Genomic DNA, 114900 nt, shown 5'->3' with positions numbered 1-114900 from the left:
CACGGAAAGTGGCGGGCTTTCGGGCTATGACGCGGGGAAGAAGGTCAAGGGCCGCAAGCGCCATATTGTGACGGATACCTGCGGCTTCCTGATCTTTCTCCTCGTTCATGCCGCCGACATCCAGGACCGTGATGGGGCTGTTGATGTCCTGGCAGCGATACGCAGGCGCTTTCCCTGGCTGCGCCACATCTTCGCTGATGGCGGCTATGCTGGCGACAAATTGCGATCCGCGCTCGCCTCCATGGGAAAATGGACCCTTGAAATCATCAGGCGGTCCGATACGGCGAAGGGCTTTCAGATCCTGCCGCGCCGCTGGGTGGTTGAACGGACATTCGCATGGCTGGGACGGTGCAGGCGGCTCGCCAAAGACTGGGAACAATCCATTGCTTCCTCAACCGCATGGACATTGATCGCCTCGATCCGAATGCTCACACGACGGACAGCAAGGCATTGTCACGGTTGAAGAACTTTCGGATCGGGCTCTCAAAGAAAATTGTTCAGCTACAAAACAAGCTCTCCAAACTCGACACTTTACTCGTCGGGAGCGTAAATGAGCGCGAGGTCCATCCTGTCGCGCTGAAGTCCGTTGAGGGATCGGATCTCGTTGGTGGCTACTCTGCATAATGGAGTAGAAAAGTCCGCTGGAATTATGAAGCGTGTTTTACGGACGAATAAACTTTGAGGATCTCAACCTTCCCCTTGTCATTACTGACGAGGGGCTTTTTGGAACCTCATCCTATCTCCGCCCGTTTCGGCATCGTCTTCTTTTTTCTGAGATATTGATTAGCAAGAATCGTATCGCGATTTTTAACAGCGAGCGATTTTCCGATGAACCAGATGGCTTATTAGGCGAAAAATTTGTCCCTGACGAATCAATAGATGATAGAATAAAGCATTATCATCTGAGATTTTTGGATTTTTCGTCTATAATAATAAATAAAGATGCAGAAACTTTTTCTTGCCACTCGTCCTCCGTCGTTTATGCTCCGTTTTTTTTAAAGCATGATCCAGACGGGGTCTCTATCGACTGGGATTATCAGCGTCTGTTAAAAGATACCGATGCAGGCATTGCATGGGATGTCGTACTTACCCAGATCCAGGGTATTATGCCCTATGGTCATCGCACGGTCATTGAGGGTGTCGTTCGCACGACCGCAGGCGCGATCCTTACGGCGTCGAAGAATGGCATAAAAACAGAACTTCCCTTACCTGTTCATTTCTCGCCCCCGTTCGATCAAATTGATAGCACCGGTATTGAACGTCATTTTACAGACGCCCTTGAAGCCCTGTTAGACGCTCGTCCCCTGGAAAATCGCCGAACGGCAGTGGAATTAAGTGGCGGGATGGATTCCGCGCTTAGTGCGATGGTTGCAAAAAACCTTCTTGGCCATGGCCTGCTGAGCATTACGGCCCAATTCAACGGTGCGATGGGAGTCGCGCAGCAAGAAAGATGCGCCACCCTGATTCAGGCAGGTGGCTTCGACAATCTCAGCCTTCCGGCAGTACGGCTTGCTCCCTTCGGAGAGACCAGTCTTCGTCGGGTCCGCTATGGCGTAATGCCCGAAGATGAAAGTTATCCGGAGATTTTTGAAGAAAGCCTCTCTGTTGCGAAAGCCGTTGGTGTGGACACCCTTATTTCAGGATTGGGCGGAGATGAGCTATATGTAATATACGAAGATGAAGGTGGAAACGGTTCCGGAAAAAAGAATTCGGACTGTCCATTCCTTACTGAAACTGGCCTGCATTATGCACGCGATATCCATATTTCCTATCCCACAGGATGGCTTGCGGAAAGTTGCTGGTACTCCTCCGCCAGCAGATCCCAGCGCTTGCTGCGTCATGGCATCTGGCCTGTATATCCATACCAAAACCTGAAGCTTGCTCAATTCATATCCAGACTGCCTTATCAATATCGGCGTGACCGGAATATTTTACGAAAATCCATTTCCATGCTCCTCAAAAATGATATGTATGAAAAAAGTTATATAAAAGAGACTTTTGATCCAGTCGCGATGCGTGGGATCAGAGAAAATAAGTTCTATCTGATGGATCTTGTCGAAAGATCGCGGATAGCCAATCATCCATACATAAACAAGGATAATATTATTTCTGCAGTACAGCAGGATTTCGAGGAAATGGACAGGGATACGTACAACTACCTCTTCCAAACTCTCAAGGTATTATGTTTCTTTCAATAATAGAAATTACTTCAATACAAAACTTATTTTCCATTTTGCGTCTATCCGGCAGAGGTGAGGGACGTAGCGATCGACATGGCCTGAGACGATGTGGGGCAAGCTATTGATATCCGCCTCCGAAAGCGATTGCAGGCCCGAAGGCCGGGTACCCGATGCGTCTGGCTTGCTCGCGCTCTTTGATTTGCCTTAAGCGGGCGATGGATGAACAATGCCGATCGAAGGACCACCTTTTATGGTCCAGCAATCGGAGCTTCCGTATGAATTTCAGACCTGCCATCGCCACTCTTCTGCTGGCGGGCACGGCCCTGCTGTCGGGTCCGGCCTTTGGCGAATCGCCGTTCGATTTCGCCCATGCGCCCGGCCAGTTGCCCAAGATCGTGGTACCCAGCGCGTACCGGATCGACCTCGTCACCGACATGAAGCGCCTGACCCTGCGCGGTCATGAAAGCATCGATGTCGACGCGTCCGCCCCCACGGACAGCATCACGCTGAACCAGGCCGGCCTGACGCTGACATCGGCCACCCTCGACGGTGTCGCGGCCAAAATCACCCAGGACGACAAGGCGCAGACGGCCACCCTGACCCTGAAGCGGCCGCTGGCTGTCGGCCACCATACGCTGGCCATCACGTATCACGGCCCCATCCCGGCCACCCCGAACGGGATCTATTACGACGATTACCGCGCCCCCGACGGCAAGCAGCAGCGCATGCTGGTCACGCAGTTCGAGGTCGCGGATGCCCGGCGCATGTTCCCGGGCTGGGACGAGCCGTCCTTCAAGGCGACGTTCCAGTTGACGGCGACGCTGCCGAAAGCGTCGGTGGCGATCAGCAACATGCCCATCGTCTCCACCTCGCCGGCCGGGGGGCAGTCCAAGCGGGTCGTGTTCGGCACCACGCCGCGCATGTCCACCTATCTGCTGGCGCTGGTGGCCGGCGACGTGTCCGCCGTCAGCGGCAAGGGCGGCGACACCCCGATCAACGTCTACGCCCCCACCGGCGAGCAGCAGAACGGCAGCTACGCCCTGACCGCCGCGTCGCAGATCCTGCCCTATTACAACGAGTATTTCGGCGTGGCCTATCCGCTGCCGAAGATGGACCTGATCGCCATTCCCGGAAATTACGAGGCCGGGGCGATGGAAAACTGGGGTGCCATCACCTTCATCGACGACGACCTGCTGTTCGATCCCAAGACCAGTGCGCCGACCACGCAGGAAATCGTCTATATCGTCGTGGCGCATGAAATGGCGCACCAATGGTCCGGCGACCTGGTGACCATGGGATGGTGGGACAATATCTGGCTGAACGAGGGCTTCGCCACCTGGATGGAGGCCAAGGCCACCGACCATTTCAACCCGACCTGGCAGATGTGGCCGCGCCAGCATACCGACCGTGAACAGGCGATGGCGCAGGACGCCCATCCGACGACCCACCCGGTCCAGCAGGTGATCCATGACGTCAGCGAGGCCAATACCGCCTTCGACCGGATCAGCTACCAGAAGGGCGAGCAGGTCATCCGCATGATCGAGGACTGGCTGGGTCCCGATACCTTCCGCGACGGCATGCGCACCTACATGAAGACCCATGCCTACGGCAACACCACCAGCGCCGACCTGTGGGCCGCGCTGGCGCAGACCTCGCACCAGGACGTGGCCACCGTCGCACGCAGCTTCACCGAACAGCCGGGCATTCCGCTGGTCACGGTCGCGCGGCGCTGCGAGGCCGGCAAGACGACCCTGAGCCTGACCGAAGGCCGCTTCGCCATCAGCGACCCGCATCCGCTGCCCGCGCGCTGGAACATCCCCGTCACGGTGGGGGGCCCCGGCATCGCCGCCCAGCGCACGATCCTGACGCCGGACCATGCGGCGACGCTGACCTTCGACGGGTGCGACGCGGCGCTGAAGGCCAATCTGGGCGAGAACGGATATTACCGTACCCAGTATGACACGGCGTCCCTGGCGGCCCTGAAGACGGCATTCGCCAAGCTGGGCGCGGCCGACCGGGCCAACCTGCTGGGCGACCAGTTCGCGCTGTTCCAGGCCGGGCTGGCGCCGCTTTCGGCGTGGCTGGACCTGGTGGCCGCCCTGCCGGCGACGCACGAGGACAACATCGCCGTCTGGTCGGACACGATCGCGCACCTGAAGGAACTGGACGCCATGGAACGCGGCAGCCCGTCGCGCCCGGCCTTCCGCGCCTTCGCCCGCGCCCTGCTGGGCCCGCAGCTGGCGCGCCTGGGCTGGACGCCGCGTCCGGGTGAATCCTTCCTGGATTCGCTGCTGCGCCCCAGCGTGATCGCCACCCTGGGCCAGTTCGACGACGCCGCCGTGGTCGCCGAAGCGCAGTCCCGCTTCGCGGCCTACCGCAAGGACCCGGCCTCGCTGCCGCCCAGCCTGGTGGCGCCCGTCACCTGGATTGTCGGCCGCCATGCCGATGCCGCGACCTACGCCACCCTGGCGCAGATGCTGCGCGCGGCGGGCAACACCGAGGACAAGCTGCGCTATTTCGATGCGCTGGCCGCATCCAGCGACCCCGCGCTGATCCGCCAGACGGTGCAGATCGCCTATAGCGGCGTGATCCCGAACGGGCGCGTGGCGCGCGCGCTGGCCGTGATCGCGGCGCGCGGCGACGATCCGGACCTGGTCTTCAAGCTGGTGCAGGCGCCGGAGACCCAGAAGCAGATCCGCTCGCACCTCGCACCCTGGTCGCAGTCGGCCCTGCTGCCGGCCATCGCCGGGCATTCGGTCAATCCGGCAATCGCCAAGGCGCTGATGGCCGATCCGTCGGTCACGGAGTCGACCGGTGCCACGATCGAAGCGAAGAAGGCCGTGGACCTGATCGCGGCCAACGCGGACATCGCGGGCCGGGCCCAGGCGGCCCTGACGCCATGGCTGGCCGCGCTGTCGCACTGACGGCACTGCCCCGGGACAGTCCCTCGGGACCGTCCCGGGTCACTCGGCGGCGCTTCGCACGGCGGGCGCCGCCATATTCGACAGCACCAGCGCCGAGGCCGGATTCATGCTGTCGATCATGCTGGTGGGGATCAGGATCGTCGCCCCGCGTTCCTTGGTCGTCTCGTAGATGATGTTCATGGCGCGCAGTTGCAGGGCGGCGGGGTGGCCGGCATAGGCCTCGGCCGCATCCACGAACCGGCCCGCCACCTCGGCCTCGGCCGATCCCAGGATGATCCGCGCCTGCTTTTCGCGCTCGGCCTGGGCCTGGCGCGACATCGCGTCCTGCAGGGCGACGGGAATGGCGACGTCGCGGATTTCGACCGACATCACGTCGATGCCCCAGGCGGCGGTCTTGGTGCCGATTTCCGCGCGCAACTGTTCGTTGGACGTCCGGCGGTCGGACAGCAGCGCCGCCAGCATGGACGCGCCGATCATCTCGCGCAGCGAGGTCTGGGCGATCCGGTCGATGGCCTCGCGGTAGTTTGTAATCCGCAGGGCCGCGGCCTCGGCATCGCGGACATGCCAGAAGATCACGGCATCGACATTCACCGGCACCGTGTCGCGGGTCAGCGCCTGTTCGGCGTTGAAGCCGGTGGTCTGGATGCGCTCGTCGATGATCGCGACGATCCGGTCGATGACCGGGACGATCATGAACAGGCCGGGTCCGCGCACGCCCTGCAGTCGCCCCATCCGCAGCACCACGAATTTTTCCCAGACATTGGCCATCCGCAGCGACAGGAACACCAGCACCGACAGGGCCAGGAACGGCAGGGCGACTGCCGGGTTGAACATCCCTTCGGCGCTCCACAGGCCGCCGAACAGCAGCCCGGCCAGAAGCAGCGCCGCCGACAGGACAAGGGTAATGGCATTCATGATACGCCCCCTCGGGCAGACCGGATCGTCACGTTGGCACGCGGGGGGGCCGGGTTCAAGGACGGCCGGGCGGAGACAGGATTTGACTTGTGCCCGCGCCGACCCGCATCATGCATATGGAAACATGGCCCACCCGCCCCGGCGCGTGGGCTCTTTCGCGTTTCCGCCTGGACACCCAAGACCCGGGCCCATGACCCGGACGCAACGATAAGGTCCCACCTTCCATGATCCCCGCCCTGATGCCCACTTACAACCGTGCCGACCTCGCTTTCGAGCGGGGCGAAGGCTGCTGGCTGTACGCGGCGGACGGGCGACGATTCCTGGATCTGGGGGCGGGGATCGCGACCTCGTCCCTCGGGCACAACAACCCGCACCTGGTGTCGGCCATTGCCGAACAGGCGGCGCGGGTGATGCATGTGTCGAATCTGTACCGCGTTCCGCAGGCCGAGCGGCTGGCCGAGCGGCTGGTCGCCGCCAGCTTCGCCGACAGCGTGTTCTTCTGCAATTCGGGCGCCGAGGCGAACGAAGGCATGGTCAAGATGATCCGCCGCGCCCAGGCGCATGGCGGCCATCCCGAGCGCAACCGCATCATCTGCTTCGACGGCGCGTTCCACGGCCGGACGCTGGCCATGCTGGCCGCCACCGGCAACCCGAAATACCTGGACGGGTTCGGCCCGGAGGTCGCGGGATTCGATCATGTGCCGATGAACAACATGAACGCCGTGCGCGCCGCCATCACGGCGGAAACCGCCGGCATCATGATCGAGCCGGTGCAGGGCGAAAGCGGCATCAACGTCGCCGATCCGCGCTTCCTGCAGGAACTGCGCGCGGCGTGCGACGAATTCGGCCTGTATCTGGGCATGGACGAGGTCCAGTGCGGCATGGGCCGGACCGGGCGGCTGTTCGCCCATGAATGGTCGGGGGTGACGCCCGACGTGCTGTCCACCGCCAAGGGCATCGCCGGCGGCTTCCCGATGGGCGCCATCCTGGCGACCGAGGCCGTGGCCCGCCACCTGACGCCCGGGTCGCACGGGACCACGTTCGGCGGCAACCCGCTGGCCTGCGCGGCCGCGAACGTGGTGCTGGACGTGCTGCTGGCCCCCGGCTTCCTGGACCAGGTGCAGGCGCGCGGCGCGCAACTGGCCCGCGCGCTGGACGAACTGGTGGCCGAATTCCCGGACCTGTTCGACGGGCGACGCGGCATCGGCCTGATGCTGGGCCTGCGCTGCACGGTTCCGGTCGCGCTGGTGCAGGATGCGGCGATGCATGAGGGCGTGCTGAGCGTCACCGCCGGGGACAACGTGCTGCGCCTGGTGCCCCCCCTGGTGATCACCGAGGCCGATTGTGCCGAGGCCGGCCGGCGGCTGCGCCACGCGGCGCTGCGGGTGCGGGCGCACCTGGCGGCGACGGCCCGGGAGAGTGTGGCATGAACGCGCTGCCCACCACCACCCGGAACGCCGCCCCGCCCCGGCACTTCCTGGACCTGCGCGATTTCGACGGCGCGACGCTGCGCGCCATCCTGGACCTGGGCAGCCGCATCAAGCGGATGCAGCACGGGCGAACCCGCCCGCTGCACCCCCGCCAGCCGCTGCTGGGCCGCGCGCTGGGGCTGATGCTGTCCAAGCCCTCGACCCGCACCCGCGTGTCGTTCGAGGTCGGAATGCGCCAGTTGGGCGGCGACGTCATCCTGCTGTCGCCCAACGACATGCAACTGGGACGGGGCGAGAGCGTGGCCGACACCGCGCGCGTGCTGTCGCGCTTCGTCGATGCCATCGTGCTGCGCACCGGCAATACCGCAGCCCTGCACGATCTGGCGCGCTGGGCCAGCGTGCCGGTCATCAACGGGCTGACGCCGGACTCCCACCCGGTGCAGATCCTGGCCGACATCATGACGTTCGAGGAACATCGCGGCCCGATCGCCGGCCGCACGGTGGCGTGGGTGGGGGACGGCAACAATGTCGCGACCTCGTTCATCGAGGCGGCGTGCCTGTTCGGCTTCCGCCTGCGCCTGGCCACCCCGCCCGGGCACACGCCTTCGGTCCAGGCCCTGGCCTGGGCACGGCAGAGGGGCGCCGACATCGTCGTGACGACCGACCCGCGCGCCGCCGTCGCCGGGGCGGACTGCGTCGTCACCGACACCTGGGTCAGCATGTCGGACACCGACGCGGCGCAGCGCCTGATCGCCTTCGACCCGTACCGGGTCGATGCCGCGCTGATGGCGCTGGCGGCACCCGACGCCCTGTTCATGCACTGCCTGCCCGCCCATATCGGTGACGAAGTGACCGAGGACGTGTTCGAAGGCCCCCATTCGGTGGTGTTCGACGAGGCCGAGAACCGGTTGCACGCGCAGAAGGGGCTGCTGGTGTGGGCAATGGGCGGCGAGCACTGGCAGGATTACGGACAGGAGGAACCGACCCGATGACAGGACCGGCCGAAACCCCCGCCCATCCCACCACCACCGAGGACGTTCCCGCCGCCCCCGGCTGGGTCGAAGGGGTCGTCGAGGCCGCGTTCGCCACCCTGTCCTGCTCCGGCCCCGGTGTGACGATCCTGCGCAACGCCTATCTGGACTGCCTGGCCGGCGCCACGCGGACCGAGGACCTGGACGCGGCGCACGATCGCTGCCGCCAGGCGCTGCTGAAGGCACTGGCGAGCAAGGAAAAGGTGCGCCCGGACCTGCTGCGCGCCTTCGAGACGCGGCTGGAGGCCCTGGAGGCCGAAATCACCGCCCGCATCTGATGCAGGAGACCCCGGCATGATCGACACCCCCGCCTTCCTCGACACCCACCGGCCCGACGTGCCCGACCTGGTCGTCCCCCAGGGGGTGACGCCGTTCTACCTGGCCGGGCGGCCGGTACGCGGGCGGCTGGTGCGGGTGGGGGCGCTGACCGACGCCCTGCTGGTCCGGCACGACCATCCCGACATCGTGCTGCGCCTGGCGGGCGAGGCGCTGGCGCTGGTCGCCGGGCTGGCCTCGGCCCTGAAATTCCAGGGATCGTTCTCGCTGCAGGCCAGGGGCGACGGTCCGGTTTCCTCCCTGGTGGCGGACTGCACCCATGCCGGCGCGCTGCGGTTCCATGCGCGGTCGGACGCGGAGCAGGTCGCGGCGCTGGCGGCGTCCGAGCCCGATGCGGACGCGGCCCGGCTGCTGGGCGCGGGCTATCTGGCGTTCACCGTGGACCAGGGACCGGATACCGACCTCCATCAGGGCATCGTCGAAATCCGCGGCCCGTCGCTGTCGGACATGGCCGGCCATTATTTCGAGACCAGCGAGCAGCATGCCTGCTGGATTCGCTTGGCCTGCGTGCACACCGATGCGGGCTGGCGAGCCAGCGCGCTGATCCTGGAGCGCATCGCGACCGAGGGCGGGATCGCGGCGGAAACGGCGCCTGAAGGCGACGCGGACGAAAACTGGGCTACCGCCGTCACCCTGGCCGAGACGGTGACCGAGGCCGAACTGACCGACGACGCTCTGGCGCCCGAAACGCTGCTGTACCGCCTGTTCCATTCCGAGGATGTCTGCGCCGACCGTCCCCGGGCGCTGGCCTTCGGCTGCCGGTGCAGCCGGGCCCGGCTGTCCGGAATCCTGGAGACGTTTTCGGGCGACGACCTGGACCACATGGCCGAGGACGGGACGATCAGCATGAGCTGCGAGTTCTGCAATATCAGCTTCCGCTTTCCCCGGACCGAGATCGGCGGGGCGACGGCTGCGGATTGACCGGCGCAACGCGGGGCGGCACTTTTCCCGTTCCAATTGTTGGAGATACCGTCCATGCGTTCGTCTCGCCGGGCCGTCCGGTTGCCCCTGCTGCTGCTGCTCGCCTGCCCGCTTCTGCCGCTCGCGGCATGCGACGACACGCCGCCGCAGACCGCCTTCGCGCCGATGCATTACGACTACCTGCCGGTGCTGCACCTGAATGTCGGGACGATCACCACCGTCGATAACGGGCAGCCGGGATCGGTGCCGGGCGATATTTCCGGCCGCGCGCCGACGCCGCCCGACCAGGCGCTGCTGCGCATGGCGGCCGACCGGCTGATGGCGGCGGGCAGCGCCGGCAGCGCGGTCTTCACGATCGACAGGGCTTCCATCCTGCACATGCCCGGCGGCACGCTGGAAGGACAGATGGACGTGCATCTGGATGTCACCGCCGCCAACGGCCAGCGTTCGGCTTACGCCGAGGCGCATGTCCATCGCAGCTTCAGCCCGGGCGCGTCCGACGATGACGGCAATGCGGACAGCCCGGCCCATCTGTACACGCTGACGTCGCAGATGATGAAGGACATGAATATCGAGCTGGAATTCCAGATCCGGCATCATCTGGCGGACTGGCTGGTCGATACCGCCGGCACCAGCGCGGCCGGCGCGATCCAGCAGCAGACGCTGGGCCTGCCCGGAACGACGCCGGACATGACCGCCACCCCGGCGGCGGCCACCGTCCCGGCCGGTCCGGCCCCGGATTCGACGGCCCCCGCGGTAGCGCCCGCACCGGCCCCGGCACCCGCCGCCGCTCCTGCCGCCTCGCCCGACGCAACCCCGGCCGCGCCGGCCCCCGCTCCCGCTGTGTCCGCCCCCCCGGCAACGCCGCCGGCCAGCAGCGGGCCCGATGCGATCTTCCCCACCGGGGCCCCCGGCGGCGATGCCGCCAGCCCTGACCCGGCGGCGCCGCGCACCCTGTCGCCGCAGCCCGGCTACCTGACCCTGCCGCCGGGCACGGCCACCGCCGCACCCGCGACCACACCCGCGACCGGCACCCCCGCCAGTCCGGCCGACAACAGCAACGGCTACTGATCGCCTGAAGGGGAACGGACGCGCTATCCTTTCAGCGCGTCCAGCACCAGTCCGGTCGTCAGGATCTGCGGCAGGGCCCGGCCATCGCCGCTGCCCGGCGGGTAATAGAGGTAGAACGGCACCCCCGCCCGCCCATGGGCGTCCAGGAAGGCGCTGATCGCCGCGTTCCGGTTGGTCCAGTCGCCCTTCATGTAGACCACGTGCCGGTCATGGAACGCCGTCTGTACCGGGGCCGAGGACAGGGCCACCCGTTCGTTCACCAGGCAGGAAATGCACCACGCCGCCGTCATGTCCACGAACACCGGGCGGTCCTGCGCCCGCAACGTGGCCAGCCGGGCTGGCCGAAAACGGTCCGACCCGTCGGCGGCAGACACCCCCGCGCCCCCGGATACGGTGCCGCCCAGCCCGGGCAGCAGCGCCATGGCCAGCGCCAGCGCGGCCAGCGCCACCGCCCGGCACAGGCGAATGCGCCGCGCCGGGCCGTCGCGCATGGCCATGCCCTGCGCCAGGCCGGTCAGCCACGCCGCCAGCCCGATCAGCACCAGCCCGATGCCCAGCACTGCGATCGCGCCGGCCCCGTCCTGCAACGCCAGCACCCACATCAGCCATACGCAGGTGCCCAGCACCGGAAAGGCCAGGCCCTGGCGCAGGATATCCATCCACGCGCCGGGGCGCGGCAGGTGGCGCGCCAGCCCCGGCACGCCGGCCAGCAGCAGGTAGGGCGCAGCCAGCCCCGCCCCCATCGCGACGAACACCGCCATCGCCACGACCGGCGAGGCCGCCAGCGCGCCCGCGATCGCCGCCCCCATGAACGGCGCGGTGCAGGGGGTGGCCACCAGCACCGCCAGCACCCCGGTCATCGCATCGCCCAGATAGCCGGTGCGCGACACGCCCACGCCGCCCAGCGCCGCGATGCCGTTGCCCATGCCGAACACGCCCAGCAGGTTCAGCGCCACCGCGAACAGCAGCCAGCACATGGCGGCGACAAAGGCCGCCGACTGGAACTGGAAGCCCCAGCCCGCGACGGCCCCGGCCGCGCGCAGCGCCAGGATCACGCCGCCCAGCATCACAAACGCGCCGATCACGCCGCCCGCATAGGCCCCGGCGCCGGCCAGCCGCGCCGACGCGCCCCCGCCGGCCAGGCGGGTCAGGGCCATCGCCTTCATCACCAGCACCGGAAACACGCACGGCATCAAATTCAGGATCAGCCCGCCGGCGAAAGCCAGCAGCAGCATGCGCGCCGCGCCGCTATGGGCCGGCCCGGGGACCGCCCCAGGGGTCACGGTCGGCACCGCACCGGGACGGGCCGAAACCGACAGGCCGCGTTCCTGCCCCGCCGCATCCTTCAGCACCAGCACGCCGTCCAGCGTGGGGGCGGCGTGGAAGGCGTCGCCGGGCTTCAGCGCCAGGGTCAGCCCGCCGTCATGGACCGACAGGGCCTGCGCCGCATCCTGGTCGATGGCGCCGGAGATCGTGGGCATGAACCAGGCATCACGCACCGTATCGGACGACAGCCCCGCGCCCGTGATCGCCAACACGCCATCGGACGCGATCATCGCGGCGAAGGGCGAGGCAACCGGCCGCGCGGCGGCGGCGCGCGCGAACAGCGGCGCCTGGTCCGAGGGCGCGGGGTCGCCCGGCGGCAGCGTCAGGGTGAACCGCCCCTGTTCGGGCACGCAGACGGCGGCGCAGACCAGCCATTCGGCCGTGGCCTGCAACACCATCGGCCCGTCCCCCGGTCCGGTCGGGCGCAGTTCGGCCGGCAGCAGCACCTCGCCGGTATAGCCGTAGGACATCAGCGGCCCGTCGGGCAGGCGCCGGGGCACCGGCCAGGCAATGGTGCCGGATGCGCCGGCGGCCCCGCCACCGGCCTGCACCGCCAGGGTCGGGGCCTCGCCCGCGTCGCCGGGATTGATCCAGTAGGTATGCCACCCCGGCTGCAGCCGCAGGCGCAGCCCGACATGCAGCGGCATGCCGGGCCGGTACCGGTCGGTGTCCGTCACCAGCGTCGCGCTGTCGCGCGTGGTGGTCAGCGCCGCACTCTCAGCCGCCCCCGCGCGGCCGGACGGCAGCGCCAGGAGGAAGACAAGCGGCGCCAGAAACAGCAATGACAGACGCAGGAACGGGGGCAGGCGCCAGGATAGGACCACGAAGGGGGCTCCGGAACGAGGGGGCGGAAGAATGGGCGTGCGACGGCCGGCGATTGCCGGTTCCAGGTCGCGGACGCATAAAGCAGGATATGGAATCCGACCACGCCCTGCAAAGCCCCCTTCCGGCGCTCGCCCTTCCGGCCGACCTGCCGGTGGCGGCCATCCTGCCGGCCCTGCGCGCCAGCCTGGCGGAGCATCCCTCCGCCGTGCTGGTGGCGCCCCCGGGCGCGGGCAAGACCACGACGGTGCCGCTGGCGCTGCTGGACGCGCCCTGGCGGGGGGACGGGCGCATCGTCATGCTGGAACCGCGCCGGCTGGCCGCCCGCGCGGCGGCGCAGCGCATGGCGGCGCTGCTGGGCGAGGACGCCGGCGGCCTGGTCGGCTACCGCACCCGGCTGGACTCCGCCATATCGGAGCGCACGCGCATCGAGGTGGTGACCGAAGGGCTGATGGTGCGGCGCCTGCTGGCCGACCCGACGCTGGAGGGCGTGGCCTGCGTCATCCTGGACGAGATCCACGAGCGCTCGCTGGACGCCGACGCGGCGCTGGCCTTCTGCCTGGACGTGCAGCGCAGCCTGCGGCCGGACCTGCGTCTGGTGGCGATGTCGGCCACCATGGACGGCGCGGCGCTGTCGGCGCTGATGGAGGCGCGGCTGATCGAAAGCGCCGGCCGGATGTTCCCCGTCGCGATCCATCACGCCCCGCGCGACATCCCGCATGTGCGCGACCTGCCCGAGGCGATGGCCCGCGCGATCCGCGCCGCCCTGGCCGAGCATGAGGGCGATATCCTGGCCTTCCTGCCCGGGGTGGGGGAAATCCGCCGCACGCAGGCGGCACTGGCCGGCGCGCCCGCCGCGATCCTGCCGCTGTATGGCGACATGCCGCCCGCCGAGCAGGACCGCGTGCTGCGCCCCGGCCCCAGCGACGGACAAAAGGGGAATGGCCGGCGGGTGATCCTGGCGACCTCGAGTCGCCGAGGACATGCTGACCGTGCCCGCGGGTCCGGGTGGTGGTGGATGGCGGCTATCGCGCGCAGCCCGCGCCTGGACCCCGGGGCCGGGCTGTCTCGCGGGTGGACACGGTGCGGATTTCCCGCGCCGCCCGCGCCCAGCGCGCCGGCCGCGCCGGACGCGAGGGTCCCGGCGCCGCCCTGCGCCTGTGGACGCGAGGCGACGCAACGCGGCATGGCCCCGCACGACCGCCCGGAAATCCTGGATGCCGAACTGACCGGCCTGCGGCTGGACACCGCCGCGTGGCAGGCGGCGATGGGCACCGCCCCGGACGAACTGCCCCTGCCCGACGCCCCGCCCAACGGCGCGTTCGAGGCCGCGCGCGCCCTGCTGCTGGCGCTGGGGGTGGACGACGACGCGCGCATCACCGCCGAGGGCGAGCGCATGGCGGCGCTGGGCGCGCATCCGCGCCTGGCGGCGATGATGCTGGCCGCCCGCGATGCCGGCGAGGCCGCGCTGGCCGCCGACATCGCCGCCCTGCTGGAGGAACGCGACCCGCTGCGGCCCCGCCCGGCGGGCGGCCGGGGCGCGCCCGCCGTGCCCCCCGCCGACATCGCGCTGCGGCTGGACCTGATCGCGGGCGGCGACCATGCCGACGCCGATCGCGGCGCACTGGCGCGCATCCGGCAGGCGGCGGGCCAGTATCGCCGCCGGCTGGGCCTGCGGGCCGGCACGGCGGGCCAGGGCCATGCCGCGTCGCTGCTGGCCGCCGCCTTCCCCGACCGCATCGCACAGCGCCGGGGGGAGCCGGGCAGCTTCCGCCTGTCCGGCGGGGGCGGCGCGCGGCTGGGCAAGACCGACCGGCTGGCCGATGCCGGCCTGCTGGCGGTGGCGACGCTGCATGTCCGCACCGCCGCCGACATCCGCATTGCGGCGGCGCTGGACCCGGATTCACTGCCCGAGACGGTGCGCCGCCGCGCCACCGAGCAGGTGGAGACCACCCTGGACCCGGTGACCGGATCGGTGATGGCCCGGCGCCGGCTGAGGCTGGGGGCGCTGGTACTGCGGGACCGCACGGTCGCGGCCGCGCCCGGCGACGTGGCGGACCTGTTGCTGCGCCAGGTGGCGGACCGGCTGGACACCACCCTGGGCTGGACCCCGGCATCCCGCCAGTTCCAGGCCCGCGTGGCCCTGGCGCGCGGCCTGCCGGGGCGCGACGCGCTGCCGGATCTGTCGGACGCCGCACTGGCCGCCGACGCCGCCGAATGGCTGGCCCCCTGGCTGACGGGCCTGAGCCGCCTGTCCGAGGTCGCGGCGCTGGACGTGCTGGCAATGCTGCGCGGGCGGCTGGACCATGCCACGCTGGCGTGGCTGGACCGGGCGCTGCCCACGCACCTGGACCTGCCGGGCGGGCGGGTCCCGGTGGATTATACCCAGCCGGTTCCCACGGCCTCGGCCCGCGCCCAGACCTTCTACGGCGTGCGCGAGACGCCGCGCCTGGCCGACGGGCAGGTCGGGCTGCAGGTCGCGCTGCTGTCACCCGCCGGGCGGCCGCAGGCCATCACCGCCGACCTGGCCGGATTCTGGGCCGGAAGCTGGGCGGACATGCGCCGCGACATGCGCGGGCGCTACCCCCGCCACGACTGGCCGGAAAACCCGGCGACCGCCGCGCCCCCCGCGCGTCATGCCGGCCGCCGGCCGTGACCGCCGCCGCCATGACGGCGGCGCGAACATGCGCTATCGTCGCGATATCCGTAACGCGCCGACCCATGCGCCATGAACAGGATGTCATACCCATGCGGATGGTAAGCCGGCCGAAGCGTTGCGCGGCGGCCGTGGCCGGCCTGGCCCTGGGTTTCACCTGCGCCACCGCGCGGGCCGACGCCCCCCTGTTCGCGCCGCCCGCGCCGCCGCTGGTCACCTCCGGGCCGCTGACCTTCGCGCCGCTGGTGCGTCAGGTGGTGCCGGCCGTGGTCAATATCGCCGTGACGCAGGATGCCGACGACCCGCAGAAGCGCGTGCCGGTTCCCCCGGGCGTCAAGGGCACGCCCTTCGAGAAGCGGTTCCGCGAGCGCATGCGCTCGCGCGGCGAGGAGATGCTGGGCGCCGGATCGGGCTTCATCATCGACCCCAGCGGCGTGATCGTGACCAACAACCATGTGGTGGGCGAGGCCGACCACATCACGGTCTCGCTGTCCGACGGAACCGAATATCCCGCCCGTCTGGTGGGCAGCGACGACCTGACCGACATCGCGGTCATCAGCATCCAGGCCCCGCATCCGCTGCCGTTCGTGACCTGGGGCGACAGCCGGCAGATCAATGTCGGCGACTGGATCATGGCGGCGGGCAACCCGTTCGGCCTGGGCTCGTCCGTCACCGCCGGGATCGTGTCCGCGCGCGGGCGCGATATCGGCGCCAGCCCGTTCGACGATTTCCTGCAACTGGACGCGCCGATCAATCCCGGCAATTCGGGGGGGCCGTCGTTCAACCTCAGCGGCCAGGTGGTGGCGCTGAACACCGCCATCGTGTCGCCCACCGGCGGGTCGGTGGGAATCGGCTTCGGCATTCCGTCGGAAATCGTGGCCCCCATCGTGGCCGAACTGCGCCGCAGCGGGCACATCGCGCGCGGCTGGCTGGGCGTGACCCTGGCGGATGGCGACACCCATGACGGGGTGCGCATCACCGACATCGACCATGACGGCCCCGCCCAGCGGGCCAGGCTGCGCACCGGCGACATCGTGCTGAGCGTGGGGGACGAACCGATGGATACCTCCCGCACCCTGATCCGCACCATCGCGGCGGAACATCCCGGTTCGACCGTGCAGGTCCGCATCCGCCGCCACGGCGCCGTGCTGACGGTGCCGGTCGCGGTGGGAAGCCGGCCGGCGGATATGGACGACTAGGTACCTCCCGCTCTGGCCAGTGCGGCCGCATGCAGCGTAAGATGATCGGCCAAGGTTGAAACGGGAGCCGGACCGACATGCATATCCTGGTCGTCGAGGATGATCCGACCGTCCGCAATTTCGTCGCCAAGGGCCTGCGCGAGGCCGGGCACCTGGTCGAGCCGGTGGACAACGGCAAGGACGGGCTGTTCCTGGCGGTCAGCGAGAATTTCGACCTGATCATCCTGGACCGCATGCTACCGGGCGGGATCGACGGGCTGCGGCTGCTGGAAACCATCCGCGCGCAGAACAACAGCACGCCGGTCCTGCTGCTGTCGGCGCTGGCGGACGTGGATGACCGCGTGCAGGGCCTGAAGGCCGGCGGCGACGATTACGTCACCAAGCCCTTCGCCTTCAGCGAATTGCTGGCCCGGGTCGAGGCCCTGTCGCGCCGGGGGCGCAGCGACAACGCGCCGCTGACGCGCCTGAACGTGGCGGACCTGGAAATCGACCTGCTGTCGCGGTCGTCCGCCGCGGCGGGCAGCCGCATCGACCTGCAGCCCCGCGAATTCCGGCTGCTGGAATACCTGATGCGCAATGCCGGCCAGGTCGTGACGCGCACCATGCTGCTGGAAGGCGTGTGGGACTATCATTTCGACCCGCAGACCAACGTCATCGACGTCCATGTGTCCCGCCTGCGCCAGAAGGTGGACAAGCCGTTCGATACCCCCCTGATCCATACCATCCGCAACGCCGGCTACATGCTGCGGGCGGAATAGGAACGCGGGACCGCGCATCATGCAATCCGGGCAGCAGACCGCCTCGGGCACGGGCCGGCGCCGGTTCAGGCTGCCCCGTTCGGCCAGCCTGCGCTTTTCGCTGGGCTATGGCGTGCTGTTCGCCCTGTCCTCGATCCTGTTCATGTCCTTCATCTGGTGGGGGACGATCGGCTTCCTGGAACGGCAGGTGGAAACCGCGATCAATGCCGACGCCCGGGCGCTGAGCCAGCGCTGGGCCGAGGGCGGGCTGCCGACCCTGGCGCTGACGATCGACGACCGGCTGGAACAGAACCTGGATGACGACGCGATCTACCTGATGGTCGACCCGACCGGCCACCGGCTGGCGGGCAACCTGTCGGAATGGCCGGCCATGATCACCAGCACCGACCGGTGGTACGCGCTGGAGGTCACACGGGCGGGCATGCGCGACATGGCGCAGGTCCATGCCTTCGCCCTGCCGGGCGGCTTCCGGCTGCTGGTCGGGCGGGATGTCCGGTCGCGCGCCGTGCTGCGCCGCCTGCTGACCGATTCCCTGCTTTGGGCGTGGATGATGGTGACGCTGCTGGCGATCAGCGGCGCGGTGCTGGTGCACGGCATGTTCCGCCGCATGATCAAGTCGATCGCCCAGACCACGTCGGCGATCGCGCATGGCGACCTGTCGCGCCGGATGCCGCTGGTCGGCAATGGCGACGAGCTGGACCAGGTGGCCGAGGCGATCAACGAGATGCTGGACCGCATCGTGCGGCTGATGGACGGCGTGCGCCAGGTGTCCAATTCCATCGCCCACGACCTGCGCACGCCCATCACCCGCGCCCGCACCCAGTTGGAGGACGCGGCCGAGCATGCAAGCGGCGAGGGCGAACTGCGCGCGGCCATCGACCGTGCCGTGGGTCACCTGGACAATGTGACGGCGGTGTTCGAGGCCCTGCTGCGGATCGCGCAGATCGAGGCCGGGTCCCGCCGATCGGCCTTCGCCCCGTTCGACCTGGTGCCGCTGCTGGCCGATATCGGCGACCTGTACGAGGCCGTGGCCGAGGAACGGCAGATCCGGCTGGTGCTGCGCCTGCCGCCCACCCTGCCCTTCTACGGCGACCAGGCGATGATGCAGCAGGCGGTGGCCAACCTGCTGGACAACGCCATCAAGTTTTCACCCGCCGGGGGAACGGTCACGCTGGCCGTCGCCCTGGGACCGGCCCTGCTGCCGGGGCTGAGCGGGTCCGCCCCGGGGCGCAATGCCGTATCCATCGCCGTCACCGACGAGGGGATCGGCATGAACGAGGCCGACATGGCGCGTGCGTCGGAACGCTTCTTCCGTGCCGAGACGGCCCGCAACACCCCCGGCGCGGGCCTGGGCCTGTCGCTGGTGCAGGCGATCGTGCAACTGCATGGCGGCGTGCTGCGGCTGCGCAGCAATGCGCCGGGGCTGTCGGTCCGCATGGTGCTGCCCGTGGCGCGCGAGGCCGCCCGCCCCCGCTTCGCCTCGCGCGCGCCCGTTCCGCTCCCGCCCGCGCCGCCGCCGGACGGCGTGACGGAGACTTCACATTCACCCCATGGGGGCGACACGTGACACGCCCTAGGCTTCGAATCATGAGCATGCAGCCTCCTCCGGTTCCAGTCCTGCTGGCCATGGGCTTCTGCCTGTGCGGTTTCGCGCCGGCACCGGACGAGGGCACGCCGCTGCCGCGCAGCCACGCGGTTTCCGACAGCGGACATCCGGTCGTCATCACCAGCGACAGCCGCGCCTTCTGCGAACGGCTGGTCACCGTCATCGACGCCTATGGCCCCCCGCTGACGCGCGAGGTCCATGACCTGCGCATCCAGGGCGCGCATCTTTGCCGCGAGGGCAGGGTCCGTTCGGGCATCGTCCAGTTGCGCCGCGCCCTGATGGTGCTGAAGGAAGACAATCATTCATGACCCGTCGTCTCGTTCTCCCCCTCGCCGCGTCCGCCCTGCTTGCCATCGCCGCCCTGCCCGGTCCCGCCGCCGCCCAGGACATGCCCGCCCCGGATGCACGCGCGCCGGATACACGCCTGGCGGCCACCGAACTGACCCTGTCCGGGACGGGCACGGTCCATGCCGCGCCCGACCGGCTGACCGCGACGCTGTTCGCCGAGAGCGCGGCCGCGACGGCGGCTGCGGCGCAGGGGCGGGTCAACGCGCTGGTCCGCCAGGCCATGGACGCCGCCCATGCGGCCGGCGGCGTCACCACCGTGACCGAGGGCTATTCCGTCCAGCATGACGACAGCGCCAAGCCGCCCCAATGGGTGGCGCGCCAGACCATCCGCCTGGCCGGGGCCGACGGCACGGCGCTGCTGGACCTGGTGGGCAGGCTGCAGGCGCGCGGGCTGGGCCTGTCGGGACTGGACTGGTCCCTGTCGCCCGACCGGCGGCAGGATTTGACCCGCCAGGCCGAGTCCGAGGCGCTGAAGGATGTCCGCCGCCGGGCGGACTCCGCCGCGGCGACGCTGGGCCTGAAAATCGGGACCCTTCGCAGGGTCGCACTGGGCGACCGGACCATGCCGCGCCCCATGCCGATGATGATGATGGCCGCCCGCGCCGCCGTCGCGCCCTCCGCCCCCGCCGAGGAACAGGACGTCACCGCCTCGGCCACCGCGACGTTCCTGCTGCATCCGTAGAATCCGGGAAGAGTAGCTGACAGGGCGAATGCCGGAGCCTATATTACGTTTTGTAAGATAGGGGGCGAACATGGAAACGGTCGTGCTGCGCAAGCAGGGCAATTCGGTCGGCGTGACGCTGCCGGCGGAAACGCGCATCCGGCTGGGGCTGGAAGTCGGGCAGGAACTGACGCTGGTCGAGATGGCGGACGGAGTGAAGCTGGTCAAACGCAACCTGAAGCTGGAACGCCAGATGCAACTGGCGCGCGAGGTGCTGCGCGAACAGGCTGACGCGCTTCAGGAACTGGCCAAACGGTGAACGCCCCGGAATTTCTGGAACCTGATGCCGTCCTGTTCCTGCATGACCATGCCTTGCGCGAATATGGCGGCGCGCACGGGCTGAAGAACGAGGATCTGCTGCATAGTGCCCTCGGGCGGCCTCTGAACCGCTATCATTATGCCGATCCGGGCACTGTCGATCTCTTCGATCTCGCCGCCGCCTACGCGTTCGGCATCGCCGGCAACCATCCGTTCAACGACGCGAACAAGCGCACCGCGTGGGGCTGCTGCGTGCTGTTCCTCAAGGTGAATGATGCCGACGTCATGGCGGAGGCACCCGAAATCGTCGAGCAGATGGTGGCACTCGTCGAAAGTCGGATCGAGGAGGCGGGATTCGCGCGCTGGTTGCGGGAGCATCGACGTGACTGACTTCAACATCCGGCAGGAGGTTCTGGACCGTCCGGTCTGGAATGCGCTTTCAGGACGTCAGGGGGCGCTGGCCATCGGGGATGACGAGGTGCGTCGCTTCGATCCGGCCATCGGGCCGTTCGGCGCCGCGCGCACGAACACGGCACGGCATCTGGACCTGCTGGCGGATCTGTCCGGGAGCGGGGAATTCTGGACCGTCGAAAAGGAAGCGGTTCCTCCGCCTTCCGGCGCCGTCATCATCCGCAGCGCGGAATGCCTGCAAATGGTCGCATCCCGTGTGACGGAGGATAGCCGTCGCTTTTCGTTCTCCGAGCTCGGAGAGTCCGATGCCGCCGAGATGCTGGCACTTGCGACCCTCACCGCTCCGGGTCCCTTTCTCGCCGGCACGTGGCGCCTGGGCGGCTTCGTGGGCATTCGGGACCGGGGCCGCCTGGTCGCCATGGCCGGCGAGCGCCTGAAGCCGGGGCGTTTTACCGAGGTGAGCGGGGTCTGCACCCACCCGGACCATCGCGGGCGCGGCTATGCGGCCTTCCTGATGCGAACCGTCGCCACGCGCATTCTCGACCGGGGCGAAAGGCCCTTCCTGCATTCCTATGCCGACAATACCGGCGCGATCGCGCTTTACGAGGCCCTTGGGTTCAGGCCCCACCAGCGCGTGACGGCGACCGTGATGCGGGCGCGTAAATAAAAAAAAGCCCGGACCAGGGTCCGGGCTTTTTTCGTTCCAGGCCCTGCCGGGGTCAACGGGGCGACAGGACCATGATCATCTGGCGGTTTTCGAGCTTGGGCATCTGCTCGACCTTCGCCTGTTCGTCCATCTCGGTGCGGATGCGTTCCAGGACCTTGATGCCCAGGTCCTGGTGCGCCATTTCGCGGCCACGGAAGCGCAGCGTCACCTTGACCTTGTCGCCCTCGCCGATGAACGACTTCATGGCGCGCATCTTCACCTGATAGTCGTTCTCATCGATATTCGGCCGGACCTTGACCTCCTTGATCTCGATGACCTTCTGCTTCTTGCGGGCCTCGTTGCGCTTTTTCTGCTGTTCGTACTTGAACTTGCCGTAATCCAGGATCTTGGCGACCGGGGGTTCGGCGTTCGGACTGATTTCCAGCAGGTCGAGACCGACCGCATAAGCGCGCATCAGCGCGTCGCGTGTGGGCATGACGCCCAGCATCTCGCCGTCCGCGTCGATCAGACGCACCTGCGGGACACGAATTTCCTCGTTGACGCGTGGGCCCTCGCGGTTAGGCGGAGTGGGCATCGGAGGTCTGGCTATGGTCGGCTCCTGTCTTCGTTTTCGCCCCGGAGAGCGCACCACCCCCGCCACTGCCCGCGGGCAATGGGGTCGAGACAGCGCAAATGGCCTCCGAGTTTGCCGTTATTGGCGCAAACCGCCCCCCGAGATCAAGCTCTGTCGGTGCATGAACGGCGAAGCCAGCCATGCACCGGCAGCACAATGTCATCCCGGGCGGGACCTGACCGCCTAACGGGGTCCGACCGGAATCGTTGCCCGGCCCCGTCGAAATAAGGCGTGCGCCTTACCGGCGCAGGTCGGGCGGCAGGGCCTCGGCCGCCAGCGCGGTCGCGGCATCGGCCAGGCTCATGACCTCCTGCGCCGCGCCGCCCAGGCGGCGGATCGCGACGGTGCCGTCCTCGGCCTCCTTGCGGCCGACGACCAGGATCACCGGCACGCGGGCCAGGCTGTGCTCGCGCACCTTGGCGTTGATCTTCTCGTTCCGGATGTCGGTCTCGACCACCAGGCCCGCCTGCGTCAGCGTCTCGGCCACCTGTTCGGCATAGGGCGCGGCGTCGGTGACGATCGAGGCCACCACCACCTGCACCGGCGCCAGCCACAGCGGGAACCGGCCCGCATGCTGCTCGATCAGGATACCCAGGAAGCGCTCGAACGAGCCCAGGATCGCGCGATGCAGCATCACCGGGCGGTGGCGGGCGCTGTCCTCGCCGACGAAGGACGCGTCCAGCCGCTCGGGCAGCACGTAATCGACCTGCAGGGTGCCGCACTGCCAGTCGCGGCCGATGGCGTCGCGCAGCACGAATTCCAGTTTCGGCCCGTAGAACGCGCCCTCGCCGGGGTTGTACTCGTATTCGACGCCGGCCAGGCGGCAGGCCTCGATCAGCGCGCCCTCGGCCCGGTCCCAGGTCTCGTCGCTGCCGGCGCGCTGTTCCGGCCGGTCGGCGAATTTCACCCGGAAGCTTTCGAAGCCCAGGTCGGCATAGACTTCGGCCAGCATGCGCACGAAGCGCGCCGTCTCGGCCGCGATCTGCGACTCGGTGCAGAAGATGTGGGCGTCATCCTGGGTGAACGAACGCACGCGCATGATGCCGTGCAGCGCGCCCGAGGGCTCGTAGCGATGGCAGGCGCCGAATTCCGCCATGCGCAGCGGCAGTTCGCGATAGGACCGCAGGCCGTGGCGGAAGATCTGGACATGGCACGGGCAGTTCATCGGCTTCAGCGCGAGGGTCTTGTCCTCGTCCTCGACCGTCGCGATGAACATGTGCTCGCGATATTTGTCCCAGTGGCCCGAGGCCTCCCACAGCGCGCGGTCGACCAGTTGCGGGGTGCGGACTTCCTGGTAGCCGCCCCGGGTCTGGGCGCGGCGCATGTAATCCTGCAACGCGGTATAGAGGCGCCAGCCCTTGGGGTGCCAGAAGATCGAACCGACGGCCTCTTCCTGGATATGGAACAGGTCCATCTCGCGCCCGATGCGGCGATGGTCGCGGCGTTCCGCTTCCTCCAGCCGGTGCAGGTGGGCGTCCAGTTCCTTCTGGTCGCGCCACGCGGTGCCGTAGATGCGCGTCAGCATCGGGTTGCGGTGGTCGCCGCGCCAGTAGGCGCCGGCCACCTTCATCAGCTTGAAGGCGCTGCCCACGTCCGCCGTGCCGCGCAGATGCGGGCCACGGCACAGGTCCAGCCATTCGCCCTGGCGGTAGATCGAGATCGGCTCGCTTTCCGGCAGGTCGCGGATCAGTTCGGCCTTGAAGCGCTCGCCCCGGTTCTCGAAGAAGCGGATCGCCTCGTCGCGCGGCCAGACCTCACGCTCGAAGCGGGCGTTGGCGGCCACGATCTCGCGCATGCGGGCCTCGATCGCGGGGAAGTCCTCGGGCGTGAAGGGCTCGTTGCGATAGAAATCGTAATAGAAGCCGTTCTCGATCGACGGGCCGATGGTGACCTGGGTGCCGGGCCACAGGGACTGCACGGCCTCGGCCAGGACATGGGCGGTGTCGTGGCGGATCATCTCCAGCGCCGCGTCGTCCTTGCGGGTGATGAAGCGGACCGACGCGTCGTCGGCGATTTCGCGCGACAGGTCGACCAGCGCGCCGTCCACCTCCATCGCCAGCGCGGCGCGGGCCAGGCCCGGGCCGATGGACTCCGCCACCATAGTGCCCGTCACCGGACCGTCAAAGCGGCGAACGGATCCGTCAGGCAGGGTGATGGCAGGCATGATGTCGATGCTCCAGACAAAGGGAAGTCGCTGTAATGGCGTCAGCCGAGGCAGGCCGCAACCCTATCCACGCTCAGAGTGGCCAGATCGTCAACGCGCAGGACCCGCACCTGCCCCGGCGCGCGGCCCAGCGGCGCGGTCAGGGACGGGTCGCTGTCGCGCGAAAACAGCACCGTCGCGGGGCAGCCCATGGCGGCGGCCAGGTGCATCGGCCCGGTATCGTTGCCCACCGCCAGCGCCGCGCGCGCCGCCAGCCCGGCCAGGTCGGGCAGGCCGGTCCGGCCCGTCAGGTCGCGCGCGGCCGGGCAGGCGGCGCGAATGATGGCGGCCAGGCCGGATTCGGCCTGCGTGCCCACGATCACCGGCGTCAGGCCGCGCTGGTGCAGGCGGCAGGCCAGGGCCCCGAACCGTTCGGCCGGCCAGCGCTTGGCCGGCCGGTGCGGGGCAGCGCCCGGCACCAGCAGCGCATAGGGCGCGGGCAGGACCGGCCCGCCCCCCGCCAGCCAGGACAGGTCGGGGTCGGGCACCTGGGCGATGCCGGCACGGCGCAACTGGTCGCGCTGGCGGGCACGGGTATGCATGACATCGCGGTGGGGATTGTCGTGCGGCCAGCCCGCGCCCGCCGCGATCCCCGACCAGGCGGGACGGCCCGCCAGGCGAAAATAGCGCGACGACCGGCCGGATGTCTGCAGGTCGTAGACCATGTCGTACCCGACCAGCGTGCGGCGCAGCGCCGCCAGCCCGCGCAGGTTTCGCCAGGACGGGCGCGAATCCACCTCCACCCGGTCGAACCAGGGGGATGCGCGCATCAGGGCCGCGAACGGGGCGGTCGTCAGCAGGGTGACGGAGGCAGAACGATGATGGGCGCGGATGGCGGCGAAGGGGGCGAAGGCCTGGACCAGATCGCCCAGCGCACCCAGCTTGATCACGAGAATGCGCGTCATGCGTTCTCGTTAGGCCAGAATGTCCCGCGTGAAAAGAAGGCCGCCCCAACCATGAACCGGCGGGACGAACCGGCGTCGCCCCGAGGGGCCGGATTCTGGTTTGGCAGAATCAGGAGCGACGCCGGAAAAAGGGACAGCGGCAGCGCTACCCTTCTTCATGGAGGTTTCCGTCTCTTCTTGTTTCTTCTTGTTCTTCTATCTTCTTGGAGGTGGCACGCACCTCATGCCCTATCCGTAGCACAGTCTGGGGCGGAGTCGATGTTACACGATCACATATGACGCGAACGTGACAGTGCCACCCCTGCGTGCCTGTCCGAGCGGGATCAGGGGGCGTCCGGGTCGGCTTCCAGCACCGCCAGGTCCTGGCGGGCGAGGTCGGCCTGGCGGGAGTCCGGGGCGACCTCCATCACCTGTTCCCAATCCGCGCGGGCGCCGGGCATGTCGCCCAGCCGCTGCCGGACGATGCCGCGTTCCAGCAGGGCGGCGGCATCCTGCGGCGTGCGGCGCAGCGCCTGGTCGATATCGGCGCGGGCCAGGTCGATCCGCCCCAGCCGGCGATAGGCCGATGCCCGCACGACCAGGGCCTCGGCCTGCGCCGCCGGATCGGACGGCAGCGGCGTCAGGTCGGCGACCGCCTGGGCGGCGCGGTCACCGGCCACCGCCGCGCGTGCGTGCAGGATCAGCAGTCCCGCGTCCCTCGGGGCGAGGATCAGCCCGTATCCGGCGCTGTCGAGGACCCGGGGCGGGTCGCCATCCACCGCCCAGGCGCCCGCGGCGTCCCGCGCGATGGCGGCCCGGGTGGCGGGGTCGCCGGGGGCATGGGCCAGCCCGTCCAGCGCGACGGCCGCGCCGTGCGCGTCGCCCAGCGCCAGTTGCGCCAGCGCCCCCCAGCGCCCGGCGGCGATGCACGCCGCCGCCCCGCGCCGCCCAGGCGGCGGCATAATCCCGCGCACCGTCGGGGTCGTCGGGCAGATGCGACAGGCAGGTTGCCAGCGAGGGGCCGGACACCGCTTCCGGAAGGGGAACGGGCCGGGCCTGATCATGTCGCGGAGGCACGGCCCGCGCCTGCCCGCCGGCCGGGGCGGCCATCACCAGCCACGCCGGCAGCAGCCCCGCCCCCACCATGCGCAGGGCCGGCACCGCCCCCGGCAAGGCCGCGTGCGGTCGCCGGCGCACGTTTCGGCGCGCGTTTCCGGGCAGACACTGAAGCACCGAGACCGTCATGGGGTGATTTGGCGCAGGCCGGGAGGCGGCGGTCAAGCCCGCCCCCTTCGCGCAACGCGGGCGGAACGATGCACTGGCCGCCGGTTCATGCTAAGCGGGCGCATGGAGTCGCTTGCGCATCGCCCCGTCATTCTTCAGGTGCTGCCCGCCTTGGACGCGGGGGGGATCGAGCAGGGCACCATCGAAATGGCCGACGCCATCACCCGCGCCGGGGGCGTGGCGCTGGTGGCGTGCGCCGGCGGCCGGCTGCTGGCCCGCCTGCGCCATGCCGGCGGCGTGCATATGCCGATCGACCTGCGCACGAAGAACCCGCTGCGAATCCTGCTCAATGCACGGCGGCTGGCACGGCTGATCCGCGCGCAGGGGGTGCATCTGGTCCATGCGCGGTCGCGCGCCCCCGGCTGGTCGGCGGCGCTGGCCTGCCGGCGCACCGGGGTGCCGCTGGTGACGACATGGCACGGCGTGTACCGCGAGAGCGTTCCGGGCAAGCGGCGGTACAATGCCGTCATGGCATCGGGGCGGCGGGTCATCGCCATCAGCGCCTTCATCGCGCAGCGCCTGGCCCGCGATTACGGGGTGGGACCGGACCGGCTGCGGCTGATCCCGCGCGGGGTGGATACCGCGCGTTTCGACCCCGACATCGTGCGCGGCCCCCGCATCCAGGCCCTGGCCGAGCAATGGGGCCTGCCCGAGGACGCGGCGATCATCATGCTGCCCGGCCGGATCACCCCCTGGAAGGGCCAGGCCCTGCTGCTGGAGGCGCTGGCGCGGATGGAGGCCCAGGAGCAGGCCAGGGGCGGCAGCGGGCGCGACTGGGCCTGCGTCTTCGTCGGGCCGGCGCGGCGCCGCGACCGGTTCGCGCGCAGCCTGACGCAGATGGCGGAAACCCAGCCCGCCCTGCGCGGGCGGGTCTATTTCGCCGGCCTGTGCGCGGACATGCCCGCCGCCCTGGCGCTGGCGGACGTCGTGGTCATGCCGTCGCTGCGGCCCGAGCCCTTCGGCCGCGTGGTGATCGAGGCCCAGGCCATGGCCCGGCCGGTGATCGTGGCCGCCCACGGCGCGGCGATGGAAACCGTCGCGCACGGGCAGACCGGCCTGCTGGTGCCCCCCGGCGATGCCTCCGCCCTGGCCGGGGCGATCCGCGCGGTGCTGGACATGGCGCCCGAAGACGCCGCCGCCCTGGGCGCCGCCGCCCGGGCAAGCGTGCAGGCAAGCTACACCACGGCCGCGATGCAGCAGGCCACCCTGGCGGTGTATGATGAAATCCTGGGCTCCAGCCTGGCCGGATGGTTCGCCTGGCAGGCCGCCCAAGGCGATGCCACACCCGATGCCACGCCCGGGGATACGCCCCCCGACAGAACCGACCTCACAGGAACCGCCCATGTCCAGTAACCCGTCGCGGCGCGGCACGCGCGCCGCCCCGCGCCCCCCGGCCCGGCTGTCCACGTCCCTGGTGTCCTGGGCGCAGAGCCTGGCGGTGTTCTGCTTCGGCACCAGCATCCTGCTGGAAATCGGCCAGTCCCAGTGGCACTGGCCGCTGCTGTGGCACGGATGGCCCAGCCTGGTCCTGGACTGCACCGGCGCGCTGCTGATGGCGGGGTCGCTGGTGCTGCTGTGGGCGGCCCGGCGGCGATGACCGAAAAGAGCAAGGCCGAGAAGGCCGAGGCCGCCCGGCAGGAGCGCCTGGCGCGCGAGGCCGCCGCCCTGCGCGAGAACCTGCGCCGGCGCAAGCAGCAGTCGCGCGCCCGCGCCGACGCGCCCGCCGCGCCGCCCGTCCCGGACGCGGCGGCCGAGGACGGCGCAAAGAGCTGATTGCGGTCGGGCGCGGCCTTCGCTAGTGGTCGGGGCTGGCAGGGAGGAGGATGGTCACCCTCCACGCGACGGAAGGATCTTTGATGCCGATTATGCCCGATAGCTGGATCAGACAGCAGGCCCGCGAGGCCGGGATGATCGAACCGTTCGTCGAGCAGCAGACGCGCGAGGGCGTGATTTCCTACGGCCTGTCCTCGTACGGGTACGACGCGCGGGTGGCATCGGAATTCAAGATCTTCACCGACGTCGACAACGCCATCGTCGACCCCAAGAACTTCGCGTCCAACAGCTTCGTCACGCGTGAGGGGCCGGTCTGCATCATTCCACCCAACAGCTTCGCGCTGGCGCACACGGTGGAATATTTCCGCATCCCGCGCGACACGCTGGTCGTCTGCCTGGGCAAGTCCACCTATGCCCGCTGCGGCATCATCGTGAACGTCACCCCGCTGGAGCCCGAATGGGAAGGCCAGGTGACGATCGAGATCAGCAACACCACCCCCCTGCCGGCGCGCATCTACGCCAACGAGGGGATCTGCCAGTTCCTGTTCTTCCAGGGCGCGTCGCCGTGCGAGGTCAGCTATGCCGACCGGGCGGGCAAATATATGGGACAGCGCGGCGTCGCGACCCCACGGATGTAGGAGCCCGGCCATGGACCGTTTCATCATTCACGGCGGCCACCGGCTGCGCGGCGACATCGTCATCGGCGGCGCCAAGAACGCGGCGCTGAAGCTGCTGGTCGCGGGGCTGCTGACCTCCGAACGGCTGGTGCTGCGCAACGTGCCGCGCATCGCGGACATCACGACCATGCGCCGGCTGCTGGAACAGCACGGGGTCACGGTCGAGGACCTGGAGGGCGACGGCGGCACCCTGGCCGTCGGCGGCACCATCACGAACACCGAGGCCCCATACGACATCGTGTCGCAGATGCGCGCCTCGATCCTGGTGCTGGGCCCGCTGCTGGCGCGCTGCGGCGAGGCCCGGGTGTCCCTGCCCGGCGGCTGCGCCATCGGCACCCGCCCGGTGGACATGCACCTGAAGGGGCTGGAGGCGCTGGGCGCCGAGATCTCGCTGGAAAACGGGTATATCAACGCCCGCGCGCCGCGCGGGCTGGTGGGCGAACGCATCATCCTGCCGTTCGCCTCGGTCGGCGCCACGGAAAACCTGCTGATGGCGTCCTGCCTGGCACGCGGGCGGACCGAGATCATCAATGCGGCGCGCGAGCCGGAGATCGCGGACCTGGTCGCCTGCCTGAACGGCATGGGCGCGCGCATCACCGGCACGGGTACCGGCTCGCTGGCCATCGAAGGGGTCGAGGCGCTGCACGGCACGACCCACCGCGTGATGCCCGACCGGATCGAATGCGGCACCTATGCCTGCGCCGCCGGGATCACGGGCGGCGAGCTGCGGCTGATCGGCGGCCGGGCCGACCATCTGGGCGCGGTGGTCCGCGCGCTGGAGGAAGCCGGGGTCGAGGTGTTCCAGGAGGACGACGCCCTGCGCGTGCGCCGCACCGGGGCGCTGCGCGGCGTGGACATCATGACCGAGCCCTATCCCGGCTTTCCCACCGACATGCAGGCGCAGTTCATGGCCCTGCTGTCGGTCGCCGAGGGCGCGTCGATGGTCACCGAGACCATCTTCGAAAACCGGTTCATGCACGTGCCGGAACTGAACCGCATGGGCGCGCGCATCAACGTCCATGGTTCGTCCGCGATCATTCGCGGCGTGCATTCGCTGTCGGGCGCGCCGGTGATGGCGACCGACCTGCGGGCCTCGTTCTCGCTGATCCTGGCGGGGCTGGCAGCGCATGGCGAGACGATCCTGAGCCGCGTCTATCACTTGGACCGGGGCTACGAGGCCGTGGAACAGAAGCTGGCGCGCTGCGGCGCGCAGATCGAGCGCGTTCGGGAATGATGCGGCGCGCGCCCTTCCTGCGGCGGGGCGGAATGTGATAAGGCGCAGCCCACATGGCGCCTGGCCGGTATCGCATGGGGCGCGCGTTTTGTAGCTGGAGACCGCATGACCGCCCTAACCCGGGAGACAACCCAGGACACGAAGCTGATCCTCGCCCTGCCCAAGGGACGCATCCTGAAGGCCGCCGCCCCGCTGCTGGCCGGGGCCGGCCTGACGCCCGCCGCCGACTGCCTGGACGAGGGCAGCCGCCGCCTGCGCTTTCCCACCGACGATGCGATGCTGGACGTGGTGCGCGTGCGCTCGTTCGACGTCGCGACCTTCGTGGCCTTCGGCGGCGCGCAACTGGGCATCTGCGGCGCCGACGTGCTGATGGAATTCGACTATCCCGAGATCTACGCCCCGCTGGACCTGCGGATCGGCGCCTGCCGCGTGTCGGTCGCCCGGCCCAGGGGGCAGGAAGGAACCGACAATCCCGCGCGCTGGTCGCGGGTGCGGGTGGCCACCAAATATCCGGCCATCACCCGCCGCCATTTCGCCGCGCGCGGCATCAATGCCGACATCGTGCACCTGCACGGCGCGATGGAGCTGGCCCCGGTGCTGGACCTGTCGCACCTGATCGTGGACCTGGTCGATACCGGGTCCACCCTGCGCGCCAACGGGCTGGAGGAGACCGAGACGATCGCGACCGTCACCAGCCGGCTGATCGTCAACCGCACGGCGCTGAAGACCCAGCCGGAGCGGATCGGCGCGCTGATCGCGCGCTTCCGCCACGCCCTGGCCGCGTCCACGGTGGCGGAGACCGTCAGCGCATGAAACGGCTGGATACCGCGCAACCCGATTTCCGTGCCGCCTTCGCCCGCCTGCTGGACGACCGCGAGGGCGACACCGCCCGCGTCGATGCCCCGGTCGCCGAGATCCTGGCCGCCGTGCGTGCGCGGGGCGACGAGGCGCTGTGCGCCTATACCGCCCGGTTCGACCGCATGCCGGTCACGCCGGACCGCCTGCGCATCACCGAGGCCGAGATCGAGGCCGCCTGCGCCCGGGTCCCGCCCGACCTGCTGGCGGCCCTGGATGTCGCGGCCACCCGGATCGAGGCCTTCCACCGCGCCCAGATGCCGGCCGACCTGCGCTATACCGACGCGGACGGGGTGGATCTGGGCATGCGCTGGACGGCGCTGGACGCGGTCGGGCTGTACGTGCCCGGCGGCACGGCGGCCTATCCGTCCTCGGTCCTGATGAACGCCATGCCCGCGCGGGTGGCGGGGGCGGCGCGGCTGGCGATGTGCGTGCCGACCCCGGACGGCGTGCTGAATCCGCTGGTGCTGGCCGCCGCCCGACGCGCCGGCGTGACCGAGATCTATCGCGTCGGCGGGGCGCAGGCCGTGGCGGCCATGGCCTACGGCACCGCGACCATCCGCCCGGTGGACCGCGTGGTCGGACCCGGCAACGCCTATGTGGCCGAGGCCAAGCGTCAGGTGTTCGGCCGGGTGGGCATCGACAGCATCGCCGGCCCGTCCGAGGTCGTGGTGGTGGCCGACAGCGGCACCGATCCGCGCATCGTCGCGCTGGACCTGCTGGCGCAGGCCGAGCATGACGCCCTGGCGCAGTCGATCCTGATCACCCAGGACGCCACCCTGGCCGACCGGGTGGCGGAGGCGGTCGAGGCCGAACTGCGCACCCTGCCCCGCGCCGCCATCGCGGGGGCGAGCTGGGGCGCCCACGGCGCCATCATCACCGTGCGCGACCTGGACGAGGCCGCGTCGCTGATCGACGCGATCGCGCCCGAACATCTGGAACTGCTGCTGGCCGATCCGGAACCGCTGTTCGCCCGGGTCCGCCATGCCGGGGCGATCTTCCTGGGCCGGCAATGCGCCGAGGCGATCGGCGATTATGTCGGCGGTCCGAACCATGTCCTGCCCACCAGCCGGACCGCGCGCTTCGCCTCGGGCCTGTCGGTGTTCGACTTCCTGAAGCGCACGACCTTCATCGGCGCGGGGCCGGACGCGCTGCGCCGGATCGGGCCGGCGGCGGTGGCCCTGGCGCGGGCCGAGGGGCTGGACGCACACGCGCTGAGCGTGTCGGCGCGGCTGGACGCCGTGGCGCGCGAGTCCGACAAAGCTTGACCGCAGTGCCTACAATCCGCACATATCCGCCTGCATTCCACTTCATGGGCCGCTGGATCGCGCCACCTGGCCGATCCAGCGGTTCCGCCTGCACCGTTCTGCCGGCCCGGCGCCGGTCAACAAGATGATCGAAGGACACGATGTCTAAAGAAGACATGATCGAATTCAGCGGCACGGTGACCGAGCTGCTGCCCAACGCCATGTTCCGCGTGAAACTGGACAACGAGCACATGATTCTGGCCCACACCAGCGGCAAGATGCGCAAGAACCGCATCCGCGTCCTGGCCGGCGACCGGGTGAATGTCGAAATGACCCCGTACGATCTCAGCAAGGGTCGCATCACCTTCCGCTTCAAGTAAGGCGGACCGCTCCATGTCCGACAGCGCCCCGCCCCAGGTGGGGGATCCGGGGGTGGGGGAGCCCCGGCTCGTCCTGGCCTCCGCCTCGCCCCGCCGGCGCGACCTGCTGGCGCAGATCGGACTGGTACCAGGGCGAATCATCGCCGCCGATCTCGACGAACGGCCGCACGCCGGCGAACTGCCCCGCCCCTATGCCCAGCGCCTGGCGCGGGAAAAGGCCGCCCATGTCGCGGCCACGCTGGACGAACCCGCCCTGGTGCTGGGCGCGGACACGGTGGTGGCACTGGGCCGGCGCATCCTGCCCAAGGCCGAGGATCGCGCAACCGCGCAGCAGTGCCTGTCCCTGCTGTCCGGCCGGCGCCACACGGTGCTGACCGCCGTGGCCCTGCGCCCGACGGCATCGTGGACCGCGGGGCGCCCGGCCGAGCGCGTGGTCTTCAGCACCGTCGCCTTCTCCCGCCTGACCGACCGGCAGATCGACGCCCTGCTGGATGCGGGCGACTGGGACGGCAAGGCCGGGGGCTATGCCGTCCAGGGCCATGCCGCCGCCTTCATCCGCTTCCTGTCCGGCAGCCCCTCCGCCGTGATCGGCCTGCCGCTGTTCGAGGTCGCGCAGATGCTGCGCGGCCAGAAAGGGGACTGGATCCGGTGACGACGCGGATCCTGGCCGCCAGCGCGCCGGGCGAGATCCGCATCGCCGTCACCGACGACACCGGATTGCGCGACTACGCCCTGTGGCGCCCGGGCCGCCCCGACGGCGTGGGCGACCTGCATCGCGGCCGCACCGGCGCGCGCATGCCCGCCCTGGGCGGCACCTTCATCGACCTGGCCGACGGCACCGCCGGCTTCCTGCCGGACTCGGCCGGCACGGCCCCGACCGAAGGCGATGCCGTGCTGGTCCGCGTGGTCCGTGCCCCGCAGGGTGGCAAGGGCGCGCGCCTGAAGGCCGAAGGCGGGAGCGACGCGGCCGGGCCGCCCGCGCTGCTGGCGCGTGGCCCCACCCCGCTGGACGCGCTGGCCCAGGCATGGCCGGATGCGCCGATCGTGATCGACGACGCCGCCATCGCCGCACGCCTCCCGCCCGGCCTGCGGCCCCGGATGCAACGTGTCCCCCGCGCCTTCGACGAGGAAACCGAGGCCGCGTGCGCGGCACTGGCCGACCCGGTGGTGGCGCTGCCGGGCGGCATGCGCGCCAGCATCACCCCCACCCCGGCGCTGGTCGCGATCGACATGGACGGCGGAGGCGCCAGCACCGACCGGCGCGCCAAGCAGACGGCGCAATTCGCCGCCAACCGCGACGCGCTGCCGGCGTTGCTGCACCAGATCCGCCTGCGCAACCTGTCCGGCGCCATCGTGCTGGACGTGGCGGGACTGGCGATCCGCAAGCGCCAGGCCCTGCGCGAGACGATCGAGGCCGCCTTGGCCCAAGACCCGCTGCGGCCGCGCTTCCTGGGCTTCACCGCCCTGGGGCTGGCCGAAATCCTGCGGACCCGCATCCGCCCGCCGCTGCACGAGATGCTGTCCGGCGCGCCGGGCCGGGCGCTGCAGATGCTGGATGACTGGGTCCGCCGGTCGGCGGGCCAGCCCGGACGGCCGCCGGGCCTGCGCGTGGGCACCGACCTGGCCCGCGCCCTGGCCGAGGATCCGGACGCGATCGCCGACGCCCTGCGCCTGTCGGGCCACCAGCCGGCCTGGCGGCTGGACCCCGCCCTGGCGCCCCAGGGCTGGACATACGACCGGGACACACGACCATGACCGACCCCACCCCGACGAATACCGACCTTGCCCCCCTGCCCCCTTGCCCGATCTGCGGCCGGCCCGGGGCAGACGGCCTTCCGTCCCTTCTGCTCGAAGCGCTGCGGGGACATCGATTTGGGCCGCTGGTTCTCGGAAACCTATCGCGTGCCCGACCCGGACCAGGGATGGGACCACGGCGAGGACGGACAAATCTTCGACGAAAACGACCCGAGACGGGTTGATCCCGGCGATGAGGTGGGATAGATCACACCCCCACGGCGGCACGGTCCAACCGCACCGCCCGCGCCGGATGACGGCCCGGTGCCCAAGTAGCTCAGTTGGTAGAGCATGCGACTGAAAATCGCAGTGTCGGTGGTTCGATTCCGCCCTTGGGCACCATTCAAGCGACAAATCACAATAAATCGCCAGATATTCCCCGCGCTCAGGCACCGGTAGGCTGACGTTCGCCGATCTCCGGCTCCCTGGCGATCCCGGCGGCGCTGATCCGTCATTCGCCCGCTTGCGGACGTCGTCCGCCTGCGACCGCGCGGTCGGTCGAGGCTGCCCCATGATTGTTTTTCCTTGCCGGTACGCTTCTTGCGACTCTTACGACAGGTCTCGCGACGGGAAGACTGGAACAGATGGCATGACGATGCCGCGGACAGGCATCCTGTCGGCAGCATGGAAGATGCCGCACAGTAATGTTACGGTCCAAAGCTTTTGCCGCCTTCACATCACCACGCAAACCGTCAATGAATGTAAATTCGTGACACGTTACATTGATTGATCGACTCCACTTTACCATTCGGTAAAGACAGGGAGGGAGCACAGAATGCAACCGTGTGAGCAAAATGGCGTCCGGCGGACCGCCACACGCCGCAGCTTCAGGGTGGGCCTGCAAAGAATCGCGGCGGCAGGGGCTTTCGCCGCCGTATCCTTATCCTGTGCCCACGCAGCCGACCTTCCCGGACCCGCTGGCAATCCGGCACACGAGACCATTGTCGTTAACGGCATGTCCCGGGACGAGGTCCGGCAGGAAGTCGATAAAATGGTCTATGCGCCGTGGTATCGGCAGGTCGTGCGATGGGACAGTTCATTCTGCCCACTGGTCTCGGGTCTTCCCGAGCGCTTTCGCAGCTTCGTCGTCGATCGTCTGAACAAAGCCGCCGAATCGGTTATCCCAGGCATCTCGAAACATTGCGACACCGCGAACGTCATTGTCCTGTTTGCAGACAACGGGACGGACGCATTCAATGCGATTATCGCGCGCGCCCCGATGCTCGGCAGCGAACAACCTCCCAGGGGCATCGGGAGACATATTTCGATCCCACCCGAGATCGCGGCCGCGGACCTTCGGAAAAATCTCCCCGTGCGCTGGTATCGAAGCAATCTCAGGGTCCCGGCACCTGGTGCAATGGACGCATTCGTCCCCGGTATTGGCGAGCATAACGAACAAGGAGTTCCTGAATTCGAATCCTATTCGGGAGGGGACTGGATAAAAAAGACAACCCAATCCGAAACAGGTTCAACGATCGTTATCGTGGATTTACCACTTGCTTCGGGATCGACCTGGGGACAACTGGCAGATTATATCTCTTTCGTCGTTCTTTCCGGACCGAGACTCGGAGAGAGTTTCAACCAGAACTCCATCATGAGCCTGTTCAACGACAGCCATTTCCAGAAGACGGCGCCCTCCCGCCTCACGTCGTTCGACAGGGCGTTGCTTCACGCCCTCTATGCCGCCGATCCGGCCCAGGGCGCCAACGCCGAACAGGGCGAAATCGCCTATATGGTCGTGGACGACCTGTCCCTCCATCGTCCGACCGTGCGATAGCCGACAGGGGACCGGCGACGATCCTTATCGTGGATATCTTCTGAATCGCCGCTGCCGGGCAACGGCGGCCAGTCGGCGCATCCCGCCACGCACCGCGTCATTACTGCTATGGAACATAGGGGCCGGTCCCACGCATGGCCAGGTCATGGCCGCGGGGCGAAGCAGTATTTCCCACGTGTGCTCATCGCAGCAACAGCCTGATGATTCTTTTTTCCTTGAGGTGCCTGCGGGCCATCCATAAGTTTCGAAAATGAACTGATTTTCGGCGCATGGGGCCAATTTCGTTACGAAAGACGGGTGTCAGGCACGCCCGTCTTGGAGTATTGCGAGCCACGATTTCCGCACGACCTGACACGTGCGGAACAGGACGAACTGAGAAGGATCGAGGAATGACGCATCACCCCCGGAAGCCCGGACTGCGAAGCCGGCTTCTGGCCATGTCCTGTCTGGCCGGCGTCGTCTGCAGCGTTGCCCTGTCGGGTGCCGAAACCCGCGCCGCGACGACCACGACGACGCCGCCCAAGCGTCATGCCACGTCCAGCACCGCCGCCACGTCCGCGGCCCATGCCCCCGCCGCCCCGGCGGCCCATGCCGCGACCGCAGCCCACCCCGTGACCCCGCGCGCCGCCGCGCCGCGCACCACGGTGGCGCGGGCTGCCTCGCCCGAGGACATCTCGGTCGTCTCGTCACGCCAGGCGCTGAACGGCGGCGGCGGCATGATGCGGCTGGAAACGGCGCCGCATACCGTCCAGACCGTGGCCAAGGAATATATCGACATGCGCGCGCCAACCAGCACGGCGCTCGACCTGATCAAGAACCTGCCGAGCCTGAGCGTGTCCACGCCCGATACCGGCGGCATGCAGGGCGGCATGATCGAGGTGCGCGGCCTGACCGACCTGGACATGGGCCTGATGGTGGACGGCGCCCCCGCGGCGGCGGCCAAATACATGGCCGAGGACATCGATTCCGAGAACCTGGAAGAGGTCAACGTCACCCCCGGCAGCTCGGGCATCGACCTGCCGGTCATGTCGGCCGCCGGCGGCGTGATGAACGAGCAGTCGCACATCGCATCGCACAAGGCCGGCGGGCTGATGGATTTCTCGTACGGGACCAACAACCTGTCGCGCGAGTTCCTGCGTCTGGAATCGGGCGATATCGGCAACAGCGGCGTGCGCGCCTATGTCTCGTTTTCCAACACGCATGACAGGGCCTGGATGGGCGCGGGCATCAACGAACGCCACCACCTGGATTTCGGCGTGCAGAAGGACTGGGCCAACGGCTCGACCGCCAAGGTCTTCGTGTCGTGGAACAACGAAAACTTCACCATCGACAATTACCCGACCGCGCAGGAATTCTACACCTTCAAGCACACCGGGCAGGGCTGGGGCCGTTCGGCCAATCCTTCGGACGACAATTACTGGAAGAACAACAAGGATCACTGGAACCAGGTCTTCCTGACCGCGCCGCTGCATATCGTTCTGCCGGCACGCTTCAGCTTCGACCTGCAGCCCTATTTCAGCTTCGGGCAGGGCTGGGACGCGTCTCCGGGCGGCGTCGTCGACGGTGTCAACCAGACGAGCTTCTTCCTGCAGAACGCCACCCGCCAGGTGGGCGCGGTGACGAAGCTGGGCTACCAGATCGACCCGCATAACGCGTTCTCGCTGGGTTACTGGTACGAAAACAACTACACCGACCAGTCCTATCCCAGCGGGGCGACGAATGCCGACGGCACCCCGCCGAGCCCGTGGTACCTGTACAAGACCACCTCGCCCTACGGCCAGAACGCCGGATACGAGCTGCACTCGCTGTTCCTGCAGGACACCGCGAAATACCTGCACGACAAGCTGGTCATCCATGCCGGATTCAAGTTCGTGATGGCCAATACCTGGACCGCGGACCCGTACAACCGGTACAGCACCAACACGACCGAGCCGCTGCCGCAACTGTCCATCGGCTATACGTTCAACGAGCATCACCAGATCTACGTCAACGCGGAAGGCGACTATCGCCAGCCCAGCGCCGTCGACATGGGCTGGCTGCCCACCGCCCCCAACGCTTTCCCGAAAAACCAGTATTCCATCAAGGAAGAGCTGGGATACCGCTATCACGACAAATACGTCATCGTTGACCTGGCGCTGTTCAACTACAACGTCACCAACCGTATCGTGAACCAGTATATCGGCTATAACAGCTTCAAGCCGATTTCGATCGGCAACCAGACCATGCGCGGCTTCGACCTGATGGTATCCGGCCGCTCCATCCACGGCTTCAGCCCCTATGCGTCGATCGAATACCTCAACGCCCGGCAGGACAGCAATGTCATGGACCTCAACGAGGCCGTGCCGACATTGATCCATTCGAAGGGCACGCAGGCGGTCATGGCGCCGCACGTCATGGCCAATTTCGGATTGACCTATACCTACAAGGGATTCTTCGCCAACGGCAGCGTGCATTATACCGGCGCGCAGTCGGTCAGCGTCGCCGGGGACCAGCGCATGCCGGGCTACGTCACCAACACGCTGTCGCTCGGCTATCACTTCAAGCCGTTCATGTTCGCCAAGTCTCCGACATTCCGTCTGAACTTCACGAACCTGACCGGCTCCATCGTCCGCACCGGCCCGATGGGCGTGGTCTATCGCGCCACGGATCAGAACGCCAACACGACCGGCACTGGAAATTCCTTCATGGTCGAACCGCGTTTCACGATGACAGGCACCGTCTCGACCGCTTTCTGACGGCCAGCCGGGGGCGGCGATGCCGCCCCCTTCATGCTCCGGCGGGCGCCATGCGGCGCCCGCTTTTTTTTGCCCGCGACCCGTCGCGATATTGAACCCCGCCGCCCTGCCGCCAATCTCTGGCAGACCGCCATCAGAGAGGGAGGCAGGCCATGCAGAACCATCGCAAACTGGTCCCGGCCGAGGCGGTCGAACTCGTCGCGCGCCACGGACCCGACGCCGTGCTGATCGCCCGGATGTACCTGGTCCAGGCCCGGGAAGCCAATGACGAGCTCCGGACCATCCATTGGCAGACCCTTGTCGAAGCCGCCGAGGCCCTGCTGGCCGAGCGCAACAGCGACCCGGGCCGCCGGTCCCTGGCCGGATGAGGGAACGGAAGGGAAGGCGACTTCGGAAATCAATTGTTTATCCGTCAGGAGATTTCAGGAATACCTCTTGATATCGACCCCTGTCGTCCCAGCTTCCAGGGGCCGGGTCGCAGCCACGGTCAGCGTGGCGTCCCCGGCCATGCCAGAGCAGATCGTGATGAGGTAAGATCACCTGATCACGTGAAGATGCTCTGAAAACAAAAGCCTGGAATGCGTGATCGGGTTTACCCGATCACGCATTCCAGAGGGGAACGAACCAATGGCTATGCGCTCTCTGATGCCCTGGGGACGGGATGACAGTCGGCCACCCATGCCGGCGCAGGACCGGCAAGGCGGTCCGTTCATGAGTCTCCAGCGGGAAATAGACCGGCTGTTCGACGATTTCATGCAGGCATGGGATCCGCGCAGCCCCACCGGCAGCACCTGGCCCAGTGTCGAGGTCGCCGATACCGATACCGCGATGACCGTCACCGCCGAACTGCCGGGCCTGACCGAAAAGGATGTCACGCTCAGCGTCGATAACGGGGTGCTGTGCATCTGCGGCGAACGCCGCCAGGAAAGCACGGATGCGTCCAGCGGGTACAGCGAGCGACGCTATGGCCGCTTCGAACGCCGCTTCTCCCTGCCGCACGGCGTCAAGGAGGACGAAGCCACCGCCCGGTTCCAGAACGGCGTGCTGACCGTCACCATGCCGAAGGGGGCGGAAGCCCCGCAGGGGCGGCGCATCCCGATCAACACCGAAACCCAGCATTGACGACCTAACCGCCCGCCGCGATGCGCCCCCGCCCGGGGGCGTGTCGCTTCGGGGGGCGCATCGCATGCGGACAAACTCTTACGGGATGGCGTAATCCGGGCTACATTTCCGCCATGACCGAATCCCAGGCCCTGCACCGATCCATCCTGACGGTCGATACGCATATCGACATTCCCTGGCCCGACCGGGGCGACATCGCGCAGGAGACATCCTACCGCCATGTCGACCTGCCGAAGCTGCGGCGGGGCGGCATCGCCGCCGCCTGCCTGGTCGCCTATGTCGGGCAGGGCCCGACCGATGCGGACACCCATGCCGCCATCGGGCAGCAGGCGCTGGACATGCTGGATGCGATCGGCCGCAGTGGCGCGACCGGCGAGGCGCGGATCTGCCCCCTGGCGGACGAGATCGAGGCCGCCTTCCGCGACGGCGTCACCGCGATCGTCCCGGCGGTGGAAAACGGCTACGCGATGGGCGAGGACCTGTCGCTTCTGGCCCGGTTCCGCGCGAAGGGCGCGCGCTACATGACCCTGACCCATAACGGGCATAACGCACTGGCCGATTCCGCCCGTCCCTCGGCCGCGCTGGGCGACGTCGAGAGCCGCCATGGCGGGTTGTCCGGCCTGGGGCGCGAGGCGATCGCGGAGATGAACCGGCTGGGCCTGATGGTCGATATCTCGCACACCGCGCGCAGCACCATGATGCAGGCCGTGCGCCTGTCGCGCAGCCCGGTCCTGGCCACCCATTCCTGCGTCCGCGCGCTGTGCGACCATCCGCGCAACCTGGACGACGAACAGCTCGACGCATTGCGCGACTGCGGCGGCGTGGTCCATATCACGGCGGTCGATGCCTTCCTGCGCCCGCGCGAGGCCCGGCGGAAGCGGCCGGTGAACGTGGCGGACTATGTCGATCACATCGACTATGTCGTGGACCGGATCGGGGTCGGGCATGTCGGCATTTCGTCGGATTTCGACGGCGGCGGCACCATCGAGGGCTGGCGCAACGCGGCGCAGTCCCCCGCCCTGACGGCGGAACTGCTGCGCCGGGGCTACGACGCGGCCCAGATCGCCGCGATCTGGGGCGGCAATTTCCTGCGCGTGCTGCGGGCGGCCGAGGACGTCGCCGCATCCTGACGGGACGCCGGCTCTAGCCCCGGGGAACGTGACCGCCTATACCTGCCGGGATTTTTCTCTACGGACAGGACGGAACATGACCGCCAGCACGGATTACAAGGTACGGGACATCTCGCTCGCCGAATGGGGCCGCAAGGAGATTTCGATCGCCGAGGGTGAAATGCCCGGCCTGATGGCACTGCGCGAGGAATTCGGTGCCAGCCAGCCGCTGAAGGGCGCGCGCATCGCCGGCTGCCTGCACATGACGATCCAGACCGCCGTGCTGATCGAGACCCTGACCGCGCTGGGCGCCACCGTGCGCTGGTCGTCGTGCAACATCTTTTCGACCCAGGACCACGCCGCCGCCGCCATCGCCGCGACGGGCGTGCCGGTCTTCGCCTGGAAGGGCCTGTCCGAGGACGAATTCTGGTGGTGCATCGAGGCGACGGTGAAGGGTCCGGACGGCTGGACGCCGAACATGATCCTGGACGATGGCGGCGACCTGACCGTGCTGATGCACGACAAGTACCCCGACATGCTGAAGGACGTGCGCGGCCTGTCCGAGGAGACGACCACCGGCGTGCATCGCCTGTGGGAAATGGCGAAGAAGGGCACGCTGGCCGTGCCCGCGATCAACGTCAACGACAGCGTCACCAAGTCGAAATTCGACAATCTGTACGGCTGCCGCGAGAGCCTGGTGGACGCGATCCGTCGCGGCACCGACGTGATGATGGCCGGCAAGATCGCCGTCGTCGCCGGCTATGGCGACGTGGGCAAGGGATCGGCCGCGTCGCTGCGCAATGCCGGCTGCCGCGTTCTGGTAACCGAGGCCGACCCGATCTGCGCCCTGCAGGCGGCGATGGAAGGCTACGAGGTCGTGACGATGGAAGGCGCCGCCCCGCGCGGTGACATCTTCGTCACCTGCACCGGCAATGTCGACATCATCACCATCGACCATATGCGCGAGATGAAGCACCGCGCCATCGTCTGCAATATCGGGCATTTCGATTCCGAGATCCAGATCGACGCGCTGCGCAACTTCCCCTGGGACAACATCAAGCCGCAGGTGGACGAGGTCGTCTTCCCCGACGGCAAGCGCCTGATCGTCCTGTCCGAGGGCCGTCTGGTCAATCTGGGCAACGCGACGGGTCACCCGTCCTTCGTGATGTCGGCGTCCTTCACCAACCAGACGCTGGCGCAGATCGAACTGTGGACCGCGCCGGCCGGCAAGTACGAGCGCAAGGTCTACACCCTGCCCAAGCACCTGGACGAAAAGGTCGCGGCCCTGCACCTGGCGAAGGTCGGCGCCGAATTGACGCGGATGACGGCGAAACAGGCCGACTATATCGGCGTTCCGGTCAACGGGCCGTTCAAGAACGACCTGTACCGGTACTGACGGTCCGGCGCACCGGATGCGCCGCATTGCATGCGGTCGCATCCGGTCCCCGGGACCAACGACCAGGGGAGTTTCAGACCATGAGCATCTTCGGAACCATTCTTTCCACGATCTTCGGCCATGCCGGCGTCACGCCCGCGGGCGCGTCCACGGCCAATCCGCAGGTCACGCTGACGCCGTCGGGCACGGCCGCCCCCCAGGCCACGCCGCCGGGCGCATCCCCGACCACGGCCCCAGCCCCAGCTCCGGCTGCAGCCACCGCTCCGGCGCAGCCGGTCGACGTCGCCGCCATCCTGTCCGCCCTGGCAGCCAAGGCGCCGCAACCGCTGAACTGGCGGCAGTCGATCGTCGACCTGATGAAGCTGCTGGGCCTGGACAGTTCGCTGGCCGCGCGCAAGCAACTGGCGGAGGAACTGCATTATACCGGCGACATGAACGATTCCGCCGGAATGAATACCTGGCTGCACAGGCAGGTCATGCAGAAGCTGGCGGACAATGGCGGCAAGGTTCCCGACGACCTGAAATGACCCGCTGAATGAACCATGTCGCGAACCGGCCCGACCCTGTCGAGGCGCGCCTGCCGCCCTGGCAGCTTCTGGTCTGCGGTTTGCAGCATGTGCTGGTGATCTATGCCGGGATCGTCGCGGTGCCGCTGATCATCGGCAGCACGCTGGGGCTGGACGGCGCACAGCAGGCGATGCTGGTCAATGCCAGCATCCTGACATCCGGCATCGCCACGCTGGTCCAGACCCTGGGGCTGGGCCCGTTCGGCGCACGCCTGCCGCTGATCCAGGCATCGTCCTTCATCGCCCTGCCGCCCATGGTCATGATCGCGCGGGAATACGACCTGCCGACCGCCTATGGCGCGGTCATCGGCGGCGGGCTGGCCACCTGCCTGCTGGCGCCCCTGGCCAGCCGGCTGACGCGCTTCTTCCCGCCCGTGGTGATCGGCAGCGTGATCACCGTCGTCGGGCTGTCGCTGATGCCGGCGGCGGCGAACTGGCTGGGCGGGGGGCGGCCGGGGGACCCCGGCTTCGGCGCGCCCGCGCACCTGCTGCTGGGTTTCGCGACCCTGGCCCTGACCCTGCTGATCACCGCGCGGGCCGGCGGCATGGGGCGGACGCTGGCCATCCTGCTGGGCATGGCGGCCGGCTGCGTGCTGGGCATCCTGACCGGGCAGGCCGATTTCACCCCCATGCGCCAGGTGGCGTGGATGGCGCCGCCGCCGGTGCTGCCATTTGGCGCACCGGCCTTCCACACCGTGCCGATCCTGGTCATGACCATGGCGATGATGGTCATCCTGGTGGAGACCACCGGCAACTGCCTGGCCGTCTCGCGCCTGGCGGGGCGGACGGCATCGCGCGCGGTGCTGGCGCGCACCTATGCCGCCGATGGATTGTCCACCCTGCTGGGCGGATTCCTGGGCGGCACGCCCTATAACGCCTTCGCCCAGAATACCGGGCTGATCGCCCTGACCGGCGTGCGCAGCCGCTTCGTCGTCGCGGCGGCGGGCGCCCTGATGGTCGCAATGGGCCTGTTTCCCCGCCTGGGCGCCGCCGTCGCCTGCATGCCCCGGCCGGTCCTGGGCGGTTCGGCGATCCTGATGTTCGGCATGACCGCGATGGCCGGCATCCAGGACCTGGCGCGCATCCGCCCCTCCGGCACGGCGCACGCGCTGGTCGCCGCCGTGGCGATCGGGGCGGGCGTGCTGCCGATGGCCTGCCCGACCCTGTTCGCCCACCTGCCCGGTCCGCTGCGCATCCTGACCGCCAGCGGCGTGTTCATGGCGGCGTTCTGCGCGGTGACGCTGAACCTGCTGCTGTCCCCGGACCAGATATCCCGGACCGGACCCTGCGAGGACGCAACCGATGCATGAAGCCCCCACACCGACCGACCTGGACCTGCTGCGGCGGGCCATCGCGCTGTCGGCGGACGCTCGCGCGCAGGGGCGGCATCCGTTCGCGGCGCTGGTCGCCGATGCGCAGGGGCGGGTGGTCAGCACCGCCATCAACAATTCCATGCCGCCCGAAGGCGATCCGACGCAGCATGCCGAACTGCGCGCCGTGGCCGGCGCCGCGCGCATCCTGCCGCCCGACGCGATGGCGGACTGCACGCTTTATACCAGCGCCGAGCCCTGCTGCATGTGTGCCGGCGCGGTCTACTGGACCAATATCCGCCGCGTGGTCTACGCGCTGTCGGAGCACCGGCTGCTGGCCCTGACCGGCGCGCACCCGGAAAACCCGACCTTCGCCCTGCCCTGCCGCGAGGTATTCGCCCGTGGGCAGCACCCCGTCGCGGTGCTGGGCCCGATGCTGGAGGACGAAGCCGCCGGCCCGCATGCGGGCTTCTGGTGCGACGGCCCGCCGGCAGGCTGATCCCCCCGCCCCCCCGGCCGGTCCCCGGGCGCGGCGCGGGATTGCAACCGGAAGACGGGCATGCCAAGTGTGCCCTTGCGTCCCGAGCGGTCCCGGATGTCCCCCATGCCCGATACGATTGCCCAGACCGAGATCTCCCTTGTCGACACGCCCGTGACCGATGCCGCCGACGGCCTGGTCTGGGCGGTGTCGTGCGTGCCCGGACATCGGCCGGTGCAATTGTCGGCGCACGAAGCAACATTGCACCTGAACGACCATCCGCCGGCCCGCCTGGACGGCGAGGACGCCGCGCCCGGCGCCGCGGCCGATCGGGGCTGGGTGTGGCTTCATTACGACGTCGTCCATACCGCCAGCCGCGCCCGGGTCGAGGCGATCGGCTGCCTGCCCGAGGAAGCCCGCGCCACCCTGGGCGGTACCGACCGGGGCACCCGGCTGGAAGCGGATGGCGAGCTGGTGTACGGCGCCCTTCCCGGCTTCGACGACAGCATGAGCGACGACGACACCAACGTGTCGGCCTGGCGCTTCGCCGTGCTGCCGGACCTGCTGATCACCACGCGGCGGCATCCGGTTCCGGCCCTGGGCGCCGCCTATCGGTGGTTGCAGCGCGGCGACACGCCGCGCACGCCGGCCGAGATCGTGGACCGTACGCTGCTGGAATTCGCCGACACGGTGCGGCGCAATATCGCCATGCTGGACGATCAGCTTGACCGGGCCGAGGATCTTCTGCTGACTCTGGACCAGCATACCGATTTCGGCCGCATCAGCGGCCTGATCGGCAAGGTGCGGCGCCGGTCGACCGAACTGCGCCGCGTCATTTCGCCCGTCGACCGGATTTTCCACAGCGAGGACCTCGAATTGCCGGAATGGGCCGAGGACGACATCCGCGACCGCTCGCAGCGGCAGATCCACGCGGCGCTGGATGATCTTCTGGCGCTTCAGGACCGCGCCCGCTCGCTGCAGGACGAACTGGCATCGGGCCAGGCCGAGGAGACCAACCGGCGCCTGTATACCGTGTCGGTGGTCACCACGCTGATGCTGCCCGCCACTTTTGTGACCGGATTCTTCGGCATGAATACCGGCGGGATGTTCCTGGCCACCGGCGCCATGGGCACTGTCGAGGCCGGCGGCGTCTGCTTCCTCTTCATGGTCATCACCTGGCTGCTGCTGAAATTCGCCAAACTGCTCTGACCCCATCCGGTCGGGTCGGCCCCCATCAGTCCGGACCCCGGAACAGACGATCCGGCAACCGCGAAGGACATACCGTCATGGACACTCAATCCGAGACCCATCCGCCGCCGCCGCCCGCCGCCGACCTGGACGGCTTTCCGGTCGCCGCGAAGTCGCTGCTGTCGGAACGGCGGCTGCACACCCTCAAGCAGGGGGACATGTTCGGCGTCTTCGACCAGACGGGCGACATCCTGTTCGGCGACGGCATCGCGGACGGGCTGTATTTCCATGACACGCGCTACCTATCCGGCCTGTCCATGACCCTGCAGGGCGTGCGGCCGATCCTGCTGTCCTCGACGGTGCGCGAGAACAACGTGCTGCTGTCGGTCGACCTGACGAACACGGACATCGACGGGCCGGACGGCCGGAAGATGAATCACGACCTGCTGCATGTCCGCCGGTCGCGCTTCCTGTGGAACCGCGTGTGCTACGAACGGGTCGAAATCCGCAATTTCGACGTGGAACCCCGCACCGCGCTGCTGGACATCCGCTTCCTGGCCGATTTCGCGGACCTGTTCGAGGCCCGCGGTTCCACCCGCGCCCGTCGCGGCACGCAGCGCGAACCCGTGGTCACCGACAGCGAGGTAACGCTGGCCTATGACGGGCTGGACGGGCGGCGGCGGACCACCCTGCTGCGCTTCTGGCCGCCGCCGGCATCGCTGGACGCACGCCATGCCGCCTTCCGCTTCGACCTGCCGCCGGGGCAGCGGGTGCTGATCCATTACGAGGTCGAGTGCGACCCCGACGGCGTCCACGACGCCCAGCCGAACCGCCGCTTCCTGACCGGCGCGGTCGAGGCCCGGCGGGCGCTACGCCTGTCCTCGTCCCGGGCGGCGGCGATCGCCACGTCCAACGAGATCTTCAACGAGGCCATCCGCCGCTGCATCTGCGACATCTACATGCTGCTGACGGACAAGAAGACCGGTCCGTACCCCTATGCCGGCGTGCCGTGGTTCAGCACCGCCTTCGGCCGCGACGCGCTGATCACCGCCATGCTGACGCTGTGGCTGGACCCGGAGATCGCGCGGGGGGTCCTGAACTACCTGGCCCGGCACCAGGCCCGGGTCGAGGACCCCGTCGCCGACGCCGAGCCGGGCAAGATTCTGCACGAGGTCCGGCACGGCGAGATGGCGGAACTGGGCGAGGTACCGTTCCGGCATTATTACGGATCGATCGATTCCACGCCGCTGTTCGTCATGCTGGCGGGCCAGTATCTGGAGCGGACGGGCGACGTCGCGCTGATGACCATGATCTGGCCGAACATCGAACGCGCGATCGACTGGATCGACCGCTACGGCGACCGCGACGGCGACGGGTTCGTCGAATATGGCCGCCGCAACAAGGACGGGCTGATCAATCAGGGCTGGAAGGACAGCTACGACAGCATCTTCCACGCCGACGGCACGCTGGCCGAAGGCCCGATCGCGCTGTGCGAGGTCCAGGCCTATGTCTACGCCGCGCGGCGCGCCGCCGCGACCATCGGGCGCCGGCTGGGCAAGACGGCCTATGCCGAGCGGCAGGACCACCTGGCCGAGGCGCTGCGCGTGGCCTTCAACGCGCGCTTCTGGATCGAGGAACTGGGCACCTTCGCTCTGGCGCTGGACGGCCACAAGAAACAGTGCCGCGTCCGGTCGTCGAATGCCGGGCATGTCCTGCTGACCGACATCACGACCCCGGACCGGGTGCCGTCCCTGGTCCAGGGGCTGATGCACCGGTCGTCCTTCACCGGCTGGGGCATCCGCACGATCCCCGAGGGCGAGGCGCGCTACAACCCGATGGCCTATCACAACGGATCGGTCTGGCCGCACGACAACGCGCTGATCGGGCTGGGGCTGGCCCGCCACGGCTATCGCGACGAGGCCGCGCGCCTGTTCCGCGGCATGTTCGAGGCCGCGTTCTATACCGACCTGCGGCGCCTGCCGGAACTGTTCTGCGGCTTCACCCGCAACCGGGCGGAGGGGCCGGTGCGCTACCCGGTGGCCTGTTCGCCACAGGGCTGGGCGGCGGCGACGCTGCCGGCGCTGATCCAGTCTACCCTCGGCCTGAGCTTCGACCCCGCGACGGTGGCGGTGCATTTCGAGCGGCCGCGCCTGCCGGAATTCCTGGACGAGATGACGCTGTACAACCTGGAAATCGGCGGCGACCGGGTGACGGTACGCCTGGTCCGCGTCGGCAACGAGGTCGCGATCAACGTGGTCGAGCGCACGGAATCGATCCGGGTGCAGATCGCAAGCTGAGGAGACAGGCGGCGCACGCGATTCTGTTGCGCCAAAGATCGGGTTTCTGTAAAGCCTTAGAGGACATTCCTTTCCATCGACCTGAAGTGGTCCAGAATTTCGCCACAATCGGTCCCGAACGTCTGTCCTCTTCACGGCGTGGCCCGTCCGGGCCCGGCGCCTGTTCCGGATGAGTCCCTGATGACCCGACGCCCGCACGGTTCCGCCCCCCGTCCATTCCGGCACAAACAGGACGACCGGGGGGCCGGGGCCACCGTTGCGCCCAGGGTCGCGGGCGCCGTGGCGGCCCGCGTCGCAGGGGTGGCCGGGCTGGCGGGGCTGCTGGCGGCCTGTGCCGGCACGTCGGGCCCGCAGATCCCCGTGACGCAGGAAGCCGCGAATTACCGCGCGCATGCCAAATCCTACTACGCCCCGCCGGGACCGCCCGAGGACCCGTGGGGCCCGTATATCGAGGAAGCGTCCAAGCGTTTCGACGTGCCGGATACATGGATTCGCTCCGTCATGCAGCGGGAATCCGGCGGCCAGTTGTTCCGCAACGGCCAGTTCGTGACCTCGGCCCCCGGGGCGATGGGCCTGATGCAGTTGATGCCCCCCACCTATGACGAGCTGAAGGGTGAGTACGGGCTGGGCGACGACCCGTTCAACCCGCATGACAACATCCTGGCCGGCACCGCCTATATCCGGCAGATGTACGACATCTACGGCTCTCCCGGCTTCCTGGCCGCGTACAATACCGGACCGGGGCGCCTGGACGATTTCCTGGTCCATAACCGGACCCTGCCGCGCGAAACCCGCAACTATGTCGCCGCGATCGGCCCGCAGATCGCCGGCATCACGCCCAATGTCCGCTCGCAGGCCGACCTGATGGTCGAAGCCCACGACGTGGCGCGCGGCCATGTCTACGCGGCCGCGCAGACCAGCGCGGAAACCCGCTCGGTCCGCATGGCCTGGGCCCGGCGCGCCGACCATGGCGGCACCGACGATACCCAGCCCGTCCAGGTCGCCGAGGCCCCGCCCGAGACCGACCGCGCGCCCGCCCCCGCCTATACGGCCTGGAAGAGCGTGGCCCCCGCCGGCGGCGGAACACCGGCCGACGCGGTCCGCGCCGCCTGGGCCGCCCGTGCGCGGCCCGAGGACGAAAGCCCCGCCACGCCCCCGGCCCTGGCCGCGGCGGCCCCGCCGCTCGCGCCGCTGCCCGCCGCCCCGCCGGCGGCAGGCCCCGCCAGCGGGCACGGCTTCCACCTGGTCAACCCGGCGATGGCCGAGCCCGCGCCCCTGCTGCGCCGGTCCAGCCTGGCGCCGGCCCCCCGCGACTGGGCCATTCAGGTCGGGGCGTTCGGTTCGTCCGCGCTGGCGTCACAGGCGGCGGGCCATGCCCGCCAGCGCGCCGCCACCGTGCTGGGCGCCGCCCGGCCGCAGGTGGCCAGCGTGCATATCGCCAGCGGGCACCTGTATCGCGCGCGACTGACCGGCCTGTCACACGATGCGGCGATCGAGGCCTGCCGCCGCCTGTCGGGCGGTGCGGATAATTGTGTTGTCATTTCCCCCGATTCGCGGTCCTGATGGCAACGTACCTGAGCGTATAGGGCCCATCATGCTCCGCACTCTTCTTCTGCGCCGCTGCGTCAGGTTGGGCATGGCGCTGCCCCTGGCGATCGCGCTGTCCTTCATGGCCGTCACCTCGCTGTCGCCCGCGCGGGCCGCGCTGCCGCCCGGCAGCATGGCCCCGCTGTTCGATGCGCCGGCCAGCCTGGGCGGCAAGCAATTCCATTTTGCCCTGGCCGACGCCCTGCGCCACGGGCCGGTGGTGCTGTATTTCTACCCCGCCGCCTTCACCCGCGGCTGCACCATCGAAGCGCATGATTTTGCCGACGCGATGGATCAGTTCAAGGCGCTGGGGGCCACGGTCATCGGGATTTCGATGGACAAGATCGAGACACTGGACCGGTTTTCGGTCAGCGAATGCCGCAGCCGCTTTCCCGTCGCGTCCGATCCGGCGGGACGGATCGCCAGTTCCTACGATTCCAAGATGCCGCTGCTGCATTATGCCAGCCGCACGTCCTATGTCATCGCGCCGGACGGGCACATCCTGTCCGCCTACAGCGCCATGGCCCCGGCGGGCCACATCACGGGCAGCCTGGCCGCGCTGCGGGCCTGGAAGGCGCATGGCGCGTAAACGGCCACGCGTAGAATCGTCCTACCGCTTCACCCCGCCCAGGACCGCCAGGCACTGGTCCCGCACCGCGCGCAGCGCCCCGTCCCGCACATGGCGTAGCGCGGCGCGGGTGCGGCGGACATAGCCTTTCATGTCCGGCACCTCGTCATGCATGAAGGGCCGGGCACAGACGCGTTGCGGGTCCAGCGCCGGATAGCGCGCATCCATCGCCTGCAGCACCAGCGGCGCGTTCTGCGGCAGCGCCAGGGCCAGCGCCGCCGTCACGGCCGGCCCGCTATCGGAATCCAGCCCCGGGGCCATGGCCGGCACCAGCGCGACCCACGCCGGATCGGCCCCGGCAATTCCGTCCGTCACCGTATCGAACCCGTCGGAATCGGTCAGGCCGCCCAGCGCCTGCGCCGCGCCGTCCCTCTGGATGGCGGCCGCGACACTGGCCGGGGTGGGCGTGTCCGGAGCGGCAGGGGCCGCATGGCCCGGCACGGCCGCCAGCAGGAACAGGCACAGGGTCGGTCCGATCTTTTTCATCACATTATCATGAGCGAACCGGGGAAGGTTGGGAAGCGATGGTCCCTGTTCTTTTTTTGAAAAAAAGAACCAAAAAACTTTTGATCCGTTCAGGGATTTTTTGCTGGGACACACGAGTCCCCTTAACGAATCAAAGTCTTTTTGCTTCTTTTTCTTCAGAAAAAGAAGAATCCACCACCACCAACGCATCCCCCGCAATCGGCGAAGGCACACGATCACGCGGCAACAGCGCACGGAACCGCCCGTCATAGCTGGCCGCCTGTTCGTACAGCACATCCAGCAGGCCGTGACGGTCCATGAAGACGTTCAACGCCGAGGGAATACGCACGCAGCCTTCGGATGCCGGATGGCCCAGGCGGGATTCCAGAAAATCCGGGTCGGTGGCATGGATTTCCAGCCGGATCTGTCCCTTCTCGCGGCTGGGCAGCCAGCCTTTTTCCGCCCATTGCCAGCCCATGTCCCACACCCGCATGCCCCGCACGCCGATGCCGCGAATACCGTTTTCGTTGCGCGTGCCCTGGGCACGATAGCCCAGCCGATCGGGCGAATTGATGAAGACCCCCGTAGGGGTCACGTAATTGAACTTCCGCCCGGTGCGCCCGGTGGAGACACGTGTGCCGCCCAGCACCTGCCATGGCGCAGTCCCCGGCAGGGCCAGGACGAAACAGACACGCTGCACGCGGGGACTGCGATCGACCACCATCAGCAACTGCGCGCGATCGACCACGACGTCCGACTGCGCCATCTGCGCGCGGGCCAGCCCGATCCAACGCGCCTCGTCGGCCGGCGACAGCGGCTGGAAATGGGGAATGTCGCGCCGCATCAGCGTGGCCAGGCGCGCGGCCTCGGCCCGGGCGGCATCATCGTCCAGGGCAGGCAGCGGGGGAATGTCGATGGCCGGATTGTCTTCGGCAGGGGCGACGATCGTCGCCGGGGCGGCGGCCGGGGGCGCGGGGACAGGCGAGGCAGCACAGGCCGAAAGCGCGGCGGCCAGGATGACACCGCCCGCGATGGTCGTCCCGACCATCGAATAGACTGCCCGCATGCGCCCCCCTTCAGAAGCTGTTTCAAAAGCCCCGCTGCTGGCGATCCGACGCGCGTTTCCTGCGCTCCGCTGCTCACGGCCCACAAGGCCGCTCCGCTTCGGTGCTCTGAAACACACGCCGGGCGCGGCCCTTCGGGCCGCTCTCGCTCAGCATCAGAACTTCTGAAACAGCCTCTCAGCCCCGCCACCGGCCCGGCAGCGTCATAACAACCCTGTGTCATGACGCCCGGCACGGCTTCGCGTTCCCGGACGGGACGTGATGCACGGATGGGCGGGCCCAGGGGCCGCCCATCCGTGCGGCCGGTCGGTCAGATGTGGATGGCGCGCTTCTCGACGTCCAGCGCGGCCTCCTTCAACGCCTCGCTGAGGGTCGGATGCGCGTGGCAGGTGCGGGCGATGTCTTCCGAGGAAGCCCCGAATTCCATCGCCAGCGTGGCCTCGGCGATCATTTCGCCGGCGCCGGGGCCGATGATATGCACGCCCAGCACGCGGTCCGTGGTCGCTTCGGCCAGCACCTTCACGAAGCCGTCCGTCATGCCGATGGCACGCGCGCGGCCGTTGGCGGTGAAGGGGAACTTGCCGACCTTGTAGGTCACGCCGGACGATTTCAGGTCCTCTTCGGTCCGCCCCACGGTCGCGACCTCGGGCCACGTATAGACCACGCCCGGGATCGCGTCGTAATTCACATGGCCCGCCTGGCCGGCCAGGATTTCCGCGATCGCGACGCCTTCCTCCTCGGCCTTGTGCGCCAGCATCGGGCCGGCGATCACGTCGCCGATCGCATAGACGCCCGGCACGCTGGTCGCGAAATGACCGTCGGTGATGATCCGGCCGCGCTTGTCCAGTGCGACGCCGGCCTCTTCCACACCCAGGCCCTTGCTGTAGGCGTTGCGGCCGATCGCCAGCAGGACGATGTCCGCCTCCAGCGTCTCGGCCGTGCCGCCCGCCGCCGGCTCAACCGTCAGGGTCACGCCCTTGCCGGTCTTGTCCGCCTTGGTGACCTTGTGGCCCAGCTTGAACTGCAGGCCCTGCTTGGTCAGGATGCGCTGGAACTGCTTGGCGATTTCGCCATCGGTCCCCGGTACCAGGCGGTCGAGGAATTCGACCACCGTCACCTCGGCGCCCAGGCGGTGCCACACGCTGCCCAGCTCCAGGCCGATGACGCCGCCGCCGATCACCACCATCTTCTTCGGCACGGCGGACAGTTCCAGCGCGCCGGTCGAGGTCACGATGACCTTCTCGTCCACTTCGACGCCCGGCAGGCCGGCACTGTCGCTGCCGCTGGCGATCACGATGTGCTTCGCCGTCACCGGCTTGCCGTCCACCGTGATGCGGCCGGTGCCTTCCAGCTTCCCGGTGCCCTTCAGCCAGGTGACCTTGTTCTTCTTGAACAGGAATTCGACGCCCTTGACGTTGGCCTCGACCACCTCGCCCTTGCGGGCCATCATGCGGGCCAGGTCCAGCTTCACGCTGTCGAGCACGATGCCGTGCCCGGCATAGTCATGCGCCGCGGCATGATAGTTCTCGGACGATTGCAGCAGTGCCTTCGAGGGAATGCAGCCGACATTCAGGCAGGTTCCGCCCAGGGTCGCGCGCTTCTCGACGCAGGCGACCTTGAAACCAAGCTGCGCCGCGCGAATGGCGCAGACATACCCGCCCGGGCCGGCCCCGATGACGATGACGTCGTAATCGGTTTCCGCCGGCGGGGCGGCGGCAGGGGTCGCGGCCGGGGCCGGAGCGGCGGCCGGCTTGGCCTCCGCCTTCGGCGCGGGCTTGGCGGCGGCTGGGGCAGCCGCCTTGGGGGCGGCACCGGCGGCGCCTTCCTCGACACTGGTCAGCAGGGCGCCGACCGCGACCTCCTCGCCCTCGGCGACGGCATGCGCGCCCAGGCGGCCGGCGGCGGGGGCCGCGACCTCGACGCTGACCTTGTCGGTTTCCAGTTCCACCACCGGTTCGTCGGCAGCAACGCTGTCGCCCGGCTGCTTCAGCCATTTTCCGATCGTGGCGGTCGTGACGCTCTCACCGAGAGTCGGCACCTTGATTTCAATGGTCATGTTTCTGTCCTGCGTTCGATGGGTCGGATGGATCGGCGGGCCGGGCTGGGATTAGGAACCCGACCCGGCCCGGCGCATCAGACCTCGAGCAGCAGACGACGCGGGTCTTCCACGTTCTGCTTGACGCGCACCAGGAAGCTGACAGCCTCCTTGCCGTCGACGATGCGGTGATCGTAGGTCAGGGCGATGTACATCATCGGCCGGATCACGACCTGGCCGTTCACGGCGACCGGACGGTCCTGGATGGCATGCATGCCCAGGATGCCCGACTGCGGGGCATTGACGATCGGCGTGGACATCAGCGAACCGTAGATGCCACCGTTGGTGATCGAGAACGTGCCGCCCGACAGTTCGTCCAGTTTCAGCGACCCGTCACGCGCACGCTTGCCGAAGCCCGCGATCGCGCTTTCGATCCCCGCGAAGTTCAGCTTGTCCGCGTCGCGGATGACCGGCACGACCAGCCCGTTCGGGCCGCCGACCGCGATGCCGAGATTGATGAATTCGCGATAGATCACGTCGTCGCCGTCGATTTCCGCGTTGATCGCCGGGAATTCCTTCAGCGCCGCGATGGCCGCCTTGGCGAAGATCGACATGAAGCCCAGCTTCACGCCGCCGTTCTTCTTCTCGAACAGATCGCGATATTCGGCGCGCATCGCCTTGGCCGCCGACATGTCCACCTCGTTGAAGGTGGTCAGCAGGGCGGCGGTGTTCTGCGCGTCCTTCAGGCGGCGGGCGATGGTCCGGCGCAGGCGGGTCATCTTCACCCGTTCCTCGCGCGGGTCGTCGGTGCGCGGGGCGGCCGGGGCCGCGGCGGCCTTGGCCACCGGCGGCTGCGACAGGAAGGCCAGGACATCACCCTTGGTCACGCGTCCGTCCTTGCCGGTGCCGATTCCGATTTCGGCGGTCGTCACGCCCTTTTCGGTCATCATCTTCTGGGCCGACGGCATCGGCGCATGGGCCGCCCCCTGGGCCGCGACGTCGGACGGCGGCGTCGCGGGACGGGCGACGGGGCCGCTGGTGGTCGGCTGGGCCTGCACGCCGGCCGGGGCCTTCGGGGCCTCGGCGGCCTTCTTCGGCGCCGGGGCAGCGGCCGCGGGCTTGGCGGCGGCGCCGCTGCCGGCCTCGACCGAGGCCAGGACGGTGCCGACCTCGACCTCGTCACCCTCGGCCACCAGTTGCGGGCCCATCACGCCGGCTTCGGGCGCCGCGACCTCGACGCTGACCTTGTCGGTCTCCAGTTCCACCACCGGTTCGTCGGCCGTCACCGCTTCACCGGGCTTCTTCAGCCATTTCGCAATCGTGGCGGTCGTCACGCTCTCGCCCAGAGTCGGGACCTTGATCTCGGCAGACATCGTTTCTTTCCATTCCCCCTGCCGGACAGATCCGCGCGCGCTGGACCGGGACCGCATGCCCCCGACCAGGACATGGCTCGCATGCCCCTCGCCCGTCGTCTGCCGGCTTGTGCACCTTTCAACATAACCGGACTGAAGCCGGAACGACACCGCCATTCCGGCCAGTTTTCAATGCCCCGGCCCCGCGGCCGGGGCGTTCCGTCAAGCCGACGCCCAGCGCCTGGGCGACCCGGGCCGCCTGCTCGCTGGCATGGACGCGGGCCAGGCCGGGTGCCCGGGCTGGCCGCCGCGACACGGCCGACATAGGTCGGACGGCCGCCCTTGCGACCCGCCTTGGGCATCACGCCTTCGATCAGGGGAACGACGAAGGTCTGACCCCCCCATTTTCTCGGGCTCTTCCTGGCACCAGATGACTTTCGCCTTCGGATACAGGGCCAGTTGCTCGGCCAGCAGCTTTTCCGGGAACGGGTAGAACTGTTCCAGCCGCAGGATCGCGACCTTGTCCAGCGCACGCTCGGGCCGTTCGGCCAGCAGGTCGTAAATAGCCTTGCCCGGAGCAGTCACGAACCGTTCGATCGCGTCGCCCTTTGGCGATCGGATCGATTCCGCCATCAACGGGACGAACGTCGTGGCCCGAGGCGACTCCCAAGGTTCGGAGACCGCCAGCTTGGCCCGCAGCAGCGATTTCGGCGTCATGATGACCAGCGGCTTGCGATAGTCCAGCTTGAGCTGGCGGCGCAGGGCGTGGAAATAGTTCGCCGGCGTGGTCAGGTTGCAGACCCGCATGTTGTTTTCGGCGCAGAGCTGCAGGTACCGTTCCAGGCGGGCCGAGGAATGTTCCGGACCCTGGCCCTCGTACCCGTGCGGCAGCAGCAGCACCAGGCCCGACATGCGCAGCCACTTGGTCTCGCCCGAGGCGATGAACTGGTCGATGATGACCTGCGCGCCGTTGGCGAAGTCGCCGAACTGGCCTTCCCACAGCACCAGCGCGTTCGGATCGGCCAGCGAATAGCCATATTCGAAGCCCAGCACGCCGAATTCCGAAAGCAGCGAGTTATAGACCTCGAACACGCCCTGGCCGGCGTCGATGTTGTTCAGCGGCACATAGGTGTTCTGGTTGACCTGGTCCGTCAGCACGGCGTGGCGCTGGCTGAACGTGCCGCGCTGGCAGTCCTCGCCCGACAGGCGGACGCGATGCTTTTCCAACACCAGGGAGCCGAAGCCCAGCGCCTCGCCGGTCGCCCAGTCGATGCCTTCGCCCGACTGGAACATCGCGGCCTTGGCCTTGAGCTGGCGGGCGATCTTAGGATTGATGTTGAAATCGGACGGCGCGGTGCTGAGCGCCTCGCCGATCTTGCGCAGCGCCTCGACCGCGACGCCGGTCGCAGGTTCGGCATCCACCGCGCCCACCGGCGGGGGCTTCAGCCCGGTCCAGGCACCTTCCAGCCAGTCGGCCTTGTTGGGCTTGTAGGTCTGCGCCGCCTGATAGGATTCCTCCAGCCGGTCCTGGAACGCATCCCACTGCGCGGTGGCCTCGGCCTCGGTCACCACGCTTTCGCGCACCAGGCGGTCGGCATACAGCGTGCGCACCGTCGGGCGGGCGGCGATGGCCTTGTACATCGTCGGCTGGGTGAAGGACGGCTCGTCCGACTCGTTATGGCCGTGACGGCGGTAGCCCACGATGTCCAACACGATGTCGGTCGCGAATTTCTGGCGGAAATCGGCGGCCAGGCGGGCGCAATACACCACGGCTTCGGGCTCGTCGCCGTTGACGTGCAGGATCGGCGCCTGCACCGCCTTGGCGATGTCCGTGCAGTAGAGGCCGGAATAGGCATGGGCCGACACGGTGGTGAAGCCGATCTGGTTGTTCACCACGACATGGATGGTGCCGCCGGTGCGATAGCCGATCAGCTGCGACATCGCCATGGTCTCGTACACCAGGCCCTGGCCGGCGAAGGCGGCGTCACCATGCAGCAGCAGCGCCATGTGGCGGCTGCGGGCATGCGGGTCGTCATCGTCCTGCGTCGCGCGCACCTTGCCGATCACCACCGGATCGACCGCTTCCAGGTGCGACGGGTTGGGCTGCAGCGAGATATGGACCGGGTTGCCGTCGATATCCACGTCGGTCGAGGTGCCGAGATGGTATTTCACGTCGCCCGAGCCCTGCACGTCGTCAGGCTTGAAGGACGCGCCGGCGAATTCGCTGAAGATGGCGGTATAGGGCTTGCGCACCACGTTCACCAGCGTGTTCAGGCGGCCGCGATGCGGCATGCCGATCGCAACGGTGCGCACGCCGTCCTTGGCCACCTGGTCGATCATCGCATGCAGCGCGGGAATGGTGACGTCCTCGCCCTCCAGCCCGAAGCGCTTCGTGCCGACATAGCGCTTCTGGCAGAAGGCCTCGAACCCCTCGGCCTCGGTCAGGTGGTGCAGGATGACCTTCTTCTCGTCCGCCGACACGCCGGCGCGCCAGTTGTCGCCCTCCAGCCGCTTCTGCAGCCAGTTGCGATGTTCGGGGTCCTGGACATGCATGAATTCGGCGCCGATCGGCCCGCAATAGACGGCGCGCAGCGCGTCCAGCACCTGGTTGATCGTCGCGGTCTGCGTGCCGATCAGGTTGGCCACGATATGGCCCAGATAGATCGGGCGATCGAGATCCTGCAGCCCGAACCCGTACGTCGCGGGGTCCAGGTCGGCATGGGGTTTGGGGATCTGCAGGCCCAACGGGTCCAGCCGGGCTTCGAGATGGCCGCGCACGCGATAGGCGCGGATCAGTTGCGTGGCGCGCAGGCTGTCGTCCGCCGCCGCATGCAGGCTCGCCACCGAAACGGGGGCGCCCTTGGATGCCGCCGGCGGGGCCTCGCCGCCATCGATCATCGACTCGCGCGGGGACCACGAGGCCCCTTCCGCGTCATGCAGGATCGCCGCCCCTTCCTCGTCCATCGCCGAGAACAGGGATGCGAAGGATGGATCGACGCTGCCGGGGTCCGAAGCCCAGCGGGCGTACAGTTCGGCCAGATAGGCCGTGTTTGCTCCGCTGAACGCGGTCGACAGGATATCTACGCCCGCCATCTTGAAGACATCTCCTCACTGGCGGCCTTCTTGGCCGCGTCATTGTCCGGTTTCGCGCCCTGGCCGCCGATCATGACGCCCTTCCCGGCCCGCACCGCTTGTCGTCCCAACCCTAGCGTCACCCCGGGCCATCCGCCGCCATCATTCGCCACGGGCTGGATTGCTCTGCACGCATACTCACCTTTCCGTTTCCGCCGAACGGAACAGGCGCCCTACCCAAGCAAAGCGCGAACCACTTGCCTACCGCCCCGCCAGTCACACCCTCGCCATAACCGTCACGATGCCGTGACCGTAAGGAACATGCGCAGGAATGGCGAAACGGCGCCCCCGGGCGGTCGGGCGGCCGGCGCCCCGGTCAGGACAGGTGCGGCAGGTCCAGGTAGGCAGCGCTCTGCATTTCTTCCAGGCGCGATGCGGTACGTTCGAAAGCCTGCGCGCCGTCACCCTTCTGGTAGATGGCGTCCGGCTGGTCCTCGGCCGAGGCGAACAGCTTGACCTTCTGTTCGTAGAGCGTATCGATCAGCACGATGAAACGGCGGGCGACATCGAAATTGTCGGGGCCCAGGCGCGGCACGTCGTCCAGGACCAGCGCCGCGAAGCGGTTGGCCAGGGCCAGATAGTCGCCCGCGCCCAGCGGCCGGCCGCACAGATCGGGAAAGGTGAAGCGCGCGACCGGACCGGCCGCCACCGGCACCGCGAACGTCCGGCCCATCACCTCCAGCTTCACCGGGCGCACCGGGGCGCCGTCGGCCAGGCGCATGAACAGCGAATCCAACTCCAGCTCCGCGTCGGGACCGGGGGGGACGATCCAGGTCGCCATGCCGCGCATGCCGCCCCTGCGGTAATCGCGCGGGGAATCCAGTTCCACCGTGTCGACCTCGCGCTGGATGATGGCGATGAAGGGGCGGAAGGCGTCCGCGCCCGGCCGGTTCTGGAACAGATCCTTGGGCTCGGTGTTCGAGGTCGCGACCACGACCACGCCCTCGGCGAACAGATATTCGAACAGGCGGCCCAGGACCATCGCGTCGGCGATGTCGTTCACCTGGAATTCGTCGAAGCACAGCAGCCAGGCCTCGTCCGCGATGGCGTGGGCCAGCGGCGGGATCGGATCGGTCAGGTCCGGATGGGCGATCTTCATGGCGTGCAGGCGCTGGTGGACGTCCTGCATGAAACGATGGAAATGCACCCGTTTCTTGTGTTCCACCGGGGCCAGCTCGAAGAACAGGTCCATCAGCATGGTCTTGCCGCGCCCGACCTGCCCCACCAGGTACACGCCGCGCGGGCGCGGCGGTTGGGCGGCACCGCCGGCCAGGCCGAGGCGGGATTTCAGGCTGCCCAGCCCCTTGCCCAGCAGCCCGTGGCTGAAAATCCCCTGCGGCGGCGGCCGGCGCACCACGGGGTGATAGCCGGGCAGTTCCCGCCACAGCCGGTCCAGACGCGCCGCGGCCTTGGCCTGTTCGGGATCGGCGGAGAGCAGGCCCGCATTCACCCGGGCCTGGTACGCGGCCAGGGGTCCCGTTCCGGGGGGAAGATGCAGGTCCGAGGCGAAGAGCGAAAGGGCGGCTTCCATAACAACGCCGATAGCGCCAGCAACCATTCTCAGCAAGAGCGTGCGGTCGCCAAACCGTGTCGTGACAGGCCTGCTCTCTATCTGGTGAACTTGAAACCGTATTCACGACCACGAAACAAGGATGTTGCGCGATGATCGACTGGTCCGCCTATCGCCGCTATCTCGGCCAGACCATGCCCAAGCTGGCTGCCCTGACACCCGGTACGGTCGAGGGCCTGACCACGCTGGAAGAGGCCGCCGTCACCACCGGCCGGCTGGACGCCAAGACGCGCGAACTGATCGCGCTGGCGGTGGCGGTCACGACCCGCTGCGACGGATGCATCGCGGTCCATTCCAGGGCGGCGGTGGACGCCGGCGCCACGAAGGAGGAAATCGCCGAGGCGCTGGGTGTCGCCGTCGCGCTGAATGCCGGGGCGGCGGCGGTCTATTCCACCCGGGTGATCGACGCGGTGCAGAAGGCCGCCGAGGCGGGCTGAGACGGGGCGGGGCGGGTGCGCGCCAATGCCTTGATTCCGGGGCACCTCCGGGCCTAGGAATTGGAATCTGGTCTCCATCAGCCCTTCGCAGGTACCATGACCATTACCGCGCCGATCCGTCCCGATTATGCCGCGCTGGAAGCCGCCCCGGTTTCCGACGATCCCTTCCCCCATGCGGTCGTCCCCCACTTCATCCGGCCGGATGACCTGCAAGCCCTGGTGGCGTCGCTGCCGGAGCTGGCCTCCGGCGGGTCGTTCCCCCCTTCCGCCCTGGCCGTGTCCCCGCTGGTGCGCGGCGTGATGGAGGAAATGGAGGGGCCGGTCCTGCGCGGGATCATCGCCCGCAAGTTCGGCCTGGACCTGCACGATGCGCCGACCATGCTGACCCTGCGGGGCCGCACCCGCGAGAAGGACGGGCGCATCCATTGCGATTCGGTGGCCAAGCGCGTGACGGTGCTGCTGTACCTGAACCCGGCCAGCGCGTCCTGGGCCCGGCAGGAAGGCTGCGTGCGCCTACTGCGCGGCCCGGACGATATCGAGGATTTCGCCGCCGAGGTCCCGCCCGTGGACGGCACGCTGCTGATCTTCCCCAACGGGCCGACCACGTGGCACGGCCACCGGCAATATGTCGGCCGGCGCTACACGATCCAGCTCAACTACATGGAAACCGGCGCCAAGGCCCGCAGCGAACTGCGCCGCCACCGCCTCTCTGCCCTGGCCAAGCGCCTGTCGCGCGCCGCCTGACCATCGCCTGCGGAAAGGGAAGCCGCGATTCCGCCAAGATTGATGCCGATAGTACGCTCCGAGGACGTTACTGATCGATAAAGGAGCCCCATCATGCGGGTTCAAACCTTGCCCCTGCTTCTGGCCGGCATCTGCCTGACCGGGACCATCGCCACCACCCTGCCGCAGGCCGCGCTGGCCCAGCGCGGTCATGGCGGCCCCGGCTGGCACGGCGGCGGCCGTCATATCGAGCATCGCGACTGGGGCCGGGGCCGCCCCGGCTGGCGCGGTGGCGGCGGCTATCATCGCGGCCCGGGAGTCGGGGCCGTCGTCGGTGCCGGCATTGCGGGCCTGGCCGTCGGCGCGCTGGTCGGCGGGGCGCTGTCGTCGCAGGCGGCGCCGCCGCCCGCCGCCTATTCCCCGCAGGCGGAACCTCCGCCCCCGCCGCCGGCTTATTACCCCCAGACGTCGTACGGACCGTCGCCCTATTGATGCGGCCGGCCCCCTTCCGTCCACCCGCCTTTACCGGAGTCATCCGTTCATGACCGTTCGCCGGTTCACGCTCCTCGCCGCCCTCACCCTGCTCCCGGCCCCGGCCCTCGCGGCCGCCGACGCGCCTCCGCCCGCCGCACCGGGCGCCGCGCCGGCCGGCCAGACGGCGGCCAGCCCCGGCACGGCAGGTCCGGGCACCGCCAGCCCCAGCACCCCTGCTTCCAGTGCTCCCGCTTCCGGCACCCCCGGCCCGTCCAGCCAGGCCCCTTCCAGCCAGGGCTCGGCCGTTCCGGTCCATACCCCCCATGACTCGGCGCCCGACCTGCTGGCGGCGCACATCGCCACCCTACACCAGCAACTGGGCATCACATCCGCGCAGGAAACCGCCTGGGGCGCGTTCGTCCAGGTGATGCGCGACAACGCCACCCGCTTCCACGACGCCATCCTGCAGCGCCGCGAGAAGCTGGCGGGCATGAGCGCGCCCGACAACATGCAGTCCTATGCCGACCTGATAACGCAGCGCGCGCAGAACCTGCAGGCGCTGAACATGGCGTTCCGCACACTGTATAACGGCCTGAGCGACGCACAGAAGAAAGAGGCCGATACCCTGTTCCGTCATTCGGACGGACGGGACCAGCATTGACCTGAAGGCCAGGGCGCTGCCCTGGACCCGCCAAAGGGCTTGGCCCTTTGGAAACCCAGTCATCCGGGGTGCAGGGCATCATGCCCTGCCGGGTCCGGGCTGAGTATCCGTCTTGATCAAGCTATTTTTGGTGCCCATGAGCGATCCTGTCGCAGGAGTGCGTTTGCGAGGACGATGAGCTTCCTCATGACGGCGGTGATGGCGAGCATGGCCGGTTTTCCGCGTGCGACGAGAGCGTCATATTGGCGCTTGAGATCGGGATTATGCCGGATGGCGACCAGTGCCGGCATGTAGAGGGCCCGGCGCAGCTGAGCGCGGCCGCCCCGGATGACGCTCTTTCCCTGCCAGGTTCCCGACTGGCGCGTAATGGGCGCGAGGCCGGCCAGCGCGCCGGCCTGCCCCTCCTCCATGCTGCCGAGTTCGGGCATGTTGGCCAGCAGGGCATGGGCTGTGGTGGCGCCCACGCCGGGAATGCTGAGCAGGATATCGCGCCGGTGCGCCATTACGGGTTCGGCGTCGATCAGGGCCGCGACCGCCTTGTCGATGGCCGCGATCTGCGCTTCGATCTGACGCAGGCGATGGCGGGTCTGACGCAGGAGCAGGCCGTTCTCCGTGGCGGCCTTGCGGTTCAGGGTTCTCGTCCGGTCACGCGAAAGCCCCTCGCGGGCGGCGACGAGTTCGGCCAGTTCCGCCTGCTTTTCACTGGGGGCCTGGCGTATCGCGGGCTCCAGCGCCACGCCGAAACGGGCCAGCATGAGCGCATCCACACGATCGGTCTTGGCCAGCGTGCCAGTCGCCTCGGCAAAGCGCCGGGCCTGGCGCGGGTTGACCTTGCAGACGGGCAGGCCCGCCTGGGTCAGGCGGCGCTCAAGGGCACGGTGATAGATCCCCGTTGCTTCGAACACGATACGGGCCACCGCCCGTTTGCCGATCCAGCGGCGCAGGGCCGTATGACCGGCGGCGTCATTATCGAACCGCCGCGTCGCGGAGCCCGGATGAAGCGCGGCATCAAGGTGATCTTTCGAGACGTCGATCCCGATCGTGATCGGGGTATCGCGCATTTCAGGCTTGGCACGGGAGGCGATCGCGATCATCTTTTCCATGTCCTATGCTTGTCATCCGGGGCTCAAGCCCCCCGGTATCCGTTCAGGGCACAAGGAAAAGAAGGGGCGGTCATACTCCGCCACGACCCGCTATGGTCCAGCCCAGGCGACCCGTCCCCTTCCCGTTCAGCCGGGGTGGCCACCCCGGCTGAACGGCCCTTTATCGCTCACCGCGACAAAAAAGTCATAAGACAAGCCCGGTTCTTAAACGCCGTCCAGCGGGTACCAGCTTCGGCCGTCGCGGGCCAGCAGGGCGTCCGCCCCGGCCGGGCCGGTGGCGCCGGCATCGTAGAATTCCAGGCTATCGGACGATTTGGCCCAGGCTTGCAGGACCGGGTCCACTGCCGCCCAGGCGGCGTCGATATTGTCCGCGCGCTGGAACAGCGTCGCATCGCCGCTGAGGCAGTCATACAGCAGCGTTTCGTAGCCGACATTGGGCTGCAGGTCGAACGCGTCCTCGTACCGGAAGCGGACCTGCACCTCGGCCAGGTCCATTGCCGGGCCCGGATGCTTGGCCGCCATCCCGATGGTCAGGCCCTGCGAGGGCTGGATGTTCAGGATCATGCGGTTGGGCGGCAGCGCGTCGGTCGCGGTGCCGCGGAAGATGGCGACCGGCGGCTTCTTGAACTGCACCACGACCTCGGTCCGGCGGCCGCCCAGCGACTTGCCGGTGCGCAGATAGAACGGCACGCCCGACCAGCGCCAGTTATCCACATGCAGCTTCAGCGCGACATAGGTTTCCGTCACGCTGTCGGGGGCGACGCCCGGGCTGTCGCGATAGGCGGCCACGGGCTTTCCGTCGACGGTCCCGGCCCGGTACTGGCCGCGCACCGCGTCCTCCGGCGCCACCGGGCGGACGGATTCGAACAGCTGCTCCTTCGCCGTGCGCACCGTGTCGGCCGAGAACGAGGCCGGCGGTTCCATCGCCACCATGGCGAAGAGCTGGAACAGGTGGTTCGGCACCATGTCGCGCAGCGCGCCCGTCGGTTCGTAGAACGCACCCCGCTGCTCGACCCCGATGGTCTCGGCGGCGGTGATTTCGACATGGTCGATATACTCGTTCCGCCACAGCGGCTCGAAGATCAGGTTGCCGAAGCGCATGGCCAGGATGTTCTGGACCGTTTCCTTGCCCAGGAAATGGTCGATCCGATAGATCTGGCGTTCGTCCAGCACCGACAGGATCTGCGCGTTCAGCGCCCGCGCGGTCGCGAGGTCCGAGCCGAACGGCTTTTCGATCACCACGCGGCGGAACCTGCCGTCCTGTTCCGCCAGCAGCCCGGCCTGGCCCAGCGTGGCCACCAGCGACCCGAAGAAACGCGATGGCACCGCCAGGTAGAACACGGCGCTGCCCGGTAGTTTCTCGCCCAGGGCCCGCACCTGCGCCAGGTCCGAGAAATCGGTCTGGACGTATTCCAGCCTGTCCGCGACCCAGCCCCAGGCTTTGGCGTCGATGCTGGGGGTGTAGAATTCGGCATCGCGGTCGCGGGTGAATTCCTGCATCGTCGCGGCCAGCCCGTCGCGCCATTCCGCCGTGCTGCCCGGCACGCGGTCGATGCCGATAATGCGGAAATCCGGGTCCAGCAATCCGCTGCCCGCCAGGTTGTACAGGGCCGGCATCAACAGCCGCTTCGTCAGGTCGCCATGGGCGCCGAACACCACCAGCGTGGAGGCCGGGGCCGGCTTGCTGCCCGAGGGGGGGATGGCATGCCGGGCGCGCGCCGGCGACGATATGTCGCGAGAGAAGGACATGACGGATAGTTCTCCTGAACAGCCAGCAGCCCGAGCATAGACGCCGGCGCGGGGGAAGACCTTGCGCCAGATCACGAACGGCTGTCATGTCCGGCCATCAGACACCCGGCGGGGCGGAGCGGCAACGCACCGTGCCAACACAAGGATGCGAGACCGCAACCCGCGAGGCCCCGCTTGTCCTGCTTGCATAGCACCCGGGACGGCACTACCTGTCAGCGTCTCCAATCAGGAGAAAACACGCAGCCCCCGGGCAGGCCGGGCGCGCAGATCAGGGAATGGATCGATGGGATACCGCGTTGCGGTCGTCGGCGCCACGGGCGCCGTCGGGCGGGAAATGCTCAAGACGCTGGCCGAACGCGCGTTTCCGATAGACGAGATCGTCGCCCTGGCCTCGGCCCGATCGGCGGGGCAGGAGGTCTCGTTCGGCGACAAGACGGTGCTGAAGGTGCAGAACCTGGAGCATTTCGACTTCACCGGCTGGGACATCGCCCTGTTCTCGCCCGGGGCGTCGGTTTCGGCGGTGCATGCGCCGCGCGCGGCCAAGGCCGGATGCATCGTCATCGACAACACGTCGCATTTCCGCATGGAACACGACGTGCCGCTGGTGGTGCCCGAGGTCAACCCGAACGCGCTAAAGCGGGCGCGGCGCGGCATCATCGCCAACCCGAACTGCTCGACCATCCAGATGGTGGTGGCGCTGAAGCCGCTGCACGACCTGTTCACCATCCGCCGCGTCGTGGTGGCCACGTACCAGGCGGTGGCCGGCGCGGGCAAGGAAGGCATGGACGAACTGTTCGCCCAGTCGCGCGCCAGCTTCGTGGGCGACCCGCTGAAGGCCGAACAGTTCACCAAGCAGATCGCCTTCAACTGCATTCCCCATATCGACCGTTTCATGGATGACGGCGCGACCAAGGAGGAATGGAAGATGACGGTCGAGACCCGCAAAATCCTTGACCCTGACATCTCGGTTTTCGCTACCTGCGTGCGCGTGCCGGTCTTCATCGGCCATTCCGAGGCCATCACGGTCGAGTTCGAGGAACCCGTGGACCTGGAGCGCGCGCGGGAGGCCCTGCGCGAGGCGCCGGGCGTCATCCTGCACGACCAGCGCGAGGATGGCGGCTACGTCACGCCGACAGAATGTGTTGGTGAGGACGCAACTTACGTGTCGCGCCTGCGGATCGACCCGACCGTACCCAACGGCCTGGCCTTCTGGTGCGTGGCGGACAATCTGCGCAAAGGGGCCGCGCTGAATGCAGTACAGATCGCGGAAACCATGATCGCGCTGGACCTGATTCACCACAAGGCCACCTGATCGACACCACGAAAAACCGGAACGGTACGAAATCGTTCCGGTTGCGTGCCACGGCACTGCAATCACGCGTCTCGCGACCTCGTGTTCCCCCCTGCGTTGACCGCGCCCCCTCCCCGGCGTAGGACCGATACAGACACAAGGCGACGGAACAAACCGGAGCCATAATCAGGGAAATCGACGAGACGACCATGCAGGATGTCCGTGATGCGCTCTATATAGGGCACCGAAGCGACGGAACACTGACCCGGCGACCCATGTCCCCGCATCTCCAGGTCTATCGCTTCCGACTTTCAATGTTCCTTTCAATCGCGAACCGGGCAGCCGGCGTCGCGGCGGCCGCCGGTTCGGTACTCGGCGTGTGCTGGCTGAATGCAGCCGCGAAAGGCCCTGAATCCTTCAAGAAGGTTCAGAAGGTTACCCGCAATCCCCTGGGCAAGCTGGCCCTTGTGGGCTGGACGCTGTCGCTGGTCTATCATTTCGTCGCGGGCCTGCGCCATCTCTCGTGGGATGCCGGCTACCGCTTCGAGAAGAAAGAGATCAACGAGGACGGGCCCATCGCGGTGGGCGTGACGGTGGGGACGACGCTGGCGCTCGTCGCCACCATCTTCGGCCTTGCGGCCTGCCGTTCCAGAAAGAAGAAGGCATCCTGACATGAACGCGTCCCATACGCCGCGCATGGATGTCATGCGCTCGCAATTGTCCCGGGCACGGGGACTGGGCTCGGCCAAGACCGGGGTGGACCATTGGTGGATGGAGCGGATGTCCGCCGTCGCCCTGGTGCCGCTGTCGGGCTGGTTCGTGCTGCAGGTCCTGCGCCTGGCGGGCTCCAGCCAGGAAGATGTCGTGGAATGGGGCGGCAAGCCCGTCAATTCCTCGATGCTGCTGGCCCTGATGGTCCTGACCTTCTACCACATGCAGCTGGGCCTGCAGGTCATCATCGATGACTATGTGCATGGCAAGGCGCATCTGCCGGTCAGCCTGCTGATGAAGGGCGCCGCCTTCCTGATCGGGCTGTTCGCCGTGATCGCCGTCCTGAAGCTGGCACTGGCCCCGTCGCGCAAGGCAATCGCCTGACATGGCGGATCGGGCCCGCGCGGTCCGTGAGTACAGAGACAGCGATACAGAGACAGTTCCGGCCCGGCGGCGACACAAGCCGTCCCGCGGGCCGGACGAGCATCGGGACACGTCCAAGAAATGAACGCGATCACTCTCCCTTCATCAAATGCCTATCGGATCGTCGATCACGCCTATGACGTGGTCGTCGTCGGCGCCGGCGGATCGGGTCTGCGCGCCACGCTGGGCATGGGCGCCGCCGGCCTGAAGACCGCCTGCGTCACCAAGGTCTTCCCCACCCGCAGCCATACCGTCGCCGCCCAGGGCGGCATCGGCGCGTCCCTGGGCAACATGGCCGAGGACAACTGGCGCTGGCACATGTACGACACCGTCAAGGGGTCGGACTGGCTGGGCGACCAGGACGCCATCGAATACATGTGCCGCGAGGCGGTTCCCGCCGTGCAGGAACTGGAACATCTGGGTGTTCCGTTCTCGCGCACCGAGGAAGGCAAGATCTACCAGCGCCCCTTCGGCGGCCACATGCGCAATTACGGCGAGGCCCCGGTGCCCCGCGCCTGCGCCGCCGCCGACCGCACCGGCCATGCCATCCTGCACACGCTGTACCAGCAGTGCCTGAAGCATAACGTCGAATTCTTCGTCGAATATTTTGCCCTGGACCTGATCATGGACGACCAGGGCGCCTGCCGCGGCGTGATCGCGTGGTGCCTGGAAGACGGTTCGATCCACCGCTTCCGCGCCCAGACGGTGGTGCTGGCGACCGGCGGCTACGGCCGTGCCTACCAGTCCTGCACGTCGGCCCACACCTGCACGGGTGACGGCGGCGGCATGGCGATGCGCGCGGGCGTGCCGACCCAGGACATGGAATTCGTCCAGTTCCACCCGACCGGCATCTATCCGGCCGGCTGCCTGCTGACCGAAGGCTGCCGTGGCGAGGGCGGATACCTGACCAATTCCGAGGGCGAGCGCTTCATGGAGCGCTACGCGCCGACCGCCAAGGACCTGGCGTCGCGCGACGTGGTGTCGCGCTCGATGACCATCGAGATCAACGAGGGTCGCGGCTGCGGCCCGAAAAAGGACTACATGCTGCTGCACCTGGAGCATCTGGGTGCGGACCTGCTGCATGAGCGCCTGCCGGGCATTTCCGAGACCGCGCGCATCTTCGCCGGCATCGACGTGACCAAGGAGCCGGTGCCCGTCCTGCCGACCGTGCATTACAACATGGGCGGCATTCCCACGAACTATCATGGCGAGGTCATCCGCCCGACGGCCGACAATGTGGACGCTGTCGTGCCCGGCCTGATGGCGGTGGGCGAGGCCGCGTGCGTGTCGGTGCATGGCGCCAACCGCCTGGGCACCAATTCGCTGCTGGACCTGGTGGTGTTCGGCCGCGCGGCCGCCAAGCGCGCCGCCGAGCTGATCAAGCCCATGGAGACCATCGCCCCGCTGCCCCCCAAGGCGGGCGAGGCCGCGCTGGACCGCCTGGACCGTCTGCGTTCGGCCAAGGGCGGCACCCACGTGTCGGTCATGCGCGACACGCTGCAGCGCACGATGCAGAAGCATGCCGCCGTCTTCCGCAACACCAAGAGCCTGGCGGAAGGCGTCGAGAAGATAAAGGACATATGGACGGGCGTGCCCGACCTGTCGATTTCCGATCGCTCGCTGATCTGGAACACCGACCTGATGGAAGCGCTGGAATTCGAGAACCTGCTGGCCAACGCCACCGTTACCATGGCGGGCGCCGAGGCCCGGCACGAAAGCCGCGGCGCGCAGGCGCACGACGACTACCCCGAGCGTGACGACAAGAACTGGATGAAGCACACCGTCGCCCATCTGGACGACAAGGGTGGCGTGGAACTGTCCTACCGCCCGGTGCACATGAAGACGCTGACCGACGAGGTCCAGGTCTTCCCCCCCAAAAAGCGCGTCTACTAAGCGAAGCGGCGGAAAAGGGACGAGACGATGGTCGAATTCAGCCTGCCAAAGAACAGCCAGATCGGGAAAGGCCGTATTTTCACGGCCGCACCCGGCGCCAAGAACGTCAAGCCGTTCCGGGTCTATCGCTGGAACCCGGACGACGGTGCCAACCCCGTCGTCGACACCTACGAGATCGATCTGGATACGATCGGCCCGATGGTGCTGGACGCGCTGATCCACATCAAGAACAACGTCGATCCGACGCTGACCTTCCGCCGGTCCTGCCGCGAGGGGATCTGCGGGTCGTGCGCCATGAACATCGACGGCGAAAACACGCTTGCGTGCCTGAAGCCGATCAAGGACGTGCATGACGCGGTGTCGATCTATCCGCTGCCGCACATGCCGGTCGTCAAGGACCTGGTGCCCGACCTGAACGGCGCCTATGCCCAGCTTCGCTCGATCGAGCCCTGGCTGAAATCCGATACGGCGCCCCCGCCGGATTCGGAGCGCCGCCAGAGCATCGAGGAACGTGCGGAACTGGACGGGATGTGGGAATGCATCCTGTGCTTCTGCTGCACCACGTCCTGCCCGTCCTACTGGTGGAACGGCGACCGGTACCTGGGCCCGGCCACCCTGCTGGCGGCCTATCGCTGGATCGCCGACAGCCGTGACGAACATGCGGGCGAGCGGCTGGATGCGCTGGAAGATCCGCTGAAGCTGTATGCCTGCCGCACGATCATGAACTGCACCCAGACCTGCCCCAAGGGCCTGAACCCGGCGAAGGCCATCGCCCGGATCAAGGAACTGCAGCTGGAACGCAAGATCTGATCCCGCGCCGCCGGGCAAGCCGGCGGATGCGACCGACTGAAATGATTGACGGACAGGGCGCCGGATGGGACACATCCGACGCCCTTTCTTTTTGCCCCCTTGCGCCAGGAAGCAGCCAGCCTTGTTCGACGGAACCCTAGCCGCGCCGGGCAGCCGACGCCGGGCCTGGATCGACAGCCTGTTCGTCGATCACGCGGTCTTTCGCCTGCCCTGGACCAATTTCGCCGCCGTGATCCCGGGCAAGGTCTATCGCTGCAACCACCCCACGCCCCGCCGCCTGGCGGCCGCCACGCGTCGCTACGGCCTGCGCACGCTGGTCAACCTGCGTGGCCATCGCCGATGCGGGTCGGACGCCCTGTCGCGCGAGGCCGCGTCGCGCATCGGCCTGACCCACCTGGACATGGCGTTCGAAAGCCGGGGCGCGCCCCATCGCGACCGCATCCTGCGCTTCGCGGCGATGTACGCCACGCTGGACTTCCCCATGCTGATGCACTGCAAATCCGGCGCCGACCGCGCGGGACTGGCATCGGGCCTGGTGATCCTGTTCGAAGGAGGCACCGCCGAGCAGGCGCTGCGCCAACTTTCCTGGCGGTTCGGTCATTTCAACCGATCGCGCACCGGTATCCTGGATGCGTTCTTCCTGCGCTACCGGCACGAAGCCGAGGGCCGCCTGCCGTTCCTGGACTGGGTGCGCGATGAATATGACGAGGCCCGCCTGCGCCGGGACTTCGTGGCCGGACGGCTGGCCTCATTCATCAACGACCAGGTGCTGCGGCGCGAGTAACCGGCGCCGGACGCCTGCGCTGCTTCTGTCCTCAGAAACGGAAGACGGTCATTCCGGCGGCGCCATCATGCGGATCAGGTCCAGCACCCGGCGCCGCATGGCGGGATCTTCGATCCGGTAATAGATACGGACAAGCTCGATCATCTCGCGCCGGGAAAACAGCGCGATCTCGCTCGCCGGGGCCGCGCCCTCGGGCGCGCCGCCGAAGGCTTCCTGGGCCTGGGCGAAGCCCGGAATCGCGTTCGTCGCCTTCGACCCGGCCTGGCCGCTGTCCAGCCCGTCGAAGAAGAAGCTGACCGGCACGTCCAGCACTTCCGACAGTTCGTACAGCCGAGACGCGCTGACGCGATTGGTGCCGCGTTCATATTTCTGGACCTGCTGGAAGGTCAGCCCCAGGGCGTCACCCAGACGCTCCTGGGACAGACCCATCAGGGTCCGGCGCAGCCGGATACGGCCACCGACATGGACGTCCACGGGGCTGGGACCCGAAACTGGCTTGTCAGTCAAACCGTCTTTCCGCCCCTTGAAATCACGATTATCCGAAGAATGCTGCATTAATGAATAGTTTACCATTATACGGGTGGCCTGCTAACTGGGAATTTGGGAATTAAATTCCGGTAATGCAATCAGGAATGCGATGCGGTCGCATTTTCCCTGTGATCGGCACGGACAACATGGCCAGCGCGGCGGAAAAGACCGCCGAGGGCCACAAACAGACAAATCGGACAAGACGAAAACCGACCGTGGCATCAAGCCCGGCGAAATATCCGCACGGATATGTGAAGCCACAAAGTGGGCATGATTAAGGCCAGCGCCAACACAATGGGTATCCAGCGGCCGAAACGGCCGAAGGGCGTCATGGGCAGAGACCCCGTCACGGGAACGACCAGCACCCCCTGGCGGTTCCATCCCAGCCGCCCCAGTTCGCTCCCGTGGGCGTCGAACACGGCGGATATTCCGGTGTTCGCGGCCCGGGCCACCGGCAGCCCTTCCTCGACCGCGCGCATGCGCACGGCGGCCAGGTGCTGGCGCGGGCCGGCGGTGTCGCCGTACCAGCCATCGTTGGTGACGTTGACCAGCCAGTCCGGCCGGTCCGTTTCCTGGGCAACCTGGCCCGCGAAGATGACCTCGTAACAAATCAGGGGACCGGCCGCCGGCATGCCGGGCACGTGCCAGGTCCGCACGCCCGGCCCCGCCGCCATCCCGTCGCCCGGCACCACGTGGAACGGCAGGAACCGGGGCTGGTATTCGCCGAACGGCACCAGATGCGCCTTGTCATAGAGTGCGGCCACCCGTCCGTCCGGCTCGGCCACCGCCATCACGCTGTTGCGCCAATGGCCGTCTTCATCCCTGCGGATGCTGCCGATCACGCCCGCAGCCGCCCCGGCGCCGGCCCGGGCGATCATCTGCCGCGCCAGGTCGTCTTCCTGCAACAGTCCGGGAAACGCCGTTTCGGGCCAGACGAACACGGCCGGATGGTCGGCCGACCAGGCCGGATTCGCCATCGCCTGGGCCACGCCGGACCGGGTCAGCGCCAGGTAGCGGCGAAAGATCGCCGCGTCGTCCTGGGCGGCGATCTTCTGCGTCTCGGGCACGTTGCCCTGCACCAGCACGACGACCGGATTATGCCCGGCCGGAACGGGACGGGCGGCCAGCCGCGCCCAGCCTGCCGCGCCCCAGACCGCCAGCCCGGCCAGCGCCATCACGATGCCCCGCCGCCCCGCCAGCGGCAGCAGCGCCAGCAGCACCGTACACAGGGTCAGCCCGTCCACCCCGATCCAGGATGCGGGCTGGATCATCGCGTCACCCACCCGGCCATCCAGTTCCCACGTGCTGCCCAGGGGATTCCACGGAAAGCCGCTGAAGATGAAGACCCGCGCCATGTCGAACAGGGTCCACAACCCGGCGAACGCCAGCCAGCGCGGCCAGCCCGCCCGCGCCAGGCGGCACAGCGCGGCGGGCGCCGCCGCCATCGGGGCCAGGATCAGCGCGCAGCCGGGGGCGGCCAGCGGCACCAGCCACCAGAACGTGTCGGCACGGACCAGGATCGCATCGGTCAGCCAGTACAGCCCCGCCGTGTGCAGACCCAGCCCGAACATGAAGCCCCGGCGCCCCGCGCCCCGCCATGACGCGGCGCGGTCGATCGCCCGCATCAGCAGGCCGAAACATACCACCAGGATCGGGAACAGATCGACGGGCGGGAAGGCCAGCGCGCCCAGCGCACCGACCAGCAGCATCAGCAGGTCCGCCCGCCAGCCGTGGGCGCCGGACACGCGGTCCGCCGTCGCGCGCCAGGACCAGGCCGGACTTGCCGGCCCGGCAGCCATGGCCCTAGTCGAGAGCGTCACGCAGCCGTCGTTCGTAATGACGGTAATATTTGTCGGCCAGCAGCTCGCTCTTGACGATGATCGCGACGTCGGTCGTGTTGAACTGGTCGTCCACCACCGCGCCGTCGCCGACATAACCGCCCAGCCGCAGGTACCCCTTGATCAGGGGGGGCAGGCGGGCGAGGCACCGCCGGTGGTCCAGCGCGTGCGGGTCGGCACGCAGCATCTCGACCCGGCGATGCGGCAGGGCGCGCAGCCGCAGCGCCGGCGGCGCCAGATGGTTGTGATAGAGGTAGGTCAGCTCGTCGCTCAGCGGCAGGGGGTCGACACCCGGCAGGCTGGCGCAGCCGAACAACACGTCGATCCGGTGCAGGAAGATATAGGACGCGATGCCCCGCCACAGCAGCTGCATCGCGGCCCGGCCGCGATAGCGCGGATCGACGCAGGATCGCCCGACCTCCAGCAGCCGTCCGGGAAAGTCGGTCAGCGGCGACAGGTCGTACTCGCCCGAACTGTAGAACCGCCCCAGCTTCCGCGCGTTATCCCCCTGCATCAGCCGATAGGTCCCGACCACGCCCTTGGCGCCCGAGGAAATCGCGTGATCGATCACCAGCAGATGGTCCGCGACCTCGTCGAATTCATCGACATCACGACGGGTGCGCAGGGTGCGCTCGTCCGGCCTGGCCCCCATTTCCTCGTAGAAGACGCGATAGCGCAGGGCCTGGGCGGCATCACGCTCGGCGTCGTTGGCCGCGATGCGCACCCCCAGGTTGCCCCCCCGCAATTCGGGAAAGCCGTCACGGTCGAGTTCCAGGGTCGACAGGGATTGAGTCGGTTTCTCGATGCTCACCGCCGTGATTCATCCTTGCTTGCCGCGGCGCGCTGCGCGGCCGCCCCATCTGACGCGACCGGCGTCGCCGGCTTCCTGCGCGCGAACAGTTCCATGCGATGGGATACGAGCTCGAATCCCAGCCGGTCGGCTATCCGCCGCATCAGGGCAGTGTGTTCGGCGTCCTCGAATTCGACGACCTTGCCGGTGTCGACATCGATCAGGTGATAATGGTCGCCGTCCTCGGTCGCCTCGTAGCGCGCGCGGCCGCCACCGAAATCACGCCGCTCGAGAATGCCCTTCTCTTCCAGCAGGCGCACGGTGCGGTACACGGTCGCGACCGAAATCCGCGAATCCAGGGCGGCGGCGCGGCGGTAGAGTTCCTCCACGTCGGGATGGTCCTCGGCCTCGGACAGGACGCGCGCGATCACCCGCCGCTGGCCCGTCATCTTCAGGCCGCGCTCGATACACATGCGCCCGATGCGCGATTCCATAGCCTCGCCTGCCGCTACCATGTCGACGGCCCAACCCGAACATCAGACGTGTGGTCCAACGAAGCGTCGCCTCCCCTTGATCGGGCCGTGCCGCCGCGCGGCACGCCACATTCATTCCTCGCGCTTCGTTCCGAGGCCGATTTTCCGCGCGAGGGACGACCGATGGCTGGCATAATTCGGCGCCACCATCGGGTAGTCGTGCGGCAGGCCCCAGCGCTCCCGATATTCATCCGGGGTCAGGTTATAGGCCGTTTTCAGATGGCGCTTCAACATTTTCAGCTTCTTGCCGTCTTCCAGGCAGACAATATAATCCGGGAAGATCGATTTCTTGGGCGATACCGCGGGGACCGGACGCTCCGGTTCGGCCACGACGCGGCCCAGCCCGTCCAGCGTGACATAGATCTTCTGGATCAGCTCCGGCAGTGCCGCCGTCTCCACGCTGTTGCCGGAGACATAGGCCGCCGTGATCTGCGCCGTCAGATCCCTCAGATCACCCTTACCCGTTTCGTTGGCCATACCTAAATCCCGCCAGTCAAATAAACCGGGTCTCTATATAGTTGAACGAGACAGAGCCGCAACCACGTCCCGATGGAAGAAAACGTCCAATGATCGATACCGAAACCGCCCGGCTCGACATCACCGGCGAGACCTGTCCCATGACGTTCGTCCGCACGCGCCTTGCTCTTGACCGGCTGCCGGGGGGCGGACAATTACGGGTAAGGCTGCGCGGCACGGTGCCGCTGGACAATGTCAGCCGCAGCGTGCGCCAGTTGGGCCATGCCATCACCGAGCAGACGGATGAAGGCGACGGGGTCCACGAAATCCTGATCGTCAAGGCACCGGCCTGACGTCACGAAGCCGTGGGCATCGCATCGTCCAGCGCGCGCGCCAGCACGAAGGCGTCCGCCCCGTCGGCATAATAGGCCCGGCGGCGGCCGATCTCGGCGAACCCCGCCGCCCCGTACAGGGCCCGGGCCGCCTGGTTGCGGTCGGATACTTCCAGCACCAGGCGCCGCGCGCCCCGGGTCACGGCCTGCGCGCCCAGCCAGTCCAGCAGCGCCCGGCCCAGCCCCTGGCGCCGCGCCGCGCCCGATACCGCCAGGGTCAGGATCTCGGCCTCGTCCGCCGCCACACGCCCCATGACGAACCCCTGCGGCACGGAGGCACAGTCCGTCCGGCCCAGCCCGACGATGACGCCCGGCAGGCCCAGCAGCGTGTCCATCGCCGGCCGGTCCCAGCGGTCCCCGGGCGGAAAGGCATCGTGATGCAGCGCGGCCAGCAGGCCCCCCACATACGGCCCCGCCGCGTGGATCACCGGCCCGGATGACGGATTCGAGGGTGAAGGATTCAAGATGGGGCCGGCCGCAGGCCGGCGGCCGGCAGCTTCGCCTCCGGCGGATCGACATAGAGCGGCAGGACATCGCGCGCCGGCCGGCCGGCGGCACGGCGCGCCAGCGCGGCCCCGGCGATCATCACCCCGTCCGGCGCCGTCCAGCGCGACAGGGCGATATCCGTCCGCGCGCCGCCCAGGGCCGCCCGGGTTTCCGCCGCGGCATTGCCCGCCAGCAGCAGCGGCCCCGGCGGCAGGACAAACCCGTCCAGGGCCTGAGCCCGCACCGTCCCGTCCCCGTTGCCACCGGGCTGTTCGACGAAGATGCGCCCGCGCCGCGCGACCGACAGGCACAGCACGGTGGCCCCCGCCCCGGCCTCATCCTGCAGCGCGGAGGCGAGGGCCTCGCCCGCGGTCACCCCCAGCAGGTCGCAGCCCGCGCCCAGCGCCAGCCCCTGCGCCAGGGCCAGCGACGCCCGCAGGCCGGTGAACGATCCGGGTCCGACGACCGCCGCGATCAGGTCCAGGTTCCGGGGCCGCCAGCCGCATTCCGCCAGCAGGGCGGCACAGCGCGCCGGCATTGCCTCCGCCCCGCCCCGCGCGGGCAGGTCAAGCATCCGCACCGGGCGCAGCACGCCGTCCACGCGCTCCACGCAGCCCAGCAGGGCGGCGGCGTCCGCCCCCGCCGGGGCGCCGTTCAGGACCAGGATCCGCATCGCGTCCGCCGTGGGGTCAGAGCAGCAGGCAGGCATCGTCGAAGGACAGGCGCGGCGCGCGCGGCTGCTCCGGCTGTCCGTCGGCATAGCCCAGGCTGACCAGGAAATTGGCGCGCCAGCCCTGTCCGGCCAGGAACGAATCCTCGACCGCGTAGGCGTCGAAGCCCGAGATCGGCAGCACGTCCAGCCCCAGCGCCCGCGCCGCCAGGATCAGGTAGCCGCCCTGCAGCGTGCCGTTGCGCAAGGCGGTCTCGTCCGCCAGGCCGACATCGGCGGCGAACCAGGCCCGCAGCCCGGGTTCGGGATTGAGAGTCCCGAACCGGTCAAAGAACAGCGGATCATGCGCGACGATCACCGTCACCGGCGCGGACAGCACCTTGTCCACATTGCCTTCGGACAGGGCGGCACGCAGCCGTTCGCGATTGTCCGCCGTGCGCAGGAAAACGAAGCGCGCGGGCGAGCAGTTGCCCGAGGTCGGGCCCAGCCGCACAAGGTCGTACAGGCGATGCAGCAGTTCGTCCGGCACCGGCTCGTCGCGCCAGCGCCCGGGCGTGCGTGCCGTACGGAACAGCAGGTCCAGCCCGGCCTCGTCAAGAACCATGTCGTTTTCCTGTTATGCGTCCACCTGCTCGACCGAAACCACTTCCGGCACGTAATGCCGCAGCATGTTCTCGACACCATGCTTCAGCGTCGCGCGCGAGGACGGACAGCCCGAGCACGCGCCCTGCATCGTCAACCGCACGACCCCGTCGCGATAGCCGCGAAACACGATATCCCCCCCGTCGCCGGCCACGGCCGGCCGCACCCGCGTGTCCAGCAATTCCTTGATCTGGCGGACGATCTCCTCGTCCTCCGGGGCGATCAGTTCTTCCTCGACCGCCGCGTCGTCCTCGATCGCCGGCATGCCGGAGACGAAGAAATCGACCAGCACGGACAGAAGCTGCGGCTTCAGCACCGACCAGTCGGTGGCCTCGTCCTTGGTCACCGCCACGAAATCACCACCCAGGAAGACGCGCGCGACGCCCGGTTGGCCGAACAGGGCGTCGGCCAGCTTCGACCGGCCCGCCACCGCATCGGGGCTGACGAAATCCGCCGTGGCGCGACCGGGCACGATGGTACGGCCCGGAAGGAACTTCAGGGTCGCGGGATTAGGGGTATCTTCGGTTTCGATGAACATCGGGGGGCCTTTGTTCCAGGGGAGCAGCAGAAAGCGGACTCGACCAGTCCGATTACAATCCAGATGAGCCAGGATGGCCGCCGAAACAAGCCCCCGGATGGTCGGGCATGGGACATGGATGACGGAAACGCAATGCGTCCTTGCGCAAGGTCATGGCGAAAGGCGGCCGGAGCGTGTGAAATGGATTGACACGTCATGGGTGCTCTGGCCTTGCATGGGCGCAGGCCCGCCCAGAGGATGCGATCCGTGACGGGCGCTCCATCTTCGATTCCGAGGCACCGACCCAAGATGTTTTTCGTCCCGTTCCGCCACACGCCCCGCATGTCCCGCCGCGCCGGCTGGCTGGCGGCGGCCTGTGCGTCGATGATCGTCTTCTCCGCCGGGGCTGCCCGGGCCGAACGGCTGGCCTTCGTGCTGAATTCCGCCGACGCCACGATCAGCGAATTCGACATCGACACCCATCAGGAAGTGCGCCGGGTCCCGGTCCTGCGCGAACCGCACCACACGGCGCCCACGCCGGACGGCAAATACCTGCTGGTGGGCGATACCTCGGGCAACATGCTGTTCTTCCTGGACGCTGTGACGGGCGCGCGGGTGAAGGAGATCACGCTCTCCGACCCCTACCAGATGCAGTTCAGCCCGGACGGAAAATTCTTCACCATCGCCGGCCTGGCCCGCAACCAGATCGATATCTACGATGCGTCGGATTTCCACCTGCTGCATCGCCTGCATGCCGATGCGATGCCCAGCCACATGAATTACGCGCCCGATTCGTCGGTCGTCTATGTCAGCCTGCAGGACACCGGCAAGCTGATGGCGATCGAGACCGCGACGGGCAACGTGCTGTGGACCACCGATGTCGGGTCCACGCCGGCGGGCGTGCTGTGGCACAACGGCAAGATCCTGGTCGGGGTCATGGGCACCGACTATGTCGCGGTGGTGAACCCGGCCGACGGTCATATCGACCGCAGGATCGAGATGGCGCCCGGGCCGCATAACCTGTTCATCTCGCCCGATCACAAGAACCTGTATGTGACCTGCCGTGCATCGGGGATCATCGAACGGCTGGACTGGGACACGATGAACGTGGTGCAGTCCTATCACGTGGCCGGCGGGCCGGACGACATTGTCTTCGCCCCGGACGGCAAGATGTGGGCCACGCTGCGCTGGCGCCAGCATGTCGCGATCATCGACCCCAACAGCGGCGAGATCGTGGACACCATCCGCACCGGCCGCTCGCCGCACGGGATCTGGCTGAACACCAACGAACCCGCACTTCACCTGTCGATGGCCGACCTGCCGGCGCCGCCCACGCCGTGACCGGTGCGGGGCAACAGGATTTCCGCCCGCAATCCTCCGCCGGTCCGGTTGGACAGCACGAACTGCCCGCCTTCGCGCGCCACCTCGCGGTTGACGATGGCCAGCCCCAGCCCCAGCCCGCCGGTGGCGCGCGAGCGTGAGCCCTCGACCCGGTAGAACGGGGTCAGCACCCGCGTCAGTTCGGCCTCGGGCAGGCCCGGCCCGTCATCGTCGATGCGGATCCGCAACTGCCTGGGTTCCACCGACAGCCTGATCCGCGCCCGGCGGCCGTAATTGACGGCATTGTCGATCAGGTTGCCGAAGACCCGCTTCATCGCCAGCGGCCGCACCCGGGCCTGCCATTGCGGCGGCCCATCATAGCTGACGTCCCGCCCCTGGTCGGCGGCGTCGTCGGCCAGCGTCATCAGGATCGAGGCCAGGTCGACCGGACGGGCGGATTCGGGATCGTTCTCGCCGGACAGATAGGCCAGGACCCCGCCGACCATCGCCTCCATCTCGGCCACGTCGCTCTCGATCGCGCCCTGCACCTCCGGGTCGTCCAGAAAGCCGGCCCGCAGGCGCAGGCGCGCCAGCGGCGTGCGCAGGTCGTGCGACACGGCGGCCAGGGCCTCGGTCCGGTCCGCGATCAACCGCCGGATGCGGTCCTGCATGGCGTTGATCGCCCGCGCCAGGTAGCGCACTTCCCGGGGGCCCTTTTCCTCGACCGGAATCCATTGGCCCGATCCCACGCCGTCCGCCACATCCGCCAGCGCCCGCAGCGGCATGCTGAGCGTATGGACCAGCATCGCCGCCGCCATCAGCACCGCCCCGGCCAGCACCGCGGCCGAGGCGACGCCCCGGGTCGTGTGGTGCGGCTGCAGGATATCGGGGGCGACGAAGCCGATCCGGCTGCCGTCGGGCAGGCGCAGGATGCCGCGAATATCGGCCGTCCCGATCTTGGTCGGCGCCAGGTTCAGCGCCGGGCCGCGCAGAAAATCATGGTTCGCCGCCAGCCGGCCGTGCAGGTCGCGCAGGGCCGGCGGTTCCGCACGCGGCGGCGCGACGGGTTCCGGCGCACTCCAGTCCAGCGTCAGGTCGCCGGTCGACAGCATGGTGGCCAGGATGGGCCGCTGCGACACAGGCGTGGCCAGCAGCACCCGCGCGTCGATCGTCAGCCGTTCGCCGATCTGGTCCAGTTGGGCGTCGTCGACGGTATAGGTCTCGGCTTCCTCGTAGAAGACGGAACTGCCGATGAACACCAGGGCGACGGCGGCCAGCAGCACGACCGTGACCCGCCCCACCAGCCCGCGCGGCCAGAGCGTGATCCGCCGGACACCGGGCGGCGCGTTCTGGGAAGCAGGGCCCGCCATGGGTTCAGGTTCGGTCCACCGGCGCGGTGAAGATGTAACCCAGGCCCCGCACGGTGCGGATCAGGGTTTCCGATTCATTGCCCAGCTTGCGGCGCAGGCGGCTGACCAGCACGTCGACGCTGCGGTCCGACACGTCGCCCAGGCGCGTGCGCGACAGTTCCAGCAGCCGGTCGCGGCCGATCACCCGCTGCGGATTGTCCAGGAAGCTGGCCAGCAGGTCGTGCTCCGCCCCGGAAATCTCGACGATGGTGCCGGACGGATCGGTCAGTTCCCGCCGGCGCAGGTCCAGCGTCCAGCCCGCGAATTTCAGGGTTTCCCGCCGGGGCGCCCCCGCAAGCCCATTGGGCGCGCCGCCCGTCCCGCGCCGCAGCACGGCACGGACCCGGGCCAGCAGTTCCTTCTGGCCGAAGGGTTTGGCGACGTAATCGTCGGCGCCCAGTTCCAGGCCGACGACCCGGTCCAGTTCCTCACCCCGGGCCGATACCATGATGACGGGAATCTGGGGGTCGGGTACGACACCGTCGACCGGCACCCCACCCCGCCGCAGCGACCGGCACAGATCCAGCCCGTTGGTGCCGGGCAGCATCACGTCCAGCACGATCAGATCGGCCGGCGAGGTCGCCAGCGCCGACCACATTTCACGCCCATCCTGCACGCCGCGCACGCGGTAGCCATCGCCCTGCAGCACCCTGACCAGCAGGGTGCGCATGCCGGGATCATCTTCCACAACGAGGATACGGGCAGGCAGGTCGCCGTCGGAAGCGGTCTGGGACATCGTCACGGTTGTATTCATCATCCTGAAGAGAATGGGACAGGAAGAATATCATAACAACAGCAGGGCCGGGCGGAGTATTCCGCCCGGCCCTGCCGATCCGCGTCGTGGGTCTGCCGTCCGGAGCCCTGACGGCGCCCTGTCAGTGATGAGCCGCCGCAGCGGGGGTCAGTTTCAGGATCCACAATTGCGCGATGTCGCGCGCGCCATTGTCGCCGTCCACGGTCTTCAACGTCGCGATCCCGTCGGCGGTACGGCCGGCCGCCACCTGGGCCAGGCCCAGATGCAGCTTGCCGATGTTCGGTCCAGCGGGCCCTTCGCCAGCCCCTGGCGCATCACCGCCAGTCCCTTGTCCACCTGGCCGAAGGTCACATAGTTGTAGCCTGCGGTCAGCAGGGCGTTCCCGGTCGGGGCGTTGACGGCGGCGGCTTCGTCCGCCGCGATCGTAGCCTTCTTGTCCGCAACCGCCTTCACGACCATGGCCTTCAGCCGGGCTTCGCGCGCGGCGCCCGCGTCCTTGCCCAGGGCGCCGCTGGCATAGCCGGCATTCATCAGGTCCAGCGCCAGTTGCGGCAACCCGGCCTGCATGGCCAGTTCGGTCATGTCCATGTAGTCGGCCGGCGCGGTCAGCACGCCCGCCGCCTGACGGATGCGATAGATGTCGAGTTGCAGCCCCGGCGGAACCTTGGGGTTGACCATCAGCCCATGCAGGATCAGCGCCCAGTATTCCGGCTTGGGATAATAGGACGCCAGCGTGACATAAGTGCGGTTCAGGCCCGACAGGTCCTTGAGCTGCGTCTGACAGGCCGCCAGAAGCTGAAGCTGGGATTCGGTCGGGACCTTGCCGCCCTTCACTTCCGCGTCGATCTGCGCCTGCTGCACCCGGGCGGCGTTCGCATAGTCCCGCTGCAGGTAGTAGGACTGGATCAGCAGCGTTTCCATCGCCGGATTGCTGCCCGCCGCGTGCAGGTACCGCTCGATCCCTGTCACCGCGCGCGGATAGTCCTTGGCGGTGTAGGCCATCGTGGCCTCGGCCATCATCATCTGCAGCTTGGCATCCTTGGGGGTGCGGCTGGAGGCGATCAGCTTGTCATAGGCGGCGGTGGCGGCCGCCACGTCACCCGACTGCGCCGCGACGGCGGCGCGCATCTGCGCGATGGTGTATTCTTCGTAGTCGGTCTTGCCCGGCACCGCCTCGGCGGTGTCGACGGCGCTCATCGCCGCGGCATATTTGTGCGCGGCCAGGGCGGTCTGCGCCTGCTGCAGCGGCTTGCCGACCTTCATGCTCAATGTATCCGCGGCCTGGGCAGACCCGGCGACGGACATCGAAAAGGGAAGTGCAACGATCGCACCGGCGAGAAGGCCGGCGCGGAACAGACTCGATGACATCAGCTCACTGTCCTTCCATGAACTGATCCTGACCTACGATACCCAGCTTGGTCATGCCAAGCCTCTGGGCATCCGCGAGGACATGCGCCACCGTCTTGTAATCGGCCAGGCGATTCGGGTGGATGTGCATTTCCGGCTGGTCGGGCTGCGCCGCCGCCGCGACGAAATGCGCCTGCAACGAGCCCTCGTCGGTGATCGGCTCGCCATTCCACGAAATGCTGTTATCGAAATCGATGGCAACGGTCACGACCTTCGGCACCTCGGTCGAGGGCGGCGGATTGCCCTGCGGCAGGTCCAGCGCGACCGAATGGGTCTGCAGCGGAATGGTGATGATCAGCATGATCAGCAGCACCAGCATGACGTCGATCAGCGGCGTCGTGTTGATATCGACGATGCCTTCGTCTTCGGTGGTGCTTTCAGCGCCGACATTCATGCCCATGGCGGTGTACTCTCTAAATACGCGGGCCAGTGCCCGGATGTGAATCCCCCGGTGTCCCCGGTTCCGGCAGGCCGGAACCGGGTCACGCCGTCCGTCAGTCCGAGTGCGGCTGCTCGGTAATGAAATCCACGTGGTAGATCCCGGCCTCCTGGCAGGTCGCGATCGCCCGTCCCACGGATTCGTACCGCGCCTTGGCGTCGCCGCGGATCTGGATCTGCGGCTGCGGCTTGATGACGGCCACCTTTTCCAGCCTGTCCAGAAGGTCGGCGCGGCTTTTGACCGCGACTTCGTTCCAGTAGATCTGGCCGTTTTCCGTCACCGCCAGGACCACGTTTCCGGGCCTGGTCTGGGTGGGCTGGTTGGCGTCCTTGGGCAGGGTCACCTTGATGGTATGCGTTGCGACCGGGATGGTGATCAGGAAGATGATCAGCAGCACCAGCATGACGTCGACAAGCGGAGTGGTGTTGATGGCGGACACCACCTCGTCTTCATCGCCGCCGCCTCCGACTTGCATCGCCATGTTCAGGCAACCCGGTTGGAGGTCGTCGTGGTGGTCGGCGAGTCATCGGGGCGCACCACGATGTCCGGCGTCACGCCGTGACGGAAGCCACCCAGCAGGATCGACTGCAGGTCGGCGGCGAAGTTGCGGACCTTGTCCATCGCGCCCTTGTTGCGGCGAACCAGCAGGTTGTAGCCCAGCACGGCCGGAACGGCGGTGCCCAGACCGATGGCGGTCATGATCAGCGATTCACCGACCGGGCCGGCAACCTTGTCGATCGACGCCTGGCCGGCGATGCCGATGGCGGTCAGGGCGTGATAGATACCCCAGACGGTGCCGAACAGACCGACGAACGGCGAGGTGGAACCGACGGTGCCCAGGAAGGCCAGGCCGCCCTGCAGGCGCGACTGGATGGTATCGACCGCGCGCTGGATGGACATGGACGTCCAGCTATGCAGGTCGATCGATTCCTGCATCGTGCCCTCATGATGCTCGGCCGCGACGATGCCGGTATCGGCGATGTAGCGGAACGGCGAGGTCGGCTTCAGCGCCGCGGCGCCTTCCTGGATCGAGGACTTCGTCCAGAACACGCTCGAAGCCTCCTTGGCGGCCGAGAACATGCGGGCCTGTTCGAAGAACTTCGTGACCATGATGTACCACGTGCCCAGCGACATGGCGACCATGATCAGCAGAACGCCGCGCGCGATGATGTCGCCGTTCCGCCACAGGGCATCGAGGCCGTACGGGTTGCCGGCGGGCTTGGCCGCGGCGGCGTCTTCGGCCGGCGGGGTCACCGCGGGCGCGGCCGGCGCGGACGCGTCCGGAGCGGGGGTCGCGGCCGGAGCCGAGGCATCCGGGGCGGGAGCGCCGGCGGCCGGGGCAGCCGGAGCCGAAGCGTCGGGCGCGGCCGGAGCGGCGGCAGCCGGCGCACCCGGAGCGGGGGCGGCGGGAGCGGACGCGTCAGGAGCAGGAGCGGCGGCCGGAGCGGCGGACTGTGCATCCTGCGCGACCGCAATGACGGGCGACGAGACGCTCAGAACGGCCGCCAGGGCCGACGCGGCAACGACAGGAACACGGTGCAGTCTGGTCATGTACTCCAAATCCTTTGTGGTAGATGGCCCGTTTTCCGGAACCCCGGAGCCGTCGGGTTCACCCGGCCGGCTCCGGCAACTTCGGTAACCTTCAGTCGTTGCTGAGCCTGAAGGTAATCGTATACGGATGGTGGAATTCCTTGATGGGAACACCATTCTTGACCGCAGGCTGATACCTGGCGCGGCGGACGTAATCCAGCGCGGCCTGGGCGAATTCCTGCCCGCCCTGCACGCTGGTGACGGCACAGTTGGTCGTCTCGCCGGTCGCTTCCACGTCGCACAGCACGGTCACGCGTCCCTCGCGATTTTCCTCGAGCGCCTCCTCGGGATATTCGAGCTTGACGTTGTTCACCGGGCGCGCGCCCGCCAGATGATCCGGAACCGGCGGACCGACCGGCGCGTTTGGCGCGGGCGGCGCCACGCTGGCCGCGGGCGGCATCGGCTTGGGCGGCGGCGTGTGCGTCACCTGGCGGATCACCTGCTGCGGCGGCGGCTGGATCTGGATCTTCGGCGGCGGAATGTACGGCGGCGGCGGCTGCGTCATCACCGGCGGCGGCGGCGGCGGCGGGGGCGGCGGCGGCGGCTTGGGCTCGGTGATAATCTTGGTCTGGATGGGCGGGTGCAACTCCTGGACGATCTTCGCCCCGAGGCCGTTCATCAACGCCCAGATCAGAACCACGTGCAGGAGAACAACGACAGTAATCCCGACGATATGCTTCATCGGACTGCGTTGTTGTTCCGCGTAGTTCATGTCGAAACCTCCTTAACCTCTCGTCCGCGCCGGTTTCGGCACTCAAACCCACGACAAATCAGCACCACTGAGGCAGCTTCGGCTCCCGTCCCGGAAGACCGGGACCATGCATCGCGGCGCGGACCGCTGAGGCATTCAGGACACACGAAAACAGCATCGGAGACCCAACGATCCCCTGCGTTCCGACCTGGCCGGACAGCCATCGAAATGCCGCCAAGCCATTGAATTGGGCTATTGCCCCCCCCTCATGTCAAGCAAGATATTTACTCAATCCGAAACGAGCATTTTGTCATCACTGGCCTAAAAATTGGCCATATTAACCGCCTGTCATAAATGGCCAAAAACCGGCGATTTTTAAGCACGGGCCATCAATTCTGCCATTTTTCGCGCCGTGCCGCCTGTCTGTGCAGGGGCGATACGAAAACGGTGCCGGCCCGACCCACGGGCACCGGGAGCGCAATCTCGTGTAACGTGCGCGGCACCGTCCGGTTCGAATCCGCCCGGGATGCGCGTGCGGACGTGCCATAAAAAAGGCGGGGATGGCTCCGCCATCCCCGCCCCGATCCGGCGCGACCTCGCGGCATTGCTGCGGCACCGTTACTGGGCGGAAGCGCTCGCCTCCGACCGGGTGGCGCCCACCCGGGCGGCCAGGGCCGCGGCCATGAAGTCGTCCAGGTCGCCGTCCAGCACGGCGTCGGGATTGCCGCGCTCGACACTCGTACGCAGGTCCTTGACCAGCTGATAGGGCGCCAGGACGTAGGAACGGATCTGGTGTCCCCAGCCGATATCGGTCTTCGCCGCCTCGGTCTGCGCCGCCGCGGCCTCGCGCCGCTGCAGTTCCTGCTCGTACATCCGCGCCTTCAGCATCGTCATCGCCGTGGCGCGGTTGCGATGCTGCGAACGGTCGGTCTGGCAGGCGACGATGATCCCGGTGGGGATATGAGTGATGCGGATGGCCGATTCCGTCTTGTTGACGTGCTGGCCGCCGGCACCCGAGGCACGGAACGTATCGACCTTCAGGTCGGCTTCGTTGATCTCGATCTCGATCGAATCATCCACCACCGGATAGACCCAGACCGAGGCGAACGAGGTCTGTCGCCGCGCCGCCGCGTCGAAGGGCGAAATGCGCACCAGGCGATGCACTCCGGCCTCGGTCTTCAGCCAGCCATAGGCGTTGGGGCCGGTGACCTGGATCGTCGCCGATTTCAGCCCCGCCTGCTCGCCTTCCGAACTTTCCATCAGCGCGACCTTGTAACCGTGCTGCTCGGCCCAGCGGGTGTACATGCGCAGCAGCATTTCGGCCCAGTCCTGGGCTTCGGTCCCGCCGGCGCCGGCATTGACTTCCAGATAGCAGTCGTTGCTGTCGGCCTCGCCGGACAGCAGGCTTTCGGTCTCGCGGCGCTTGGCCTCCTCGGCCAGGGCGCGCAGCATCTGCACCGCGTCCTTCAGGACAGCGTCATCGCCCTCCATTTCGGCCAGTTCGACCAGGTCCAGCGTGTCGCGGACGTCGGCTTCCAGGCGCTGCACGCCCTCGACCTGCCCGGCCAGCAGGGTGCGCTCGCGCATCAGTTTCTGGGCGGTGTCGGGATCGTTCCACAGATCCGGATCCTCCGCCCGGTTGTTCAGTTCCGCGAGACGGCCAAGTGCGACATCCCAGTCAAAGATGCCTCCTCAGCAGCGCCACCGACTGCTTGATCTGTTCGTTGAGGGAATCGGTCTCGGCAGACATGAAACAGGTCTCCGTCAGGAAAAGGGGGCCCGCCGCAGCGGGCGCACGGCGTCAATACAGGCCGCCCATGCCGATGTCACCCCCGCCGGCAGGCGCCGCGGGGGGTCCGGACGGCCCCGCCTGCGGCGCGGGACCGGTGCCGGAACCCACGCCGGGCGCGCCGCCTTCGGGCGTGCCGACCGAGGGAGAGGCCGCCATGTCGCTTTCGGAGTCGGGCATGGTCTCGGCCCCGGTATCGGCGGCGGTCAGCGCGCCCGTCGCATTGGCGAACAGGTCGGAACTGATACCCGGCACCTGGTCCGGCTTGAACGCGTCCACCGCCATGCCCATGCCGGTGTCGTAGCGTGCCAGCGTGATCCCCTCGGGCACCGGGAAATCCAGCTTCGGCCGGTCGGCCAGCACCGCCTTCATCACCCGGTTCCATATCGGTCCGGCGATGGCGGCACCCGTTTCGGCCTTGCCCAGGGTCGCCGGCGTATCGAAGCCGACCCACACGACCGTCACGATTTCAGGCGAGAAGCCCGCGAACCAGGCATCGTTGAAGTTCTGGCTGGTGCCGGTCTTGCCCACGATGGGACGGTCGATGCCCGCCCCCGCCTGCACGCCGGTGCCGCGCAGGATCACATCGCGCATCATCGTGGTGATCTGGAACGCGCTGGCGGGCGAGACGACCTGCGGCCGGGTATCGATGATCGCGGGCCCGTCGGCCGGCACGGTGGGAAGCGCCGGAAGGGAGGCGGAAGCGGTGGGCGCCTGGGCAGGCGGGGCGGCGGGCGCGGCCTGCAGATCCATGCCCGTGGGCCGCCACAGCACGTGGCCGTCGCGATCCTGCACGTCGTCGATCAGGCTGGGCGTGACCAGACGGCCGCCGGAGGCTATGGTGGCATAGGCCCCGGCCTCGCGCAGCACGGTGGTTTCCACCGCGCCCAGGGCGGCGGGCAGGACATGCGGCATGGCATCGACCAGATGCAGGTTGGCGGCCATGGCCGCCACCGACTTCATGCCGATATGGGCCGCCAGGCGGATCGTCACCAGGTTGCGCGATTCCCGCAGCGCGTCATGCAGCGTGGTGGGGCCCCAGAAATCCTTTTCGTAATTGTTCGGGTGCCAGGTTCCGTAGGACACCGGCGAATCGTCGAATTTCTGCGACGGCGAAATCCCCTGTTCCATCGCCGTCAGGTAGACGAACGGCTTGAAGGACGATCCGGGCTGGCGGAACGCCTGGGTCGCGCGGTTGAACTGCGACTGGGCGAACGACCAGCCGCCGACCATGGCCAGCACGCGGCCGGTGCGCACGTCCATCGTGACCAGCGCACCTTCGACGCGGGGGATCTGCCGCAGCGCGGCGCCGCCGCCCGTGGCCTGGGGTTCGATCATGACCAGGTCGCCCGCGCGCGGCAGGCGCCAGCGCCGCATCCACGCCATGTCACGCGCCAGCAGCCGTCCGGTGTGCGGCACGCCGTGCGAGGCCGGCCCTTCCAGCCATCCGACCTCGCCCGTCGTGGGGGACAGGACCACGCCCAGGCGCCAGGATTCCAGCATGCCGGCGGGCTTCGCCACCGCCGCCAGCGCGGGCTGCCATGCGTCGGGCACGCTCGCGGCGGCCGTAACGCCGTCCAGATGGCCGACCGGCCCGCGCCAGCCGCCATGGTCGTGGTCATAGGCCATCAGCCCGTCACGCACCGCGCCGGTCGCGATCTGCTGCAGATGGGGGTCGAGGCTGGTATGGACCAGCAGGCCGCCCTGCATGGTGGTGTCCAGCCCGTAGCGTTCGATCAGCGCGCGCCGCACGTCCTCGGCGAACCATTCGGACCCGGGGACCGGGCCGGGGCGGACGAAGGCCTGCGGCACCAGCGGCTCGGCCTGCGCCATGCGGGCCTCGTCCTCGGTGATGGCGCCCAGTTCGGCCATGCGCTGCAGCACCCAGTCGCGCCGCCCGCGCGCCGCCTCGGGAAAGCGATAGGGGTTGTAGTTGGTCGGCGATTTGGGCAGCGCGCCGAGGAACGCGGCCTCGGCATTGTCCAGCTGGTCCAGCGGCTTGTTGAAATAGGTCTGCGCGGCGGCGGCGACGCCATAGGCACCCGCGCCCAGATAGATCTCGTTCAGGTAGATTTCGAGGATCCTGTCCTTCGGCAGGGTCTGCTCGATCCGGATTGCCAGCAGGGCCTCCTTGGCCTTGCGTTGCAGCGACACGGCGTTGGTGCCCAGCAGCATGATGCGCGCCACCTGCTGGGTGATCGTCGAGGCGCCCAGCGGCCGATGGCCCTTCTGCATGGTCAGGTCGGTCAGGCCCGCGCGGATGATCGCGAACGGATCGACGCCGCCATGGGTATAGAATTTCTGGTCCTCGGCCGCGATGATGGCGTTCTTCACCCGGTCGGGAATGGCGCTGTAGGGCACGAAGACGCGCCGTTCCGCCGCCAGTTCGGCCATCACGCGGTCGTCGCCGGAATAAAGCCGGCTCATGACCGGGGGCTGGTAGGTCCGCAGGCCGTCCACCGTCGGCAGGTCGGACACCAGTTGTTCGTATTTCGTCCATGCGACCAGGCCGCCGGCGGCCGTCGCCAGTATCAGCAGCGCCATCCCGCCCCCGGCGATGCGACGCACCAGGCGAAAGCGCGGCCGGCGCGGGCCGCCCCCCGGACCGGTCAGGCCGAAGCCGCCGGTACGGCCCGGGGGCGCCCCGCCGTCCGACGGGCCGTTCCCGCCCACGCGCGAGGTGACGAGCATCCGGCCGTCGCGGTCCGATCCGTTAGGAAAAATCATCCGGGGTCCAACAGGCGAGGTCCAAGGGAGCAATGTCCAGCACAAGAGGGTCCATCACGATAGGCGGTGTCCTAGCATTGTCGCGCGCCCGCGTCTCGTCCCGCGCTCAGGAACCCGACAGCCGGTGCCATTCCTCGCGCCCTTCCCTGTCCAGTTGCGCGAACGTGGCGTCGTCCAGCACCAGCCCGGCGGCGGCGGTGTTTTCATCCACATGGTCGGGGCTGCCGGTGCCGGGGATCGGCAGCATGACCGGAGCGCGGCGCAGCAGCCAGGCCAGCGCCACCTGCCCCGGCGTGGCTTGCAGGTCGGCCGCCGTCCGGGCCAGCGCGGTATGGCCCTGCGTCAGCCCGCCCGCCGCCAGCGGCGCCCAGGGAATGAAGCCGATCCCGTGCGCGATGCAGTATTCCAGCACGTCCTCGGACGCGCGGTTCACCAGGTTGTAGCGGTTCTGCACCGTGGCGACCGGGAAGAAGCGCGCCGCGCGTTCGATCATGTCCACCGAGACCTCGGACAGGCCGACATGGCGGATCAGCCCTTCCTGGCGCATCGCGGCGATCACCTCGAACTGCGCCTCGGGCGGGCAGTCGGGCCCCACGCGATGCAACTGCCACAGGTCGATCCGCGCCACGCCCAGGCGGCGCATGCTCATCAGCACACACTGGCGCAGGTAATTGGGGTTGCCGACCGGGCGCCAGATATCGGGACCATGCCGCGTGTGGCCGCCCTTGGTCGCGATCGTCAGCCCATCATAGGGATGCAGCGCGGCGCGGATCAGGTCCTCGCTGACACAAGAGCCGTAGCTGTCGGCGGTGTCGATCAGCGTGACGCCGCACGCCGCCGCGCGCCGCAGGGTGGCCAGGGAACGATCGCGGTCCGGCGGGTCGCCCCAGATGCCGCGCCCGGTGATGCGCATGGCGCCGAAACCCATCCGGGCGACCGGGATGTCACCGCCGATGGAGAAGAGTCCCGCCTGGCGGGCGTCTGGGTGGGACATTCGGGCCTCCTGCATGAAGAAGATTTCTTCTTTCTTCAAAAAAGAACGAAACAATATGGCACTGGCGAGGCAGTCACCCCAGCATCCGGCCGATAACCCGCGCGGTGTAATCCACCACCGGGATAATGCGGCCATAATTGATGCGCGTCGGCCCGATCACGCCGATCGCACCCACGATGCGGTTGCTGTCGGTCCGCGCCGGGGCCACCACCGCCGACATGCCCGACAGGCCGAACACGCCGCTTTCGGCCCCGATGAAGATCCGCACCCCCTCGGATTCCTGCGCCAGGTCCAGCAGGCGCAGCATCGTTTCCTGCGTTTCTAGCCGTTCGAACAGCATCTGGATGGTGGACAGGCGCTCGATCTCCGTCACGTCGGCCAGCAGCCGCGCCTGGCCGCGCACGAACAGCGTGCCGCCGCGATCCAGCTCGCTCCACGTCGCCAGGCCGCTGGCCACCACTTCGGCCGTCAGATGATGCAGTTCATTGCGATTGGCGGCCATGTTGGCGCTGACATGCTCGCGCAGGCCCTCCAGCGTGCGACCGGTCAGGTGGGCATTCAGGTAGTTCCCCGCCTCGACCAGAGCCGAGGGCGGCAGGCCGATCGGGGTTTCGATCACCCGGTTTTCCACCTGCCCGTCCGCCCCCACCAGGATGACCAGCGCGCGGCGCGGCCCTAGGGCCACGAATTCGATATGCTTCACCGCACCGTCGCTCTTGGGCGCCAGGACCAGACCCGCCGCCGAGGACAGGCCCGAGAGCATAGACGAGGCCTCGGACAGCATGTCCTGCAGCGACCGGCCGCGCATTTCCAGCGAGCGGGTGATCGTCTCGCGCTCGTCCTCGGTCAGGCTGCCGAACTGCAGCAGGCCGTCGACGAACAGCCGCACGCCCTTTTCGGTGGGCAGGCGGCCGGCCGAGGCGTGGGGCGAAAACAGCAGTCCGGCCTCGGTCAGGTCCGCCATGACGTTGCGGATCGTGGCCGGGGACAGCGACAGCGGCAGGCGGCGCGAGAGCGTGCGCGAGCCGACCGGTTCGCCGGTTTCCACGTACTGTTCGACGATTTCACGCAGGATCGCCGCGGATCTTGCGTCCAGCCCGGGCGGCAGGGCAGGACGGGGGGACAGCGTGGCGGGGTCCATCGGCCTTGGTTCCTCCCTGTTCGACCGGCCAGGAAACGCCAGCCCGAAAAAACGACCAGCCTAAATCTGGAACCGGAAGCGGGCCATGACAAGCACGGGACTGGAAATCCGTTCCCCGCTCGGGCTATGCCCGGCCCCTCGGCCTGCCGATCGGAGTACCGCCTTCATGACCACCCGCCCCTCGGGCCGCGCACCTGATGCGCTGCGCGCCATTTCCATCGAACCGGGCTTCGCCCACCATGCCGAGGGTTCGGCCCTGATCCGCATGGGCGGGACCGAGGTGCTGTGCGCCGCCACCGTCGAAAGCCGGGTGCCGCCGTTCCTGCGCGGCCAGGGCAAGGGCTGGGTGACGGCCGAATACGGCATGCTGCCCCGCGCCACCCATACCCGTGGCGGCCGCGAGGCCGCGAAGGGCAAGCAGTCGGGCCGCACCCAGGAAATCCAGCGCCTGATCGGCCGCTCGCTGCGTGCCGTCGTCGATCTGGAGGCGCTGGGCGAGATGTCGATCACCGTCGATTGCGACGTGCTGAACGCCGATGGCGGTACCCGCTGCGCGTCGATCACCGGCGCCTGGGTCGCATTGCGCCTGGCGCTGGAAACCCTGGTGCGCAACCGCGTGCTGGCCCGCCTGCCGCTGACGGCGCAGGTCGCCGCCGTATCCTGCGGCCTGACCGGGGCCGGCGCGGTGCTGGACCTGGATTATGACGAGGACAGCGCCGCCGCCGCCGACGCCAACTTCGTGCTGACCGAAACCGGCGGCATCGTCGAAATCCAGGCGACCGCCGAACACGCCCCGTTCGCGCAGGACCAGTTCGACACGCTGCTGCGTCTGGCGCGAACCGGCACCGCGCAGCTTTTCATCGCCCAGCGCCAGGCCGTGGACGCCGCCCTGACCGCGCGGACCGCACCGTGAGCGGGCAGGCGACACGCCGCCTGGCGCGCGGCGACCGGCTGGTCCTGGCCAGCCACAATGCGGGAAAGCTGGTGGAATTTTCCGCCCTGCTGGACGGATACGGCATCACCGTCCTCTCGGCCGGCCAGCTCGGCCTGCCCGAACCCGAGGAAACCGCCGAGACCTTCGTCGGCAATGCGGCCCTGAAGGCCCATGCCGCGGCGCAGGCCAGCGGCCTGCCGGCGCTGGCGGATGATTCCGGCCTGTGCGTCGCGGCCCTGGGCGGCGCGCCCGGGATCTATTCCGCCCGCTGGGCCGGACCGGAGAAGGATTTTCCGGGCGCCATGGCCCGTATCCACGAGGGCATCGGCGACGATCCCGACCGGTCGGCCTGGTTCGTCTCGGTGCTGTGCCTGGCCTGGCCCGACGGCACGATCCGCAGCTTCGAGGGCCGGATCGACGGCCGGATCACCTGGCCGCCGCGGGGCACCCACGGCCACGGCTACGACCCGGTCTTCACCCCCGAGGGCCGCGACCGGACCTTCGCCGAAATGCCCGAGGCCGAGAAAAACACCATCAGCCACCGCGCCCGGGCCTTCGCCCTGTTCCGTGACGCCTGCCTGCCCGGGGACTGAATACGCATCCACCGTACCCCCGGCGGGATCGTCCCGCCGGCACGCGCGACCGCACCCGGTTCGATACGGCACGCCGAGCCTCATTGAAGGACATCCGATGGGCAGCACATCACGCGGTGCAGGCAACCTGCACGACGCACGACGCCGGCAGGTGGTCCTGTCGGATTTCGTCGTCTCAGACAGTCTTTATGCCCCCTCGCTGCGGATCGCCCGGCACGATCACGAACTGGCCAGCCTGTGTCTTGTCCTGAGTGGCGGCTATCAGGAAGTTTTCGGGCAGCGCGCCCGCACGGCGACCCCCGGCATGCTGATCGTTCACCCGCCGGGCGAGCATCACGCCGACCGGCACGCACCATCTCCCACACGGATCCTGACTATCGAAATCGCCGCACACGCGCTCGATCATTACCGGCAGGGAACAGGATTGTTCAGCGACGCCATGGATCGCCATGATCCGGGCATTGTCGGACTGGGCATGCGGCTTGCCCGTGCCATCCGCGACAAGTCCACAAAGGACGCATGCGAAACGGAAAGCATCGTATCCGACATACTGGATCACGCCTGTCTATCGGTTCAGGCCGACGCGCGCGGCGCGAAATGGCTTCTGGCCGTCAGGGATTATCTTCACGCCCATCCGGGCCGCCAGACCTCGATGCGGGAACTCGCCGCCCTGGCGAACGTGCATCCCATTCATCTGGCGCGCGCCTTTCGCACCATATTCGGCTGTAGCATCGGCCGCTACATGCGCCGGCTGCGCGTCGGAGTGGCCTTGTCCCTTCTGCACGACGGCGAGTCCGGCCTGGCGGATGTCGCCGACCTGGCCGGTTTCAGTGACCAGAGCCATATGACCCGTCTGGTCAAGGCGTCGACGGGACAATCGCCCGGTAGATTGCGCGGGGACCGAATGTTCTGACCGTCGCGCACGCGGGCCGGTGGAATGTTTGTCCTGTTCAAGACGCCTGCCCGCGGATCGCGTTATCTGCGCCCCATGATCCGATATTCCCTTCCTGCCGCCATCCTGCTGTCCGTCGCGTTTTCAACGCCGATCGCGATCGCGTCGGACCCGTTGGACACCAGCGACCCCGCCATCGGCATCCTGCGGCAGATGAAGGCCGCGTCGGGCGGCGATCGCTGGGACGGCGTCAGGACACTCGCTTACCGCACGACGACCCGTTCGGGCGGCATGGACGTGCCGGGCAGCCGCGAGGATGATGTCATGACGGGGCGCACCGTGACATTGACATCGGCCTTTCCCACGCCGCGTGGGCTGGGATTCGACGGCGTCACGCCCTGGATCATGCCCCGCAGCGGGATCGCGTACACGCTGGGGGACACAGACGCCATCCTGGATGCCGAAAGCGAGGCCTTCCGCGTCGCACAGGCATGGTGGTACCCTGATCGCCACCCCGCGACGATCGCCCGCACCGGCACCCGATCCGAGAACGGGCATGCATATGACGTCATAACCGCCACGCCCGAGGGTGGGCGGACATTCGATGCCTGGATAGACGGGACGACCCACCTGCTGTACCGCATCGACGAACAGCAGGCCGAGGACCGAGTGGTCACGACCTATGGCGACTATCGCCGCGTATCGGGCCTGACGATTCCATTTTCCATCCGGGTCGGCGACGGGTCCGATCCGACATTCGACAGCGTGACGACAATCGATCGGGTGGACATCAATCCGTCCGTTCCGGACGACTGTTATTCCATACCCCGACGCCCCCGATCGGACATCGCGATGCCGGAAGGCATGGACAGGATCGACGTTCCGTTCCGCCTGACCGCGGACAACCGGATCATCGTACCAGTGACCCTGAACGGGACGCTGAACGCGGAAGCCGAGTTCGACAGCGGAGGAAGCCTGCTTCTGCAGCCTTCCATTGTTGCGGCACTGCATGCCGACACGACAGGACATTTGAAAATGTCAGGTGGCGGAGAAGGATTTTCGACGACGAGCCTGGGCAGGCTCGCAACACTGTCGATCGGGGGTGCCGTCATGAACCGCCCCGGCTTTCATACATATGCGTTCGAAAGGAATCACCCGGACCGCATGCTCATCGGGCTGGAGACATTGCAGAGGTTCGTTGTCCATTTCGACTTCGACCGACAGGTCATGACACTTACGAAACCTGATCGTTTTGTCCATCGTGGCGGCGGGATGATCGTGCCCTTTCATTTTCAGGATAATCAACCGGAAATTTTCGGATCCATAGACGGTATAGCCGGGCGATTCGCGGTCGATACGGGTGATAACGGATCGCTGCTGCTGATCGCTCCCTTCGCCCGACGCTATCATCTTGCAGAACGCTACCAGGCGAACCTTCCCTATTCGGGATCGGCCGTCAGCACGACGCACGGGGTCTGGGCCCGCAGGCGCGTCCACACCGTGGCCTTCGACGGACCGGACGGACGCCCCGTCGCGGACGTCCACGACCCAGTCACACGAATTTCCCTTCAGCATTCAGGGTTTGATGCCAACCGCGACGTATCGGGCAATATCGGCCTGGGTATTCTCAGACAGTTCAACCTGACATTCGACTATGCACGTCAGCGCATCATCCTGGAACCCAACCATCTTTACGGCAAAAAGGATGTTTTCAACCGGGCAGGGCTGCGCCTGACGGAAGACGGACACGCATGGACGGTATCGGTCGTGTATGCTGGTGGCCCGGCCGATACCGCCGGCATCCATGTGGGAGACACCGTCGATACCCTCAATGGCCACACCGCCGCGTCGTTGCGGCCCGAAGATATCTGGTCGCTTCTGACAGGGCCGACCGGAAGCACGCTGGACTTCGCCATCAGCACGGCACATGGTGAAAAACACGTCCGGATCGTCCTGCGGAATATCATTTAAGACAGATCATCCGCGCATCGAAGGCCCGGCCGGCGGCGCCCAGCGCGGTCACGAAGGCCCGGGTCTTGGGCGGCACCACCTTCTTGCGGGGATAGAGCGCCGACAGGTCGCAGGATTCATCCGCGGCCGGCGTGATGCGCCAGTCGGCCAGAACCCGCTCCAACCCTGCCTCGCCCGGCGCGGCATGCAGGAACATCCAGTCCGGCAGCAGCGCCAGCCCGGCCCCGGCGGCCGCCAGGGCGCGCAGCATGTCCGGCGAATCCGCCGTAATCCGCCCTGTCGTGGGCAGGACGACCGTCCGGCCGCCACGATGGCAGCGCCATTCCGCCTCCTGGCCCGACGGGGCCAGGCAGGGCAAGCCGGACAGGTCATCGGGCCCGGCATCGGCAGGCACCCGCCCCGGCGGCGCCATCAGCCACCATGATCCCGTCAGCACCGGCCGGAACAGCAGGCCGGAATCCGGCGGCCGCCCGGTGACGACCGCGATATCCGCCCCGCTTTCGATCAGGATGTGCGACAGGTCCCCGCCGGCCGGCCCGCTGCGCAGGTCGAGGTCGATATCGGGATAGGCCTTCAGGAACCCCGGCAGCAGCGGCGCGATCACCGCCCGGCCGACCGATGGCGAGGCCAGCACCCGCAGGCGGCCCCGGGGGGCGGCGTTCAGCGACGCGGCCTCGGCCCGGGCATCATCCAGTTCGGCCAGGATGTCGCGCGCCCGGGCCAGGAACCGGCCGCCGATTTCCGTCAGGTGCAATCCCCGGGTCGAACGGTTGAAGACGGCGGCGCCCAGGTCCTGTTCCAGCACGGTGATCGCCCGCGACACCGAGGAGACGGTCATATGCAGCACCCCCGCCGCCCGCGACAGGCTGCCGCCGTCGGCGGTGGCGACCAGCACGCGCAGGCAGGTCACGTAGTCCACATCCCCTCCTGTCTCTGCGCCGCGTGCCGGACCGCGCAAAACTCTTTTCCCGAACCGGCCGTTCCGCCTGGCGGAGCCCGTACCCTACAGTCCGCGTCCAGTCCGGCAAATCACAGAACCGGATGGCAAAGAGAAGAGGAACGCAGATGCTCGACCGTGCCACCATGCCCGTCACGCGCGATGCCGAATGGTTTGAATACAGCCGCGCGGCGAACCCGATCCGGCCCGGGCTGACGCCCCGGCTGCCCTTCATGTCCTGGGGGCCCGAAACCTGGGCCGAGGGACCCAGCCGGGTCATCCCGCTGGACCTGTCCGAACAATTGCGCTGCCCCGGGCCGGCGACGTCGCCCGGACTGTGCGCCGCCTTCGTGCGGATTGATGCCGGCGACACGCTGCGCCCGGAGATCGCCGCAACGTCGCAGGTCTTCTACGTCGTTCGCGGGGCGGGGCGCACGGTGCCGGATGCCGGGCACCTGCCGTCGGTCGACTGGCAGCGCGGCGACATCGTCGCCCTGCCCGGCGGCACGGACTATGCGCACGCCGCCAGTGACGACGCGACGCTGTACCTGGTGCATGACGCGCCGTTGCTGGCCTACCTGGGCGTACGCCCGGACCAGGCGCGGTTCGAGCCCACGCTGTATCCGGCCGAACGGACGATGGACGAACTGCGCGCCGTCGCCGCCAGCCCCGAGGCCCGGTCGCGCAGCCGCGTATCCGTCCTGCTGGGCAATGCCCGGTTCCCCGCCACGCGCACCATCACCCATGTCATCTGGACGATGTTCGGCCTGCTGCCCGCGCAATCGGTGCAGAAGCCCCATCGGCACCAGTCGGTGGCGCTGGACTATATCGTGTCCTGCCCCGACGGCTGCTACACGCTGATCGGGGAAGCACTGGACGCGCAGGGCCAGATCATCAACCCGATCCGCCAGGACTGGCAGTCGGGCATGGCCTTCATCACCCCGCCGGGCCTGTGGCACGCCCATTACAATGAAAGCGACGAAGAGGCGTTCCTGATGCCGATCCAGGATGCCGGGCTGCAGACCTATCTGCGGTCGCTGGATATCCGGTTCGCCTGAACCGGGGGGCGAGGGCAGGTTTTGCCCTCGCCGGGTTCGGGGAAGGCCCGACCTTCGCCTTCCCTCAGCGGCCGGTGAGAATCCGGTCCACCAGTTGCCCCACCGTCGGCACGAACCCGTTGGCATAGAACGGATCGGTTCCGAACCGCCACGCGTTCGTGCCACCGAACATCAGGTTGTTGTCCATCGCCGCATCGCCCGTGTCCCCGTGGGCATGGGCGACGGCCTGCAGCGTCTTCTGGATGCAGAAGGAACGCGGATCGGCCTTGTGGCCGTTGGTATAGTTCGGGCCCCGCTGGCTCCAGTTCGAGAAGCGGCATTCCGACAGGCAGCCCATGCAGTCCACCTGGTCGGTCAGGATTTCCTGCGCCTTGTCCTTCGTGACGAAGATCAGGGTGGAATCCGGCGTGCGCATCGCCTCGGTATAGCCTTCCAGTTCCCACAGGCGGACATGCTCGCGGTCGGCCTCGGTCATGAAGACCTGCCGGGCGCGGGCGCCCACGCCGTAGGACGCGGTATGCTCGCCCACCGGTTCGGTGGAATAGGCGACCTGGCGTTCCGACCGCCCCTGCAGTTCCCGCAGGAACGGGTTGTTCACCGCCGAGGAATAGAAGCCGGTGGGCGAGAACCGGTTCAGGAACACGTCGCCCTTCTTCAGCGTCAGCAGCTTGCGCTTCCACGCGTCGGGGATCGGGCTTTCCTGCGTCAGCAGCGGGCGGGTGCCGAACTGGAAGGCGATCGGCCCCAGTTCGGGACTGTCGATCCAGTCCTGCCATTCCTCCAGCCACCATACGCCGCCGGCCATGATGATCGGGGTGTCGTCCAGGCCGAAGGTGCGCATCAGCTTGCGCAGCGCCAGGACGCGCGGAAACGGGTCCTCGGGGCTGCCCGGGTCCTCGGTGTTCGACAGGCCGTTATGGCCGCCGGCCCGCCACGGGTCCTCGTACACCACGCCGCCCAGCAGGTCGGCGCTCTTGTGGAACGAGCGCTTCCACAGGGCATTGAAGGCCCGGGCGGACGACACGATGGGATAATAATGGATGCCGAACCGCATCGCGATGCCCGACAGGCGATAGGGCATGCCCGCCCCGCAGGTCAGGCCGTGGATCAGGCCGGGTGCTTCTTCCAGCACGCCGGTGATCACGTCCTCGGCCCCGCCCATTTCCCACAGGATGTTGGCGTGGACGCGGCCCCGGCCACCCGAAAGGTCGTGGGCGATGCGGGCCTGGGCGACGCCGCCCCGGATGGCGTAGCGGATCAGTTCCTCGTGCCGTTCCCGCCGGGTCCGGCCGTGATAGACCTGCGGAACCGGACGACCCTGTTCGTCGTACGAATCGGCGTTGACGATCGACACGGTGCCGGCGCCACCTGCCGCCGCCCAATGTCCGGACGATATGCCGGTCGAAACCGACACGCCCTTTCCACCTTCGATCAGCGGCAGGACATCCACCCCGCCCATGCGGATCGCATTGATCGCCTTCATCATCACCCTATCGTCATCGCCCCGGCCCGCTGGGCCGGGACTTTACTGCGTGTGCCCCGCCCGGACGGGCGGGAAGCGGCGGTGCGGAACCCGGGCCCCGCGCCGCCACCCGGCCTTGGCGCCCGGCCTCAGCGTGCCGGACGGCCCGGGCGCTCGCCGACGGACTCGGTGATGTCCGCGCCGGTCTGCTGGTCGACGACCCGCATCGACAGCTTGACCTTGCCGCGATCGTCGAAGCCCAGGACCTTGACCTTCACCACGTCGCCCTGGTTGACGACGTCCGTGGTCTTCGCCACCCGGCCCTGCGCCAGTTCCGAGATATGGACCAGGCCGTCGCGCGCGCCCAGGAAGTTCACGAACGCACCGAAATCGGCGGTCTTGACCACCTTGCCGGTGTAGATCGCGCCCAGCTCGGGCTCGGCCACGATGCCGCGGATCCGTTCGATCGCGCGGGTGGCCTGATCTTCGGACGAGGCCGCGATCATGATCGTGCCGTCATCGTTGATATCGATCTTGGCACCCGAATATTCAACGATCTCGCGGATCACCTTGCCGCCCTGGCCGATCACGTCACGGATCTTTTCCTTCGGCACCGAGATCGTGGTGATCTTCGGCGCGGTGGAGGACACGTCCGAACGGCCTTCGGTCAGCGCCTTGGACATCTCGCCCAGGATGTGCAGGCGGCCGTCGCGCGCCTGGCCCAGGGCGATCTTCATGATCTCGGGCGTGATGGACGTGATCTTGATGTCCATCTGCAGCGCGGTGATGCCGGATTCGGTGCCCGCGACCTTGAAGTCCATGTCGCCCAGGTGATCCTCGTCACCCAGGATGTCGGACAGCACGGCGAAGCCGCGATCTTCCTTGATCAGGCCCATGGCGATGCCCGCCACCGGACGCTTCAGCGGCACGCCCGCATCCATCAGCGCCAGCGAGGTGCCGCAGACCGTGGCCATCGAGGACGATCCGTTGCTCTCGGTGATCTCGGACACGATGCGCATCGTGTACGGGAAGGTGTCCTTGCCGGGCAGCAGCGGATGGATCGCGCGCCAGGCCAGCTTGCCATGCCCGATCTCGCGCCGGCCGGGCGAGCCCATGCGGCCGCATTCACCCACCGAATAGGGGGGGAAGTTGTAGTGCAGCATGAAGTTGGTGCGGTATTCGCCTTCCAGCGCGTCGATCACCTGCTCGTCCTGGGCGGTGCCCAGGGTGGCGACGACCAGGGCCTGGGTCTCGCCACGGGTGAACAGGGCCGAACCATGGGCGCGCGGCAGGATGCCGACCTCGGAGACGATCGGGCGGACCGTCTTCAGGTCGCGGCCGTCAATGCGGTAGCCGGTATCCAGCACCGCGCTGCGCACCACGTCGGCTTCCAGATCCTTCAGGATCGGCTTGGCCGCGGTGACGTCCAGCCCTTCGGTGGCCAGGGCCGCCAGCACGGCTTCCTTGGCGGCGCCGACCTTCTTGTAGCGCTGCTGCTTCACGCGCTCCTGATACGCCTCGGCGATCGCGGCGCGGCCCAGCGTGTCGATCCGCTGCTTCAGCGCGATTTCCTCGGCCGACGGCTCGGCCAGGTCCCACGGTGCCTTGGCCGCATGCTCGGCCAGCGAGATGATGGCGTCGATGACGGCCTGGAACGCTTCATGCCCGAAGGTCACGGCGCCCAGCATGACGTCTTCGCTCAGTTCGCTCGCCTCGGACTCGACCATCAGCACGCCTTCGGACGTACCGGCGACGACCAGGTCCAGCGCGCTTTCCTTCATTTCGGGCAGGGTCGGGTTCAGGATATAGGCCCCGTCCGCGTAACCGACGCGGCAGGCCGCCACCGGACCGAAGAACGGGATGCCCGACAGCGTCAGCGCGGCCGAGCAGCCGATCAGCGCCGCGATCGCGGGATCGTTCTCCAGGTCGTGGCTCAGCACCGTGGCTACGACCTGCACCTCGTTGCGGAAGTTCTCGGGGAACAGGGGGCGGATCGGACGGTCGATCAGGCGGGAATTCAGGACCTCGATCTCGGACGGACGGCCCTCGCGCTTGAAGAACCCACCCGGGATCTTGCCGGCCGCGAAGGCCTTTTCCTGGTAGTTGACGGTCAGCGGGAAGAAATCCTGGCCCGGCTTGACGCTGCGGGCGCCGACGGCGGTGCACAGCACGACCGTGTCGCCATAGGTCACGACCACGGCGCCGTCGGCCTGGCGGGCGATCTTGCCCGTTTCCAGCACCAGCGGACGGCCGCCCCACTCGATTTCCTTGCGGTAGTAATTGAACATTCAGACATTCCCTGTCCGGCGGCCGGCCCAGGCGGGTCGGAGGTCCCCGGACGACGGGAGGAATGACAGCGTCTCGGACGGCATGGAGCGATGACGGTTGCCCATCAATACACCATGTGGCCTGAAACGCTGCGACCCGGTCCGGATGTCTCCACCGACATGGCGGCAGCATGTTGCCCGGCCCACGATTGGGCGGCGGGTGTGGCCGTCCAGCCGGTGCGGGGCGGCCGAGCCACCCCGCCGGCGGGACGGACCGGCGCGATCACACACGGCCATGCACCGCACGGCCCCGCCCGATCGCGCGACAGATCAGCGGCGCAGGCCCAGGCGGCCGATCAGGGTCTGGTACCGGGCCTGATCCTTGCGCTTCAGGTAGTCCAGCAGGCCACGGCGCTTGCCGACCATCACCAGCAGGCCGCGACGCGAATGGAAATCCTTCGCGTGGGTCTTCAGGTGCTCGGTCAGGTTGGTGATCCGTTCGCTCAGCAGCGCGACCTGGACTTCCGGCGAGCCGGTATCCGTGGCGGCAGTCTGGTATTCGCCGATCAGCGCCGTACGGCGCTCTGCGGTAATCGACATCGTGTTCTCCATATCAGATTCGGTTAAAGCATGCGGTCCGGACGCAGCCAGCCATCTTCCAGCCGGCAGAGCCCGATCACGCGCGCCCCGTCCATTCCCCGCACGATCCCGCATGCGGGATCGACGGCGTCCGGTATCCGTCCCATCAGGTCGAGCAGGCTGACCGCCCGCCCGTGTGACAGGGCATCCGCTTCTTCATGGGTCAAGGCCAGCGCCGGGATGTCGGCCAGCGCGGTCGCGACCGGAAGCAGCAGATCCGGTGAGGCAGGCGCGTTGTCGTCGCTTGGGACAATTTTGTCCAGAAGAATTGCATCCGCCTCGGAAAACGGGCCGACCCGCAGCCGGCGCAGCGCCGCCACGTGCCCCACGGTACCGCATGCCCGCGCGATGTCGCGCGCCAGCGAGCGCATATAGACGCCCTTGCCGGATTCGACGGCGAAGATCGCGGTGTCGGCGTCCGGGCGCGCCACCAGGTCGAACCGGTCGACCCGCGCCGGGCGGGGCGGCAGGTCGGGGGCCCGGCCCTCGCGCGCCATGTCATAGGCGCGCTCGCCCGCCACCTTGATCGCGGAATAGATGGGGGGCACCTGCATGATGTCGCCGCGAAAGGCCGGCAGCGCCGCGCGGAACGCATCGTCGGTCGGGCGGACGTCGGACGTTTCGATCACCGCGCCCTCGGCGTCGTCGGTGTCGCGGGCCTCGCCCAGGCGCAGGGTGAATTCATAGCGCTTGGTGCCGTCCATGATGTAGGGCACGGTCTTGGTGGCCGCGCCGAAGGCGATGGGCAGCAGCCCCGTCGCCAGCGGGTCCAGCGTGCCGCCGTGCCCCGCCTTGCGGGCGTCGAACAGGCGCTTCACCCGGTTGACGACATCGGTCGATGTCATGCCCGACGGCTTGTCGATGACCAGCCAGCCGTCGATCGGGCGTCCGCGCTTGCGTCGCATGGGGCAGAACCTTTTTTCAGAACCTCGGAAGAGGCGTGCGTGTAGACGAGCCCTGACTAGGGAGCAATGCCGGATTGTGCCATGCCAGGTTTCCCTTGGCGGAACGGGTACTCAAAACAGACCGGATGACACGGCAACCGACAGCACTGGCCGTCCTGCTCTTTATTTTGTGCGGGATCGGAACGGGGATCGCGATCCTGGGATCGTTCGGGCGGTTCGGCCTGCTGACCCGGACCGAACGGGCGCTGGTCGTCTTCGACACCCCGGTCCCGGGACTGAGCGCCGGCGCGCCGGTCACATTCCGCGGCGTGGCGCTGGGCCGGGTCGAACAGGTGAACGTCCTGCCCGATCCCGCGCGGGGCCGGACCATCATTCCGGTCACGATCCGCGTCCGGCCCGACCTGATCCGCGTCATCCCGCCACCCGGCACGTCCCGGCCGCGCCGTATCGCCCTGGCCGACCTGGTGCGGGACGGATTGCAGGCGCACCTGCATTCCCAGAGCCTGGTTGTCGGACGCAGCGGGATCGACCTGGATTTCGCCCCCGGACCGTCCCCGCCGCCGCATCCCGGCCTGTCACATCTGATTGAAATCCCAGCCCGCGAATCCCACTGGCAGGTGCTGCGCCGCACTCTGGCCACCCTGCCGATCCACGCCATGGCGGCACAATGGCAGCAGGCACGGGCGGACGGCCGGAACATCGCCACCCGGATGGATGCCACCCTGCCACCCATGCGCGCCGGCTTTCTGGACGTGCGCGACCGGGCACACGCCACCGCTGCCGCCCTGAACCGGGCGGAGACGCAGACCGGCCGCGCCTGGGCCGTCACCCACACCGATATCGATCACCTGCAGGCAACCGCCCGGCGTCAGGTCCATGATCGGGGTGCGGACATGTCCGCCGTCGCCCGGGGAGCGCATGCCGTGATAGTGGAGGCGCGGCAGGTACAGGCCGATCTGCGCGCGCTGGACGCCGATACCGCGCGCACAGACCTGGCCACGACCGGGCGCGACATCGCGGCCGCCGGCGCGGCGCTGCATGACGCGGCCCGGACCGTGCGTCGGACGCCGGGGGTTCTGCTGGTCGGGGAGGGGAAGTAGTCGGTGCCGGGGTAAGTCGAGGCCCGCTCAGGCTCAATCCAGATCCCGCGCGACGTCCGGCTGCCGCAGCAGCGCATCGACTTCCATCGCGTAATCCAGCGCGGTGTCCGGCTGGAAATGGATTTCCGGCACCCCCCGCAGGCGCAGGCCGGTGGACAGGCGCGAGCGCAGGAACGGCGCCACGCGCTTGAGCGCCGGCAGCAGGGTTTCGACGTCGCTGCGGCCCAGCCGGGCGACGAAGGCGGTGGCGTGCTTCAGGTCGGGCGAGATCCGGACCTCGGTCACCGTGATGCGGACATCGACCAGCTCGGGATCGCGGAATTCCGTGCGGGCGAACAGGTCGGCCAGCATGCGGCGCACTTCCTCGCCCACGCGCAACTGGCGTTGCGTGGGCCCGGAAGCAGCATGGCCGGCGAGTTTCCCCGCCGGCCCCGCCGTGTTCACCTTGCCGCGTGAGGCGTTACGGCTCATGCGGGAACCAGTTCCATCTCGTAGCACTCGACCATGTCGCCTTCGCGCAGGTCGTTGTAACCCGCGAAGGACAGGCCGCACTCGTAGCCGCGCGCCACTTCCTTGACATCGTCCTTGAAGCGCTTGAGCTGGCTGAGCTCGCCTTCATGAACGACGACGTTGTCACGCAGCAGGCGCACGCCGCAGCCGCGCTTGACCACGCCCTCGGTGACGTAGCAGCCGGCGACCTTGCCGACCTTGGTGATGTCGAACACCTTGCGGATCTCGGCATAGCCGAGGAACTTCTCGCGGTGCTTCGGCGCCACCTTGCCCTTGACCAGTTGTTCGACGTCGTCCGCGACCTGATAGATGATCGAGTAGTAGCGGATATCCACGCCTTCGCGCTGGGCCAGTTCGCGGGCCTGCGTCGTGGCGCGGACGTTGAACGCGATGATGACCGCATCCGACGCCTTGGCGAGCTGCACGTCGCTTTCGGTGATCTGGCCGACGCCGGCCGTCAGCACGCGGACCTTGACCTCCTCATGCTCCAGCTTCAGCACCGTGGCCTGCAGCGCCTCGGCCGAACCCTGGACGTCGGCCTTGATCAGGACGGCGACTTCCTTCTGCGCGCCGGCCTGGATGCGGGCCAGCATCTGGTCCAGCGTGCCGCGGGCGGCGGTCTGGCCGGCCGCCGTGCGGTCGCGGATCACGCGCTGGCGGAATTCCGAGATTTCGCGGGCGCGATTCTCGTTATCCACCACCACGAACGGCTCGCCGGCACCCGGCACCCCGGCGATGCCGAGGATTTCCACCGGCATGGCGGGCGCCGCTTCCTGGATCTGCCGGCCGCGATCGTCCAGCATCGCACGGACGCGGCCCCATTCGGCGCCGGCCACCACGATGTCGCCACGCCGCAGCGTGCCCTTCTGGACCAGCACGGTCGCCACCGGACCGCGACCGCGATCCAGACGGCTTTCGATCACCGAGCCCTCGGCCACGCGGTCCGGATTGGCCCGCAGGTCGAGCATTTCCGCCTGCAGCAGGATCGCTTCTTCCAGCTTGTCCAACCCGGTGCGCTTCAGCGCCGAGACCTCGACATCCTGGGTGTCGCCGCCCATCGATTCGACCACGATCTCGTGCGACAGCAGTTCCTGGCGCACGCGCTCGGGGTTCGCACCCGGCTTGTCGCACTTGTTGATGGCGACGATGATCGGGGCGTTCGCGGCCTTGGCATGCCGGATCGCCTCGATCGTCTGCGGCATCACGCCGTCATCCGCCGCCACGACCAGCACGACCACGTCCGTCACCGAGGCGCCGCGGGCACGCATGGCGGTGAACGCCTCGTGACCCGGAGTGTCGATGAAGGTGATCTTCGACCCGGAGGGCAACGTCACCTGATAGGCGCCGATATGCTGCGTGATGCCGCCGGCTTCGGCCGCCGCGACGTCGGTCGTGCGCAGCGCGTCCAGCAGCGACGTCTTGCCGTGGTCGACATGGCCCATGACGGTGACGACCGGCGGACGCGGCAGCAGGTCTTCCGGCTGGTCCTCGATCCCCTCGATGCCGATTTCGACGTCGCTGTCGGCGACGCGGCGGACACGGTGGCCGAATTCCTGGACCACCAGTTCGGCGGTATCGGCATCCAGCGACTGGGTCACGGTCGCCATCACGCCCATCTTCATCAGGGCCTTGATGACCTCGCCCTGGCGGGCGGCCATGCGGTTCGCCAGTTCCTGCACCGTGATCGTCTCGGGCAGGATGACGTCACGCACCACGCGGACCTGGTCGGCGCGCAGGCGCTCCAGTTCCGCCTGGCGGCGTTCGCGTTCGCGCTGGCGCCGGACCGAGGCCAGCGAACGCGTCTTGTCGTCGTCACCCTCGATCGCGGCCTGCACGTCGATGCGGCCCGAACGGCGGCTGTCGCCACCCTTCTTGGGCGACGCGCCGGACGGCTTGCGCCCCGGGGCGATGCCGCCGCCGGGACGGCGCGCCGGACGGCGATCGTCCTCTGCCTCTCCAACGCGGCCGGTGCGCAGGCGCAGGGTCTCGCCCGGGGCCTGCGGGGTCGCGGCCGGCGTCGCCGGACGGCTGGGCGTGACCGGGCGGGCCGGCATGATGGCGCGTTCGGCCAGCGGGCGCAGGCGCTCCATCGGCGGGGCCAGCGTGACCGCGCCGGGAATCGGCACCGCCGACACGACCGGTCCGCTGCTTTCGGGCTCGGGCTCGGCCCGGGACGGGGTCCCCGCCTGGCCGTGGGCCTGCGCGCTGGCGCGGCGCTCGGCCTCTTCCTCACGGGCGCGGGCGGCGGCCTCTTCCTTCTCGCGGACCTCGTCCTCGGCCGCGCGGCGCGCTTCCTCGTCCCGCCGGCGCGCTTCCTCGGCCGCGGACAGGATCATGATCTTTTCCTGTTCGCGCCGTTCCTGCTCGCGCCGGACGGCCTCGGCCCGCTGTTCTTCCAGCACGCGCTGGCGGGTGGCCAGTTCGGACGCCGTCAGCGCCCGGCCACCACTGCCGCCCCGCCCGCCGGCGCGCCCGCCACCGGACGAACCGGAGCCGCTGCCCGCGGGGGCCGGACCGGGGCCGCGCTTCTTGCGCACCTCGACCTGCACCACCTTCGAACGACCATGGCTGAAACTCTGCCGCACGGAACCGGCATCAACCGTCCGTCCGACATCCTTCCGGCCCGCCGGCCGCAAGGACAAGCGTCCCTTACCCTGATCCTGATCGTTGCCTTCGCTCATGTACCCGCCTGTTCACCCAAGTTCGGTGGATCGGTCCGCCGAACCCGGGACCGCCCTGCCGGACAGCCCCGCATAACGTTCATTATCGACGCGGACACGACGTGCCAGTTCGCCACACGACATCGCCGCGTGCACGACATGGTCACGGCCGAATGCCGCCCCCAGACCCGCCGCCGTAGGAACAACCGCTATCGGAAGGTCCCGTGCGCCGGACAACAACCTCGTCCTCTCGTCCGGGCTGCCGTCCTCGGCCTGAATGATCAGACCGGCGCGACCGCCCGTTATCCATTCCCGCACCTTGGCGAAGCCGTAGGTCACCTGACCGGCCCGCCGTGCGAGTCCCACCGTTTCCAGCATCCGGCGCACCAGTCCGGCTTCCAGGATCTTGTCCAGGTCGGGCGGAACGACGACCTGCCCACGGGCGGCGCGTGCGAATGCCCCCCGTGTCCGCGCCGTTTCTAGCACATCCCGCCGCGCGCTCAACCAGATTCCCCGTCCGGGCAGACGCGCGGAAAGATCGGGCGTCACAATCCGGTCAGGTGACAGCACGAAACGCAGCATCGTCTCGGGCGCCGCCCGGTCGCGGGTGACGATGCAGCGCCGCAGCGGCCCGCGTTCGTCATCCCTGTCCTGGTCGGCATCCGTTTCCATGTCTCGCATCGCCCGGTCGGGTGCGGCTTCGTGATCAGACGTCCGACGCCTCCCGGCCTTCGGCCGTCTCCCCAGAAGCTTCTCGGGCGGCTTCCCCGGCGGCTTCCTCGCCTTCGAACCAGTGCGCGCGGGCGGCCATGATGATCTCGTTCGCCGCTTCCTCGTCGATGACCTCGCCGCCCAGGATCTCGACCAGTTCGTCGCCCGCCAGGTCGGCCAGGTCGTCCAGCGACTTCACACCCTTCTCGCCCAGCGTCACCAGCATCTGGTTCGAGAACACGCCCAGCGCCGCGACATCGTCCGACACCCCGAGGCCGCGCCGCTTCTCGTCCAGCTCGTCCTCGCGCCGGGCCAGGAAGCCCTCGGCCCGGCGGACCAGTTCGCCGGCCACGTCCTCGTCGAAGCCCTCGATCTCGGCCAGTTCGTCGGGGTCGGCATAGGCCAGTTCCTCGATCGAATGGAAGCCTTCGGTCACCAGCAGGCCGGCGATGACGTCGTCCACGTCCAGCGCCTCGACGAACAGGCCGCTGCGACGGCGGAATTCTTCCTGCCGGCGTTCCGATTCCTCGGCCTCGGTCAGGATGTCGATGTCCCAGCGGGTGAGCTGGCTGGCCAGGCGGACATTCTGCCCGCGCCGGCCGATCGCCAGGCTGAGCTGCTCGTCAGGCACCACGACCTCGACCCGGCCAGCTTCCTCGTCCATCACGACCTTGGTCACTTCCGCCGGCGCCAGCGCGTTGACCACGAAGGTCGCGGCCTGCGGGCTCCAGGGAATGATGTCGATCTTCTCGCCCTGCAGTTCCTGCACCACCGCCTGGACGCGCGATCCGCGCATGCCCACGCAGGCGCCCACCGGGTCGATCGACGCGTCGCGGGAAATCACCGCCATCTTGGCGCGCGATCCCGGGTCGCGGGCGACGGCCTTGATTTCGATGATGCCGTCGTAGATTTCCGGCACTTCCTGAGCGAACAGCTTCGCCAGGAAGGCGGGATGGGTGCGCGACAGGAAGATCTGCGGCCCGCGCGGCTCGTCACGCACATCATAGATATAGGCGCGCACGCGGTCCGAATTGCGGAAGCTTTCGCGGGGGATCAGCTCGTCCCGGCGCAGCAGCGCCTCGGAACTGCCGATCTCGACCATCAGGTTTCCGTATTCGGTGCGCTTGACCGTGCCGTTCACGATCTCGCCCACGCGGTCCTTGAATTCGTCATACTGGCGCTTGCGCTCGTATTCGCGCACGCGCTGGACGATCACCTGCTTGGCGGTCTGCGCCGCGATGCGGCCGAAATCGATCGGCGGCAGCGGATCGACCAGATGTTCGCCCAGCTGGATCTCGGGCTTGAACTTGCGGGCGATGTGGAGCGGGATCTGGGTTTCCTCGTTCTCCACCTCCTCGACGGCCTCGGTCCAGCGGGACAGGCGGACGTCGCCGGTCTTGCGGTCGATGGTCGCGCGGATATCCTTTTCGTGCCCGTACTTGGCGCGGCCGGCCTTCTGGATGGCCTGTTCCATCGCCTCCAGAACCTCCTCCCGGTCGATCGCCTTCTCACGCGCGACGGCATCGGCCACCAGCAGCAGTTCGGGACGGGAAACGGACGTATCCATCAGAGCCTCCAGGACGTCTCAGTGAGTCTTGCGCGCCGGCCGCCGGCCGGGCTTCGGGGATTTTCCGGCCCCTTCGGGGGCCGCTTCCGTAGTATCTTCCTCGCCCTCTTCCGGGGCCCCACCGGGCGCGCGCATCATATGGGCACTGGCCGCGATCAATTCATCGGTCAGGACCAGCCGCGCGCGGCGCATGTCCGACAGCGGCAGCGCCACCTCGGTCCCGTCTTCCAGGCGCAGGCGCCCGAACCCGTCCTCGGCCCCCAGCAGGATGCCGGAAAACCGCTTGCGGCCGTCGATCGGGATATTCACCTCGGCCTTCGCCAGGTGGCCCGCGAAGCGCGTCCAGTCCTTCGCCCGCGTCAGGGGACGGTCGATTCCCGCCGACGAGACCTCGAGCGTCCAGGCGCCGGGCAGCGGGTCCTCGACATCCAGCACCGCGCCCACCGCGTGGCTGATCTGCTCGCAATCCTCGATCGCGATCAGCGTGCCGTCGGCACGGTCGGCCATGATCTGCACGGTCGGGCTTTCCCGGCCCAGGATCGCCACCCGGACCAGTTCGAATCCCATGTCGGCCAGGACGGGCGCCACGATGGCGGCCACCTTGGCGTCCAGGCCGGTCAGGTAGGGAAGGTCTGCGTCCAAAACAAAAAAGGCGGCCGGTCAGGCCACCCCCCAAAAAAGCGGAAGATGAAGGAATGAGGTCGATATAGGACACAACGGAAGGTTTCGCAAGGTGCCCGTACATCCCCCCGCCGGGCGCGCGGGCGGCGTGGCGGCGCGGTACATTACATTACAATCACATCGCCGTTTCGATACTTGCACCGTGGCACGGGCCAAACGCATGATGCCGGAATGAGGCCGACGCCCGATCCCGAGCCCCGCGCAACCCCCGACGAAGCCGGCCCCGGCAAGGCCCGGCCGCTGTGGTACGGACTGGCGGCCGGCGTGATCGTCATTGCCGGCTTCAGCGCCCGCATGGCCCATGAACAGGCCCAGCCGGCCCCCGCCCCCGCGATCAGCGCCGATGGCGCGGCAGGCGCCGCCGGAAGCGCCCATGTGCTGAACAGCACGCAGCAATTCGCCATGATCTCGCCCGACAATGCGCCGCGCGCGCTGCAGCAGTCGGGGCTGACGCCCGACCAGCAGGCGCGCATCCTGGCCGGCATCCGCAAGCGCGAATACCGGCTGGTGCGCATGCCGATCTACGACCAGGGCGGGACCGGCGGGGTCGTCACCCTCAGCTCGGGCGGCATCACGCAGACCGTGCCGCTGACCGCGCAGCCGCGCACCGTCCTGCTGCCCATCCGCATTTCCGGCGAAGTCGATATCGTCCCCGTCTCCGATCCCGGCGTCGCCGGGCTGGCGCCCGGGGCCATCACCGTCCTGGGGCCGACGCCGCTGCCCATTATCCATCGGGACGAGATGCTTGTTCTGGATGTGATCGTCCAATGAAGGCTCTTCTGCCCGCCCTGAACCGGCTGATGCCGGTGATGATGGTCATTTTCCTGATCCTGGCGAGCTTGCAGGCGGCGGCGTCGCTGCATCTTTCTCTCGCCAGTCTGACACATTTCATGGAATGGTGTGCGCCGGCCTTTCCCGTGCTGACGGCCGGGAGCAGCCTGCTGGTCCTGGCGGGTCTGATGTTCGAGACCCGCGCCGAACGGCTGGCGCGCAAGGGGCTGCGACGCCGACGGGGGTGGATGATGGATGTACTGGCCAGGCTGACCAACCGCACCGCGCTGGAAGAAATGATGGCGCGCGAGCAGAAGGAAACGGTCATCGACGCCGAGGAACTGGCGGCGAGCCTGCGGGCCCGGGTGATCGGGCAGGATCAGGTGTGCGAGGATATCGCCGCCCAGTTGCGCCGCCGCATGGCGCTGCAGGTGCGCGGCAAGCCGGTGGGCATCTTCCTGCTGGCCGGGCCGCCGGGCACCGGCAAGACCTATCTGGCCAAGCAGATGGCCCGGCAACTGGACCGGCCGCTGCTGCATTTCGACATGACGCAGATGAGCTCGCCCCACGCCGCGACCCAGTTGTTCGGATCGCCCAAGGGCTATGTCGGGTCCGACACGTTCGGCAAGCTGACCGGCGGGCTGAAGGAAAAGCCCGACGCCGTCGTGCTGCTGGACGAGATCGAGAAAGCGCATCCCGACGTCTTCAAGAAGTTCCTGACCGCGTGGAACGACGGGCATGTCACCGAGGCCTCGACCGGCCAGCAGGTTTCGACCGTCCGCGCGATCTTCGTCCTGACGTCCAACATCGCGACCGATGCCCTGTCGGAAATCGCCGACCGCCTGGCCGACGAACCCGACCGCATGCGCGCCGAATCGGTCGAGGCCCTGCGCCAGGCCGGATTCGCGCCCGAGGTGCTGAACCGGCTGGACCGGATCTTCGTCTTCCGTGCGCTGACCGGGCTGGATGTCGCCCGCGTCGCCGCGCTGGAAATCGAGGCGATGATCGAGAGTTACGGGTTGAGGGTGGAAACCGGCGGCATCGATGCGTCGCTGCTGTTCGAGGTCATGCGGCGGCAGGATCGCATGGGGGCCTCGGCCAGCGCCCGCGACCTGGTCCGTTCGATCGAGGACATGATGAGCGATTCGCTGATTTCCGCGCGGCAGCAGGGGGCCAAGCTGGTCCGCGTCGTATCGGGCGAGAACGGCGTCACCGCGGAAATCGCGAACGACGCCGACGCGCAGCGGGCACGCGTGCTGCGCTGATCCGCTCCATCCCTTCGTCACGGTCCGTCTGAATGTCCGCTGCCTCCCGCCTCTGGAATCGCGCGCCGCTGTGGCGGAGCTGCGTCTTCGGTATCCCGATCTTCGTGGTGCTGGCCCTGCTGTATCCCCCGCCCTATCTGATGCGGGCGATTCCGGCGCTGCATCCGGTCATCGACCGGATCAACCGGACGCTGGGACGCGATGCCCCCGCCGCCCAGGCCGACAACGGTGCCGCCCCCGACGCGGGGGCGCCCCCCGCGCAGCAGGCCGACGGCGGGCCGCCCCAAGGGGCGGCCCAGGGCGCGGCCCAGCCGCCGGGCGGCACGCAGGTCGCGGCCCCCCCGATCACGTCCGACCTGACGGGTGCGATCCCGTTCGCCGGCCGCGTACTGCCGCTGCCGGCGGGCGTATGGCATCCGGTCCTGACGACCACGAGCGGCCCGCATGGCGAATTGCAGAGCAACGTGCTGGTGCGCGCGGAAGACGGGATGGTGACGGGGGTGGTGATCGCGCGCGGCAGCACGCAATCCCTGCCGCTTTCGACCGTCGATGCCATGAACAATGGCTGCCATGACGACCGGAACTATCTGTCGAAGCTGATCACGACCGACCCCAAGGTCATGGAATGCTGGTTCACCAGCCACGTCCAGATCGCCGGCCAGCCGCTGAGCGACAGTGTGGATATCCTGACCGCGTTCAACCGGCTGCATGTCATGGGCTTCCCGATTCCCTATGTCATGCTGGTCGCGACCTGGAATTACGCCGAGGCCTCGGCCGATCGCGGCGCGAATATCGAGAACGTGACCATCCTGCTCAGCCCCGCGCGCAAGGGCACGATGAACCTGCCCGCCCCGCCCGAGCAGTGGCTGAAGCAGACGCTGCCGCAGAGCCCGGCCGCCGAGCGCTTCGTCCGCGAAGCCAATGACTGGATGAACGGCTGGACCGGCATGCTGCGGCGCGGTTTCCATGGCGAACTGGTGGCGGGGTCGCCGGATCTGGTGCGGGCCAGCCGGGACCCGGCGTCGGTGTTGCCGGTGGAGTAAGGTCTTCTTTTTCTTCAGAAAAAGAACTACCGCAGCACATCCGAAATATCGATCAGGAAATCCAGCACCGTCCGCGTCCGCAACGGCAGGGTACGCGGCCCGGTATGCACGGCGTAGAAGGGCAGCTCCGGCACCGTCCAGTCGGGAAACAGCCGCACCAGCCGGCCGGATGCGACGTCTTCGTCCACCTGGAAGGACGGCAGCAGCCCGATGCCCATGCCGGCCAGCGTGGCCTGCAGCACGGCCTCGCTGCTGTTGGCGCGGAAGGGGCCGCTGGCGGCGACGACGCTTTCCTCGCCATTGCCTTCGAAATGCCAGTCATGACGCGTGCCGCCATAGGTATAGGCAATGCAGGGATGGTTCAGCAGGTCGCGCGGATGCTGCGGCGTGCCGCGCCGGTCCAGATAGGCCGGCGTGGCCACGGCGA

Annotated in this window: 106 protein-coding genes, 1 tRNA gene and 2 pseudogenes (2 of these 109 cut by a window edge); 63 read left to right on the top strand and 46 right to left on the bottom strand. The window is 68.2% G+C overall.

Annotated features, from left to right (window positions below; all coding sequences use genetic code 11):
- From GDI_RS06980 to GDI_RS06970, 3 genes are all read left to right on the top strand, one after another.
- Positions 1-463, top strand: the 3' portion of a protein-coding gene (locus tag GDI_RS06980; RefSeq protein ID WP_012222260.1) for an IS5-like element ISGdi1 family transposase. The gene continues 374 nt to the left of window position 1, outside the view; the window shows 463 of its 837 coding nt (coding positions 375-837); the start codon falls outside the window, past its left edge; its stop codon occupies positions 461-463.
- 193 nt (positions 464-656) lie between these two features.
- Positions 657-2198 (top strand): asparagine synthase, encoded by a 1542-nt coding sequence (locus GDI_RS06975; RefSeq protein WP_012224770.1) that lies wholly within the window; start codon positions 657-659, stop codon positions 2196-2198.
- Between the two features lie 257 nt (positions 2199-2455).
- Entirely contained in the window at positions 2456-5104 is a 2649-nt protein-coding gene (locus GDI_RS06970) for a M1 family metallopeptidase (RefSeq protein WP_012224768.1), read from the top strand.
- A 39-nt stretch (positions 5105-5143) separates the two neighbouring features.
- Here GDI_RS06970 and GDI_RS06965 read toward each other — a convergent pair whose 3' ends face one another.
- Positions 5144-6019, bottom strand: a complete 876-nt coding sequence (locus GDI_RS06965; RefSeq protein WP_012224763.1) for a slipin family protein — start codon at positions 6017-6019, stop codon at positions 5144-5146.
- A 224-nt stretch (positions 6020-6243) separates the two neighbouring features.
- Here GDI_RS06965 and GDI_RS06960 point away from each other — a divergent pair, with 224 nt between their 5' ends.
- From GDI_RS06960 to GDI_RS06940, 5 genes are read left to right on the top strand one after another with little or no spacing between them, the layout of a single operon-like run.
- Positions 6244-7449, top strand: a complete 1206-nt coding sequence (locus tag GDI_RS06960) for an aspartate aminotransferase family protein (protein ID WP_012224761.1) — start codon at positions 6244-6246, stop codon at positions 7447-7449.
- A complete protein-coding gene (gene argF, locus GDI_RS06955; protein ID WP_012224760.1) occupies positions 7446-8441 on the top strand; it encodes an ornithine carbamoyltransferase in 996 nt (331 codons plus the stop codon). Before GDI_RS06960 ends, argF begins: the two co-directional genes overlap by 4 nt.
- A complete protein-coding gene (locus tag GDI_RS06950) occupies positions 8438-8758 on the top strand; it encodes a hypothetical protein (protein ID WP_012224759.1) in 321 nt (106 codons plus the stop codon). The genes argF and GDI_RS06950 overlap by 4 nt, the downstream gene beginning before the upstream one ends.
- A 16-nt stretch (positions 8759-8774) precedes the next feature.
- Positions 8775-9737: an Hsp33 family molecular chaperone HslO gene (hslO, locus tag GDI_RS06945; protein WP_012224758.1), complete on the top strand. Its 963-nt coding sequence runs from the start codon at positions 8775-8777 to the stop codon at positions 9735-9737.
- A gap of 54 nt (positions 9738-9791) precedes the next feature.
- A complete protein-coding gene (locus GDI_RS06940) occupies positions 9792-10808 on the top strand; it encodes a hypothetical protein (protein ID WP_012554166.1) in 1017 nt (338 codons plus the stop codon).
- Between the two features lie 23 nt (positions 10809-10831).
- Here the strand turns inward: GDI_RS06940 and GDI_RS06935 are convergent, their stop codons facing one another.
- The gene (locus GDI_RS06935) at positions 10832-12958 is read right to left on the bottom strand and encodes a protein-disulfide reductase DsbD family protein (protein ID WP_157871006.1); all 2127 of its coding nucleotides are present in this window, start codon (positions 12956-12958) and stop codon (positions 10832-10834) included.
- An 89-nt stretch (positions 12959-13047) separates the two neighbouring features.
- Between GDI_RS06935 and hrpB the strand changes: the two genes are divergently transcribed.
- The 9 genes from hrpB to GDI_RS06890 all read left to right on the top strand — a co-directional run bounded on the left by hrpB (position 13048) and on the right by GDI_RS06890 (position 21580).
- Positions 13048-15612 carry an ATP-dependent helicase HrpB gene (hrpB, locus tag GDI_RS06930; RefSeq protein WP_012224755.1) on the top strand — a complete coding sequence of 855 codons (2565 nt, stop codon included), beginning with the start codon at positions 13048-13050 and terminating at the stop codon, positions 15610-15612.
- A gap of 92 nt (positions 15613-15704) precedes the next feature.
- Positions 15705-16811: a S1C family serine protease gene (locus GDI_RS06925; protein ID WP_012554163.1), complete on the top strand. Its 1107-nt coding sequence runs from the start codon at positions 15705-15707 to the stop codon at positions 16809-16811.
- Positions 16812-16888: 77 nt separating this feature from the next.
- Complete coding sequence (locus tag GDI_RS06920; protein WP_012224753.1) at positions 16889-17569, top strand: winged helix-turn-helix domain-containing protein; 681 nt, start codon at positions 16889-16891, stop codon at positions 17567-17569.
- A 19-nt stretch (positions 17570-17588) separates the two neighbouring features.
- On the top strand, positions 17589-19136 hold the full coding sequence (locus tag GDI_RS06915; protein ID WP_012224752.1) for a sensor histidine kinase: 1548 nt from the start codon (positions 17589-17591) through the stop codon (positions 19134-19136).
- Between the two features lie 20 nt (positions 19137-19156).
- Complete coding sequence (locus GDI_RS06910; RefSeq protein WP_041249331.1) at positions 19157-19483, top strand: hypothetical protein; 327 nt, start codon at positions 19157-19159, stop codon at positions 19481-19483.
- Positions 19480-20205, top strand: a complete 726-nt coding sequence (locus tag GDI_RS06905; RefSeq protein WP_012224750.1) for an SIMPL domain-containing protein — start codon at positions 19480-19482, stop codon at positions 20203-20205. The genes GDI_RS06910 and GDI_RS06905 overlap by 4 nt, the downstream gene beginning before the upstream one ends.
- Positions 20206-20275: 70 nt before the next feature.
- Positions 20276-20503, top strand: a complete 228-nt coding sequence (locus GDI_RS06900) for an AbrB/MazE/SpoVT family DNA-binding domain-containing protein (protein ID WP_012224749.1) — start codon at positions 20276-20278, stop codon at positions 20501-20503.
- Entirely contained in the window at positions 20500-20892 is a 393-nt protein-coding gene (locus GDI_RS06895; protein ID WP_012224748.1) for a type II toxin-antitoxin system death-on-curing family toxin, read from the top strand. The genes GDI_RS06900 and GDI_RS06895 overlap by 4 nt, the downstream gene beginning before the upstream one ends.
- On the top strand, positions 20885-21580 hold the full coding sequence (locus GDI_RS06890; RefSeq protein ID WP_012554160.1) for a GNAT family N-acetyltransferase: 696 nt from the start codon (positions 20885-20887) through the stop codon (positions 21578-21580). The genes GDI_RS06895 and GDI_RS06890 overlap by 8 nt, the downstream gene beginning before the upstream one ends.
- A gap of 52 nt (positions 21581-21632) precedes the next feature.
- Here the strand turns inward: GDI_RS06890 and infC are convergent, their stop codons facing one another.
- The 4 genes from infC to GDI_RS06870 all read right to left on the bottom strand — a co-directional run bounded on the left by infC (position 21633) and on the right by GDI_RS06870 (position 26242).
- Entirely contained in the window at positions 21633-22154 is a 522-nt protein-coding gene (gene infC / locus GDI_RS06885; protein ID WP_012224746.1) for a translation initiation factor IF-3, read from the bottom strand.
- A 277-nt stretch (positions 22155-22431) separates the two neighbouring features.
- On the bottom strand, positions 22432-24357 hold the full coding sequence (thrS, locus tag GDI_RS06880; RefSeq protein WP_012224745.1) for a threonine--tRNA ligase: 1926 nt from the start codon (positions 24355-24357) through the stop codon (positions 22432-22434).
- Positions 24358-24398: 41 nt separating this feature from the next.
- On the bottom strand, positions 24399-25301 hold the full coding sequence (locus GDI_RS06875) for a glycosyltransferase family 9 protein (RefSeq protein WP_012224744.1): 903 nt from the start codon (positions 25299-25301) through the stop codon (positions 24399-24401).
- Between the two features lie 323 nt (positions 25302-25624).
- Positions 25625-26242 (bottom strand): tetratricopeptide repeat protein, encoded by a 618-nt coding sequence (locus tag GDI_RS06870; protein WP_231854239.1) that lies wholly within the window; start codon positions 26240-26242, stop codon positions 25625-25627.
- A 385-nt stretch (positions 26243-26627) separates the two neighbouring features.
- Between GDI_RS06870 and GDI_RS06865 the strand changes: the two genes are divergently transcribed.
- The 25 genes from GDI_RS06865 to GDI_RS06745 all read left to right on the top strand — a co-directional run bounded on the left by GDI_RS06865 (position 26628) and on the right by GDI_RS06745 (position 50678).
- Positions 26628-27917 carry a glycosyltransferase family 4 protein gene (locus GDI_RS06865; protein WP_231854238.1) on the top strand — a complete coding sequence of 430 codons (1290 nt, stop codon included), beginning with the start codon at positions 26628-26630 and terminating at the stop codon, positions 27915-27917.
- The gene (locus GDI_RS06860) at positions 27907-28161 is read left to right on the top strand and encodes a hypothetical protein (protein ID WP_012554158.1); all 255 of its coding nucleotides are present in this window, start codon (positions 27907-27909) and stop codon (positions 28159-28161) included. The genes GDI_RS06865 and GDI_RS06860 overlap by 11 nt, the downstream gene beginning before the upstream one ends.
- Positions 28158-28337 carry a hypothetical protein gene (locus GDI_RS06855; protein WP_012554157.1) on the top strand — a complete coding sequence of 60 codons (180 nt, stop codon included), beginning with the start codon at positions 28158-28160 and terminating at the stop codon, positions 28335-28337. Before GDI_RS06860 ends, GDI_RS06855 begins: the two co-directional genes overlap by 4 nt.
- Before the next feature lie 83 nt (positions 28338-28420).
- A complete protein-coding gene (dcd, locus tag GDI_RS06850; RefSeq protein ID WP_012554156.1) occupies positions 28421-28975 on the top strand; it encodes a dCTP deaminase in 555 nt (184 codons plus the stop codon).
- Between the two features lie 10 nt (positions 28976-28985).
- Entirely contained in the window at positions 28986-30248 is a 1263-nt protein-coding gene (gene murA, locus GDI_RS06845; protein WP_012224739.1) for a UDP-N-acetylglucosamine 1-carboxyvinyltransferase, read from the top strand.
- 105 nt (positions 30249-30353) lie between these two features.
- Positions 30354-31061, top strand: coding sequence for an ATP phosphoribosyltransferase (gene hisG, locus GDI_RS06840; RefSeq protein WP_012224738.1), 708 nt, complete (start codon positions 30354-30356; stop codon positions 31059-31061).
- Positions 31058-32371 carry a histidinol dehydrogenase gene (gene hisD / locus GDI_RS06835; RefSeq protein ID WP_012224737.1) on the top strand — a complete coding sequence of 438 codons (1314 nt, stop codon included), beginning with the start codon at positions 31058-31060 and terminating at the stop codon, positions 32369-32371. The genes hisG and hisD overlap by 4 nt, the downstream gene beginning before the upstream one ends.
- Positions 32372-32511: 140 nt before the next feature.
- Positions 32512-32730 carry a translation initiation factor IF-1 gene (gene infA / locus GDI_RS06830; RefSeq protein ID WP_003622234.1) on the top strand — a complete coding sequence of 73 codons (219 nt, stop codon included), beginning with the start codon at positions 32512-32514 and terminating at the stop codon, positions 32728-32730.
- A gap of 13 nt (positions 32731-32743) precedes the next feature.
- Positions 32744-33382: a Maf family protein gene (locus GDI_RS06825; RefSeq protein ID WP_012224736.1), complete on the top strand. Its 639-nt coding sequence runs from the start codon at positions 32744-32746 to the stop codon at positions 33380-33382.
- Positions 33379-34485 carry a ribonuclease E/G gene (locus tag GDI_RS06820; RefSeq protein ID WP_041249330.1) on the top strand — a complete coding sequence of 369 codons (1107 nt, stop codon included), beginning with the start codon at positions 33379-33381 and terminating at the stop codon, positions 34483-34485. Before GDI_RS06825 ends, GDI_RS06820 begins: the two co-directional genes overlap by 4 nt.
- Positions 34486-34512: 27 nt before the next feature.
- Positions 34513-34731 carry a DNA gyrase inhibitor YacG gene (locus GDI_RS18980; RefSeq protein ID WP_157871005.1) on the top strand — a complete coding sequence of 73 codons (219 nt, stop codon included), beginning with the start codon at positions 34513-34515 and terminating at the stop codon, positions 34729-34731.
- Positions 34732-34790: 59 nt separating this feature from the next.
- Positions 34791-34866: transfer RNA gene (locus GDI_RS06815), tRNA-Phe, on the top strand.
- A 433-nt stretch (positions 34867-35299) separates the two neighbouring features.
- Positions 35300-36301, top strand: a complete 1002-nt coding sequence (locus GDI_RS19715; RefSeq protein ID WP_157871004.1) for a hypothetical protein — start codon at positions 35300-35302, stop codon at positions 36299-36301.
- Positions 36302-36690: 389 nt separating this feature from the next.
- Positions 36691-39036, top strand: coding sequence for a TonB-dependent receptor (locus GDI_RS06800; RefSeq protein WP_012224727.1), 2346 nt, complete (start codon positions 36691-36693; stop codon positions 39034-39036).
- 152 nt (positions 39037-39188) lie between these two features.
- On the top strand, positions 39189-39404 hold the full coding sequence (locus GDI_RS06795; protein WP_012224725.1) for a hypothetical protein: 216 nt from the start codon (positions 39189-39191) through the stop codon (positions 39402-39404).
- A 343-nt stretch (positions 39405-39747) separates the two neighbouring features.
- Positions 39748-40158, top strand: a complete 411-nt coding sequence (locus GDI_RS06790; protein WP_231854237.1) for an Hsp20/alpha crystallin family protein — start codon at positions 39748-39750, stop codon at positions 40156-40158.
- 113 nt (positions 40159-40271) lie between these two features.
- Positions 40272-41288 carry a dipeptidase gene (locus GDI_RS06785; protein ID WP_012224716.1) on the top strand — a complete coding sequence of 339 codons (1017 nt, stop codon included), beginning with the start codon at positions 40272-40274 and terminating at the stop codon, positions 41286-41288.
- A 76-nt stretch (positions 41289-41364) separates the two neighbouring features.
- Positions 41365-42663 (top strand): adenosylhomocysteinase, encoded by a 1299-nt coding sequence (gene ahcY, locus GDI_RS06780; RefSeq protein ID WP_012554150.1) that lies wholly within the window; start codon positions 41365-41367, stop codon positions 42661-42663.
- 80 nt (positions 42664-42743) lie between these two features.
- Positions 42744-43190 (top strand): DUF3597 domain-containing protein, encoded by a 447-nt coding sequence (locus tag GDI_RS06775; protein WP_012224712.1) that lies wholly within the window; start codon positions 42744-42746, stop codon positions 43188-43190.
- Between the two features lie 8 nt (positions 43191-43198).
- Complete coding sequence (locus GDI_RS06770; RefSeq protein WP_012224711.1) at positions 43199-44539, top strand: nucleobase:cation symporter-2 family protein; 1341 nt, start codon at positions 43199-43201, stop codon at positions 44537-44539.
- Positions 44532-45038: a nucleoside deaminase gene (locus tag GDI_RS06765; protein WP_012224710.1), complete on the top strand. Its 507-nt coding sequence runs from the start codon at positions 44532-44534 to the stop codon at positions 45036-45038. The genes GDI_RS06770 and GDI_RS06765 overlap by 8 nt, the downstream gene beginning before the upstream one ends.
- Positions 45039-45098: 60 nt before the next feature.
- Positions 45099-46226 (top strand): transporter, encoded by a 1128-nt coding sequence (locus GDI_RS06760; RefSeq protein WP_012224709.1) that lies wholly within the window; start codon positions 45099-45101, stop codon positions 46224-46226.
- Positions 46227-46303: 77 nt separating this feature from the next.
- Positions 46304-48502, top strand: coding sequence for an amylo-alpha-1,6-glucosidase (locus tag GDI_RS06755; RefSeq protein ID WP_012224708.1), 2199 nt, complete (start codon positions 46304-46306; stop codon positions 48500-48502).
- Positions 48503-48682: 180 nt separating this feature from the next.
- Positions 48683-50065, top strand: a complete 1383-nt coding sequence (locus tag GDI_RS06750) for a lytic transglycosylase domain-containing protein (RefSeq protein WP_012224705.1) — start codon at positions 48683-48685, stop codon at positions 50063-50065.
- A gap of 31 nt (positions 50066-50096) precedes the next feature.
- Positions 50097-50678 carry a peroxiredoxin gene (locus GDI_RS06745; RefSeq protein WP_012224703.1) on the top strand — a complete coding sequence of 194 codons (582 nt, stop codon included), beginning with the start codon at positions 50097-50099 and terminating at the stop codon, positions 50676-50678.
- Positions 50679-50699: 21 nt separating this feature from the next.
- Here the strand turns inward: GDI_RS06745 and GDI_RS06740 are convergent, their stop codons facing one another.
- From GDI_RS06740 to zapE, 6 genes and pseudogenes are all read right to left on the bottom strand, one after another.
- Positions 50700-51203, bottom strand: coding sequence for a hypothetical protein (locus tag GDI_RS06740; RefSeq protein ID WP_012224701.1), 504 nt, complete (start codon positions 51201-51203; stop codon positions 50700-50702).
- Positions 51204-51333: 130 nt separating this feature from the next.
- On the bottom strand, positions 51334-52248 hold the full coding sequence (locus GDI_RS06735; RefSeq protein WP_041249327.1) for a L,D-transpeptidase: 915 nt from the start codon (positions 52246-52248) through the stop codon (positions 51334-51336).
- Between the two features lie 308 nt (positions 52249-52556).
- Complete coding sequence (lpdA, locus tag GDI_RS06730) at positions 52557-54302, bottom strand: dihydrolipoyl dehydrogenase (RefSeq protein ID WP_012224697.1); 1746 nt, start codon at positions 54300-54302, stop codon at positions 52557-52559.
- Between the two features lie 77 nt (positions 54303-54379).
- On the bottom strand, positions 54380-55654 hold the full coding sequence (gene odhB / locus GDI_RS06725; protein ID WP_012554143.1) for a 2-oxoglutarate dehydrogenase complex dihydrolipoyllysine-residue succinyltransferase: 1275 nt from the start codon (positions 55652-55654) through the stop codon (positions 54380-54382).
- A 208-nt stretch (positions 55655-55862) separates the two neighbouring features.
- Positions 55863-58726, bottom strand: a pseudogene (locus GDI_RS06720) (2-oxoglutarate dehydrogenase E1 component); the annotation flags it as partial.
- A 355-nt stretch (positions 58727-59081) separates the two neighbouring features.
- Positions 59082-60296, bottom strand: coding sequence for a cell division protein ZapE (gene zapE / locus GDI_RS06715; RefSeq protein ID WP_012554141.1), 1215 nt, complete (start codon positions 60294-60296; stop codon positions 59082-59084).
- Between the two features lie 131 nt (positions 60297-60427).
- Between zapE and GDI_RS06710 the strand changes: the two genes are divergently transcribed.
- From GDI_RS06710 to GDI_RS06695, 4 genes are all read left to right on the top strand, one after another.
- On the top strand, positions 60428-60772 hold the full coding sequence (locus GDI_RS06710) for a carboxymuconolactone decarboxylase family protein (RefSeq protein ID WP_012224685.1): 345 nt from the start codon (positions 60428-60430) through the stop codon (positions 60770-60772).
- Between the two features lie 96 nt (positions 60773-60868).
- Complete coding sequence (locus GDI_RS06705; protein WP_012554140.1) at positions 60869-61516, top strand: 2OG-Fe(II) oxygenase family protein; 648 nt, start codon at positions 60869-60871, stop codon at positions 61514-61516.
- Positions 61517-61609: 93 nt separating this feature from the next.
- Positions 61610-61987: a hypothetical protein gene (locus GDI_RS06700; protein ID WP_012224681.1), complete on the top strand. Its 378-nt coding sequence runs from the start codon at positions 61610-61612 to the stop codon at positions 61985-61987.
- 49 nt (positions 61988-62036) lie between these two features.
- Positions 62037-62630, top strand: a complete 594-nt coding sequence (locus tag GDI_RS06695) for a Spy/CpxP family protein refolding chaperone (RefSeq protein ID WP_012224679.1) — start codon at positions 62037-62039, stop codon at positions 62628-62630.
- 116 nt (positions 62631-62746) lie between these two features.
- On the opposite strand, the gene GDI_RS06690 is transcribed toward GDI_RS06695, so the two are convergent.
- Entirely contained in the window at positions 62747-63691 is a 945-nt protein-coding gene (locus tag GDI_RS06690) for an IS110 family transposase (RefSeq protein ID WP_012224677.1), read from the bottom strand.
- 246 nt (positions 63692-63937) lie between these two features.
- Complete coding sequence (gene zwf / locus GDI_RS06685; RefSeq protein WP_012224675.1) at positions 63938-65482, bottom strand: glucose-6-phosphate dehydrogenase; 1545 nt, start codon at positions 65480-65482, stop codon at positions 63938-63940.
- Between the two features lie 283 nt (positions 65483-65765).
- Here zwf and GDI_RS06680 point away from each other — a divergent pair, with 283 nt between their 5' ends.
- The 6 genes from GDI_RS06680 (at position 65766) to GDI_RS06655 (ending at position 71394) form a co-directional block, all read left to right on the top strand.
- On the top strand, positions 65766-66794 hold the full coding sequence (locus GDI_RS06680; protein ID WP_012224674.1) for an aspartate-semialdehyde dehydrogenase: 1029 nt from the start codon (positions 65766-65768) through the stop codon (positions 66792-66794).
- A gap of 188 nt (positions 66795-66982) precedes the next feature.
- Positions 66983-67444: a succinate dehydrogenase, cytochrome b556 subunit gene (sdhC, locus tag GDI_RS06675; RefSeq protein WP_012224672.1), complete on the top strand. Its 462-nt coding sequence runs from the start codon at positions 66983-66985 to the stop codon at positions 67442-67444.
- Position 67445: 1 nt separating this feature from the next.
- Complete coding sequence (sdhD, locus tag GDI_RS06670) at positions 67446-67868, top strand: succinate dehydrogenase, hydrophobic membrane anchor protein (protein WP_012224670.1); 423 nt, start codon at positions 67446-67448, stop codon at positions 67866-67868.
- A 120-nt stretch (positions 67869-67988) separates the two neighbouring features.
- Positions 67989-69800, top strand: coding sequence for a succinate dehydrogenase flavoprotein subunit (sdhA, locus tag GDI_RS06665; RefSeq protein ID WP_012224668.1), 1812 nt, complete (start codon positions 67989-67991; stop codon positions 69798-69800).
- 27 nt (positions 69801-69827) lie between these two features.
- Entirely contained in the window at positions 69828-70610 is a 783-nt protein-coding gene (locus GDI_RS06660; protein WP_012224665.1) for a succinate dehydrogenase iron-sulfur subunit, read from the top strand.
- 121 nt (positions 70611-70731) lie between these two features.
- A complete protein-coding gene (locus tag GDI_RS06655) occupies positions 70732-71394 on the top strand; it encodes a protein-tyrosine phosphatase family protein (RefSeq protein WP_012554136.1) in 663 nt (220 codons plus the stop codon).
- A 48-nt stretch (positions 71395-71442) separates the two neighbouring features.
- Here the strand turns inward: GDI_RS06655 and GDI_RS06650 are convergent, their stop codons facing one another.
- The 5 genes from GDI_RS06650 to GDI_RS06630 form a co-directional block, all read right to left on the bottom strand.
- On the bottom strand, positions 71443-71967 hold the full coding sequence (locus tag GDI_RS06650) for a helix-turn-helix domain-containing protein (RefSeq protein WP_012224661.1): 525 nt from the start codon (positions 71965-71967) through the stop codon (positions 71443-71445).
- 176 nt (positions 71968-72143) lie between these two features.
- Complete coding sequence (gene lnt, locus GDI_RS06645) at positions 72144-73721, bottom strand: apolipoprotein N-acyltransferase (protein WP_012224659.1); 1578 nt, start codon at positions 73719-73721, stop codon at positions 72144-72146.
- Between the two features lie 4 nt (positions 73722-73725).
- On the bottom strand, positions 73726-74571 hold the full coding sequence (locus GDI_RS06640; RefSeq protein WP_012224657.1) for a GNAT family N-acetyltransferase: 846 nt from the start codon (positions 74569-74571) through the stop codon (positions 73726-73728).
- Positions 74568-75065, bottom strand: coding sequence for a Fur family transcriptional regulator (locus GDI_RS06635; protein WP_012224654.1), 498 nt, complete (start codon positions 75063-75065; stop codon positions 74568-74570). The genes GDI_RS06640 and GDI_RS06635 overlap by 4 nt, the downstream gene beginning before the upstream one ends.
- Positions 75066-75155: 90 nt before the next feature.
- Positions 75156-75560, bottom strand: a complete 405-nt coding sequence (locus GDI_RS06630) for a MucR family transcriptional regulator (RefSeq protein WP_012224652.1) — start codon at positions 75558-75560, stop codon at positions 75156-75158.
- An 89-nt stretch (positions 75561-75649) separates the two neighbouring features.
- Here GDI_RS06630 and GDI_RS06625 point away from each other — a divergent pair, with 89 nt between their 5' ends.
- Positions 75650-75892, top strand: coding sequence for a sulfurtransferase TusA family protein (locus GDI_RS06625; protein ID WP_012224650.1), 243 nt, complete (start codon positions 75650-75652; stop codon positions 75890-75892).
- A 2-nt stretch (positions 75893-75894) separates the two neighbouring features.
- Here the strand turns inward: GDI_RS06625 and GDI_RS06620 are convergent, their stop codons facing one another.
- From GDI_RS06620 to GDI_RS06605, 4 genes are read right to left on the bottom strand one after another with little or no spacing between them, the layout of a single operon-like run.
- The gene (locus GDI_RS06620; protein ID WP_012224648.1) at positions 75895-76395 is read right to left on the bottom strand and encodes a GNAT family N-acetyltransferase; all 501 of its coding nucleotides are present in this window, start codon (positions 76393-76395) and stop codon (positions 75895-75897) included.
- Entirely contained in the window at positions 76392-77090 is a 699-nt protein-coding gene (gene tsaB, locus GDI_RS06615) for a tRNA (adenosine(37)-N6)-threonylcarbamoyltransferase complex dimerization subunit type 1 TsaB (protein WP_012224646.1), read from the bottom strand. The genes GDI_RS06620 and tsaB overlap by 4 nt, the downstream gene beginning before the upstream one ends.
- 16 nt (positions 77091-77106) lie before the next feature.
- A complete protein-coding gene (locus GDI_RS06610; RefSeq protein ID WP_012224644.1) occupies positions 77107-77691 on the bottom strand; it encodes a malonic semialdehyde reductase in 585 nt (194 codons plus the stop codon).
- Positions 77692-77703: 12 nt separating this feature from the next.
- Positions 77704-78267: a NifU family protein gene (locus GDI_RS06605; protein ID WP_012224642.1), complete on the bottom strand. Its 564-nt coding sequence runs from the start codon at positions 78265-78267 to the stop codon at positions 77704-77706.
- Positions 78268-78555: 288 nt separating this feature from the next.
- Between GDI_RS06605 and GDI_RS06600 the strand changes: the two genes are divergently transcribed.
- The gene (locus GDI_RS06600) at positions 78556-79587 is read left to right on the top strand and encodes a YncE family protein (RefSeq protein WP_012554133.1); all 1032 of its coding nucleotides are present in this window, start codon (positions 78556-78558) and stop codon (positions 79585-79587) included.
- On the opposite strand, the gene GDI_RS06595 is transcribed toward GDI_RS06600, so the two are convergent.
- From GDI_RS06595 to hrcA, 11 genes and pseudogenes are all read right to left on the bottom strand, one after another.
- Positions 79545-80936, bottom strand: a complete 1392-nt coding sequence (locus GDI_RS06595; protein ID WP_012224636.1) for an ATP-binding protein — start codon at positions 80934-80936, stop codon at positions 79545-79547. The genes GDI_RS06600 and GDI_RS06595 overlap by 43 nt on opposite strands.
- A 4-nt stretch (positions 80937-80940) precedes the next feature.
- On the bottom strand, positions 80941-81711 hold the full coding sequence (locus GDI_RS06590; protein WP_041249723.1) for a response regulator: 771 nt from the start codon (positions 81709-81711) through the stop codon (positions 80941-80943).
- 139 nt (positions 81712-81850) lie between these two features.
- Positions 81851-83034 (bottom strand): annotated as a pseudogene (locus tag GDI_RS06585) (hypothetical protein).
- A 67-nt stretch (positions 83035-83101) separates the two neighbouring features.
- The gene (locus tag GDI_RS06580) at positions 83102-83536 is read right to left on the bottom strand and encodes an ExbD/TolR family protein (protein ID WP_012224632.1); all 435 of its coding nucleotides are present in this window, start codon (positions 83534-83536) and stop codon (positions 83102-83104) included.
- A 94-nt stretch (positions 83537-83630) separates the two neighbouring features.
- Entirely contained in the window at positions 83631-84056 is a 426-nt protein-coding gene (locus GDI_RS06575) for an ExbD/TolR family protein (RefSeq protein ID WP_012224631.1), read from the bottom strand.
- A 2-nt stretch (positions 84057-84058) separates the two neighbouring features.
- Positions 84059-85126 (bottom strand): MotA/TolQ/ExbB proton channel family protein, encoded by a 1068-nt coding sequence (locus GDI_RS06570; RefSeq protein ID WP_012224630.1) that lies wholly within the window; start codon positions 85124-85126, stop codon positions 84059-84061.
- Positions 85127-85217: 91 nt separating this feature from the next.
- Positions 85218-85877: an energy transducer TonB gene (locus tag GDI_RS06565; RefSeq protein ID WP_012224629.1), complete on the bottom strand. Its 660-nt coding sequence runs from the start codon at positions 85875-85877 to the stop codon at positions 85218-85220.
- A 597-nt stretch (positions 85878-86474) separates the two neighbouring features.
- Positions 86475-87606, bottom strand: a protein-coding gene (gene prfB / locus GDI_RS06560) for a peptide chain release factor 2 (protein ID WP_144879993.1) whose coding sequence is annotated in 2 segments (ribosomal slippage) — positions 86475-87536 and positions 87538-87606 — 1131 coding nt in all. Because the reading frame shifts where the segments join, the coding sequence is not laid out codon by codon here.
- A 51-nt stretch (positions 87607-87657) separates the two neighbouring features.
- Positions 87658-90372 carry a penicillin-binding protein 1A gene (locus GDI_RS06555; RefSeq protein WP_012554131.1) on the bottom strand — a complete coding sequence of 905 codons (2715 nt, stop codon included), beginning with the start codon at positions 90370-90372 and terminating at the stop codon, positions 87658-87660.
- A gap of 106 nt (positions 90373-90478) precedes the next feature.
- Positions 90479-91366, bottom strand: coding sequence for an aldo/keto reductase (locus GDI_RS06550; RefSeq protein WP_041249326.1), 888 nt, complete (start codon positions 91364-91366; stop codon positions 90479-90481).
- A gap of 73 nt (positions 91367-91439) precedes the next feature.
- Complete coding sequence (hrcA, locus tag GDI_RS06545) at positions 91440-92507, bottom strand: heat-inducible transcriptional repressor HrcA (RefSeq protein WP_012224625.1); 1068 nt, start codon at positions 92505-92507, stop codon at positions 91440-91442.
- Positions 92508-92673: 166 nt separating this feature from the next.
- Between hrcA and rph the strand changes: the two genes are divergently transcribed.
- From rph to GDI_RS06530, 3 genes are all read left to right on the top strand, one after another.
- Positions 92674-93420 carry a ribonuclease PH gene (rph, locus tag GDI_RS06540; RefSeq protein WP_012554129.1) on the top strand — a complete coding sequence of 249 codons (747 nt, stop codon included), beginning with the start codon at positions 92674-92676 and terminating at the stop codon, positions 93418-93420.
- On the top strand, positions 93417-94034 hold the full coding sequence (rdgB, locus tag GDI_RS06535) for an RdgB/HAM1 family non-canonical purine NTP pyrophosphatase (protein WP_012224623.1): 618 nt from the start codon (positions 93417-93419) through the stop codon (positions 94032-94034). The genes rph and rdgB overlap by 4 nt, the downstream gene beginning before the upstream one ends.
- A gap of 97 nt (positions 94035-94131) precedes the next feature.
- Positions 94132-94947 carry a helix-turn-helix transcriptional regulator gene (locus GDI_RS06530; RefSeq protein ID WP_012224622.1) on the top strand — a complete coding sequence of 272 codons (816 nt, stop codon included), beginning with the start codon at positions 94132-94134 and terminating at the stop codon, positions 94945-94947.
- 242 nt (positions 94948-95189) lie between these two features.
- On the opposite strand, the gene GDI_RS20225 is transcribed toward GDI_RS06530, so the two are convergent.
- Positions 95190-95369: a hypothetical protein gene (locus GDI_RS20225; protein WP_231854234.1), complete on the bottom strand. Its 180-nt coding sequence runs from the start codon at positions 95367-95369 to the stop codon at positions 95190-95192.
- Positions 95370-95595: 226 nt separating this feature from the next.
- Between GDI_RS20225 and GDI_RS06525 the strand changes: the two genes are divergently transcribed.
- Positions 95596-96897 (top strand): aspartyl protease family protein, encoded by a 1302-nt coding sequence (locus GDI_RS06525; protein ID WP_231854233.1) that lies wholly within the window; start codon positions 95596-95598, stop codon positions 96895-96897.
- Here the strand turns inward: GDI_RS06525 and GDI_RS06520 are convergent.
- Positions 96890-97816, bottom strand: a complete 927-nt coding sequence (locus tag GDI_RS06520) for a LysR family transcriptional regulator (protein WP_012554128.1) — start codon at positions 97814-97816, stop codon at positions 96890-96892. The genes GDI_RS06525 and GDI_RS06520 overlap by 8 nt on opposite strands.
- Positions 97817-97962: 146 nt before the next feature.
- Between GDI_RS06520 and GDI_RS06515 the strand changes: the two genes are divergently transcribed.
- Positions 97963-98892, top strand: coding sequence for a cupin domain-containing protein (locus tag GDI_RS06515; protein ID WP_012554127.1), 930 nt, complete (start codon positions 97963-97965; stop codon positions 98890-98892).
- A 64-nt stretch (positions 98893-98956) separates the two neighbouring features.
- Here GDI_RS06515 and GDI_RS06510 read toward each other — a convergent pair whose 3' ends face one another.
- The 4 genes from GDI_RS06510 to truB all read right to left on the bottom strand — a co-directional run bounded on the left by GDI_RS06510 (position 98957) and on the right by truB (position 104165).
- Positions 98957-100375: an NAD(P)H-dependent flavin oxidoreductase gene (locus tag GDI_RS06510; protein WP_012224618.1), complete on the bottom strand. Its 1419-nt coding sequence runs from the start codon at positions 100373-100375 to the stop codon at positions 98957-98959.
- Between the two features lie 128 nt (positions 100376-100503).
- Positions 100504-102642 carry a polyribonucleotide nucleotidyltransferase gene (gene pnp, locus GDI_RS06505; protein ID WP_012224617.1) on the bottom strand — a complete coding sequence of 713 codons (2139 nt, stop codon included), beginning with the start codon at positions 102640-102642 and terminating at the stop codon, positions 100504-100506.
- A 309-nt stretch (positions 102643-102951) separates the two neighbouring features.
- Positions 102952-103221, bottom strand: coding sequence for a 30S ribosomal protein S15 (gene rpsO / locus GDI_RS06500; protein WP_012224615.1), 270 nt, complete (start codon positions 103219-103221; stop codon positions 102952-102954).
- A 23-nt stretch (positions 103222-103244) separates the two neighbouring features.
- Positions 103245-104165 (bottom strand): tRNA pseudouridine(55) synthase TruB, encoded by a 921-nt coding sequence (gene truB / locus GDI_RS06495; protein WP_012224614.1) that lies wholly within the window; start codon positions 104163-104165, stop codon positions 103245-103247.
- A gap of 125 nt (positions 104166-104290) precedes the next feature.
- On the opposite strand from truB, the gene GDI_RS06490 reads away from it, so the two are divergent.
- Positions 104291-105265, top strand: coding sequence for an MlaD family protein (locus GDI_RS06490; RefSeq protein ID WP_012224613.1), 975 nt, complete (start codon positions 104291-104293; stop codon positions 105263-105265).
- Between the two features lie 33 nt (positions 105266-105298).
- On the opposite strand, the gene rbfA is transcribed toward GDI_RS06490, so the two are convergent.
- Genes rbfA through rimP form a run of 5 tightly spaced genes read right to left on the bottom strand, consistent with a single transcriptional unit; the run spans position 105299 to position 111355 of the window.
- Positions 105299-105736 carry a 30S ribosome-binding factor RbfA gene (rbfA, locus tag GDI_RS06485; RefSeq protein ID WP_012554125.1) on the bottom strand — a complete coding sequence of 146 codons (438 nt, stop codon included), beginning with the start codon at positions 105734-105736 and terminating at the stop codon, positions 105299-105301.
- Positions 105733-108456 (bottom strand): translation initiation factor IF-2, encoded by a 2724-nt coding sequence (gene infB, locus GDI_RS06480; protein ID WP_012224611.1) that lies wholly within the window; start codon positions 108454-108456, stop codon positions 105733-105735. The genes rbfA and infB overlap by 4 nt, the downstream gene beginning before the upstream one ends.
- Before the next feature lie 12 nt (positions 108457-108468).
- On the bottom strand, positions 108469-109107 hold the full coding sequence (locus GDI_RS06475; RefSeq protein WP_390614168.1) for an RNA-binding protein: 639 nt from the start codon (positions 109105-109107) through the stop codon (positions 108469-108471).
- 34 nt (positions 109108-109141) lie between these two features.
- A complete protein-coding gene (nusA, locus tag GDI_RS06470; protein ID WP_012224609.1) occupies positions 109142-110713 on the bottom strand; it encodes a transcription termination factor NusA in 1572 nt (523 codons plus the stop codon).
- A gap of 18 nt (positions 110714-110731) precedes the next feature.
- Complete coding sequence (gene rimP, locus GDI_RS06465) at positions 110732-111355, bottom strand: ribosome maturation factor RimP (RefSeq protein WP_012554124.1); 624 nt, start codon at positions 111353-111355, stop codon at positions 110732-110734.
- Positions 111356-111565: 210 nt separating this feature from the next.
- Here rimP and GDI_RS06460 point away from each other — a divergent pair, with 210 nt between their 5' ends.
- From GDI_RS06460 to GDI_RS06450, 3 genes are read left to right on the top strand one after another with little or no spacing between them, the layout of a single operon-like run.
- Positions 111566-112165, top strand: a complete 600-nt coding sequence (locus tag GDI_RS06460) for a hypothetical protein (protein ID WP_012554123.1) — start codon at positions 111566-111568, stop codon at positions 112163-112165.
- A complete protein-coding gene (locus GDI_RS06455) occupies positions 112162-113430 on the top strand; it encodes an AAA family ATPase (RefSeq protein ID WP_012224606.1) in 1269 nt (422 codons plus the stop codon). Before GDI_RS06460 ends, GDI_RS06455 begins: the two co-directional genes overlap by 4 nt.
- 32 nt (positions 113431-113462) lie before the next feature.
- Complete coding sequence (locus GDI_RS06450; RefSeq protein ID WP_012554122.1) at positions 113463-114473, top strand: hypothetical protein; 1011 nt, start codon at positions 113463-113465, stop codon at positions 114471-114473.
- 26 nt (positions 114474-114499) lie between these two features.
- Here the strand turns inward: GDI_RS06450 and GDI_RS06445 are convergent, their stop codons facing one another.
- A protein-coding gene (locus GDI_RS06445) for a LysR family transcriptional regulator (protein ID WP_012224604.1) crosses the window boundary here: on the bottom strand, positions 114500-114900 show its final stretch. 487 nt of this gene lie beyond the right edge of the window; only the last 401 of its 888 coding nucleotides appear in the window; its start codon lies beyond the right edge, outside the window; it ends in the stop codon at positions 114500-114502.

The sequence above is a fragment of the Gluconacetobacter diazotrophicus PA1 5 genome, from assembly GCF_000067045.1.
GTDB classification, from domain to species: domain Bacteria; phylum Pseudomonadota; class Alphaproteobacteria; order Acetobacterales; family Acetobacteraceae; genus Gluconacetobacter; species Gluconacetobacter diazotrophicus.
The sequence above is the reverse complement of the archived record's forward strand: the minus strand, read 5'-3'. Positions and strand labels throughout refer to the sequence as shown.

What these genes read in the sequence shown, in the direction of transcription:
- GDI_RS06970 (WP_012224768.1), top strand. Translation starts at nt 2,456, where the DNA reads ATGAATTTCAGACCTGCCATCGCCACTCTTCTGCTGGCGGGCACGGCC.
- GDI_RS06965 (WP_012224763.1), bottom strand. Translation starts at nt 6,019, where the DNA reads ATGAATGCCATTACCCTTGTCCTGTCGGCGGCGCTGCTTCTGGCCGGG.
- GDI_RS06960 (WP_012224761.1), top strand. Translation starts at nt 6,244, where the DNA reads ATGATCCCCGCCCTGATGCCCACTTACAACCGTGCCGACCTCGCTTTC.
- argF (WP_012224760.1), top strand. Translation starts at nt 7,446, where the DNA reads ATGAACGCGCTGCCCACCACCACCCGGAACGCCGCCCCGCCCCGGCAC.
- GDI_RS06950 (WP_012224759.1), top strand. Translation starts at nt 8,438, where the DNA reads ATGACAGGACCGGCCGAAACCCCCGCCCATCCCACCACCACCGAGGAC.
- hslO (WP_012224758.1), top strand. Translation starts at nt 8,775, where the DNA reads ATGATCGACACCCCCGCCTTCCTCGACACCCACCGGCCCGACGTGCCC.
- GDI_RS06940 (WP_012554166.1), top strand. Translation starts at nt 9,792, where the DNA reads ATGCGTTCGTCTCGCCGGGCCGTCCGGTTGCCCCTGCTGCTGCTGCTC.
- hrpB (WP_012224755.1), top strand. Translation starts at nt 13,048, where the DNA reads ATGGAATCCGACCACGCCCTGCAAAGCCCCCTTCCGGCGCTCGCCCTT.
- GDI_RS06925 (WP_012554163.1), top strand. Translation starts at nt 15,705, where the DNA reads ATGCGGATGGTAAGCCGGCCGAAGCGTTGCGCGGCGGCCGTGGCCGGC.
- GDI_RS06920 (WP_012224753.1), top strand. Translation starts at nt 16,889, where the DNA reads ATGCATATCCTGGTCGTCGAGGATGATCCGACCGTCCGCAATTTCGTC.
- GDI_RS06915 (WP_012224752.1), top strand. Translation starts at nt 17,589, where the DNA reads ATGCAATCCGGGCAGCAGACCGCCTCGGGCACGGGCCGGCGCCGGTTC.
- GDI_RS06910 (WP_041249331.1), top strand. Translation starts at nt 19,157, where the DNA reads ATGAGCATGCAGCCTCCTCCGGTTCCAGTCCTGCTGGCCATGGGCTTC.
- GDI_RS06905 (WP_012224750.1), top strand. Translation starts at nt 19,480, where the DNA reads ATGACCCGTCGTCTCGTTCTCCCCCTCGCCGCGTCCGCCCTGCTTGCC.
- GDI_RS06900 (WP_012224749.1), top strand. Translation starts at nt 20,276, where the DNA reads ATGGAAACGGTCGTGCTGCGCAAGCAGGGCAATTCGGTCGGCGTGACG.
- infC (WP_012224746.1), bottom strand. Translation starts at nt 22,154, where the DNA reads ATGCCCACTCCGCCTAACCGCGAGGGCCCACGCGTCAACGAGGAAATT.
- thrS (WP_012224745.1), bottom strand. Translation starts at nt 24,357, where the DNA reads ATGCCTGCCATCACCCTGCCTGACGGATCCGTTCGCCGCTTTGACGGT.
- GDI_RS06875 (WP_012224744.1), bottom strand. Translation starts at nt 25,301, where the DNA reads ATGACGCGCATTCTCGTGATCAAGCTGGGTGCGCTGGGCGATCTGGTC.
- GDI_RS06870 (WP_231854239.1), bottom strand. Translation starts at nt 26,242, where the DNA reads ATGCCGCCGCCTGGGCGGCGCGGGGCGGCGGCGTGCATCGCCGCCGGG.
- GDI_RS06865 (WP_231854238.1), top strand. Translation starts at nt 26,628, where the DNA reads ATGGAGTCGCTTGCGCATCGCCCCGTCATTCTTCAGGTGCTGCCCGCC.
- GDI_RS06860 (WP_012554158.1), top strand. Translation starts at nt 27,907, where the DNA reads ATGTCCAGTAACCCGTCGCGGCGCGGCACGCGCGCCGCCCCGCGCCCC.
- GDI_RS06855 (WP_012554157.1), top strand. Translation starts at nt 28,158, where the DNA reads ATGACCGAAAAGAGCAAGGCCGAGAAGGCCGAGGCCGCCCGGCAGGAG.
- dcd (WP_012554156.1), top strand. Translation starts at nt 28,421, where the DNA reads ATGCCGATTATGCCCGATAGCTGGATCAGACAGCAGGCCCGCGAGGCC.
- murA (WP_012224739.1), top strand. Translation starts at nt 28,986, where the DNA reads ATGGACCGTTTCATCATTCACGGCGGCCACCGGCTGCGCGGCGACATC.
- hisG (WP_012224738.1), top strand. Translation starts at nt 30,354, where the DNA reads ATGACCGCCCTAACCCGGGAGACAACCCAGGACACGAAGCTGATCCTC.
- hisD (WP_012224737.1), top strand. Translation starts at nt 31,058, where the DNA reads ATGAAACGGCTGGATACCGCGCAACCCGATTTCCGTGCCGCCTTCGCC.
- infA (WP_003622234.1), top strand. Translation starts at nt 32,512, where the DNA reads ATGTCTAAAGAAGACATGATCGAATTCAGCGGCACGGTGACCGAGCTG.
- GDI_RS06825 (WP_012224736.1), top strand. Translation starts at nt 32,744, where the DNA reads ATGTCCGACAGCGCCCCGCCCCAGGTGGGGGATCCGGGGGTGGGGGAG.
- GDI_RS19715 (WP_157871004.1), top strand. Translation starts at nt 35,300, where the DNA reads ATGCAACCGTGTGAGCAAAATGGCGTCCGGCGGACCGCCACACGCCGC.
- GDI_RS06800 (WP_012224727.1), top strand. Translation starts at nt 36,691, where the DNA reads ATGACGCATCACCCCCGGAAGCCCGGACTGCGAAGCCGGCTTCTGGCC.
- GDI_RS06795 (WP_012224725.1), top strand. Translation starts at nt 39,189, where the DNA reads ATGCAGAACCATCGCAAACTGGTCCCGGCCGAGGCGGTCGAACTCGTC.
- GDI_RS06790 (WP_231854237.1), top strand. Translation starts at nt 39,748, where the DNA reads ATGAGTCTCCAGCGGGAAATAGACCGGCTGTTCGACGATTTCATGCAG.
- GDI_RS06785 (WP_012224716.1), top strand. Translation starts at nt 40,272, where the DNA reads ATGACCGAATCCCAGGCCCTGCACCGATCCATCCTGACGGTCGATACG.
- ahcY (WP_012554150.1), top strand. Translation starts at nt 41,365, where the DNA reads ATGACCGCCAGCACGGATTACAAGGTACGGGACATCTCGCTCGCCGAA.
- GDI_RS06775 (WP_012224712.1), top strand. Translation starts at nt 42,744, where the DNA reads ATGAGCATCTTCGGAACCATTCTTTCCACGATCTTCGGCCATGCCGGC.
- GDI_RS06770 (WP_012224711.1), top strand. Translation starts at nt 43,199, where the DNA reads ATGAACCATGTCGCGAACCGGCCCGACCCTGTCGAGGCGCGCCTGCCG.
- GDI_RS06765 (WP_012224710.1), top strand. Translation starts at nt 44,532, where the DNA reads ATGCATGAAGCCCCCACACCGACCGACCTGGACCTGCTGCGGCGGGCC.
- GDI_RS06760 (WP_012224709.1), top strand. Translation starts at nt 45,099, where the DNA reads ATGCCAAGTGTGCCCTTGCGTCCCGAGCGGTCCCGGATGTCCCCCATG.
- GDI_RS06755 (WP_012224708.1), top strand. Translation starts at nt 46,304, where the DNA reads ATGGACACTCAATCCGAGACCCATCCGCCGCCGCCGCCCGCCGCCGAC.
- GDI_RS06750 (WP_012224705.1), top strand. Translation starts at nt 48,683, where the DNA reads ATGACCCGACGCCCGCACGGTTCCGCCCCCCGTCCATTCCGGCACAAA.
- GDI_RS06745 (WP_012224703.1), top strand. Translation starts at nt 50,097, where the DNA reads ATGCTCCGCACTCTTCTTCTGCGCCGCTGCGTCAGGTTGGGCATGGCG.
- GDI_RS06740 (WP_012224701.1), bottom strand. Translation starts at nt 51,203, where the DNA reads ATGAAAAAGATCGGACCGACCCTGTGCCTGTTCCTGCTGGCGGCCGTG.
- GDI_RS06735 (WP_041249327.1), bottom strand. Translation starts at nt 52,248, where the DNA reads ATGCGGGCAGTCTATTCGATGGTCGGGACGACCATCGCGGGCGGTGTC.
- lpdA (WP_012224697.1), bottom strand. Translation starts at nt 54,302, where the DNA reads ATGACCATTGAAATCAAGGTGCCGACTCTCGGTGAGAGCGTCACGACC.
- odhB (WP_012554143.1), bottom strand. Translation starts at nt 55,654, where the DNA reads ATGTCTGCCGAGATCAAGGTCCCGACTCTGGGCGAGAGCGTGACGACC.
- zapE (WP_012554141.1), bottom strand. Translation starts at nt 60,296, where the DNA reads ATGGAAGCCGCCCTTTCGCTCTTCGCCTCGGACCTGCATCTTCCCCCC.
- GDI_RS06710 (WP_012224685.1), top strand. Translation starts at nt 60,428, where the DNA reads ATGATCGACTGGTCCGCCTATCGCCGCTATCTCGGCCAGACCATGCCC.
- GDI_RS06705 (WP_012554140.1), top strand. Translation starts at nt 60,869, where the DNA reads ATGACCATTACCGCGCCGATCCGTCCCGATTATGCCGCGCTGGAAGCC.
- GDI_RS06700 (WP_012224681.1), top strand. Translation starts at nt 61,610, where the DNA reads ATGCGGGTTCAAACCTTGCCCCTGCTTCTGGCCGGCATCTGCCTGACC.
- GDI_RS06695 (WP_012224679.1), top strand. Translation starts at nt 62,037, where the DNA reads ATGACCGTTCGCCGGTTCACGCTCCTCGCCGCCCTCACCCTGCTCCCG.
- GDI_RS06690 (WP_012224677.1), bottom strand. Translation starts at nt 63,691, where the DNA reads ATGCGCGATACCCCGATCACGATCGGGATCGACGTCTCGAAAGATCAC.
- zwf (WP_012224675.1), bottom strand. Translation starts at nt 65,482, where the DNA reads ATGTCCTTCTCTCGCGACATATCGTCGCCGGCGCGCGCCCGGCATGCC.
- GDI_RS06680 (WP_012224674.1), top strand. Translation starts at nt 65,766, where the DNA reads ATGGGATACCGCGTTGCGGTCGTCGGCGCCACGGGCGCCGTCGGGCGG.
- sdhC (WP_012224672.1), top strand. Translation starts at nt 66,983, where the DNA reads ATGCAGGATGTCCGTGATGCGCTCTATATAGGGCACCGAAGCGACGGA.
- sdhD (WP_012224670.1), top strand. Translation starts at nt 67,446, where the DNA reads ATGAACGCGTCCCATACGCCGCGCATGGATGTCATGCGCTCGCAATTG.
- sdhA (WP_012224668.1), top strand. Translation starts at nt 67,989, where the DNA reads ATGAACGCGATCACTCTCCCTTCATCAAATGCCTATCGGATCGTCGAT.
- GDI_RS06660 (WP_012224665.1), top strand. Translation starts at nt 69,828, where the DNA reads ATGGTCGAATTCAGCCTGCCAAAGAACAGCCAGATCGGGAAAGGCCGT.
- GDI_RS06650 (WP_012224661.1), bottom strand. Translation starts at nt 71,967, where the DNA reads ATGGTAAACTATTCATTAATGCAGCATTCTTCGGATAATCGTGATTTC.
- lnt (WP_012224659.1), bottom strand. Translation starts at nt 73,721, where the DNA reads ATGGCTGCCGGGCCGGCAAGTCCGGCCTGGTCCTGGCGCGCGACGGCG.
- GDI_RS06635 (WP_012224654.1), bottom strand. Translation starts at nt 75,065, where the DNA reads ATGGTAGCGGCAGGCGAGGCTATGGAATCGCGCATCGGGCGCATGTGT.
- GDI_RS06630 (WP_012224652.1), bottom strand. Translation starts at nt 75,560, where the DNA reads ATGGCCAACGAAACGGGTAAGGGTGATCTGAGGGATCTGACGGCGCAG.
- GDI_RS06625 (WP_012224650.1), top strand. Translation starts at nt 75,650, where the DNA reads ATGATCGATACCGAAACCGCCCGGCTCGACATCACCGGCGAGACCTGT.
- tsaB (WP_012224646.1), bottom strand. Translation starts at nt 77,090, where the DNA reads ATGCGGATCCTGGTCCTGAACGGCGCCCCGGCGGGGGCGGACGCCGCC.
- GDI_RS06610 (WP_012224644.1), bottom strand. Translation starts at nt 77,691, where the DNA reads ATGGTTCTTGACGAGGCCGGGCTGGACCTGCTGTTCCGTACGGCACGC.
- GDI_RS06605 (WP_012224642.1), bottom strand. Translation starts at nt 78,267, where the DNA reads ATGTTCATCGAAACCGAAGATACCCCTAATCCCGCGACCCTGAAGTTC.
- GDI_RS06600 (WP_012554133.1), top strand. Translation starts at nt 78,556, where the DNA reads ATGTTTTTCGTCCCGTTCCGCCACACGCCCCGCATGTCCCGCCGCGCC.
- GDI_RS06595 (WP_012224636.1), bottom strand. Translation starts at nt 80,936, where the DNA reads ATGGCGGGCCCTGCTTCCCAGAACGCGCCGCCCGGTGTCCGGCGGATC.
- GDI_RS06590 (WP_041249723.1), bottom strand. Translation starts at nt 81,711, where the DNA reads ATGTCCCAGACCGCTTCCGACGGCGACCTGCCTGCCCGTATCCTCGTT.
- GDI_RS06580 (WP_012224632.1), bottom strand. Translation starts at nt 83,536, where the DNA reads ATGGGCATGAATGTCGGCGCTGAAAGCACCACCGAAGACGAAGGCATC.
- GDI_RS06575 (WP_012224631.1), bottom strand. Translation starts at nt 84,056, where the DNA reads ATGGCGATGCAAGTCGGAGGCGGCGGCGATGAAGACGAGGTGGTGTCC.
- GDI_RS06570 (WP_012224630.1), bottom strand. Translation starts at nt 85,126, where the DNA reads ATGACCAGACTGCACCGTGTTCCTGTCGTTGCCGCGTCGGCCCTGGCG.
- GDI_RS06565 (WP_012224629.1), bottom strand. Translation starts at nt 85,877, where the DNA reads ATGAACTACGCGGAACAACAACGCAGTCCGATGAAGCATATCGTCGGG.
- GDI_RS06555 (WP_012554131.1), bottom strand. Translation starts at nt 90,372, where the DNA reads ATGATTTTTCCTAACGGATCGGACCGCGACGGCCGGATGCTCGTCACC.
- GDI_RS06550 (WP_041249326.1), bottom strand. Translation starts at nt 91,366, where the DNA reads ATGTCCCACCCAGACGCCCGCCAGGCGGGACTCTTCTCCATCGGCGGT.
- hrcA (WP_012224625.1), bottom strand. Translation starts at nt 92,507, where the DNA reads ATGGACCCCGCCACGCTGTCCCCCCGTCCTGCCCTGCCGCCCGGGCTG.
- rph (WP_012554129.1), top strand. Translation starts at nt 92,674, where the DNA reads ATGACCACCCGCCCCTCGGGCCGCGCACCTGATGCGCTGCGCGCCATT.
- GDI_RS06530 (WP_012224622.1), top strand. Translation starts at nt 94,132, where the DNA reads ATGGGCAGCACATCACGCGGTGCAGGCAACCTGCACGACGCACGACGC.
- GDI_RS06515 (WP_012554127.1), top strand. Translation starts at nt 97,963, where the DNA reads ATGCTCGACCGTGCCACCATGCCCGTCACGCGCGATGCCGAATGGTTT.
- GDI_RS06510 (WP_012224618.1), bottom strand. Translation starts at nt 100,375, where the DNA reads ATGAAGGCGATCAATGCGATCCGCATGGGCGGGGTGGATGTCCTGCCG.
- pnp (WP_012224617.1), bottom strand. Translation starts at nt 102,642, where the DNA reads ATGTTCAATTACTACCGCAAGGAAATCGAGTGGGGCGGCCGTCCGCTG.
- rpsO (WP_012224615.1), bottom strand. Translation starts at nt 103,221, where the DNA reads ATGTCGATTACCGCAGAGCGCCGTACGGCGCTGATCGGCGAATACCAG.
- truB (WP_012224614.1), bottom strand. Translation starts at nt 104,165, where the DNA reads ATGCGACGCAAGCGCGGACGCCCGATCGACGGCTGGCTGGTCATCGAC.
- GDI_RS06490 (WP_012224613.1), top strand. Translation starts at nt 104,291, where the DNA reads ATGACACGGCAACCGACAGCACTGGCCGTCCTGCTCTTTATTTTGTGC.
- rbfA (WP_012554125.1), bottom strand. Translation starts at nt 105,736, where the DNA reads ATGAGCCGTAACGCCTCACGCGGCAAGGTGAACACGGCGGGGCCGGCG.
- infB (WP_012224611.1), bottom strand. Translation starts at nt 108,456, where the DNA reads ATGAGCGAAGGCAACGATCAGGATCAGGGTAAGGGACGCTTGTCCTTG.
- GDI_RS06475 (WP_390614168.1), bottom strand. Translation starts at nt 109,107, where the DNA reads ATGGAAACGGATGCCGACCAGGACAGGGATGACGAACGCGGGCCGCTG.
- nusA (WP_012224609.1), bottom strand. Translation starts at nt 110,713, where the DNA reads ATGGATACGTCCGTTTCCCGTCCCGAACTGCTGCTGGTGGCCGATGCC.
- GDI_RS06460 (WP_012554123.1), top strand. Translation starts at nt 111,566, where the DNA reads ATGAGGCCGACGCCCGATCCCGAGCCCCGCGCAACCCCCGACGAAGCC.
- GDI_RS06455 (WP_012224606.1), top strand. Translation starts at nt 112,162, where the DNA reads ATGAAGGCTCTTCTGCCCGCCCTGAACCGGCTGATGCCGGTGATGATG.
- GDI_RS06450 (WP_012554122.1), top strand. Translation starts at nt 113,463, where the DNA reads ATGTCCGCTGCCTCCCGCCTCTGGAATCGCGCGCCGCTGTGGCGGAGC.